The organism is Segatella copri (assembly GCF_009494395.1).
GTDB lineage: Bacteria > Bacteroidota > Bacteroidia > Bacteroidales > Bacteroidaceae > Prevotella.
Genome location: NZ_VZCB01000046.1, coordinates 1 through 92,776, shown reverse-complemented (window position 1 = coordinate 92,776; position 92,776 = coordinate 1). Strand labels below are relative to the sequence as shown.

Annotated in this window: 89 protein-coding genes and 1 tRNA gene; 36 read left to right on the top strand and 54 right to left on the bottom strand. The window is 45.0% G+C overall.

The window, feature by feature from the left end; translation table 11 throughout:
* Nucleotides 1-117 precede the first annotated feature (117 nt).
* From F7D73_RS05535 to F7D73_RS05515, 5 genes are all read left to right on the top strand, one after another.
* Nucleotides 118-2,358, top strand: a complete 2,241-nt coding sequence (locus tag F7D73_RS05535) for a BT4734/BF3469 family protein (RefSeq protein ID WP_153122885.1) — start codon at nt 118-120, stop codon at nt 2,356-2,358.
* Between the two features lie 139 nt (nt 2,359-2,497).
* Entirely contained in the window at nt 2,498-2,710 is a 213-nt protein-coding gene (locus F7D73_RS16380; RefSeq protein WP_153122883.1) for a DUF4248 domain-containing protein, read from the top strand.
* A gap of 318 nt (nt 2,711-3,028) precedes the next feature.
* Nucleotides 3,029-3,568, top strand: coding sequence for a DNA-binding protein (locus tag F7D73_RS05525; RefSeq protein ID WP_153122881.1), 540 nt, complete (start codon nt 3,029-3,031; stop codon nt 3,566-3,568).
* 217 nt (nt 3,569-3,785) lie between these two features.
* A complete protein-coding gene (locus F7D73_RS05520) occupies nt 3,786-3,878 on the top strand; it encodes a smalltalk protein (protein WP_153122879.1) in 93 nt (30 codons plus the stop codon).
* Nucleotides 3,879-3,910: 32 nt separating this feature from the next.
* Nucleotides 3,911-4,342, top strand: coding sequence for an N-acetylmuramoyl-L-alanine amidase (locus tag F7D73_RS05515; RefSeq protein WP_153122877.1), 432 nt, complete (start codon nt 3,911-3,913; stop codon nt 4,340-4,342).
* On the opposite strand, the gene F7D73_RS05510 is transcribed toward F7D73_RS05515, so the two are convergent.
* From F7D73_RS05510 to F7D73_RS05480, 7 genes are all read right to left on the bottom strand, one after another.
* Entirely contained in the window at nt 4,335-5,327 is a 993-nt protein-coding gene (locus tag F7D73_RS05510) for a rhamnogalacturonan acetylesterase (protein WP_153122875.1), read from the bottom strand. The two genes, F7D73_RS05515 and F7D73_RS05510, sit on opposite strands and share 8 nt — an antisense overlap.
* 109 nt (nt 5,328-5,436) lie before the next feature.
* A complete protein-coding gene (hisS, locus tag F7D73_RS05505) occupies nt 5,437-6,801 on the bottom strand; it encodes a histidine--tRNA ligase (RefSeq protein ID WP_153122873.1) in 1,365 nt (454 codons plus the stop codon).
* 98 nt (nt 6,802-6,899) lie between these two features.
* Nucleotides 6,900-8,174 (bottom strand): adenylosuccinate synthase, encoded by a 1,275-nt coding sequence (locus F7D73_RS05500; RefSeq protein ID WP_153122871.1) that lies wholly within the window; start codon nt 8,172-8,174, stop codon nt 6,900-6,902.
* Nucleotides 8,175-8,191: 17 nt separating this feature from the next.
* Nucleotides 8,192-8,671 carry a Fur family transcriptional regulator gene (locus F7D73_RS05495; protein WP_153122869.1) on the bottom strand — a complete coding sequence of 160 codons (480 nt, stop codon included), beginning with the start codon at nt 8,669-8,671 and terminating at the stop codon, nt 8,192-8,194.
* A 165-nt stretch (nt 8,672-8,836) separates the two neighbouring features.
* Nucleotides 8,837-9,481, bottom strand: a complete 645-nt coding sequence (locus F7D73_RS05490) for a Maf-like protein (RefSeq protein ID WP_153122866.1) — start codon at nt 9,479-9,481, stop codon at nt 8,837-8,839.
* 174 nt (nt 9,482-9,655) lie between these two features.
* Nucleotides 9,656-10,174 carry a KdsC family phosphatase gene (locus F7D73_RS05485; protein ID WP_153122864.1) on the bottom strand — a complete coding sequence of 173 codons (519 nt, stop codon included), beginning with the start codon at nt 10,172-10,174 and terminating at the stop codon, nt 9,656-9,658.
* A complete protein-coding gene (locus F7D73_RS05480) occupies nt 10,171-10,947 on the bottom strand; it encodes a Rossmann-like and DUF2520 domain-containing protein (protein ID WP_153122862.1) in 777 nt (258 codons plus the stop codon). The genes F7D73_RS05485 and F7D73_RS05480 overlap by 4 nt, the downstream gene beginning before the upstream one ends.
* 101 nt (nt 10,948-11,048) lie before the next feature.
* Between F7D73_RS05480 and F7D73_RS05475 the strand changes: the two genes are divergently transcribed.
* Nucleotides 11,049-12,023 carry a GNAT family N-acetyltransferase gene (locus F7D73_RS05475; protein ID WP_153122861.1) on the top strand — a complete coding sequence of 325 codons (975 nt, stop codon included), beginning with the start codon at nt 11,049-11,051 and terminating at the stop codon, nt 12,021-12,023.
* Between the two features lie 67 nt (nt 12,024-12,090).
* Here F7D73_RS05475 and F7D73_RS05470 read toward each other — a convergent pair whose 3' ends face one another.
* Nucleotides 12,091-12,711, bottom strand: coding sequence for a TetR/AcrR family transcriptional regulator (locus F7D73_RS05470; protein WP_153122859.1), 621 nt, complete (start codon nt 12,709-12,711; stop codon nt 12,091-12,093).
* 174 nt (nt 12,712-12,885) lie between these two features.
* Between F7D73_RS05470 and F7D73_RS05465 the strand changes: the two genes are divergently transcribed.
* The gene (locus tag F7D73_RS05465; RefSeq protein WP_153122857.1) at nt 12,886-15,174 is read left to right on the top strand and encodes an NADP-dependent malic enzyme; all 2,289 of its coding nucleotides are present in this window, start codon (nt 12,886-12,888) and stop codon (nt 15,172-15,174) included.
* 414 nt (nt 15,175-15,588) lie between these two features.
* Here F7D73_RS05465 and nqrF read toward each other — a convergent pair whose 3' ends face one another.
* Genes nqrF through F7D73_RS05435 form a run of 6 tightly spaced genes read right to left on the bottom strand, consistent with a single transcriptional unit; the run spans nt 15,589 to nt 21,307 of the window.
* Nucleotides 15,589-16,863, bottom strand: coding sequence for an NADH:ubiquinone reductase (Na(+)-transporting) subunit F (gene nqrF / locus F7D73_RS05460; RefSeq protein ID WP_153122855.1), 1,275 nt, complete (start codon nt 16,861-16,863; stop codon nt 15,589-15,591).
* An 18-nt stretch (nt 16,864-16,881) separates the two neighbouring features.
* Nucleotides 16,882-17,505: an NADH:ubiquinone reductase (Na(+)-transporting) subunit E gene (gene nqrE, locus F7D73_RS05455; protein WP_117664010.1), complete on the bottom strand. Its 624-nt coding sequence runs from the start codon at nt 17,503-17,505 to the stop codon at nt 16,882-16,884.
* 1 nt (nt 17,506) lies between these two features.
* The gene (locus F7D73_RS05450; protein WP_006848995.1) at nt 17,507-18,133 is read right to left on the bottom strand and encodes an NADH:ubiquinone reductase (Na(+)-transporting) subunit D; all 627 of its coding nucleotides are present in this window, start codon (nt 18,131-18,133) and stop codon (nt 17,507-17,509) included.
* 12 nt (nt 18,134-18,145) lie between these two features.
* Nucleotides 18,146-18,748, bottom strand: a complete 603-nt coding sequence (locus F7D73_RS05445) for an FMN-binding protein (protein ID WP_089542478.1) — start codon at nt 18,746-18,748, stop codon at nt 18,146-18,148.
* Nucleotides 18,749-18,766: 18 nt separating this feature from the next.
* Nucleotides 18,767-19,924: an NADH:ubiquinone reductase (Na(+)-transporting) subunit B gene (locus F7D73_RS05440; protein WP_089542477.1), complete on the bottom strand. Its 1,158-nt coding sequence runs from the start codon at nt 19,922-19,924 to the stop codon at nt 18,767-18,769.
* Nucleotides 19,925-19,951: 27 nt separating this feature from the next.
* Entirely contained in the window at nt 19,952-21,307 is a 1,356-nt protein-coding gene (locus F7D73_RS05435) for a Na(+)-translocating NADH-quinone reductase subunit A (RefSeq protein ID WP_153122853.1), read from the bottom strand.
* Between the two features lie 390 nt (nt 21,308-21,697).
* Between F7D73_RS05435 and F7D73_RS05430 the strand changes: the two genes are divergently transcribed.
* From F7D73_RS05430 to F7D73_RS05405, 6 genes are all read left to right on the top strand, one after another.
* Nucleotides 21,698-25,999 carry a translocation/assembly module TamB domain-containing protein gene (locus F7D73_RS05430; RefSeq protein ID WP_153122851.1) on the top strand — a complete coding sequence of 1,434 codons (4,302 nt, stop codon included), beginning with the start codon at nt 21,698-21,700 and terminating at the stop codon, nt 25,997-25,999.
* 323 nt (nt 26,000-26,322) lie between these two features.
* Nucleotides 26,323-27,570: a phosphoglycerate kinase gene (locus F7D73_RS05425; protein WP_089542760.1), complete on the top strand. Its 1,248-nt coding sequence runs from the start codon at nt 26,323-26,325 to the stop codon at nt 27,568-27,570.
* A 198-nt stretch (nt 27,571-27,768) separates the two neighbouring features.
* Nucleotides 27,769-29,463 carry a putative transporter gene (locus tag F7D73_RS05420; protein ID WP_153122848.1) on the top strand — a complete coding sequence of 565 codons (1,695 nt, stop codon included), beginning with the start codon at nt 27,769-27,771 and terminating at the stop codon, nt 29,461-29,463.
* A 224-nt stretch (nt 29,464-29,687) separates the two neighbouring features.
* The gene (locus tag F7D73_RS05415; RefSeq protein ID WP_153122845.1) at nt 29,688-30,701 is read left to right on the top strand and encodes an OadG family protein; all 1,014 of its coding nucleotides are present in this window, start codon (nt 29,688-29,690) and stop codon (nt 30,699-30,701) included.
* Between the two features lie 111 nt (nt 30,702-30,812).
* Nucleotides 30,813-31,277, top strand: a complete 465-nt coding sequence (locus F7D73_RS05410; protein WP_153122843.1) for a biotin/lipoyl-containing protein — start codon at nt 30,813-30,815, stop codon at nt 31,275-31,277.
* A gap of 94 nt (nt 31,278-31,371) precedes the next feature.
* Entirely contained in the window at nt 31,372-32,520 is a 1,149-nt protein-coding gene (locus F7D73_RS05405) for a sodium ion-translocating decarboxylase subunit beta (RefSeq protein ID WP_153122841.1), read from the top strand.
* An 86-nt stretch (nt 32,521-32,606) separates the two neighbouring features.
* Here the strand turns inward: F7D73_RS05405 and F7D73_RS05400 are convergent, their stop codons facing one another.
* Both F7D73_RS05400 and rfbC read right to left on the bottom strand, forming a co-directional pair.
* Nucleotides 32,607-33,410 (bottom strand): DUF4738 domain-containing protein, encoded by an 804-nt coding sequence (locus tag F7D73_RS05400; protein WP_153122839.1) that lies wholly within the window; start codon nt 33,408-33,410, stop codon nt 32,607-32,609.
* Between the two features lie 13 nt (nt 33,411-33,423).
* A complete protein-coding gene (gene rfbC / locus F7D73_RS05395) occupies nt 33,424-33,978 on the bottom strand; it encodes a dTDP-4-dehydrorhamnose 3,5-epimerase (protein ID WP_153122837.1) in 555 nt (184 codons plus the stop codon).
* 141 nt (nt 33,979-34,119) lie between these two features.
* Between rfbC and F7D73_RS05390 the strand changes: the two genes are divergently transcribed.
* From F7D73_RS05390 to F7D73_RS05340, 11 genes are all read left to right on the top strand, one after another.
* Nucleotides 34,120-35,214, top strand: a complete 1,095-nt coding sequence (locus F7D73_RS05390) for an SPOR domain-containing protein (RefSeq protein WP_367383703.1) — start codon at nt 34,120-34,122, stop codon at nt 35,212-35,214.
* A 31-nt stretch (nt 35,215-35,245) separates the two neighbouring features.
* On the top strand, nt 35,246-35,779 hold the full coding sequence (locus F7D73_RS05385; protein ID WP_153122835.1) for an FHA domain-containing protein: 534 nt from the start codon (nt 35,246-35,248) through the stop codon (nt 35,777-35,779).
* 201 nt (nt 35,780-35,980) lie between these two features.
* Entirely contained in the window at nt 35,981-36,622 is a 642-nt protein-coding gene (gene hisH, locus F7D73_RS05380; protein WP_153122833.1) for an imidazole glycerol phosphate synthase subunit HisH, read from the top strand.
* The gene (gene hisA / locus F7D73_RS05375) at nt 36,619-37,338 is read left to right on the top strand and encodes a 1-(5-phosphoribosyl)-5-[(5-phosphoribosylamino)methylideneamino]imidazole-4-carboxamide isomerase (RefSeq protein ID WP_153122831.1); all 720 of its coding nucleotides are present in this window, start codon (nt 36,619-36,621) and stop codon (nt 37,336-37,338) included. Before hisH ends, hisA begins: the two co-directional genes overlap by 4 nt.
* 41 nt (nt 37,339-37,379) lie before the next feature.
* Entirely contained in the window at nt 37,380-38,159 is a 780-nt protein-coding gene (gene hisF / locus F7D73_RS05370) for an imidazole glycerol phosphate synthase subunit HisF (RefSeq protein ID WP_153122829.1), read from the top strand.
* Between the two features lie 30 nt (nt 38,160-38,189).
* Nucleotides 38,190-38,837, top strand: coding sequence for a bifunctional phosphoribosyl-AMP cyclohydrolase/phosphoribosyl-ATP diphosphatase HisIE (gene hisIE / locus F7D73_RS05365; RefSeq protein WP_153122827.1), 648 nt, complete (start codon nt 38,190-38,192; stop codon nt 38,835-38,837).
* 28 nt (nt 38,838-38,865) lie between these two features.
* Nucleotides 38,866-39,582, top strand: coding sequence for a cell division ATP-binding protein FtsE (locus tag F7D73_RS05360; protein ID WP_153122825.1), 717 nt, complete (start codon nt 38,866-38,868; stop codon nt 39,580-39,582).
* Nucleotides 39,583-39,620: 38 nt separating this feature from the next.
* Nucleotides 39,621-40,940, top strand: coding sequence for an aspartate kinase (locus tag F7D73_RS05355; protein ID WP_153122823.1), 1,320 nt, complete (start codon nt 39,621-39,623; stop codon nt 40,938-40,940).
* Nucleotides 40,941-41,057: 117 nt separating this feature from the next.
* On the top strand, nt 41,058-42,215 hold the full coding sequence (gene lysA, locus F7D73_RS05350; protein ID WP_153122821.1) for a diaminopimelate decarboxylase: 1,158 nt from the start codon (nt 41,058-41,060) through the stop codon (nt 42,213-42,215).
* Between the two features lie 56 nt (nt 42,216-42,271).
* On the top strand, nt 42,272-43,429 hold the full coding sequence (locus F7D73_RS05345; protein WP_153122819.1) for a glycosyltransferase: 1,158 nt from the start codon (nt 42,272-42,274) through the stop codon (nt 43,427-43,429).
* Between the two features lie 78 nt (nt 43,430-43,507).
* A complete protein-coding gene (locus tag F7D73_RS05340) occupies nt 43,508-44,281 on the top strand; it encodes a glycosyltransferase (RefSeq protein WP_153122818.1) in 774 nt (257 codons plus the stop codon).
* A 539-nt stretch (nt 44,282-44,820) separates the two neighbouring features.
* Here the strand turns inward: F7D73_RS05340 and F7D73_RS05335 are convergent.
* Nucleotides 44,821-45,171 (bottom strand): hypothetical protein, encoded by a 351-nt coding sequence (locus F7D73_RS05335; protein ID WP_153122816.1) that lies wholly within the window; start codon nt 45,169-45,171, stop codon nt 44,821-44,823.
* A 368-nt stretch (nt 45,172-45,539) separates the two neighbouring features.
* Between F7D73_RS05335 and F7D73_RS05330 the strand changes: the two genes are divergently transcribed.
* From F7D73_RS05330 to aroC, 3 genes are all read left to right on the top strand, one after another.
* Nucleotides 45,540-45,827, top strand: a complete 288-nt coding sequence (locus F7D73_RS05330; protein WP_153122814.1) for a hypothetical protein — start codon at nt 45,540-45,542, stop codon at nt 45,825-45,827.
* Nucleotides 45,828-45,896: 69 nt separating this feature from the next.
* A complete protein-coding gene (locus tag F7D73_RS05325) occupies nt 45,897-46,493 on the top strand; it encodes an FKBP-type peptidyl-prolyl cis-trans isomerase (protein WP_153122812.1) in 597 nt (198 codons plus the stop codon).
* Between the two features lie 126 nt (nt 46,494-46,619).
* On the top strand, nt 46,620-47,744 hold the full coding sequence (aroC, locus tag F7D73_RS05320; RefSeq protein WP_153122810.1) for a chorismate synthase: 1,125 nt from the start codon (nt 46,620-46,622) through the stop codon (nt 47,742-47,744).
* A gap of 131 nt (nt 47,745-47,875) precedes the next feature.
* Here aroC and nth read toward each other — a convergent pair whose 3' ends face one another.
* The 3 genes from nth to F7D73_RS05305 all read right to left on the bottom strand — a co-directional run bounded on the left by nth (nt 47,876) and on the right by F7D73_RS05305 (nt 49,408).
* Complete coding sequence (gene nth / locus F7D73_RS05315) at nt 47,876-48,523, bottom strand: endonuclease III (RefSeq protein WP_153122807.1); 648 nt, start codon at nt 48,521-48,523, stop codon at nt 47,876-47,878.
* 5 nt (nt 48,524-48,528) lie between these two features.
* Nucleotides 48,529-49,140 carry an OmpH family outer membrane protein gene (locus tag F7D73_RS05310; RefSeq protein WP_153122805.1) on the bottom strand — a complete coding sequence of 204 codons (612 nt, stop codon included), beginning with the start codon at nt 49,138-49,140 and terminating at the stop codon, nt 48,529-48,531.
* A gap of 73 nt (nt 49,141-49,213) precedes the next feature.
* Nucleotides 49,214-49,408 (bottom strand): hypothetical protein, encoded by a 195-nt coding sequence (locus tag F7D73_RS05305; RefSeq protein ID WP_089542716.1) that lies wholly within the window; start codon nt 49,406-49,408, stop codon nt 49,214-49,216.
* A gap of 126 nt (nt 49,409-49,534) precedes the next feature.
* Here F7D73_RS05305 and F7D73_RS05300 point away from each other — a divergent pair, with 126 nt between their 5' ends.
* Together F7D73_RS05300 and F7D73_RS05295 are read left to right on the top strand one after the other, a co-directional pair.
* Complete coding sequence (locus F7D73_RS05300) at nt 49,535-50,992, top strand: aminoacyl-histidine dipeptidase (protein WP_153122803.1); 1,458 nt, start codon at nt 49,535-49,537, stop codon at nt 50,990-50,992.
* A gap of 36 nt (nt 50,993-51,028) precedes the next feature.
* A complete protein-coding gene (locus F7D73_RS05295; RefSeq protein WP_153122801.1) occupies nt 51,029-51,415 on the top strand; it encodes a hypothetical protein in 387 nt (128 codons plus the stop codon).
* A 108-nt stretch (nt 51,416-51,523) separates the two neighbouring features.
* Here the strand turns inward: F7D73_RS05295 and F7D73_RS05290 are convergent, their stop codons facing one another.
* The 7 genes from F7D73_RS05290 to F7D73_RS05260 all read right to left on the bottom strand — a co-directional run bounded on the left by F7D73_RS05290 (nt 51,524) and on the right by F7D73_RS05260 (nt 60,040).
* On the bottom strand, nt 51,524-52,057 hold the full coding sequence (locus F7D73_RS05290) for an RNA polymerase sigma factor (protein ID WP_228117639.1): 534 nt from the start codon (nt 52,055-52,057) through the stop codon (nt 51,524-51,526).
* Between the two features lie 195 nt (nt 52,058-52,252).
* Complete coding sequence (htpG, locus tag F7D73_RS05285; protein ID WP_153122795.1) at nt 52,253-54,310, bottom strand: molecular chaperone HtpG; 2,058 nt, start codon at nt 54,308-54,310, stop codon at nt 52,253-52,255.
* Nucleotides 54,311-54,382: 72 nt separating this feature from the next.
* The gene (locus F7D73_RS05280; RefSeq protein WP_367383702.1) at nt 54,383-55,225 is read right to left on the bottom strand and encodes an N-acetylmuramoyl-L-alanine amidase-like domain-containing protein; all 843 of its coding nucleotides are present in this window, start codon (nt 55,223-55,225) and stop codon (nt 54,383-54,385) included.
* A gap of 30 nt (nt 55,226-55,255) precedes the next feature.
* On the bottom strand, nt 55,256-56,479 hold the full coding sequence (locus F7D73_RS05275) for a DUF4421 domain-containing protein (protein ID WP_437182293.1): 1,224 nt from the start codon (nt 56,477-56,479) through the stop codon (nt 55,256-55,258).
* Between the two features lie 23 nt (nt 56,480-56,502).
* A complete protein-coding gene (locus F7D73_RS05270) occupies nt 56,503-57,486 on the bottom strand; it encodes a Gfo/Idh/MocA family protein (RefSeq protein ID WP_153122790.1) in 984 nt (327 codons plus the stop codon).
* A gap of 15 nt (nt 57,487-57,501) precedes the next feature.
* Nucleotides 57,502-58,107 (bottom strand): ribosome biogenesis GTP-binding protein YihA/YsxC, encoded by a 606-nt coding sequence (gene yihA, locus F7D73_RS05265; RefSeq protein WP_153122788.1) that lies wholly within the window; start codon nt 58,105-58,107, stop codon nt 57,502-57,504.
* Nucleotides 58,108-58,210: 103 nt separating this feature from the next.
* Nucleotides 58,211-60,040, bottom strand: coding sequence for an ABC-F family ATP-binding cassette domain-containing protein (locus F7D73_RS05260; RefSeq protein ID WP_153122786.1), 1,830 nt, complete (start codon nt 60,038-60,040; stop codon nt 58,211-58,213).
* A 169-nt stretch (nt 60,041-60,209) separates the two neighbouring features.
* Between F7D73_RS05260 and F7D73_RS05255 the strand changes: the two genes are divergently transcribed.
* The 3 genes from F7D73_RS05255 (at nt 60,210) to F7D73_RS05245 (ending at nt 65,336) form a co-directional block, all read left to right on the top strand.
* Nucleotides 60,210-62,891 (top strand): valine--tRNA ligase, encoded by a 2,682-nt coding sequence (locus F7D73_RS05255; RefSeq protein ID WP_153122785.1) that lies wholly within the window; start codon nt 60,210-60,212, stop codon nt 62,889-62,891.
* A gap of 88 nt (nt 62,892-62,979) precedes the next feature.
* Nucleotides 62,980-64,272, top strand: coding sequence for a clostripain-related cysteine peptidase (locus tag F7D73_RS05250; RefSeq protein WP_153122783.1), 1,293 nt, complete (start codon nt 62,980-62,982; stop codon nt 64,270-64,272).
* 68 nt (nt 64,273-64,340) lie between these two features.
* A complete protein-coding gene (locus tag F7D73_RS05245; protein WP_194256858.1) occupies nt 64,341-65,336 on the top strand; it encodes a GYF domain-containing protein in 996 nt (331 codons plus the stop codon).
* A 191-nt stretch (nt 65,337-65,527) separates the two neighbouring features.
* Here the strand turns inward: F7D73_RS05245 and imm40 are convergent, their stop codons facing one another.
* Nucleotides 65,528-65,872, bottom strand: a complete 345-nt coding sequence (gene imm40 / locus F7D73_RS05240; protein ID WP_153122778.1) for an Imm40 family immunity protein — start codon at nt 65,870-65,872, stop codon at nt 65,528-65,530.
* 39 nt (nt 65,873-65,911) lie between these two features.
* Nucleotides 65,912-66,772 (bottom strand): ATP-binding protein, encoded by an 861-nt coding sequence (locus tag F7D73_RS05235; RefSeq protein ID WP_367383701.1) that lies wholly within the window; start codon nt 66,770-66,772, stop codon nt 65,912-65,914.
* Nucleotides 66,773-66,962: 190 nt separating this feature from the next.
* On the opposite strand from F7D73_RS05235, the gene F7D73_RS16035 reads away from it, so the two are divergent.
* Nucleotides 66,963-67,133: a hypothetical protein gene (locus tag F7D73_RS16035; protein WP_194256857.1), complete on the top strand. Its 171-nt coding sequence runs from the start codon at nt 66,963-66,965 to the stop codon at nt 67,131-67,133.
* Between the two features lie 5 nt (nt 67,134-67,138).
* Nucleotides 67,139-67,354 (top strand): hypothetical protein, encoded by a 216-nt coding sequence (locus tag F7D73_RS05230; RefSeq protein ID WP_153122776.1) that lies wholly within the window; start codon nt 67,139-67,141, stop codon nt 67,352-67,354.
* 313 nt (nt 67,355-67,667) lie between these two features.
* Here F7D73_RS05230 and F7D73_RS05225 read toward each other — a convergent pair whose 3' ends face one another.
* From F7D73_RS05225 to dapA, 19 genes are all read right to left on the bottom strand, one after another.
* On the bottom strand, nt 67,668-67,892 hold the full coding sequence (locus tag F7D73_RS05225) for a hypothetical protein (protein ID WP_153122774.1): 225 nt from the start codon (nt 67,890-67,892) through the stop codon (nt 67,668-67,670).
* A 49-nt stretch (nt 67,893-67,941) separates the two neighbouring features.
* The gene (locus tag F7D73_RS05220; protein WP_228117638.1) at nt 67,942-68,373 is read right to left on the bottom strand and encodes a DUF1810 domain-containing protein; all 432 of its coding nucleotides are present in this window, start codon (nt 68,371-68,373) and stop codon (nt 67,942-67,944) included.
* Between the two features lie 182 nt (nt 68,374-68,555).
* Entirely contained in the window at nt 68,556-69,119 is a 564-nt protein-coding gene (locus F7D73_RS05215) for a hypothetical protein (protein WP_153122764.1), read from the bottom strand.
* Between the two features lie 62 nt (nt 69,120-69,181).
* On the bottom strand, nt 69,182-69,352 hold the full coding sequence (locus tag F7D73_RS16030; protein WP_186292341.1) for a hypothetical protein: 171 nt from the start codon (nt 69,350-69,352) through the stop codon (nt 69,182-69,184).
* A gap of 60 nt (nt 69,353-69,412) precedes the next feature.
* The gene (locus F7D73_RS05210; RefSeq protein ID WP_153122763.1) at nt 69,413-69,754 is read right to left on the bottom strand and encodes a hypothetical protein; all 342 of its coding nucleotides are present in this window, start codon (nt 69,752-69,754) and stop codon (nt 69,413-69,415) included.
* Nucleotides 69,755-69,765: 11 nt separating this feature from the next.
* Nucleotides 69,766-70,461, bottom strand: a complete 696-nt coding sequence (locus tag F7D73_RS05205) for a hypothetical protein (RefSeq protein WP_153122761.1) — start codon at nt 70,459-70,461, stop codon at nt 69,766-69,768.
* A 4-nt stretch (nt 70,462-70,465) separates the two neighbouring features.
* The gene (locus F7D73_RS05200) at nt 70,466-71,503 is read right to left on the bottom strand and encodes a hypothetical protein (protein WP_144155403.1); all 1,038 of its coding nucleotides are present in this window, start codon (nt 71,501-71,503) and stop codon (nt 70,466-70,468) included.
* Nucleotides 71,504-71,508: 5 nt separating this feature from the next.
* Nucleotides 71,509-71,823, bottom strand: a complete 315-nt coding sequence (locus F7D73_RS05195) for a hypothetical protein (protein WP_022327162.1) — start codon at nt 71,821-71,823, stop codon at nt 71,509-71,511.
* Nucleotides 71,820-72,188: a hypothetical protein gene (locus F7D73_RS05190; RefSeq protein WP_153122759.1), complete on the bottom strand. Its 369-nt coding sequence runs from the start codon at nt 72,186-72,188 to the stop codon at nt 71,820-71,822. Before F7D73_RS05190 ends, F7D73_RS05195 begins: the two co-directional genes overlap by 4 nt.
* Before the next feature lie 8 nt (nt 72,189-72,196).
* Nucleotides 72,197-72,568 (bottom strand): tellurite resistance protein TerB, encoded by a 372-nt coding sequence (locus F7D73_RS05185; RefSeq protein ID WP_153122757.1) that lies wholly within the window; start codon nt 72,566-72,568, stop codon nt 72,197-72,199.
* Between the two features lie 842 nt (nt 72,569-73,410).
* Nucleotides 73,411-73,644, bottom strand: coding sequence for a hypothetical protein (locus F7D73_RS05180; RefSeq protein WP_153122755.1), 234 nt, complete (start codon nt 73,642-73,644; stop codon nt 73,411-73,413).
* A gap of 169 nt (nt 73,645-73,813) precedes the next feature.
* Complete coding sequence (locus F7D73_RS05175; RefSeq protein ID WP_119250421.1) at nt 73,814-73,969, bottom strand: protein tyrosine phosphatase; 156 nt, start codon at nt 73,967-73,969, stop codon at nt 73,814-73,816.
* Nucleotides 73,970-74,059: 90 nt separating this feature from the next.
* Complete coding sequence (locus tag F7D73_RS05170) at nt 74,060-74,359, bottom strand: nucleotidyltransferase family protein (protein ID WP_153122753.1); 300 nt, start codon at nt 74,357-74,359, stop codon at nt 74,060-74,062.
* Nucleotides 74,360-74,796: 437 nt separating this feature from the next.
* Entirely contained in the window at nt 74,797-76,548 is a 1,752-nt protein-coding gene (locus tag F7D73_RS05165) for an ATP-binding protein (RefSeq protein ID WP_153122751.1), read from the bottom strand.
* 950 nt (nt 76,549-77,498) lie between these two features.
* Nucleotides 77,499-79,664, bottom strand: a complete 2,166-nt coding sequence (locus F7D73_RS05160; protein ID WP_153122749.1) for a family 20 glycosylhydrolase — start codon at nt 79,662-79,664, stop codon at nt 77,499-77,501.
* 42 nt (nt 79,665-79,706) lie between these two features.
* Nucleotides 79,707-81,026 carry a YihY/virulence factor BrkB family protein gene (locus F7D73_RS05155; protein WP_194256856.1) on the bottom strand — a complete coding sequence of 440 codons (1,320 nt, stop codon included), beginning with the start codon at nt 81,024-81,026 and terminating at the stop codon, nt 79,707-79,709.
* A gap of 103 nt (nt 81,027-81,129) precedes the next feature.
* Complete coding sequence (gene uxaC / locus F7D73_RS05150) at nt 81,130-82,533, bottom strand: glucuronate isomerase (protein WP_153122745.1); 1,404 nt, start codon at nt 82,531-82,533, stop codon at nt 81,130-81,132.
* A gap of 180 nt (nt 82,534-82,713) precedes the next feature.
* Nucleotides 82,714-83,601, bottom strand: a complete 888-nt coding sequence (locus tag F7D73_RS05145) for a helix-turn-helix domain-containing protein (protein WP_153122743.1) — start codon at nt 83,599-83,601, stop codon at nt 82,714-82,716.
* A gap of 97 nt (nt 83,602-83,698) precedes the next feature.
* Nucleotides 83,699-84,586, bottom strand: coding sequence for a 4-hydroxy-tetrahydrodipicolinate synthase (dapA, locus tag F7D73_RS05140; RefSeq protein WP_153122741.1), 888 nt, complete (start codon nt 84,584-84,586; stop codon nt 83,699-83,701).
* Between the two features lie 221 nt (nt 84,587-84,807).
* Between dapA and truA the strand changes: the two genes are divergently transcribed.
* Together truA and F7D73_RS05130 are read left to right on the top strand one after the other, a co-directional pair.
* Entirely contained in the window at nt 84,808-85,545 is a 738-nt protein-coding gene (truA, locus tag F7D73_RS05135) for a tRNA pseudouridine(38-40) synthase TruA (protein ID WP_153122739.1), read from the top strand.
* Nucleotides 85,546-85,710: 165 nt separating this feature from the next.
* Nucleotides 85,711-86,628, top strand: coding sequence for a DMT family transporter (locus tag F7D73_RS05130; RefSeq protein ID WP_089542731.1), 918 nt, complete (start codon nt 85,711-85,713; stop codon nt 86,626-86,628).
* A gap of 53 nt (nt 86,629-86,681) precedes the next feature.
* Here F7D73_RS05130 and F7D73_RS05125 read toward each other — a convergent pair whose 3' ends face one another.
* The 6 genes from F7D73_RS05125 to F7D73_RS05100 form a co-directional block, all read right to left on the bottom strand.
* Nucleotides 86,682-88,709 (bottom strand): M13 family metallopeptidase, encoded by a 2,028-nt coding sequence (locus F7D73_RS05125; protein WP_153122737.1) that lies wholly within the window; start codon nt 88,707-88,709, stop codon nt 86,682-86,684.
* A 12-nt stretch (nt 88,710-88,721) separates the two neighbouring features.
* Complete coding sequence (locus F7D73_RS05120) at nt 88,722-90,164, bottom strand: sodium:solute symporter (protein ID WP_153122735.1); 1,443 nt, start codon at nt 90,162-90,164, stop codon at nt 88,722-88,724.
* Between the two features lie 216 nt (nt 90,165-90,380).
* A tRNA-Asp gene (locus F7D73_RS05115) sits at nt 90,381-90,454 on the bottom strand.
* A gap of 96 nt (nt 90,455-90,550) precedes the next feature.
* Nucleotides 90,551-91,081 (bottom strand): GNAT family N-acetyltransferase, encoded by a 531-nt coding sequence (locus F7D73_RS05110; protein ID WP_153122733.1) that lies wholly within the window; start codon nt 91,079-91,081, stop codon nt 90,551-90,553.
* 78 nt (nt 91,082-91,159) lie between these two features.
* A complete protein-coding gene (locus tag F7D73_RS05105; RefSeq protein ID WP_153122730.1) occupies nt 91,160-92,260 on the bottom strand; it encodes a glycosyltransferase family 2 protein in 1,101 nt (366 codons plus the stop codon).
* Between the two features lie 11 nt (nt 92,261-92,271).
* The gene (locus F7D73_RS05100; protein WP_153122728.1) at nt 92,272-92,700 is read right to left on the bottom strand and encodes a hypothetical protein; all 429 of its coding nucleotides are present in this window, start codon (nt 92,698-92,700) and stop codon (nt 92,272-92,274) included.
* Nucleotides 92,701-92,776: the final 76 nt, after the last annotated feature.

Here is a 92,776-nt window from a genome sequence, read left to right as displayed (position 1 = left end):
CATTCAAGTTTTTTATATTACTTGCTTATAATTCGAAAATTTTATATAAATTTGTGGCGGTATTAATTATCGACGACCTACCCTAAAAAGCAAGCCGCCACTAAAAAATTTCTGAGTATGAAGATAAATCAAAAAGAAGGACAGGACAAACTGCCATCGTTTTTCGAGACGTTGAACACTACTATCAACCGTCCACTGGAAAGCCTTCAGAAACTGGAGGAATTCATCACGACTGACGTCTATACCCAGCAGAATACGGAAGGGTATAGAATTGATGCCAAGATAGACAGAAAACTGGCAATGAGTAGAAAGCAGAGATCGCATGGCATCTGCCCTTCTATCCAATTCATGCGCACAGGAAAAAAGCTGGAAGACTTCGGATGGGAAACCTTCTGGCTCATGCTGGACTATGACAACCTCTCACCGGAACAGATGGAACTGGCAATGGAGAAGGTGAAAGGCATCAGGAACACCATGGCGGCTTACCGGACCATCAGCGGGAAGGGAATCAGAATCCTGTGCCGATACACCCGACCCAAAGGCTGTCCTCTGGCAGCCACCGACCTGCACCATATAGCCATCACCAAGGCGATAAAACTGTATGACGAAGCACTAGGACTGAAGGCTGACAGACAGTGCACCAACATGACCCGAATCTGCGGTCTGGCGCACGATGAGAATGCCTACTTCCAATGGGATGCCACGGCGATTGACGTGACGACGGAAGAGACCGAAGACTTCATCCGCAACGAAGAGAAGAAGGAGGAAGAGAAACGCAAGCCGCCTAGAAAGCGTAAGGCTGGAAAAGGCGCCCCGACGGCTGAGGAACAGCAGAACACGACACCACCCAACTCTGAAGATATCATCAGAAAAGTGGAAGAGATGTCGAAAAACTGGTATGTGCAGTTCGAAACGGGACATCGGCATGAATTCGTCATGCAGTTTGCCACCTTCTGCCACAACTACGGGGCAAGGAAGGAGGATGTGGAACAATGGATGACGAAGGAATATGCCGCACACGACGGAACACAGCAGGTGATTGACTGGGTATACAACCATACGGAAAGCCAGGGATGCTGGAGCTGCGAAATGCCTAGAGGAAACACGAAAAAACTCGCATCCACCAAAAACGTCATGCAATGGCTGGAGACCAACTACGACTTCCGCCACAACACCATCACCAACAAGCTGCAGCTCAGGGGACGCTATGTGGGAAAGACCAAGTACTACCGCTGGACCGACGTGGAGGATTCCATCATGAACTCCATCTTTCTCAGAATGGAAAAGGACGGAATCAGAACCTCGACCAAGCGACTCAACATCATCGTGAACAGCGAGTTCAGCGTCGACTACAACCCGATGGAGGATTATCTCAAGGACCTGCCACCCTGGCATGAAGGCGACCCCGACTATATCGCGGAACTCGCCCGAAAGGTGACCGTGATGGACTGTCCCGACAACTATCATACGGAAGAGGAATTCGTTGAGATTTTCAAGAAATGGTTTGTAGGAATGATCGTGGAATGGACCACCAGCCATACTGCCAACCAGGCTATCCTCATCTTCGTGGGCAAGGGCGGCATCTTCAAGACCACCTTCTTCGAACGCCTCCTCCCGCCATCGCTGCGAGAATACTTCGCCAACGACTCGGCGGGCGACTACAAGTCGAAGGAATTCCTGGAGCTGATAGCATCGAAGGGACTGGTACTGCTGGATGAGTTCGGAGTGCCCCATGGCAAGAACCTGAATTCGCTGAAGAGCAGCATCACCAAGATGGCAGTAACCTATCGCATCCCCTACCACATGTACAGCTGCCAGCTGAAGAGGAATGCCTCCTTCTGTGCCACGAGCAACAATGTCCATATCATCCCTGAGGACGAAAGCCGCAGATACATGACATGGCATATCCGGAAGATAGAAAATCCCTATACCCATCCCTTCAACTATGAGGGCATCTACTCCCAGGCGGTGGCACTTGCCAGGAAGGTGCTCGAAAAGAAGAAGAAGGGACTGACGGAGGACGACTGGAAATACTGGCTCACCGATGAGGAAATCAAGCGCCAGTCGGTGCGCAACAAACTGTTCCAGGTGAACGACTACATAGCCGAAAGAATCCTCAAGTTCTACAAGGTTCCCGATGAGGATACGCCTGTCCAGAACATCTTCCGTCGCCGCACCAGTGATATTCTGGAGCGCATCTGCACCAATTCCATCTTCCGCGACACGATGTCAAACCGTGACATCAGCCAGACGATGCAGAATCTCGGCTTCCAGCAGAAGCACGAAGAGGACGGCAACAAATGGATTGTTTCGGAAATCCTGCCTACCGACAGAGACCTGATGGATAAGGGTAGATAAGCCCCCCTATCCTACTGAGAAAACAATTTCTCCCTGAGAGATATTTTTTTATCTCTCAGAGATAATTTCCTATCTTTCAGAGAGATTTTAAAATTTCCCGGAGTTTTTAAATGAAACCTATAAAATTATGAAATAGCCTATGATAGAAGTCAGAAATTACGATAAGGCAGAGCTTGCGATGCTCTACTTTCCCAAGTCAACGGAGAAGGCGGCTCTAGCCCGCCTATCACGCTGGATCAAGCGCATCCCCGCCCTGTTTGCCGCCATTTATGGTCCCCAGCAGTGCAAGCGCCTCCACTACTTCACCCGCCACCAGGTAGAACTCATCTTCGAATACCTGGACGAGCCGTAGAAGTCCGTCTCCCCACAGATTGTTTTTAAGTCCCACTGATTGGGTTTTTAAGTCCCACAGATTATTTTTTAGTCCCACAGATTTCACAGATTTACACAGATTATATTTTCCCATTATCATCAGAATGTTCTGTGTAAATCTGTGAAATCTGTGGGACTTTAAAAAAACAATCTGTGGGACAACTTTATTTCTCATTATTCTCGTATTTCTCGTTAACCCTAAATAGCACCGCGCAAATGTTGTATCTTTGCATTGTCAATCAAGAGAGATTGGCTGGAGTTAAATAACTAAATTATTAATCACTAAAAAATTTTTGTTATGTTGTTGTTCAAATTAGTTAAGTGTGCCAACAGCCTCATCAAGAAGGCGTTCGGCAAGTTTTATGCAAGACCTGTTGTGACTCACACCATCGGCATCGCCGAACTGGCAGAGCACATGGCTTCTCACAACACCCCATTCTCGGCCGGTACCATCAGAGGTATCCTCACCGACATGGTGGTCTGCGTTAGAGAACTGGTCATGCAGAACGTGGCGGTAAAGATTGAGAACCTCGCAATTTTCAGCATCGGTATCCGACCAAAGAAGGGAGCCGACAGCGAGGAGGAGTTCAGCGTGGCTAACCATATTGACGGAGTGAGACTCCGTGCACGCGCCACGGGTAAGTTCTCCAACAACCAGCTTGACCTGGAGGCTACGCTCAAGAACGTGAAGGACCTCACCAAGAAGAAGGAGAGCAAGACTCCTGGTTCGGATCCCGGCACCGATTCCGGTTCCAACACCGGTTCGGATTCCGGTAACCAAAGCGGATCGGATTCCGGCAAGGAACAGGGGTCTGATAGCGGAGACGTAGGCTTGTAGACCGAAAGAAAGAGAAAACAGAGATACGAAACGAAATCGATTTAAGAACTAATGGTTAGATAACCGGGCGAAGGAATGCGACAGGAGCATTCCGATGATTAAAAAGAGGGGGCAACATACTTAGCCCCGACAAGTCCATACAGTTTCATCATCATGTACGGGTGCTTGGGTATTTCCTTCGCCAGGGTTATCAACCCCTAAAAAACCACTAAAAAAAATGAAAAAGATCAATTGGAAAGCTGTCATTAATTTCATGATCACTGTACTTACTGCCATCGCCAGCTCATTCTTCGTGACAAGCTGCAAGTAGAACTAAATTAACCACTAAAAAACTCTTTGATTATGCAGAACAGTAGAAAAATCTCATTGATTGTGGTACATTGCAGTGCCACCCGTGTTACCCAGAACTTCACGGTAGAAGATCTGGAAGCAAGCCACCGTGCCCGCGGTTTCACCGGAATAGGCTATCACTTCTACATCACCAAGGACGGCGTTATCTATCCCTGCCGTCCGGAGAACAAGATCGGTGCCCATGCCCGCCACTACAACGCCCATTCCATCGGAGTATGCTATGAGGGCGGACTGGACGAGAACGGACAGCCAGCCGATACCCGAACCCCGGCACAGAAGGACTCGCTGAAGACACTCCTGAAGAGTCTGATTCTCAGCTATCCTGGTGCAAAGATTCTGGGGCATCGCGATCTGCCTTACGTCAGAAAGGAATGTCCTTGCTTCGACGTCAAGGCATGGCTGGCGCAGGAATCCATTATCTGATGGTTGCGCCGAAATACTTCACAAACTTAATCTTCTTTCCATCCATGCGGACTGGCTTTTTCCAGTCACCACCCAGAATGAGGATGGTAGTCTTCTTGCCTGCCGGAATGGCATCTACCGCTTCCTGAAGCGTAAAGAAATCACCTCTACCCTCCTGGGATACCACATGGTCGAAATGACGGACGTGTTTCTTGAGTGCCGGAACCTGCTTGCCTATTTCATCAGCCAAAGCGTTGGCTACGATGCGGGCTCCATAGATATTATAATGTGTATTGTCTTTCTTGCCAGCGGGAACCTGCGGGTTCTCGCCTGGCAAGAACCACATGTGAAGCTTGCGGCTGCCCTCGATGCCCATGCTGGTCTCGATGTCGTGGGTAACCTTGGTAGCATCAACGAAAGGAACATTCAATGCCTTTGCCACATGACGAGGCGCTACCACATAGGCGCCATGCGTATCTATCAGGGTATCGCTGTTGATGAGCTCCTTGCCGTCATATTTCTTGTTGCGCAGCTTCTCATCATCATCATTCTTCAGTTCCTCAGAATAATAGCAACGGCGTACTACGGCATTGAAAAGTACCGGAATGCCGCCCTTGGCACGGGTCTCGTTCACATACTTGGCGAGATTGGCATCAAAGGTGGAACCCGGATCGGTATGGCGGTCGGCCATTGGCTTTTCGTCATTATGTCCGAACTGGATGAAGACATAATCGCCCGGCTTGATCTTGTCCAATACCTTCTGCCAGCGGCCCTCGTTGATGAAGCTCAGGGAAGAACGACCGTTGACAGCATGATTGTCTACGATGATCCTGTCATCGAAACAACCCTGCAGAACCATACCCCAGCCACGCTCAGGACTCGTCTTGTAATTGCCCTTCTCGGCTGCGGTAGAATCACCTATCACAAAGATGGTGGTGGTCTTCGTGCTGGATGTCATCAACAAAGCCAACAGGAAGACACATAAAATAGCCTTTATTTTCTTCATTGTTTTTGTAGTTTAAGAATTTGTCATTACAGAATAAAAAAAACTCGCCCTGCCATACCATATATTCACATACACAAGCATGAAAGGACGAGAACTAAACTTTTAAAACTTATTTCTTTACAGCAGCAATCAGCTCCTCGGTAGAAACCAGGGTCTGTTCACCGCTTTCCATATTCTTCAATGTAACCTTGCCCTGAGCCATCTCGTTCTCGCCTGCAAGCACTACAAACGGAATGTTCTTGGCATTGGCATAGCTCATCTGCTTCTTCATCTTCGCCTTATCAGGGAAAATCTCTGTACGGATACCGGCTGCACGGGCTGCACTGACGACAGGCAGACAGTAGGCAGTCTCCTTCTCACCGAAATTGATGAAGAGCACCTGGGTGGTATTCACCGCCTCCTTAGGATAGAGATCGAGCGCATTCAGCACATCATAGATGCGGTCGGCACCGAAACTGATACCTACACCACTCAAGCCTGGAAGACCGAAGATGCCGGTAAGGTTGTCATAACGGCCACCACCGGTGATACTGCCCATAGGAGTATCGAGCGCCTTCACCTCGAAGATGGCTCCGGTATAATAGTTCAAGCCACGAGCCAGGGTAAGGTCAAGTTCTATCTCGTTCTGCAAGCCTACAGCCTTCAAGGTATCGAGGATAAACTTGGTTTCCTCAACTCCCTTCAAGCCCACTTCCGAGCCTTCGAGAACCTTAGAAATTACTTCAAGCTTCTCATCGTTTGTGCCTGACAGAGAGATAATTGGCTGCAACTTCTCGATAGCTTCTTCAGAGATACCATCCTGACGAAGTTCCTCGTTTACATTGTCGAGACCAATCTTGTCGAGCTTGTCGATAGCCACGGTGATGTCTACAATCTTCTCAGCCTCGCCGATAACCTCAGCGATACCAGTCAGAATCTTGCGGTTGTTGATCTTGATGCATACGCGCACGCCAAACTTGGTGAAGACGGTATCCACAATCTGCATCAGCTCTACCTCGTTGAGAAGAGAATCAGAGCCAACCACATCGGCATCACACTGATAGAACTCACGGTAACGACCCTTCTGAGGGCGATCAGCACGCCATACAGGCTGAATCTGATAGCGCTTGAAAGGCATCTGGAGTTCTTCACGATGCTGGACAACGTAACGGGCAAAAGGTACAGTCAAGTCGTAGCGAAGTCCCTTTTCGCAGAGCTTGGCAGCCAACTTGAGCGATCCGAGCGAATGAATATCCTCATCGCTCACCTTATTCATATAGTCTCCTGAATTCAAAATCTTAAAGAGCAGCTTGTCGCCCTCCTCGCCATATTTTCCCATCAGAGTCTGAAGGGTCTCCATGGCAGGAGTCTCAATCTGCTGGAATCCGTAAAGGGCATATACGTCCTTGATGGTATTGAAGATGTAATTGCGCTTCGCCATCTCTACAGGACCAAAATCTCTCGTGCCCTTTGGTATACTTGGTTTCTGAGCCATTTATTAATGTTTATTGTTTAATGATTAGTGATTAATGTTCAGCGCAATGTTAACCCCTCAAAGTAAACATTAATCACTAAACATTAATCACTATAAAATTATTTACGTACAATAGTCTGAGCACGGTCTGGACCAATAGAGATGATACCGATCTTGGTCTCGAGGAACTCCTCTACGAATGCAATGTAGTCCTTGAACTCCTGTGGGAACTGATCCTCAGAAGTGAACTGGGTCATATCTGTCTTCCAGCCCTTGAACTCCTTGTAAACTGGCTCAACATCATCAATTTCGTAAGGGAAATCGGTGGTAACAGAACCGTCCTTCAACTTATATGCCACGCAGGCCTTGATGGTATCGAAGCCATCGAGCACGTCACTCTTCATCATGATGAGCTCAGTAACACCGTTCACCATGACAGAATACTTGAGCTGTACGAGGTCGCACCAGCCGCAACGACGCTCACGTCCGGTAACAGCACCATACTCATGACCGAGGTCACGGATCTTGGCACCTGTCTCGTCGAAGAGCTCTGTAGGGAATGGACCTGCACCGACACGGGTACAGTAAGCCTTCATGATACCATAGACATTGCCGATGCGGTTAGGACCGACACCCAGACCGATGCAGGCACCAGCACAGATGGTATTGGAAGAAGTAACGAAAGGATAAGAACCGAAGTCAACATCGAGCATAGTACCCTGAGCACCCTCGCAGAGGATATCCTTGCCGGAACGGAGCACCTTGTTGATTTCCACCTCGCTATCGATGAACTTGAACTGCTTCAAGTATTCGACACCCTCCATCCAGGTCTTCTCAACCTCTGTGATATCGAAGTCGGTATAACCGAGGCTTGCGATGGTCTTGAGATGAGCAGCCTTGTGGGCAGCATACTTCTCCTCGAAATTGTCGAGGATATCGCCTACGCGGAGACCGGTACGGCTCACCTTATCTGTATAAGTAGGACCGATACCCTTACCGGTAGTACCCACCTTGTTCTTACCCTTAGAAGCCTCGATAGCAGCATCGAGCACACGATGAGTAGGCATGATGAGATGAGCCTTCTTAGAGATGAAGAGACGACTCTTGAGGTCGTGACCGCTCTTCTCCAAATCCTTAGCTTCGCCCATGAAGAGGTCTGGAGCCAAGACTACGCCATTACCAATGATGTTCACCTTACCACCCTGGAAAATACCAGAAGGGATAGAGCGGAGCACATACTTCTCGCCTTCGAACTCGAGGGTATGACCTGCGTTAGGACCACCCTGGAAACGAGCAATGACATCATACTTAGGGGTCAACACGTCAACCACCTTACCTTTACCTTCATCGCCCCACTGCAAACCCAGTAGGACATCTACTTTACCTGTGTTCATTTTATTATAATATAAAATTATTTAGACTTTTCGTTCTTGTTGTTGCGGAGTCGCGTAATCTTAGCCTGGCAAGCACTGCACACGCCATAGATATACAGCACAAAGGCGTCCTTGCGGAACCGCTGCAATCTGGTCTCGTTGATGGCTGCCGTCACCAGGGGTGCCTGCACCTCGGTAACTCTTCCGCATACGGTGCATACCTGATGCACGTGGTTCTCGTTGCTGGAACTGGCCTCGTACTTGGTTCCATCCACCAGACTATGTCTCACCACCAATCTCAACTCCAGGAAGAGATGGATGGTATTATAGAGCGTGGCTCTGCTCACTCTGAAATTCTTCCTTTCCAGAGCAGCACCCAGCTCCTCTAATGTAAAATGTCCTCTCATGCTGAAGACAGCATCAAGGATGGCATATCTTTCCGGGGTCTTACGATGCATGTTTGACTCCAGATACTGGTCCAGGATTTCTCTTGCCTGGGCTTTCATTTTTTCACTCATATTTCTTCGTTAGTTACATAAAACGCACAAAGATAGTCATAATTTATGATATGAGGAAAAATCAAATTTTAAAAAATCTAAATTGCCGTACATTCTTTCACTTTTGCGCCTTTTCAGCTTTCATTCCAGCGATTTCAGCGACAAATCCGCTTACAATCATACGTATTACATCCTGGCTATTTCTTCATAGATGCGCTGTACGGGAAGGCCCATTACATTGAAATAGCTGCCCTTCAATCCGGTGCATCCGATATAGCCAATCCATTCCTGAATGCCATAGGCTCCTGCCTTGTCGAAAGGCTTATAATGCGAGATGTAATATCTGATTTCTGCATCACTGAGCTGCTTGAACGTTACCTCGGTAGTAACCGAGAAATGGCGCTGCTGACTGCGGGTAGTCAGACATACGCCCGTTACCACATGATGGGTCTTGCCGCTCAGCATCCGTAGCATGCGCACGGCATCCTCCTCATCCTTCGGTTTTCCGAGAATTACGCCCTTTCCCTCCTGATCGTTCTGCTCGTCAGCAGTTGGGGCAATCACAACGGTATCAGCAGTAAGAATGAGCGTCTGGGCTGCATCCTCACCCTGTTCTTCTGAAGCTTTTCCAGAAGGTTCTTCATCCAGAAGGCTCCGATAAGCCTCTGCCTTCTTACTGGAAATATATTCTGCCACCTCATAGGCATCAAGAGATTCAGGATAGCTCTCATCAATGCCCTTGATAACCTTTACCTCGAAAGGAATATCCAATCCGGCCAGCAGTTCCCTGCGGCGTGGCGAATTACTCGCCAAAATGATCTTATAATTCATCTTACTTTGAACTTTGAACTTTGAACTTGGAACTTGGAACTTGGAACTTTGAGCTTTGAACTTTGAACTTTATGATTAGTAAAGCTATTGAATTGGCTTTCCCTTTCGGCCGCCGAACGTTGTTTCTTCACTCTTCGTTCTTCACTCTTCACTTAAATTCCCTCTTCACTTAAATTACCATCCAAAGGCCTTGGCATTGGAAAGCCAATGGCCCTTGGCACGAAGCACCTGCTCTACAATATCCCTGCCCACTCCTTCGCCACCATTGGCTGAAGAGATGTAGCGGGAAATAGACTTGATATCCGAACAGGCATCAGCAGGACAACATGGACATCCGCAACGGCGCATGACCTCATAATCAGGAATATCATCTCCTACATAGATAATCTCCTCATCCGAAAGCTGATACTTCGCCAGGAACTCATCATAGGTATGAATCTTCACGGCACATCCCATGAAAATATCCTCTACCCCCAAACCTTCATAACGCTTGCGTATAGCCTCTGTAGTACCACCCGTGAGAATGGCTATGCGCAATCCCATCTTCTGTGCCAACTGAATGGCATAGCCGTCCTTGATGTTAACCGTGCGAAGAGGTTCGCCCGAACTGGCTAGCGTAATGGTCTGTCTGGACAATACGCCATCCACATCAAAAATAACGGCCTTTATCTTATCTAAATCGTAATTTATCATACTTCTTCACTTAAACGGTGTATATTCATGCTCATTCTGTCATAGATATCCTTCACCAGCGGATTATTCTTGAGAAGTTGGCTCTGCGCCCTGATTACATTCTCATCATATCTTACCGCCGGACCGGTCTGTGCATCCTTCGGTGACATCTGATGCACCTTGGCTGCCGTCTCGTCAATCAGCGGAAGCATCACATCGAACGGAATACCATGCTTCTCAAGAAGCTCGGCACTGATGGCATAACAATGATTCACAAAATTGCAGGCAAAGACAGCAGAGAGATGCAGATACTTGCGAGCCTCACTCGACAAACGGTAAACCCGATGGCTCAACTGAGAAGCCAACGCCTCGATGGCAGCTGTCTCCTCTTCGCCCGAACCCTCTATAAAACAAGGAATCTCTTCGAAGGAGACACGCTTCTGCCTGGAGAACGTCTGCATAGGATAAAACACACCGTAATGGAGGGCCATACCCTGGAAAACATCAATGGATACAGAACCTGCGGTATGAAGGAACAGCTTGTCTTCCCTGCCCCTGCAAAGCTGAGGAATAAGCACTGGAAGCGCATCGTCCTTCACGGAAAGTATATAGACATCAGCATCGGCTCTCACCTGGGAAATGTCGGTGACAGCAGCCCCGCCTGCAATCGTTGCCAAAGTCTGAGCCGACTGCATCGTCCTACTATAAACCTGTAAAATATCGTGACCGGCATCGGTTAAAGCCACAGCCAAACTGGTGGCTAAATTGCCAGCACCTATCATAATTATCTTCATAATGTGCAAAAATACTAAAAATAAGTCATACTTTTGATAAAAGACTTGCATTTTTATGATTAATTTATTATTTTTGCAAAAAACAGAAGAAAGAGAAAGATATGAATGATTTCAGCATCAGGATATATACAGAAAGCAATGAGTTGCCCGAACTCCTGGAAGGCAACTTCTTTCACAGCAAAACACTGTTCCTGATAGAGGAACAGACACCCAAAGACACCCCTTACATGGCCGTAGCAACCAGAGACGGCGAAGTAAGAGGACAGCTGCTCGTCATCGTACGCAGACGAGGTTCGCTCTTTCCACCTTATTTATATACGCACGCGCATGCGCATGGGGAAGGATGCTATGCGGATGAGACGGAGACCGAAACCCTCTTTCCACTGCTGCTGAAGGCCATCACCCTGAAGCTTCGCCACCGCCTCTGCTTCTACATCGAATTTTCAGACATGAAGAAGAAAATGTTCGGCTATCGCTTCTTCCGCAGACTGGGCTACTTCCCTATCGCCTGGCAGGAAATACACCATTCACTCCACAGCAAGGCACCGGAAAGCAGACTCTCTGCCAAGATGGAAAACATAGTAGAGCGCATGACGGCAAAGGGAGTGGAAAGCCACGAAGCCACATCGGCTCAGGACATCGCCCTCTTCTACCGGATGCTCAAGAATTTCTATCAGTTCAAGCTGAGAAGATTTGTCCCAGCCAAGGAGTTTTTCATGCACTTTGCAGGAAACCCCGAGAGCAAAATCTTCGTTACCACATACAAGGGGAAAGTGATAGGAGGCTGCGCCTGCGTCTTCTTCCAGGGCAATGCCTACCTTCTTTATGCAGTGGGCAAGCGCAAGAGCCGCCTCCATCTGCATCCAGAAGCCATGACCATCTGGTATGCCCTGAAGTATGCCCATGAGCACGGCTACGCCCATTTCCGCTTCATGGATGCGGGTTTGCCCTGGAAGCAGAATCTATACAGGGAATTCCTCCTCAACTTCGGTGGCAAACCCGTAACAAGCTACAGATGGTTCAGATTCTATACCCGAATCATCAATAAAATCTTATATTGGATTTACAAACAGTAATAGACTGGGCTTTCGCATAGGGGGAAGTTAAGGGAAGTTAGAGGAAGCCCCTAGAGGGGCTGCAGCTTTACAGACCAGCCAAAGCCCTATCCAGCGCCTGGAGTCCACGCTCGGTACAGAAGCCCCTGATAACCGTAAGCACATAATTATCAAAAAGTTCCTGCATCGAATAAGTGCGATAAAGCTGACGGTGCATGATTTCTTCCATGGTAACATGCCCCACTTCAGACAACACCTCATAATTGAGATCAGGGCGGAACAGTCCCTCCTTCACACCTGTAGCAAAAAACTTGCTTCTCTCCTCACACTCCTTAGAATGATACTCGCGCATGAATCCCACAACACGGGGAATCTTATGGATCTCCTCATAGAAAACCACTCCCACCTGCTCATTGCGACGCATCTGCAGCTTATACACATAACTGATGATATCAATCACATTGCGGGCTTGCGTATTGGCAAACTCTTCCAGCGACTGCAGTTCTTTCGCCTGCTGCATCTTCATGCCAGCAAGAAGAAGCTCCTCCTTGTCACCGAATATTTCATAAACAGTGCGCTTAGACACATGAAGTCCGCGAGAGATTTCATCCATCTTAACCGCTTTTACGCCTCGTTTGTAAAACTCAGCCATGGCATAGTCTATGATTTTATTTCTCAGCTCTTGTCTGTATTGATTAATTTCTGCCATATCTATATGTCAATTTATACGCTTTGTAGACTTTTTTTTGTGCAAAGATACAAAAAAAAATAAAAAACCATTCGTTTTTACTAAGTTTTTTATTACCTTTGCACAAACTTTTAGAAATCGCTGCTTAAAAGCACGAATCTGTAAGAAAATAAAACTTCAAACCAATATATTATTATGGTAAAAATCACAAAAGAGGCGGCTCTTCAGTATCATGAGAATGGCCGTCCTGGTAAGATTGAGGTAAAACCTACAAAACCTTACCACACACAGACAGACCTGAGCCTTGCTTACTCTCCAGGCGTAGCATTCCCTTGCCTCGAGATTCAGCAAAACCCAGATGACGCATACAAGTATACTGACAAGGGTAACTTGGTAGCAGTAATTAGTAACGGAACTGCCGTGCTCGGTCTTGGCGACATTGGCGCCATGAGCGGAAAGCCAGTTATGGAAGGCAAAGGATTGCTTTTCAAGATTTATGGCGGCATCGACGTTTTCGATATCGAAGTGGCTGAAAAAGACCCTGAGAAATTCTGCGAAACCGTAGAACGTATTGCTCCTACATTTGGTGGTATCAACCTGGAGGACATCAAGGCACCTCAGTGCTTCTATATCGAGGAGCGCCTGAAGAAGAACCTTGACATCCCTGTCATGCACGATGACCAGCACGGTACTGCAATCATCTCTGCTGCCGGTTTGAAGAACGCTCTCGAAGTGGCAGGCAAGGACATCAAGAACGTAAAGATCGTCGTAAACGGTGCAGGTGCTGCTGCTATCAGCTGTACAAAACTCTATGTTGCTCTCGGTGCACAGATCAAGAACATCGTGATGCTCGACTCTAAGGGCGTTATCACAAGCGACCGTGAGAACCTGACCGAGCAGAAGAAGATGTTTGCTACCGACCGCCGCGACATCCATACCCTGGAAGAGGCTGTAAAGGGTGCTGACGTATTCGTTGGATTGAGCAAGGGCAATGTACTGACTCAGGATATGGTTCGCTCTATGGCTGACAGTCCTGTAGTATTCGCCTTGGCTAACCCTGTTCCTGAAATCAGCTACGAGGATGCCATGGCTAGCCGCCCAGACGTACTGATGTCTACCGGCCGTTCAGACTATCCTAACCAGATTAATAATGTAATTGGTTTCCCATACATCTTCCGTGGTGCGCTCGACGTTCACGCACGCGCCATCAACGAAGAGATGAAGATGGCTGCCGTTCATGCTATCGCTGATTTGGCAAAGCAGCCTGTACCTGATGTAGTGAATGATGTTTACCACGTAAACGACCTTTCATTCGGTCCTAAGTACTTCATTCCAAAGCCAGTTGACCCACGTTTGATTACTGAGGTTTCTGCAGCAGTAGCCAAGGCTGCTATGGACAGTGGCGTTGCACGTACTCCTATCACAGACTGGGAGCAGTACAAGCAGCAGTTGCGCCAGTTGCTCGGTCAGGAGACCAAGCTTACCCGCAAGCTCCACGACACAGCCCGACTTCACCCACAGCGCGTAGTATTCGCAGAGGGCGGTAACCCTACCATGCTGAAGGCTGCTGTTCAGGCTAAGAGCGAGGGTATCTGCCAGCCTATCCTGCTGGGTAACCCAGATCGTCTGAACCGTGTGGCTAACCGCCTGAAGCTCGACCTCTCTAACATCGAAATCGTAGATATGCGTGCAGACAACGAGCAGGGTCGCCGTGCCAAGTTCGCCAAGCACCTGGCTGAGAAGCGTGCTCGTGAGGGCTACAGCTTCGAGGAGGCTTACGACAAGATGTATGAGCGCAACTACTTCGGTATGTCTATGGTTGAGCAGGGTGATGCTGATGCTTTCATCACTGGTCTCTATACTAAATACAGCAATACCATCAAGGTGGCTAAGGACGTTATCGGTATCCGTGACGAATACAAGACATTCGGTACCATGCACATCCTCAACACCCAGAAGGGCGTATACTACATTGCAGATACATTGATTAACCGTCACCCTGACGAGGATGTCCTGACCGACATCGCCAAGTTGTCTGCCGGAACAGTGAAGTTCTTCAATGAGGAGCCTGTCATGGCTATGTTGAGCTACTCTAACTTCGGTACCGACAACGTAGGTTCTCCTGTCAAGGTAAAGAAGGCTGTTGCTGAGATGCAGAAGGAATTCCCTGAACTTGCCATTGACGGTGAGATGCAGGTGAACTACGCTCTCAACAAGGATCTCCGCGATGAGAAGTATCCATTCTCTCGTCTCAAGGGCAAGGATGTCAACACATTGGTATTCCCTAACCTGAGCAGTGCCAACGGTGCTTACAAGCTCCTCCAGGCATTGAATCCTGAGGCTGAAATCATCGGTCCTATCCAGATGGGTCTTAACAAGCCTATCCACTTCACCGATTCTGAGAGCAGCGTTCAGGACATCGTCAACATTACTGCCGTAGCAGTGATTGATGCATACGTAGAAAAGATTAAGAAACAGAAATAAAAGGATTTTTTTTCCGTATTCTCTTTACATCTAGCGAGATGGTTTTTAGAGAGTACAACAATTGGGCTGGGACGTGATGTTTCGGCCCTTTTTTTTATTAACTTTTATCAGTTTTTAGTTAAAGAACTTTAATAAACATTATTGTGTCCCCACACAGTATATTCCTTTATAAAATACTGCTCAAATAATTTGGTAATATTTAAAAAAATGTATAACTTTGCAGCAGTTATCCTGAAAACAATCTTTTTACCTTAAGGAAAACTAATACCTATTGAAGATTTGGAGCGGTAGCCTGTGAAGGTCATCGCTTTTTTTATGCCCAAAAATGAAGACGATCGCAATATGACATAAACAAATAAAGGCTGCAATGTTCATCACATTGCAGCCTTATATTTTATATCTGAACCTTTCAGATTATCCGAAGTTATCGTACATGATGCTCTCAGGATCAACTCCCAGAGAATCCAGATAATCTGTAACGGTCTTGATCAGCATTGGAGGTCCGCAGAGATAGTACTCGCAATCCTCTGGTGCCTCGTGATCCTTCAAGTAGGTGTCACGGATGCAGTTAACAGCAAATCCCTCGTAGTACTTCACGCCCTGAGCATCTGCCACTGGGTCCTTGCGGTCGAGTGAAAGATGGAAGTGGAAGTTAGGGAATTCCTTCTCAAGCTCCCAGAAGTCCTCCAGGAAGAATGCCTCACCCAATGCACGCGCTCCGTAGAAGAAGTGCAGCTCACGGTCGGTGGTGTGCAGGGTCTTGGTCATGTGCATGATCTGAGCACGCAATGGAGCCATACCGGCACCACCACCAATCCAGATCATCTCCTTGCCTGATGTGAAGTTAGGATGGAAGTCTCCGTAAGGACCACTCATCATTACCTTGTCGCCCGGCTTCAATGAGAAGATGTAAGAAGAAGCGATACCTGTTGGTACGTTCTGGAATCCTACCTGTGGACGTGGCAAGAATGGAGTTGTGGCGATACGGACTGTAAGAGTGATGATGTCACCCTCGTCAGGATAGTTCGCCATAGAGTAAGCACGAACGGTAGGCTCTGGATTGTGAGCCTTGAGAGAGAAGATGTTGAACTTCTTCCATGCTCCGATGTACTCCTCGCCAATGAGATCCTTGTCGAAATCCTTGTCGTAATCAATGCAGTCGTATGCAGGAATCTTGATCTGGGCGTAAGAACCCGGAACGAAGTCCATGTGCTCGCCTGGAGGCAAAGCCACCTTGAACTCCTTGATAAATGATGAAACGTTCTTGTTGGAGATAACCTCGAACTCCCACTCTTTCACGCCCATCACACTCTCAGGCACCTTGATCTTCAGGTCGCCCTTCACCTTGCACTGGCATCCCAGACGCCAGTGGTCCTTAATCTGCTTGCGGGTGAAGTGAGGCTTCTCAGAATCGAGAATCTCGCCGCCGCCCTCGAGCACCTGAACCTTACACTGGCCACAGCTTGCCTTACCGCCGCAGGCAGAAGGCAGGAAGATGCCGTTCTCATTCAGCGTAGTCATCAAACTGCTGCCCTGAGGCACGTTGATGGTCTTGTCGCCATTGATTTCGATATTTACATTTCCGCTAGGGCTCAGATACTTCTTAGCCACGAGCAGGATGATAACCAGCAGGAGAATCACCACGAGGAAAACTCCGATACTAGCCAATATAAATGATGTATTACCCATATCTATAGTCCTCCTATTTTAGATTTTCAAGCCTGAGAAGCAAAGCATAGCCATTGCCATGAGGCCTACTGTGATAAATGTGATGCCGAGTCCCTGCAATGGCTTTGGCACGTCGCAATACTGCATCTTCTCGCGGATGGCTCCCATCAGGACGATGGCAAGAGTCCAACCCAGACCGGAACCTACGGCATAAACGATGCTATCCCATACTGAGGTGATAGCCTGAGTATTGGCAGGATCCATCAGGATGCGCTGCTGCATGAAGAGCGATGCACCCATGATGGCACAGTTTACGGCAATCAATGGCAGGAAGATACCCAGCGCTGCATAGAGCGATGGTGAGAACTTCTCTACAATCATCTCGACCAGCTGCACGATACCGGCGATGACGGCGATGAAGAGGATGAAGCTCAGGTAAGTGAGGTCAACACCCAGAATGCCATCGGCGCTGAGCACCTTGGTCTGCAACAGGTAATCTACAGGCACGGTGATGAGCAACACGAAGGTTACTGCCAAGCCCAAGCCCAAAGAGGTCTTCACGTTCTTGGATACTGCCAAGTAAGAACACATACCCAGGAAGTAGGCGAAGATCATGTTATCGACGAAAATCGAACGGAAAAACAAACTTATTGCGTGCTCCATCTTACTTCTCCTCCTTATAAATATAGGCACGATGTACCCAGATTACACATCCAACGAGAATCAATGCCATGGCTGGCATGGTCATCATACCGTTGTTAACATATCCGAAGTTGTAAGCTCCCTCTGGAATCAGCTGGAAACCGAGCAGAGAACCACGGCCCAAAAACTCACGCACTGCACCCACAATCACGAGGATGAGGGCGTAACCCAAACCATTACCTACACCATCGAGGAATGAAGGCCAAGGCTTGTTCATCATGGCGAAAGCCTCCAAACGACCCATCAGGATACAGTTGGTGATGATCAAACCCACATACACGGAGAGCTGCACGCTCACGTCGTAGGCAAAAGCCTTCAGCACCTGGCTCACGATGGTAACCAGGGCAGCAACTACCACCAGCTGAACGATGATACGGATGCGCTGAGGGATGGTGTTGCGGATGATGGAAATAATCACGTTAGAGAATGCCGTGATGATAGTAACGGCAAGTCCCATCACAATGGCTGGCTTCAGCTGGGAAGTAACAGCCAGGGCACTACAGATACCAAGCACCTGGACGAGGATAGGGTTGTCGCCGTTCAGTGGCTTGATGAATGCCTCCTTATTTTGTTTACTAAATAATGCCATAATTTCGCTTAATTATTTAATGAATTTAGCAAGACCTTCCTTGAGCATGGCATCCACACCGTCGGATGTCAATGTAGCACCGGTAACGGCATCCACATTGTTAGGGTCGCCGGCAGGAGCGTCTTTCTCAACGCCCAGAGCGATGCCCTCTACTCCATCCTTGTGAATCTTCTTGCCCTGGAATTTCTGCTGCCACTTCAGGTTGTCCTTGATTTCAGCACCCAGTCCGGCTGTCTCGCCTTCGTGGTTGAAATATACGCCATAGATGGTGTTGTTGTCGGCATCCACGGCGATGAAGCCTGAAATGCCGCCCCAGAGACCCATACCCTTTACAGAGTAAACGGTCTTCTTCTGACCATCAATCTCGCACTCGTAATACTTCATGCCGTCCTTCTCCTTCTCGTCCTTCACCACCTCTTTATATTTGGCAGCCGCAGTAGCGTTGTCAAGGTCGCGCAGGTTGAGAGAGTTCAGAATCTGCTTCTGAGTATCAAGAGCCACGTTGGCATCCTGTGTTGCCTTCAGCGAAGAAGACACGAACGCGAGCAGGAATGCCACGATTACCACGATGATAACCGAATAGATAATAGTATAGCTATTTGAATTTGTCTTCATATCTACATTCCTCCTACATTATTTAATAGCACGTTTAGCACGGCGAGAGATGTTGCTCTGAACTACACAGTAGTCGATGAGTGGAGCAAACATGTTGCCGAAGAAGATAGCGAGCATCATACCCTCTGGATAACCTGGGTTCATCACACGTACGATAACGGCGATGGCACCGATGAAGAATCCGTAGAAGTACTTACCTTTCTCTGTACGGGCAGAGGTTACAGGGTCGGTAGCCATGAACACGGCACCGAAGCAGAAACCACCCAGCACGATGTGCTCATACCAAGCGATAGGAGTCATACCGAGAGCCTGGAAGATAAGCGCCATCACGATGCCGCCTGCGAATACAGAGCCCATGGTCTTCCAAGATGCGATGCCTGTCCAGAGAAGGATGATGGCACCGATGGCGATGGCGATGACTGATGTCTCACCGATACAGCCAGGAATGAAACCGATGATAGAATCGCAGAGACTAGCTGAAGGCATGCTGCCCTGAGCCAGCTGACCGAGAGGAGTAGCAGCAGTAAAGCCATCAGGCAGGGTGTTACCCAGACCGAAGATAGCATCTTTAGCCACCCAAACCTTATCACCACTCATAGCCAATGGATATGAGAAGAAGAGGAACATACGGGCACCCACAGCCACATTGAAGATGTTCATACCCGTGCCACCGAAGATTTCCTTGCAGAAGATGACTGCGAAGGCGCACGCCAGGGCGAGCATCCACAACGGTGTAGAGATAGGAATGATCAATGGGATGATGATACCGCTGACGAGGTAACCCTCCTGGATTTCCTCGTGCTTCCACTGAGCCCAGGCAAACTCGATGCCGAGACCCACGATGTAGCTAACCAGCAACTTAGGGAGGACAGCCAGGAATCCGAAGCCGAAGACCTCGATGAAGCTGGCAGCATCCAGTGTACCTGCAGCCTTGAAATTCTGGTATCCCACATTATACATACCGAAGAGCAATGCAGGAATCAGGGCGATTACCACAAAGCTCATGATGCGCTTCGAGTCGATTGAATCGTGGATGCTGGCTCCGCTCTTCGCTGTCGTATTAGGCACGTACAGGAAGCTCTCAAAACCGTCAAACACGCTCTCGAAGGCATGCAGCTTACCTCCCTCTTGGAAGTTAGGCTTTATCTTATTGAGATAATTTCTTAATGCACTCATTATTTTAATAATTAACAGTACTAAAAACTAAGCATTCTCCTTGCGCAGGGTGTTCAAGCCCTCACGTACTATCTTCTGCAATTCGAGCTTAGAGCTATCCACGAACTCAGCTACCGCAAAGTCCTCAGGACTAACCTCATAGATACCGAGCTGCTCCTGCTTGTCGATATCGCCTGCGATGATTGCCTTGATGAGATACTCACCGAAGATGTCCATAGGGAGAACCTGATCGTACTCGCCGCTCATGATCATGTGGCGCTCGCCACCCTTGATGCGGGCATCGAGATTGTACTCCTTCTTCTTACCGAAGAGCCAGGAGAGATAAGAACGCGATGTAGAGAACTGATCGGTGCGTGGAAGAATCCAGCCCAGCATCTCGTCGCAGTCGTCACCCTCTGGGATGGCTGTGATCTCTGATGTGTGTCCGCCTACGAAATCTGCCACGGTGGTCTTGGTACCGGTCAATGGATTACCATTGATAAGACGTACATGTTCTGTAGCCTTCAACTGATTACCAACAAAAGTACTCAGCGGTGTACCAACCAAAACATCAGCATAACCCGGTTTCTTCATTTCGCTACCAGCAACAGCAACCACCTTGTGAAGGTTAACCTTGCCAGTAAGGAACAAACGACCAAAGAAAATAACTGATGCAGGATCAACGGTCCAAACCACCTCACCCTTATTAACAGGATCGATGTTGTTCACCTGAACACCCACATTACCTGCAGGACAAGGACCATCAAACACATTCACCTCTACATTCTTGACGCCAGTCAAAGCAGCACTCTGCTGCTGAGCACCAATACCGAGATAAGTTTTCGCAATCTTGCTCAAGGCTGTCAAACCTGCCTGGAAAGCATCCTCGTTGCCAGCGAGTTCCACCTCAAAGTCGGAAGCCAAAGGCATGTCTCGAAGTGCAGACACGAAAATCGCCTTAGGCTCTGTACCAGGTGTGGTTGACACAGCATAAGGCAACTGGTTGATGTAACCGAACAGACCAGCCTCAAGCAATGCCTGCTTAACAGCTTTGCCATCCAATGCATCCACATTCTTAGCACCAAAATCCGTAGAGGTCTGCACAGCGTCGGCTTTCACCTTTACGCATAGCACCTTGCGGCGCTCACCTCGCTCAATGGCAGTGACTTCACCGCTCACTGGTGAGGCAAACTTCACCTCTGGGCAAGCCTTGTTCACAAACAAGGCGTCTCCGGCGTTGACATGGTCACCTTCGCGTACGACAACCTTAGGAGTAACGCCCTCAAAAGCAGCAGGTACCAGCGCATATTCGCTAGCCTGAGCCACAGGAACAGTTACATCCTTGGAAGCCTTACCCGTAAGGTTTATGTCCAAGCCTTTACGTAACTTAATTACATTTGCCATAACTACATTTAAATTTATAAAAATACTTTATATTCTAATTCTAAACCGTTTTCTACATATTATTTCAGAAACTTCATTCTAAAGTTGCCGTTATTTTTCTTCTATAAATTAGTCAAAACATTCAAATATTGGTGCAAAAATAGTGAAAATTTGTGAGATATGGAAGAAAAATCTGCGAATTATTCGAATATTCGCTAAAAATAGAGTACTTTTGCACTAAAATTTAATGATTATGCAATAAGCAAAAGAGAAATTGACACTTGCAGTTTACAAAAATGAGTCAGTAGCTCAACATTAATTAAGATTTATAAACTAGAAAATTTATCAGCTCTGAAACGCATTAAACATATTATCATAGGCATTGTCTGGACGCTTGCTGCGATCTATTTCATGCTCATCGTACTGGTGCAGTTGCCACCAGTACAAGCCTTCATTGGCTCTCAAGCAGCCAGTGCTTTAAAGGACAAGTTTGGAACAGAAGTAAATATAGGGAAGGTAAACCTGGGTTTTCTGAACCGCATTATCATCGATGACGTGATGATGAAAGATCAGCAGGGAGACAGCATGATCTACGCTTCGCGCATTTCTGCAAAAATAGATCTTCTGCCGCTGAAGGAAGGAAAGATTTCCATTTCTTCAGCACAACTGTTCGGATTGAATGCCAACCTCTACAAGCAGAATGCAAGAAGCAAGACCAACTTCCAGTTCCTGCTCGATTCACTGGCATCTAAAGATACTACCAAGCATACTCCTCTCGATTTACACATCGGAAGCATTATCATCCGTCATGGCGCAATTGCCTATAACCAGCGAGACGTAGCAGCCACAAATGGTATTTTTTCGCCTAAGCACATCGGCATCCGGGAATTGTCAACACACGTCATTCTCGACCATCTTACCGATACAGATATACACCTGGCTATCAAAAAATTATCTTTTTCGGATAAATCAGGACTTCAACTAAAGAATTTACGTTTCAAAGTAGATATTAACCAGCAGGAAGCCATCCTCAGAAACTTCCATCTGGCACTGCCCCACTCACAGGTAGAGTTGATGGATCTGCATGCCACCTATCGCATGCAGGAAGGCAAGATTGTGATGCCAAGCCTACAATTCAAAGGAGGCATCAAACCATCTCAGGTAACCCTTTCCGACATTGCCTGCCTTGTTCCTGCACTTAGAAACTTCGATGATGAGTTAACACTTGAGTGCAATTTCTCTGGCACCAGCACATCGCTCAGATGTCCGAACCTCAACTTCAAAACACGTAGTGGAAGCATCTTTTTCAACGCAAACGGAAAAGTAGCCAACTTCGACTTTGCCTCAAAGAAAGAAAAGGACAAGACGACAACGAATGGCTCAAGCGCAAGAAGCAGGAACGACCTCCACTGGAATGTAAACATCAACACACTTAAGCTATCGGGCGATGGTATCAGACAAATAGCCAAGAACTTCGGCAAGAAAATCAACATTCCACAAGAAGTACTGCGCCTTGGTGATATATATTTTAAAGGTATCGTTTATGGTAAAGGACCAAGTATCGGTACACAAGGCAACCTGCGAACCGATGTGGGCAATGCCAGTCTAAAAGCCGAAAAGAAAGGTGAAAATCTCTTGGCGCACATAGACACCAAGGGTATTCTACTTGGGAAAATAATCAACAGCAAGCAGCTAGGTACCCTGGCTGCCACTCTCGACATACATGGCACCAAGAAGCACCTCTTTGCAAAAGGAAGCATTCCTAGACTGAACTTCAACAAGTACAACTATCGCAACATCAAAATTGACGGAAGCTACAACCAGGGACTCCTGGAAGGATTGGCAGCCATTGCCGACCCTAATATCGACCTGCAGGTAAGCGGACAATACCATATCAAGAAAAAGCAATATGCAGCTACAGCCAACATCAACCACCTTCTGCCTAGCATCTTAGGCATAAAGATGGCTGACCCTAGCTACACACTCGACAATATCAGTGTGAGTGCCAAGAACGAAGGCAGAGACAGCTACTTCGACCTGGAAGCTCCATTTGCAGATATCCACGTAAAGGGACAGTACGACTATGCAACTCTCTATCAGAGCTGCAAGAACTTAGTGGCCAGCAAACTGCCTACCCTACCAGGAATCGGCAAGATTTCGAATCAAGCCAGAAACAACTTTGCCATCAACCTGGAAGTTCGCTCTACCGAGATACTCAGAAGAATGCTCGGCATTCCTCTCGACATCAACAGTCCAATCTATGCTGATGGCATGATTTCCGATAAGGAAAAAGCAGCCAACCTCTATGCAAATATCCCAGGATTCGTATATAACGGAAAGGCATTCAGCAACGGTTTGGTTAATGTTCACACTCAGGGCGACACACTGAAACTGAAGGCTAGTATCCAGCAAGGAGCACAGGGCACAGTTGGTCCTATCGTCAACATCAAGGCGGCAGCAGCCAACAACACCCTCGCCACTCAGTTGCATTACGACAACCGTTCCAAGAAACTGCCAGTAGATGCTACTCTCCAATCGCTGGCTCAGTTCTATAAGAATCAGAATGATGTATCAACAGCCCATATCAGCGTATTGCCATCACAGTTTAAACTTGGCGACAAACCTTGGGAAGTACATCCTTCAGAAATAACATACAGCAAGAATCATCTGGAGATAGATCACTTTGCCGTAAGTCACAACCAGCAGCACATCATCATCGACGGCCTCGCCACTCCAAACAAGGAAGACTCTATTGTGGCAGACCTGAAGGATGTAGACGTGGCGTATATTCTGAACCTGGTCAACTTCCATTCGGTAGACTTCACCGGAAGAGCTTCGGGCAAGGCTATCGTAAAAAGCATTTTCAACGATCCTGACGCACAAGCTCACCTGGACGTCAAGGAGTTCACCTTTGAGAATGGACCGTTGGGTATATTGCACGCCAATGTATGCTACAATAAGGAGCAGGAGCAGATTGATATCAACGCAGTAGCAGATGATGGCCCTGAACACCAGACCCTCATTGACGGCTACGTATCCCCAAAGCGCAACTATATCGATCTCGGCATCGAGGCAAGAGGCACCAGCATGAAGTTCCTAGAGAACTTCTGCGGCAGCTTTATGGACAACGTAGAAGCTTGGGGCAACGGAAAGTTGAATGTCGTAGGCGATCTGAGCAACATCAACCTCGTTGGCGACATCGTGGCACATGGCAAGATGCACATGAAGCAGCTGAATACCGACTACACTTTCAACAGACTGCGTGCCCATGCCATTCCTGATGATATCCAGTTAAAAGGAGATACCATCTACGACCGCAACAACAACTATGCCATCGTCAATGGCGGCATCCACCATAAACACCTCACCAAATTGAGTTACGATCTTGACCTGAAGGCTCGTAATTTTCTGGGATATGACACCCATGTGTTTGGAGACAACACCTTCTATGGCACGGTTTATGCAACAGGCGATGTAGGCATTCACGGCAAGAGCGGAGAAACCATTATAGACATCAATGCAGAACCAGAAAAAGGAAGTATCTTCGTATACAATGTAGCCAGCCCTGACGCCATCAGCGATAAGAGCTTTATACACTGGCATGAGATTGTACCGGAACTTGCTGACAGTATCAACAGGCAGATGACACTCAAGGATCAAGAAGATAATGACGACATCGACTTCTCATCGGATATGCGCATCAACTTCCTCATCAATACCAACCAGAACCTCACCCTGAAGCTCATTATGGACGAGCAGTCAGGTGACTATATCTCTCTGAACGGAAACGGTGTGATTAGAGCCAATTACTATAACAAAGGAGCATTCGACATGTTTGGCAACTATGTGGTAGATCATGGCATGTATAAACTCACAATCCAGAATCTTATTAAGAAGGAGTTTGAATTCATGCATGGCGGAACCATTGCCTTCGGTGGAAATCCATACAATGCGCCTCTCAATCTGCAGGCAAAATACACGGTAAACGGTGTACCACTGAGCGACCTCAGCATAGGAAAATCTTTCAGCAGCAACAACATCCGTGTAGACTGCCTGATGAATATCACAGGCACACCGGAATCTCCGAAAGTAGATTTCTCCATGGATTTGCCAACAGTAAACAGCGATGCTAAACAGATGATTTACTCTATCATCAATTCACAGGAAGAGATGAACCAGCAGGTACTCTACCTCTTAGGAATCGGCCGCTTCTATTCACAGACAAACAACAATCAGGCAAGCGAAGATGCTGCCCAACAGAGTCAGACATCATTAGCCATGCAGAGTCTTCTGAGCGGCACCATCTCACAACAGATAAACACTGTACTTTCCAATGTCGTAAAGAGTAACAACTGGAATTTCGGTGCAAATATTTCTACGGGTGACGAAGGCTTCAATAATGCCGAGTATGAGGGTATCCTGAGTGGCAAGCTGCTCAATAACCGCCTGTTGTTCAATGGTCAGTTTGGCTATCGCGACAATGCGAATGCCACACAGAGTTTCATCGGTGATTTTGACATGAGATACCTCATTTTCCCGAATGGAAATTTGGCTATCCGAATGTATAACCAGACAAACGACCGTTACTTTACCCGTAACAGTCTTAACACACAAGGCCTCGGTCTCATCATGAAGAAAGACTTCAACGGTTGGCGTGATTTCTTTGGAATCAACAGATTGAAGAAGAAGAAAAAGAAAAGCGAAAAGAAGTAACGATACAAAAAGAAAAAAGGCAAAAAGCGTAACTGGCACCGTCACAGTTACGCTTTTTGCTACCTAGATATTGCAATTTATTGCCATCTAGAACAAAAAATGATTAAAACGTCGGCAAACATTTGGCTATACCAATTATTTTTCTTACTTTTGCCTACGCATTGAGTTGAAAAATATTTAATTCAAGGAAGACTCGAGATTAACAGTGCTGAAAAGACCAGTCTGTATACAGATAAGTTTCCAAATAAAAGCAGCTATCTACTCGGGAATTCAGAAAAGAAAAATAAACAATTAAGTAATAACTAATATAAAATTTAGGAAAAATGAAGATTGAAAATTTTAACTTTGCCGGTCACAAGGCAATCGTACGCGTTGATTTCAACGTGCCATTGGATGAAAATGGTAATGTAACAGACGACACTCGTATCCGTGGTGCCCTCCCTACTTTGAAGAAGGTACTCGCTGACGGCGGTGCGCTCATCATGATGAGCCACATGGGCAAGCCAAAGGGCAAGGTTAAGCCAGAGCTTTCTCTCTCTCAGATTGTAAAGAACGTTTCTGACGCTCTCGGTGTAGAGGTTAAGTTCGCTAAGGACTGCGGTAACGCTGATGCTGAGGCTGCTGCCTTGAAGCCAGGTGAGGCTCTCTTGCTCGAGAACCTTCGTTTCTATCCAGAAGAGGAAGGCAAGCCAGTAGGCGTAGAGAAGGGTACACCTGAGTTCGACGCTGCTAAGGCTGAGATGAAGGAGCGCCAGAAGAAGTTCGCTGCTAAGTTGGCTTCTTATGCTGATGTATATGTAATGGATGCATTCGGTACAGCTCACCGCAAGCACGCTTCTACAGCTGTTATCGCAGATTCATTCGACAAGGATCACAAGATGCTCGGTTTCTTGATGGAGAAAGAGGTAAAGGCTGTTGACGCAGTTCTCGGCAACATCAAGCGCCCATTCACAGCTATCATGGGTGGTTCTAAGGTTTCTACCAAGATTGGTATCATCGAGAACCTGTTGACTAAGGTTGACAACCTGATTCTCTGCGGTGGTATGACTTACACATTCTCTAAGGCTCTCGGCGGCAAGATCGGTATGTCTATCTGCGAGGATGACAAGCTCGACGTAGCTCTCGACGTAATCAAGAAGGCTAAGGAGAACGGCGTAAACCTCGTACTCGGTACAGACTCTATCTGCGGTGACGACTTCAAGAACGACTGCAACACCCAGGTTTGCCCATCTAACAACATCCCTGACGGTTGGGAGGGTATGGACGCAGGTCCTGAGACTCGCAAGGCATTCGCTGCAGCTATCAAGGGCGCTAAGACAATCCTCTGGAATGGTCCTGCAGGTGTATTCGAGTTCGACAACTTCGCTGGTGGTTCTAAGGCTATCGCTGACGCAATCGCTGAGGCTACTAAGGAAGGTGCATTCTCACTCATCGGTGGTGGCGACTCTGTAGCTTGTATCAACAAGTTCGGTTTGGCTGATCAGGTATCTTACATCTCTACAGGTGGTGGTGCTCTCCTCGAGGCTATCGAGGGTAAGGTATTGCCAGGTGTAGCAGCTATTGAGAAGTAATCAATAGGTATCTATATACATAAGTTCGGGGGCATCCCATTGCGGATGTCCTCGATTTTTCAGTTATCAGATATAGGTATCCTAACGAAGGTAGCCATATCCGGTACACACCTTAATAAGAAAAGATACCAAACAGACACAATCGATCTTTCAAAATTCCCTTTAATCATTATAAAATTAAAATTTTAAATCAAATTCATGGATTGGATTATTAATCTTTTCACCAATACGGAGTCAGTGGCACACATCGCCCTACTCTATGCAATAGTGATTGCCATTGGTGTCTATCTAGGCAAGATCAAGATTTTCGGCATCTCGTTGGGTGTAACCTTCGTGCTCTTTGCTGGTATCTTGGCTGGACACGTCGGCTTTACAGGCCCAAAAGAAATCCTCACCTTCGTACAAGACTTTGGATTGATTCTCTTCGTCTTCATGATTGGTTTGCAGGTAGGTCCAGGTTTCTTCGAGAGTTTTAAGAAAGGTGGTGTAACCCTCAATATGTTGTCGGCTTCTGCCATCTTGCTCAACATCCTGGTGATGTTCGGATGTTATTACCTCTTTTTTGACACCAGCAATCCTAACAATCTGCCAATGATGGTAGGTACGCTCTATGGTGCCGTTACCAACACCCCTGGTCTTGGTGCCGCCAACGAGGCTTTGCTCAGCGTTTTCCCTAATGGCGCTCCTAGTATCGCCAACGGTTATGCCTGCGCTTACCCTCTCGGTGTAGTTGGTATCATCGGTGCAACCATCCTTATCAAGTACATCTGTAAGATTGATACAGATGAGGAGGAACAGCAGTTGAACGATGAGGACGCGGCTAACCCTCATGCCAAGGCTCATAATATGCACTTGCGCGTTGAGAACTCTTATATTACTGGAAGAACCTTGAGAGAGGTTTCTGAGTTCTTGAATCGAGACATTGTCTGCTCTCGTATTCTCCACGACGGAGTAGTAAGTATTCCTAACAGCAAGACACATTTCGAGGTTGGCGATGAGTTGCTCGTTGTTTGTGCAGAGGCAGATGCTGAAGCTATCAAGGCTTTCATCGGTCCCGAAGTAGAAGCAGAATGGGATCGCGAGAAGGATGAAGTTCAACATTTCGTATCTCGCCGTATCATCGTTACCCGTCCAGAAATGAATGGTAAGACCCTCGGTAAGATGCACTTCTCCAGTGTATACGGTGTAAACGTTACCCGTATCTCACGCCAGGGTATGGACATCTTTGCTGGCAGAAACCACCACTTCCACGTGGGTGATAAAATCTTGGTTGTAGGTCCAGAAGAGAATGTAAACCGTGTGGCTGAAATCATGGGTAACTCTGTGAAGCGCCTTGATGCACCAAACATCGCTACCATCTTTATCGGTATCATGGTGGGTATCATCTTCGGTTCTCTCCCATTCGCTATCCCTGGCATGCCTGTACCATTGAAGCTGGGTATCGCAGGTGGTCCGCTCATCATCGCCATCCTCATCGGTCGTTTCGGCTATCGCATGAAGCTGGTAACCTATACCACAACTTCGGCTAATATGATGCTGCGAGAAATAGGACTTGTACTCTTCCTGGCGAGTGTGGGAATCAAGGCTGGTGCCGGATTCTGGGACACAGTAGTTCAGGGCGACGGATTGAAGTATGTGGGATGCGGTTTCCTCATCACCATCATTCCTATCCTCATTGTGGGTACCATCGCCCGACTGAAGTTCAAGTTCAACTACTTCACCATCATGGGTATGCTTGCCGGTACTTATACCGACCCTCCAGCATTGGCTTATGCCAACGCATCATGCTCTAAGGAGGCTCCAGCCGTAGGTTACTCTACTGTATATCCATTGAGTATGTTCCTCCGTATCTTTACAGCTCAGATTGTTGTACTGTTCTTCTGCGGAGGATAAAGGCTTACAAAAGTTAACAAAACAACTAGTAATAGTTATAAATTATAAAAGAGGTGCACAAAGATAAAAATTTGTGCACCTTTTTTGTTGTCTTTTCAGAAATTATTCGTACCTTTGAGCACAAGAAATAAACCTAATAAATCTATAGAAACATCAGAAGTTTCTACATGATAAAAGAATATTTCGAAACAAGAAACAATAACCCTATAAAACGTTAGAAGCGTATGAAGAAATTGGGATTTTTGATAACCATGCTAGCCTTCACTTCCTTGCCCACTTGGAGTCAAGGAGCCAAGAGCATCCGTATTACGGAGGTGATGACCAACAACCGTACAAATCTTGTAGATGAGTACGGCCTGCACAAATCATGGGTGGAATTAAGCAATTCCTCCTTTACCACGTATAATGTGCGTGGTATGTTCCTAACCACCGACCGAAGGGTTCTCGACAAGAAAATGTCGCCAGAACTACGCCGCCAACTGATGTGTCCATTACCGAACAATGAACCCCGAACCACACTGGGGGGCAAGAAGAGTATCATCATCTTTGACAGCAGTTCATGGTACAAAGATGGCCGGAACGGGCATCAATGGAAGGCAAAGGATTCTGCCAACACGGGACCTTTTCATCTCAACCTTATTCTTCAGGAAAAGAAGACCAACTGGATAGCGCTTTATGATGGAAATGCCGTCGACCTGATAGACTCCGTAAGTGTGCCGATATTGGCAGCCGACGAGAGCTACAAGTTGAGCCAGGATTTCAAGACATGGGATAAAGCCATTGCAGGTGCCATAACTCCAGGCTATCTGCCACAGCACGTAGGCTTGAGCAAGGCGCAGCTTCTAAAGAAGCAGGACCCCTACGGCATCGGCATAGCCGTACTTTCAATGGGAATTGTATTCTCTTGTCTCGCCCTGCTCTTCATCGTATTTTGGGCATTCGGAGCCTACATGAAACATAAGCAGCGCATCGCCCGTGCCACCGAGAAGCATGCCACCTTATTATATAAGACGGGTAAGAAGACCATCGAGGTAACACAGGATCTGAGCCACAAGACCAATGTGATCCTGAAAGATGGTTTCGAGACCAAGGGTATCGATAAGGAAATTTATATGGCAGTGATTTCACTCGCCCTCAAAGAATATCTAGAGGATGTACATGATGTGGAATCCGGCATCATTACCATCAAACCTAAACAGACAAGATGGAATGCCCCGAAATTTAATAATATTAAGTAAAGAACGAAAAGTGAAGAGTGAAGAAACAACGTTCGGCGACCGAAGGGTAAGCCAATTCTACAGCTTTACACTTCATAGAGTTCAAAGTTCAATGTTCAAAATTCAAAGGATATGAAGTATCAATATACAGTGAAAGGAGTCGATTACGAAGTCGAGATCCAGGATATAGAAGGCAATATCGCCAACGTAACCGTAAATGGCATCCCATTCGAAGTGGAAATGAAACAGCCTGTGAAGGCTGGCAAGCAGAAAGTAAAGTTAAGTGAAGAGCGAAGAGTGAAGAGTGAAGAATCCAACAGTTCTTCTTCTGCAACAAATGCAAGTTCTGCAACAACCACCCAACCTGCTGCCGCTGCAGCCTCCGGCAAGCCAGTAGTAGCCCCTCTGCCTGGCACTATCAACGAAATCAAGGTGAAGGTGGGCGACAAGGTTAATGCAGGCGATACCGTCGTGATCCTTGAAGCCATGAAGATGCAGAACAACATCGAGGCTGAGACTTCCGGAACCATCACCAGCATCAACGTGAACAAGGGCGATGCCGTGATGGAAGGAGATACACTGGTGACTATCGCCTAACACGCGATAAAGCAGGAACAACTATGATTACTCTTTCAAACAAGAAAACTAATCATAAAGTTCAATGTTCAACTTTCAAAGTTCAAAGTAAATTATGGATTTCATCATACAAAACTTCAATGAGTTCCTGACCTATACTGGCTTTGCAAATGCCACGGCAGGAAATCTCGCTATGATTGTAGTGGGAGCCCTCTTTATCTGGCTTGCCATTAAGAAGGATTTCGAACCGCTTCTTCTGGTTCCTATCGGACTAGGTATCATTCTTGGCAACATCCCCTTCCGTGCAGATGCCGGACTAGAGATTGGCCTGTACGAAGACAACTCAGTATTAAACATTTTCTACCAAGGAGTAAAGCAGGGTTGGTATCCCCCACTCGTCTTCCTGGGTATCGGAGCGATGACAGACTTCTCTGCATTGATATCCAACCCAAAGCTGATTCTGATTGGAGCCGCCGCCCAATTTGGCATCTTCGGTGCTTACATGATAGCCTTAGCGCTAGGTTTCGAACCCAACCAGGCAGCCGGTATCGCCATCATTGGTGGTGCCGACGGACCTACCGCCATCTTCCTGAGCAGCAAGTTGAGCCCAAACCTGATGGGAGCCATCGCCGTTTGCGCCTACTCCTACATGGCATTGGTGCCAGTAATTCAGCCACCTTTGATGCGACTGCTCACTACCAAGGAAGAGCGTGTCATCAAGATGAAGCCAGCCCGCCAGGTATCGCAGACCGAGAAGATTCTCTTCCCAATCGTAGGTTTGCTGCTCACAACCTTCATCGTACCATCGGGACTTCCATTGCTCGGCATGCTCTTCTTTGGAAATCTTCTGAAGGAAAGCGGAAAGACTACTCGACTTGCCAAGACGGCAGGTAGCAGCCTGAATGACATCGTGGTGATGCTGCTCGGACTTACCGTGGGATGCTCCACTCAGGCATCGGAGTTCCTGACCCTGAATACCATCAAGATTTTCGTCCTCGGTGCCCTGGCATTCATCATCGCTTCAGCCAGCGGTATCCTCTTCGTGAAACTGATGAACCTCTTCCTGCCAAAGGGCAAGAAGCTGAATCCGCTCATCGGAAACGCCGGCGTGAGTGCCGTGCCAATGAGCGCCCGCATCAGTAACAACCTCGGTTTGGAGTACGACCGCCACAACTTCCTGCTCATGCACGCCATGGGCCCTAATGTTGCAGGAGTTATCGGTTCTGCCGTTGCAGCAGGCGCCCTGCTTGGCTTCTTCAATTAAACGATAAAAGGGAATTTGCTCATTTGCAAATTCCCTTTTATCATATATAGGTTTATTACTTCTTTCTATCTTTCCCGAAAAACAGCTTAGCTTTTCCGGATTGTCATTTTACCTTCACGCGAAATGATGATTTCCACCTGATAACTCATACTGCTATCCGGCATCGCCAGCACCACTCTATAATGAACGCCATCAGCATCAACCTTTCTGAACACGATATCACTCAATATCGATTGCTTCAAGAACTCATGAGGAACCTGCTCCTTGAAATCCTCCTTGCGGAAATCTCGACCAAAAATCTTGCGGGAGCCTTGATAGATATTTACATTTACGATATTATCATGGTAAACATTATCAACCTCTACCCCGTCATCGTTGTAGTTGCTCTTATAGACCTTGAAAGTTGTAGGATTCACCTGTACATACAGATGCAATTTCTCATCTCCAGCATTCACAACCGTATCACGCTTTACAAGCTTGTTCTGATTAAGTGTCACAGGCTGTTCATGAGAGAATTGCTGCAGATAAGACAGATCATCAGTCTTGACAAGCTTGACAATATCACCATTCTGAACCTTAAACTGGAAAATATGTGCAGCCTGCTTCATGATAGGATACTTGCTCAGATTAGCTCCCTTCATCACGAGCGTATCACCCACGATATAAAAGTACACAGGCTGGCTGGTAGAATCAGGATAATAGATTGTATCACCTTTAACCCGGAAGACAACATTATCCTCGTCATCTCCATCAAGCCAAATACCCTGCAACAGCTTCTTGGCAGTAGTATCCTCCTTTTGTTCAGGCTGTTCTTTTTCAGACTTCTGTCCACATGCAGCCACCCCCATCAGGAAGCATACCAACAACAAAATGTTAAATGCTTGTTTCATATTAAATTTAATATTACTCAAAATAATCAGCCTCCTCAAAAGCCTTTGCCTTATTGAGGTCTTTATCTGAGAGTACAACGTTTTCGCCCTCTATAGGCCAAGATATACCTACGGTTTCATCATTCCACCTGATACTAGCCTCATGCTGCGGTGCATAGACGTTATCAACCTTATAAGTAAAAACAGCCTCTTCACTGAGCACAAGGAATCCATGGGCAAAGCCACGAGGAATAAAGAACTGGCGCTTATTATCCTCGCTCAATTCCACCATTATATATTTACCGAAAGTCTTGCTGCTCCGGCGCAAATCAACGGCAACATCCAGAACCTTGCCTTTGATAACACGTACCAGCTTAGCTTGTGAGAATTCACCTTTCTGATAATGAAGTCCGCGCAACACACCGAAACTAGACTTAGACTCGTTGTCTTGTATAAATTCCACATGATGACCTATATGCTCATCAAACTCTGCCTGTTTCCATGCCTCGAAGAAATAACCTCGGGCATCATTGAAAACCTTAGGTTGGATAATCCAAACGCCTTCGATTTCTGTTTCTGTATATTCCATTATATACCTTATTTATTTTTTAGGCACAAAGATAATGTTTTTTCTCGGAATGACAAAACAATTAGAACTTTTTATCATTCCGGATAAAATTTTCTTCAAAAACCGTTGGTCTTTTCCGAAAAAATAGCTACCTTTGCAAACGTGAATGAACTAAAAAGACATATAGAGATCCTACTTTTGAGCAACGATTGCGTGATTGTCCCAGAGTTTGGTGGCTTCATGGCTCATCATGTAGATGCACGTTACGATGGCAGAGACAACATGTTTTTGCCACCGCTGAGAACCATTGGCTTTAATCCTCAGCTCACAATGAACGATTCTCTGCTCGCACTTTCATACGTAGAAGCATATGACATCAGCTACCCAGAAGCGCTGAACCGTATTGCAGATGAAGTTGCAGAAATCAAACAGACATTGGAGAATACAGGCAGATTCGAACTCAACGATATCGGCACCATCATATTGAATGAAACCGGCAATTATACTTTCGAACCTTGTGAAGCTGGCATCTTAACACCTGAGCTGTATGGTTTAGGCGGTTTCGACATGCTTCCACTCGCACAGATTTCGAATACGGAAGCAGCCGAACATACTACAGTCGTTGAGATGACTGCAGACGAATACAAGCCTGCTCAGCAGAGAGAGAGTTCCGACATTAAGGAAGAGGCAAACATTGTCTCTGCCAACAACTCCGTATTCATCAACGAAGAAGAGGAAGAAGAGAACTCAAGTACAGAATTTATCAGTATCCGAAAGAGTTGGCTTCGCAATATAGCTGCAGCCTGCATCGCCATCATTGCGTTTTTCACACTTTCTACCCCATTAGGCACTTCTAACGTCCAGAAGAGTCAAATCGACACAGGTATGCTTACCAAGGTAATGCCTAAGGAATTGACACAGCCTGCCCACGAGTTGGTATTAGCCAACAATGTTCAGGCTGCAGAAACCCCTGCCGTCAATACTGGCAAGATGACCCAGGACAGCGAAATAACCACCACATCTTCTGCCTATTACAGCATTGTACTGGCTAGCCGCATTACCAAGCGCAATGCTGCCACATACGCAGAATATTTACAGAACAAGGGGTTCAAGGAAGCTCGAGTACTTATCACCGATACCAATGTAAAAGTAATCTACGGTTCGTACAGCACAGAAAATGAGGCATATACAGCTCTCAATCGCTTACACAACTATGAGGAGTTCACGGATGGCTGGATTACAAAAGTAAAGGAATAATCAAGAAACAAAAGAAATAAAGAAAAAACATATGAAAAGAGTACGCTGCCCGAAATGCGATAATTTCATCACATTCGATGAAACCAAGTATGAAGCAGGTCAAAGCCTCGTCTTCGTTTGCCCAAACTGCAACAAACAGTTTGGAATCCGTATGGGTGTATCCAAACTTCGCGAAACCCGCAAGGAAGAGACTATAGACGAAAATGCCAATGAAAACGGCGTGGGTTCTATCGTAGTTATCGAGAACGTATTCGCATACAAGCAGGTCATTCCACTTCAAATGGGTGATAATGTAATTGGCAGATACATGAAAAACAGTGGCATCAACTGTCCTATTGAGACTGTAGACCCTAGCGTAGACATGAACCACTGCGTCATCAATGTCAGCCGCGACAAAAAAGGACGTTTAAAGTACGTTCTCCGCGATGGTCCAAGCTATACAGGAACCTTCGTAGACAATGAGATATTGGGCGACCGTGAACGACGTGTCATTGAAGACGGTACCCTCTTCACCATCGGAGCAACGAGTATCATTCTCAGAACGGCTGATAGCGAAGAAAAATAAAAGAAAAAATAGAGACAAGATAAAATGACAGAAAAACCGTCTTTATTATCACCATTCGGGATAATAAAGACGGTTTTTCTGTCCCTTTTACTAACTATCTGCAAGAAATTTCCTTGTTTCCGTAATCTTTTTGCTAATATTTTCTTTAAATTGAAAGAAAATATGTACCTTTGCAACTGAAAACTAGAAATACGTTAGGTTATGGATGTAGCAATCGTAAAATACAATGCCGGAAACATCTATTCGGTAGTCAACGCCATGAAGCGTTTAGGGATTGAGCCTATGCTCACCGATGATGCCGAAATACTTCAGAAAGCAGACCGTGTACTCTTCCCGGGACAAGGTCAAGCTCGAGAAGCCATGGATTATCTAAAGGCACACAAACTGGATCAAGTGATAAAAAACTTGAAACAACCCGTCCTGGGCATCTGCGTAGGGCAGCAACTGTTGTGCCGTCACTCGGAGGAAGGCAATGTAGACTGCATCGGCATCTTTGATGTAGATGTAAAGCGTTTTCAACCGCAGAAGCATGAAGACAAAGTGCCAGCTATGGGATGGAATGAGATTTACGATTTGAAAACAGACCTTTATAGGGGATTCGGCAACAGAATTGACGAAACAGACGAAATCATTTCAGATGCCTTATCACATCCCTACTCTTATTTCGTACATAGTTATTATGTACCTCTCTGCGAGGAGACAATCGCCAAGGCAGATTATATTCTTCCCTACAGCGCATCGCTCCACAAAGACAATTTCTTCACTTGCCAATTTCATCCGGAAAAAAGCGGCAAGGTGGGAGAACAGATTATAAAGAACTTCTTAGAGATAAAAGAAATATGATAGAATTAATTCCAGCCATCGACTTGATTAATGGTCAGTGTGTCAGACTTACCAAGGGCGACTACGACCAGAAAAAAGTCTACAATGATAATCCTGCCGAAGTGGCTAAACATTTTGAAAGTCTGGGATTTAAGAGACTTCATGTAGTAGACCTGGACGGTGCCAAATCAAAGCACATCGTGAATGATGCCGTACTGAAAGCCATCACTGCAGAGACAAATCTTGTGGTTGATTTTGGCGGTGGCATCAAGACCGAGGAAGATATAGAGAAGGCTTTTGACGCTGGGGCAACGATGGTAACAGTGGGTAGTATCGCCGTGACCAATCCCGACCTTTTTATGGAATGGCTGGACAAGTATGGAGCAGATAAACTCATTCTGGGAGCCGATGTAAGAAACGGCAAGATTTCCATCAATGGCTGGAAAGAAGATTCTTCAGAAGACCTTCTTCCATTCCTCAAGAAGTACATTGATAAAGGAGTGCGCTACGTACTCTGCACGGAAATCAGCAAGGATGGAACCTTACAGGGTCCAGCCATCGACCTATATAAAAAGGTTATGGAAACCTACCCTCAGTTGCATCTCATCGCTTCTGGCGGTGTAAGCTGCAATGAAGACATACAGGCTTTGGAAGCCGCTGGCATTCCTGCCGTAGTCTTTGGAAAAGCATTCTACGAGGGTAAAATCAATATTGAAAAGCTGGTTGTTAGTGATTAGTGATTAGCTAGGAGTTAAGTAATCATAAAGTTCAAAGTTCAATGTTCAAAGTTCAAAGTAAAAAAGGCTTGGCAAAACGAATCGTCCCTTGCCTCGATGTCAAGAACGGAGAGACAGTAAAGGGTACCAACTTCGTCAACCTCCGTAGTGCAGGCGATCCAGTAGAACTGGGTAAAGCCTATAGCGATGCCGGAGCCGACGAACTCGTCTTTCTCGACATTACTGCCAGCTTCGAAGAGCGCAAGACCTTTACCGATATGGTGACTCGTGTGGCTGCCGAAATCAACATTCCATTTACTGTGGGCGGTGGCATCAACGAGCTTAAAGACGTTGATCGTCTATTGAATGCAGGAGCCGACAAGGTGAGCATCAACAGTGCAGCCATCCGACATCCTGAACTCATCAATGAGATAGCCAATCATTACGGTTCTCAGGTTTGCGTATGCGCCATTGATGCCCGCCTGGATGCAGATGGATGGCATTGCTACGTGAAGGGAGGCCGAGAACGGGTAGAACTTGGCTTGTTCGACTGGGCAAAGGAAGTAGCCGACCGCGGTGCTGGCGAGATTCTCTTCACCAGTATGGATCATGACGGCGTAAAGCAAGGTTTTGCCAACGAAGCTCTTGCCCGACTGGCCGAAGAGGTAAGTATCCCAATCATCGCATCAGGTGGCGCAGGCAAGATGGAGCATTTCCGTGATGCATTCACATTAGGAAAAGCTGATGCAGCCTTGGCAGCCAGCGTCTTCCACTTTGGCGAAATCGCCATTCCTGACCTCAAGCACTACTTGAGAGAAGAAGGTATCAACGTGAGAATATAAAAAGAAAATAAACAGTTTAAACAAGATACAATGGAAATAGATTTTGAAAAAATGGGTGGACTTGTTCCGGCAATCATCCAGGACGCAGTAACCAAAAACGTCTTGATGCTTGGCTTCATGAACAAGGAAGCATACGATAAAACCATAGAAACAAAGAAGGTAACCTTCTGGAGCCGCTCCAGAAACTGCCTTTGGACAAAAGGCGAGACATCAGGAAATTTCCTCAACCTCGTCAGCATCCAGAACGATTGCGATAACGACACCTTATTGGTAAAGGTACATCCAGACGGACCTACCTGCCACAAGGGTACAGATACTTGCTGGGCAGAAGAGAACACTCTGAATCCGATTCTCTTCCTGTCAGAACTTCAAGACTTCATTGATAAGCGCCATGAAGAGATGCCAGAAGGCAGCTATACAACAAGTCTTTTCAAGAAAGGCGTTAACAAAATGGCACAAAAGGTTGGAGAAGAAGCAGTTGAGACAATCATCGAAGCCACAAACGGCAATGACGAAAAGCTCATCTACGAAAGTTCAGACCTCCTCTACCATCTCATCGTATTGCTCACCAGCAAGGGCTTGAGAATAGAAGATGTAGTGAAGGAATTACAGATGCGCCACGACCCGGACTGGGATAAGAAACGCCGCATAGCCAAAAGCAAGGGCGAGATGAAATAAACCAATAACAAAGAGAAAAAATTAGGAGATGTTAATAGATTATCAAAATGTAAGCATATACCAAGCCGACAAATGCATCCTCAAGGACATCAATTTCCATATTGATGAAGGCGAGTTTGCTTACCTTATCGGTAAAGTGGGATCTGGTAAGAGTTCTCTTTTAAAGACTCTTTATTGCGAGCTTGATCTAGTAGAAGGCGAAACCGAGAAAGCTGAAATCCTCGGTAGAGACCTCAAGACCATCAAGCGCAAGGAAATACCAGCATTACGCAAAGAACTGGGCATTATCTTCCAGGACTTCCAGTTGCTCCACGACCGCACAGTCCGCAAGAACTTTGAGTTCGTGCTCAAGGCAACTAAATGGAAGGGAAAGAAAGAAATCACCCAGCGCATTGAAGAAGTTCTCAACGAGGTTGGCATGATAGATAAAATCGACAAGATGCCTCATGAACTCTCTGGCGGTGAGCAGCAGCGTGTGGCTATAGCAAGAGCTCTGCTCAACAATCCTAAGATTATCATCGCAGATGAGCCTACGGGCAATCTCGACCCGGAGACTGCCACCAACATTGTGAGTCTGCTGAAAGACATCACCAAACAAGGCACCGCCGTAGTGATGACAACCCACAACATCCCGATGCTTGACAAATTCCCAGGTATCGTATATCGCTGCAAAGACGGAATTTTACGCGACGTAACGAAAGAATACAATCACATCGACCTCACCGAAGATGGCGAGGAGAATTAAATGAAATGTAAATTATAAATTATTAAAATATTACGACTATGAAGGTAATGAAATTCGGAGGTACTTCTGTAGGCTCACCAGAGCGCATGAAGGGAGTAGCCTCTTTGGTTACAGAATCAGGTGAACCAACTTTCATCGTATTGTCTGCGATGAGCGGTACAACAAACTCTCTCGTTGAGATCTCTGACTATCTTTACAAGAAGAATCCAGAGGGTGCAAACGAGGTAATCAACAACTTGGAGAAGAAATACATGCAGCACGTGGAAGAGCTCTACTCTACAGATGAGATGAAACAGACCACACGTGAGTTCCTGCAGGGAGAGTTCAACTATCTCCGCTCATTTACCAAGGATCTCTTCACTTCTTTCGAGGAAAAGAGCATCGTAGCTCAAGGTGAGATGATGAGCACCAACATGGTTGTAAACTACTTGAAGGAACAGGGCGTAAAGGCAGTATTGCTCAACGCATTGGATTTCATGCGCACAGACAAGAATGCTGAGCCAGATCCACAGTACATCAAGGAAAAGCTTGCTGCTATCATGGAGGAGAATCAGGGCTATCAGATTTACATCACCCAGGGCTTCATCTGCCGCAATGCTTACGGTGAGATAGACAACCTCCAGCGTGGTGGTAGCGACTACACAGCATCACTCATCGGTGCAGCTCTCCCTGCTGAGGAGATTCAGATCTGGACAGATATCGACGGTATGCACAACAACGACCCTCGTATCGTTGAGCACACAGAAGCTGTTCGCCAGCTTAACTTTGAAGAGGCTGCCGAGTTGGCTTACTTCGGTGCAAAGATTCTCCACCCTACCTGCGTACAGCCAGCTAAGTATGCCGGCATTCCTGTACGCTTGAAGAACACCATGGATCCAAAGGCTGACGGTACCATCATCGACAACGTCATCGTTCGCGGCAAGATCAAGGCTGTTGCTGCCAAAGACAACATCACAGCTATCAAGATCAAGAGTAGCCGCATGTTGCTCGCCACAGGTTTCCTGCGCAAGGTATTTGAAATCTTCGAGAGCTACCAGACTCCAATCGACATGATTGCTACCTCAGAGGTAGGCGTGAGCATGAGTATCGACAACGACACTCACCTCAACGACATCGTCAATGAGCTGAAGAAGTATGGTACTGTTACCGTAGATGCAGACATGTGTATCATCTGCGTTGTTGGTGACCTGGATTGGAGCAATGTAGGCTTCGAGACCATCGCAACCGATGCATTGAAGAACATCCCTATCCGCATGGTTTCATACGGTGGCAGCAACTACAACATCTCATTCCTCATCAAGGAGAGAGACAAGAAGCAGGCATTACAGAACTTGAGCAAGGTATTGTTCGAGAAGTAATATACCAGTGAAGAACGAAGAGTGAAGAGTGGAGAATTCGTATGTAATGATTCCTGTCCACTCTTCGTTTGATTTCTAATTTGACTATAATAAGATATTAATTTAAGACTAAGCGAAATGAAAGGAACATTTCCGATTGACAAATTTCAGGAGATACAGACTCCATTTTACTATTACGACACCAATGTGTTGCGCCAAACCTTGAAGACCATCAACGAAGAGGCTGGCAAACATCCGGGATTTGAGGTTCACTATGCCGTGAAGGCAAACGCCAATCCTAAGGTGCTCAACATCATCTGTCAGGCAGGATTAGGAGCCGACTGCGTGAGCGGAGGAGAGATTCAGGCAGCCATCAAGGCAGGTTTCCCTGCCAGCAAGATTGTATATGCAGGTGTAGGCAAGAGTGATTGGGAAATCAATCTCGGTCTGGAGAAGGGCATCTTCTGCTTCAATGTAGAGAGCATTCCGGAACTTGAGATTATTAACGAACTTGCAGAAAAACAGAATAAGATAGCTCAGGTGTGCTTCCGCATCAACCCTGATGTGGGCGCTCATACTCATGCCAACATCACAACCGGTCTGGCAGAGAACAAGTTCGGTATCGCCATGCGCGATATGGAGAGCGTCATCGAGGAAGCTGCAAAAATGAAGAACATCAAGTTCCTGGGACTTCACTTCCACATTGGTAGTCAGATACTTGACATGGGTGACTTCGAGGCTCTCTGCAACCGAATCAACGAGTTGCAGAACCAGCTGGAAGCTCATCATATCGTGGTTAAGAACATCAACGTAGGTGGTGGCCTGGGCATCGATTATAACCACCCTAACCGTGTACCAATCCCTGACTTCAAGGATTACTTTGATACATACGCCAAGAAGTTGAAGTTGCGTGATGGTCAGAAACTCCACTTCGAGTTAGGTCGTGCCGTAGTAGGTCAGATGGGAAGCCTCATCACCAAGACCCTCTACATCAAACAGGGTACAGCCAAGCAGTTCGCCATCGTTGATGCCGGAATGACCGATTTGATTCGCCCTGCCCTCTATCAGGCATATCACAAAATCGAGAATATCTCCAGCGATGAACCTATGGAGACATACGATGTGGTAGGCCCTATCTGTGAATCAAGCGATGTATTCGCTAAGGCAACCGACTTGAACAAGACCCATCGCGGCGACCTCATCGCTCTCCGCTCTGCCGGCGCTTACGGTGAGATTATGGCGAGTCAGTACAATTGCCGTCAGTTGCCAAAGGGTTACATCACTGAAGACTTTTAAAGTCAAATGCCGTATGCCCCAGAAGGGCAAAAGCATAAGAAATACGAGAAAAAGAAATGATGACAATTAGTTTAACAACTATTATAGCTGGCGCAGCAGTGGTTTTATTGGCGATTCTCGGATCGCTGATAAACCCATTCCTGCGCTCGCTGCGTTTTCCTAAAACAGAGGAAAATGAGGAAGATACTCCGGTATCCAAAGAACCGATAACAGTAATTATTACCGCTCATGATAATCTGCCCGAACTGGAACGCAACCTCCCGCTGTTCCTCAAGCAGCAATACGCTGCCGATTATCAGGTCATCGTAGTCTGCCAAAGCACAGATGCAGAAACCCAGGACTATCTCAAGCGCTTGTCTGCAGAGAATCCTCATCTGTATTATACATACATTCCTGAGAGTTCCCGCTATATGAGCCGCAAGAAATTGCAGATTACGCTCGGTGTAAAAGCAGCCAAGTATGAATGGATCATCCTCACCGAGCCAAACTGCAAGCCAAAGAACGACAATTGGCTGACAGCCATGTCTCAACACTTCTGTCAATCATGCAATCTGGTCCTGGGCTATGTAGAACTGGATGAAGAAACCAAAGGTGTCCGCCGTTTCGACAGCATACGCAAGGCATTCTATCTGTTAAGACGTGCCCAGCACTCTTATGGCTATCGCAGCCACATGCCAAACGTAGCTTTCCGCAAAAGCCAGTTCATGCAGGAACAAGGCTACCAGGGCAACCTGGAGTATGTACGTGGAGAATATGATTTCCTTGTCAACAAGTATGGACAACTGGGAGAAACAGCTGTAGTATTGGATAGCGATGCCTGGCTGGTCCGTGACGAACCAACCAACAAGTCATGGCACAACGCCCACCTCTATCACCTGTCATCACAAAAGAGTTTAGATAGGGCGAAATCTATGCGAACTCTGATGTTCTTCGATCATCTCTTCCCTCATCTCAGCCTCATTGCTTCTATTGCAGTATTAGCTTTCGCCATCATCACGCAGGATTGGCTCTTAACGGGAATAGCCGGCTTCGCTCTCCTGTTGCTCTTCCTGCTCCGCATGATCATTGCCATCAAGGCCATCAGGCACTTCGACGATGAGATGAACATCATCAAGTTGCCGTTCTATGAATATGGAATCATCTGGAGAAACCTCGCCAACAAGATAAGATATTGGCGTGCAGACAAGAATGACTTCACCAGCCATAAGCTGTAAGATACCGGAGAAATAGATTTCGGGAATTAGATTACAAGAGGAAAAATCTGGATTAAAGGATTTTAAAAAGACACAACCATGAAAGTATATTTGTATATAGCTAAACAGAAGAAGACGCTGAAAATGTACCTCCCATACATTGAAGCGCTTGGCAAAAAGCTCGACATCACCCACAATCTGGCAGATGCCGACATCGTTATGATATTGGGAGCATGGACCATGCAGGGAGCACAGCTTGCCGGAAAATCACGCAAGATGGGCATTCCATACATGGTGTGTCCACTCGGAGACATCTCTGAACGAAACCGGAAGAATCCTCACCTCAAGCGCAGCCTCCAGTCGCTCATGTATCAGAAGACGATGTATCAAAAAGCTGATCTCGTCATCGCCACAACACCGATGGAGAAGAACTATCTCGCCCAGCTGGGTTGGAACAAGAACATCGCCCTGATCAGATATTTCGGTTACAGTCATCTCACATCAGAAGGCGCCATGCTGGACAACTGGGCAGACACCAACACCTCTACCCTTTCCGGTTTTGAACAGCACAAGGCAGAAATGATTGCTGCACAGACCAAGGAGCCTATCATCGCTCAAATCCTGCAGATAAAAAGTCGTATGCCTCACCAGAACATTCCACAGAACTATCTGGACAGCCTGCATACCTTATTATATGCCGATAATTATGATGAAGATGCCATCAATGAGGAATTGCAGACGCTGAAGCTTTCCGGCTATGCGGCAGCAGTATTCCAGGTGATGACAGAGAAAACCGGACTTACCGAGGGCTTCATGCCCCTTCCGGCAAAAAAGAGCAGAAAAAGCAAGGAGATACTGAGATATGTAAAATAGGACAAAAGCAGAAAAGGGCTACCTTCACAGGCAGCCCTTTCTACATATTATACAAAAACATTATGAATTATTTCTATTAGCGAACAAGATTCTTATTTTTCTGATAAGTAACTATTCTATCTAAAAGTCACAATAAACCGAATATATCTTAAGTTTCAAACATCTTCTTGTTTTCGTTTGCAAAGGTACTACTTTTTCTCTGAATGTGCAATACCTAAAAATGGGGGTTTTCACTATTACCTAATAGTAGGTATCTGAAAAAAGATAAACATACGATAGTTTCCTGAACATACAGAATCAGGACAAGAAAACTGCGTATTTCTGAATAGAATACACAGAGATATGAATTTATATCACAGAGATACGGAGTGAAAAACACAGAGATACGGATTTATTTCACAGAGATATCCCGGAAAAACCCAGAGTTTTCAAGCGCAGACAATAAAAAAAACTGCAAGTCAGATATGAAATCCAACCTGCAGTTTCTATTAAAATCTCTCTCTCAATCTATTTTGATTCTTGAATCTACACCTGCGTGATTACTTCAAACCACGGTTGATGAGTGTAGCATTCAAAAGCATCACGTACTTGCGATACTGTGTATTGTTGAGGATGCTGTGCATGTACTTCAAATCCTTGATGACAGCCTTGTCAATCATAGCTGAACGATCCTCCTTAGATGCTGAAGCAGCATTCATCATGTCTGCTGTGAAGTTCTTGTGAACGTCAGAAACAGCATCAACCTGATCGATATTAAGTGACAATGCATCAGCCAAGCTACCCATCTTGATGTTCATGTTGTAAGCTGCTGTTGCGTTTGTAGCCTCTTCTGCTGCAAAAGTAGTTGTCATACTCAACAATGCTACTGCTAAAATCATAATCTTCTTCATAATCTTTTTACCTTTCTTTACTTTACGAGTCTCATGGAGCAGAAATCCTAATTGCTCCGTTCCCAGAGAACTCTTGTTAAACATTATCCTATAGTCTTATTTCTTTAAGACGCTGCAAAGATACGAACTTTCTGCTGTGTGCGCAAACATTTATTTGTTTTTTTTCAAAAATCCGTTTATTATTTGACATAAATCAACAAGAGCAGTCTAAAACCAGGAGCAGAAAGTAATTTTTTACAGATTTTAGCTAACAAATTGTAAGATGGCTCAAAATAATTAAGGTGGAGAGGAAAATTTCCTTGATTTCTCTTCCATATCCCAATATTTATTTGTACCTTTGCAGAAGTTAAGCAACAATTAAAGAATAAATGGAACAACAGACTCATATAGACAAGGCACTGGCATTTATGGAAAGCTTGGAAAAACTCGGCAGCCAACTGAAGGCAGCCGAAGAACAGCAGAAGCATTTCATCGCCCGCATGCTTGAACTGAAAAAGGCAAATCAGACAGAAAGCGACGAATATGCAGAACTATCCCAAAAGAGCAAGAGCCTGCAAGACATCATAGACAAATGGCGTCCTATCTATCTGGAGCGCATGGAAATGGTGAAAAGCGTCAGCATTCAAAGACGCCAACGCATGAATAAGAAAAAATAAAATCATATTGCCTATATATATAAATAGGTAATAGTATCAAAACAAGATAAAATAAAAACATAAATAATAATGGAATCAAACAACAAGAACAAATTTATCGTAGTGTCTTATGCACTCTACGATGTAACTAAAGGTGATAACGGTGAAGAAATGCTCATCGAGCGTACAACAGACGAGCGTCCTTTCATCTTCATCAGCGGCATGGGCGTAACATTGCCAGCATTCGAAGAGAAGATGGTAAATCTTGAAAAGGGCGAGGAGTTCGACTTTGAGCTGGAGCCAGAGCAGGCTTATGGCCTCCACTATGACGAGCGCGTACTCGATCTCGACAAGCAGATCTTTACAGTCAATGGCCAGTTTGATGCTCAGCACGTACAGGTTGGTGCCATCATCCCATTGCAGAACGAGGACGGCAACCACTTCAATGCTGTCGTTAAGAATATCACCGACGAGAAGGTTACATGCGACCTCAACCATCCATTGGCAGGTTTGAAGCTCAACTTCTGCGGTCAGGTATTGGAAAGCCGTGAAGCAACAGCTGAGGAAATCGCTAAGATGGCTCAGATGATCAGCGGTGAAGCTGGTGGTTGCGGTGGCGGTTGCGACAACTGTGGTGGCGACTGCAAGGACGGCAACTGCGAAGGCGGCTGCGATTGCAACAAGTAATATTTGAGAATAAACTATAGCGGCTGTCTCAAGCAAAATTGGGATAGCCGCTCTTCATATCAACTCATGAGGCTTACCTACCCTATCATCATGGGAAGAACGAGCCTCTATATCATACATAGGACAATGAGGAATACATTTGGCAATCTTTTCACTCTCACCACTTTCGGAGAGAGTCACGGCATAGCTGTAGGAGGCGTCATCGACGGTTTCCCTGCTGGCATTGACATAGACATGGACTTTATCCAGAGCGAACTGAATCGTCGACGCCCTGGACAAAGTCACATTACTACTGCCCGAAAGGAAGCAGACAAGGTGGAATTTCTAAGTGGTGTCTTCGAGGGAAAGTCAACGGGAACACCTATCGGCTTTGAAGTACGAAACCAGAACCAGCATTCTCAAGACTATGAGAACATGCGCTGTCTGTTTCGCCCATCACATGCCGACTTCACCTACAACGAGAAGTATGGAATCAGAGACCATCGGGGAGGCGGACGCTCATCTGCCCGCATCACCATCTCACGCTGCGTGGGTGGCGCCCTTGCCAAGTTGGCACTCCGCCAGCTGGGCATCAGCATCACTGCCTACACATCGCAGGTGGGAAACATCGCTTTGGAGAAAGATTACCATCAGTATGACCTCAATACCATCGAAGACAATCCGGTACGTTGTCCGGACCAGGCTAAAGCCAAGGAGATGGAAGACCTCATTGCCCAGGTTAAAGCCGACGGTGATACCATTGGAGGCATCATCACATGCGTAATCAAGGGATGCCCTGCGGGACTGGGTGAACCGGAATTCGACAAGCTCCATGCACAACTGGGTGCAGCCATGCTCGGCATCAATGCCGTGAAGGGTTTTGAATATGGAGAGGGATTTGCTGGCGTTACCGCCCGTGGAAGCGAACAGAATGATGTGTTTGTTCCGAAGGATGAAAATACAAATCAGACTGCAGATAAATCCATCAACCAGGATGTTGCAGCCCGCATCACGACCAGAAGCAATCATAGCGGAGGTATCCAGGGCGGTTTGAGCAATGGTCAGGATATCTATTTCCGGGTAGCATTCAAGCCTGTAGCCACCCTATTGATGGAACAGGACACTGTGGATCTGGAAGGAAATCCGACCAAGCTTACAGCCCGCGGCCGACATGATCCATGCGTATTGCCAAGAGCCGTACCCGTAGTAGAAGCAATGGCTGCCATGGTTATCCTGGACAACTACCTGTTGAATAAAACCATAAAACTTTAATTAGTGATTAATTGGTAGTGATTAGTGAGTAGTGATTAGTGAGTAGTGATTAGTGATTAACAAACTAATCACTACTAATTAATCACTAATCACTACTAATTAATCACTAATCACTAACAACTAATCACTATCTAAAGTTTACTGTCCTTTAATAGTTTAGGGCAATGCTCATTGAAAAAGCATTTATCACAAAGCGGCTTGGCACTCTTGCAGATATATCTGCCATGCAGCAGAATCCAATGATGAGCATTCGGAATATCCTCTGCAGGAATATGCTTCATCAGATAATCCTCTACCTTGCGAGGCGTATCTGCCGTGCGGGGCACCAATCCCATGCGATGGCTCACACGATAGACATGCGTATCCACCGCCATCGTAGCATGGCCGAACCATACGGCACGAATCACGTTCGCAGTCTTGCGCCCCACTCCAGCCAACTTCACCAGATCATCAGTCGCCTCAGGCACTTCGCCCCCAAACATCTCCACCAATTGACGGGACATCTGGGCAAGATGCTTTGCCTTGGCATTGGGATAGCTGACGGAACTGATCAGTTCATAAATATCCTCCTCGCTCGCCTGCGCCATGTGCAGAGCATCGGGATAACGGGCAAAGAGAGCCGGAGTAACCATATTGATACGCTTATCGGTGCATTGGGCCGAAAGCAAGGTAGCCACCAGAAGCTGAAATGCGCTACCGAATTGCAACTCGGTAGTCACATTCGGCAGCGCATCTCTGAAGTGATTCAATATAAAATCGTATCTTTCGTTACGAAGCATATTGTTTATTTTTTAGCAGGAGTTTTCTCTGCACCCTTCAACTTACCCTTGTAAGCCTTGTTCAAGCCAGCAATCACCTCTTTGGTAATATCCAAAACCTTATCAGCATAGAGCAGGTTATCACCACTCTTAGAGAAGATGATGCTATACTTCTTTTCCTTGTTATATCTATTGAGATAGTTGGCAATGCTGTCGTGGAGAGCCTTGTTATACTTGTCCTGCTCAGCAGCAAACTCATTGCTCAAACGCTGCTGCAATCCCTGAAGGTCATTGTTCTGCTTCTGAAGACCAGCCTGAATAGCCTCAGCCTGCTCACGAGTATATGCGTTCTGCTGAATCTTCTGCTGGAAATTAGCAGCAGCAGCCTGCAACTGCTGACCCTTCTGTGCGATAGTAGCCTGAATATTCTGACTCTTCTTCTCCAAGATAGAAGAATACTCCTTAGCAAAGGTATACTGAGTCATGATTGAGTCAACCTCAACGTATGCAACCTTCAACCCCGTAGAAGCCTTAGTCTCTGACTTAGCCTCAACCTGAGGCTGTGACTTGTTGCAAGATGCCAATGACAAAGCAGCAACAGCAGCAATAGCCACTGAACTCAAAATGTTCTTTTTCATTTTCTAGTATTTTATAATTTATATTTCTACTTATTAATTTCTTACTCCCGGTAAATTCAATTCATTCATATTTCTAATAAGCCTTATTGGCTTCACGCGCCTCGCGATCCTGATCTACCACACAGTGGATGCCCATCTTGCGCAAGCCCGGATTATCGTGAACATGCTGGGAAGAGAACTTACCATTCTTCTTGAAAATCAATTTCACGCTAAATAATGCCATTGCTATAGCAATTATTAACAGACTTAATAACATTAATTTTATCATTTTTATTACCTTTGCAGTGCCTTAGTGCACTTCGCGTTGCAAAGGTACGATTTTTCGAGGAAAACTCAAAATAAAATAAAGAAATAATAGAAAATTCAAAACAAAATAACATAAATATTTAAATAAATGGAAAAAAAAGAATTAAAACCTGCTCTCGTGTTTGAGCAGTTCGCTAAAATCAACGAAATACCTCGCCCTTCCAAGCATGAGGAAAACATGATTGAGTACTTGAAGGAATTCGGCAAAAGCCATCAGCTCGAGACTTTGGTCGACGAAACAGGAAACGTTCTCATTCGCAAGGCTGCAACTCCTGGATATGAGAACGCTGACACCATCATCCTCCAGAGCCACATGGATATGGTTTGCGACAAATTGGTAGACGTAGAGTTCGACTTCCATAAGGATGCCATCCAGACCTACGTAGACGGTGAATGGCTCAAGGCAAAGGGTACTACCCTCGGTGCTGATGACGGTATCGGCTGTGCCATCGAACTTGCCATCCTCGCTGCCGACGATATCGAGCATGGCCCTATCGAGTGCGTCTTCACCCGTGATGAGGAAACAGGATTGACAGGTGCCGTTGGCATGAAGGCTGGTTTCATGACCGGCAAGATGCTCATCAACCTCGATTCAGAGGATGAGGGACAGATTTTCGTATCATGTGCAGGCGGTCAGACTACCAAGGCTACCTTCCACTTCAACCGTGAGGAGGCTCCTGCAGGTTATTTCTTCATGGAGGCTTCCCTGAAGGGTCTCAACGGTGGTCACTCAGGCGATGACATCAACAAGAAGCGCGCCAATGCCATCAAGCTGCTTGCCCGTTTCCTCTTCCTGGAGAACGAGAAACAGGGTGGTGAACTCCGTCTGGTTAGCTTCAACAGCGGCAAGATGCACAATGCCATCCCTCGTGACGGCAAGATTGTCTTCGCTGTCAAGAATGAGGCTAAAGAGCAGGTACGTGCTGATTGGAACATCTTCGCTTCTGAAGTAGAGGATGAATTCCATGTTACAGAACAGTCTATGCAGTTCAACATGGGTTCTGCCGATGCTGCTCCTGTCATCGAGAAGACCGTTGCAGACAAATTCATCATGGCTTTGCAGGCTGTAGACAATGGTCCTCTTACCAACTGTCAGGACGAGGCACTCGCCGAGATGGTAGAGACTTCCAGCAATGTGGCAAGCGTTGCTACCGACGGGAACAGCATCCACATCGTGGCTTCTCAGCGCAGTAACGTGATGAGCAACCTGGATAATATGACCAACACTGTAAAGGCAGCATTCCTCCTGGCTGGAGCCGAGGTAAACGTTGGCGGAAAATACCCTGCATGGAAGATGCGTGCCAACAGCAAGCTGACCGACATCACCGTGAAGAGTTACGAAAAACTCTTCGGCAAGAAGCCATTGGTAAAGGGCATCCATGCCGGTCTGGAGTGCGGTCTCTTCTCTGAGCGTTACCCAGACCTCGACATGGTAAGCTTCGGTCCTACTCTTCGCAATGTCCACACTCCAGACGAGGCTCTTCTGATTCCTACCGTCCAGATGGTATGGGATCACATGCTGGACATTCTGCGCAGCGATAAATAACAACAGATATTGTTTCATTTCCCACATTCTCAGGATATGAAAAAGATATTATATGTATTGACATTGGGCTTCGTATTGGCTCTCACCTCCTGTGGAGACCAGTACAAGGCCAAGTCACTGGTCAAGGATTTCCTGGATGAGAACCTTGCCACGGACAATGACTGCAGCTATGAGCGATTCAGCAATCTCACTCCTACTGCCATGATTGACATAGATAAAGTAAAATCAATGCGCAAGGAGATGAGCACTTTACCATACATCAAGAAAGACATCAGCTATAATGACAATGCCATTACCGACACCTTATTATATATAAGGGCCACTTATAAGCTGACTGACAAGGATGGCAAACAGCAAGAGCTCACACAGACATTCTATATGGACAAGGCGCTGACTCATGTTGTCGCCTTCAAGCAAAACTAACCAAAAAGGTGCCAGCCATTCTCTGACGAGATTGCTGACACCTTTTTCTATTTTACACACATATTTCCTATCTTATACACATATTTCTTTCTTACACACATATAAAAACTAAGAAGCCATTTCCTCTTTTACGTATCTTCGCACACTCTTGCGCGCATTACCTAAATAATGCTCTGCACACTTATATTTGATGTTCAGGTGGAGAGCAATGTCCTTCACCGTCATTCCTTCCAGGTTTAACCTGTAGACACTACTTTGCTTCTCTGAAAGTTGTGCAATACCGTCTTCCAGTTTCCTCTGAATCTCATGGGCAGAATAGATGGTAGCAACATCATCTACATACCTGTTCTGCCAATCAGTGTTCCGGACCACATACTCATATTTTTCCAGACTGTGCCTGTGACGCCAATAATCCAGAATAAGATTGCGTGCTATAGTATATACCAGACAAGGTAAAGTAATACGTGTAATCATACAATCCATCTTCAACAGGCGCACGAAAACATTCTGCACGATATCTTCTGCCTGCTCGGCTTTTTCATCCCCCAGCAAGCGAGAAGCTACAAACCCTTTCAATTCGGCGTAGCACTCCGTATAGTATTCAGCAATGATGCTGTGCTTAGATTCAATGTTTTGTTCCATGATGGTGGTTTTGATCATTATGCTTTTACGTTAATTGTATTGCAAAGGTACGAAAAACAGATTGCATCACCAAAGAAACGAGATAAAAAAATGTGCTAAATGTCTACTTTGAAACATTTAGCACATATCTAGAAACAATTTGTAACCTTCAATGTTACATTTCGTAAAGTAATATACGCTTTAACAAAGCCCCAATTACTTGATCATATCCACACTTCTCTTCAGGAAAGCATCGAGAGAAGCACCCTTCAGCATACCGTTCTGCAACAGGACGAGGTCGATGAGCTGATGAACAATGTTGTTGTTCTTGGCATAGCCCGAGATGATATCATTGCGCTTTGCCTTCTCGTCGCTGATAGCCTTCTCTGTGTTGTGAACATCATCCTTCTCTTCCTGGGTAATCTCCTCTGGCTTCTTCTTGCCCTGCTCCTGATGAAGCACTGCGAGACGAGCTTCCTGACCCTTGATTTCTGCAAGGATTGGCTTCAATGCATCTGCTGTGTTAGCCTCAGCATCCTCCAATACCTTCTTCACCAAAGCATGGTCGGAGTTCAATACGATGTTGTAGCTGTCTGGCATCTGACCGTAGAAGTTCATGCCTGCCTGGAACTGGCTCATTGCCTTCATACGGCGCATGTACTCATTCTGGGTGATGAGCACCGGCTGGTTCTGCTCGCCCAATGCCTGAATCTCTACGAAGAACTCTGCCTTGTCGAGCTTAGGCATCTGAGAACGGAATACTTCTGTCAAGTTGTCAGACTGGTCTTTTGTCAAATCTGTCTTCTTGGCATCTTCCTTTACGATGAGTCGGTCGATGATATCCGCATCCACACGGGTGAAGCGGCTCTTCTCCAACTTCTGCTCCAGCATATTGACCATTGGAGTATCCAGCTGACCTTCCATCAGGAGCACTGAATAACCCTTCTGCTTGGCAGCCTCGATGTAAGAGTACTGCTCCTCCTTGTTGTTGGCATAGAGATATACCAGGTTGCCATCCTTATCGGTTTGGTTGTCCTTGATCAGCGTCTTGTACTCCTCGTAAGTGAAGTACTTGCCCTCTACATCCTTCAGGAGAGCGAAGTCCTTGGCGCGGTCGTAGAAGTCATCCTGTGAAAGCATACCGTAGTTGATGAAGAGTTTGAGGTCATCCCACTTCTCCTCGAATTCCTTACGGTTCTCCTTGAAGATAGAGTTCAAGCGGTCTGCCACCTTCTTGGTGATGTAGGTAGAAATCTTCTTCACGTTGCTGTCGCTCTGCAAGTAGCTGCGGCTCACGTTCAATGGGATATCCGGAGAGTCGATAACACCATGCAACAGGGTCAGGAACTCAGGAACGATGCCCTCTACCTGGTCTGTTACGAACACCTGGTTGCAATACAGCTGAATCTTGTTGCGCTGCATGTCGATGCTGTTCTTGATGCGTGGGAAGTAGAGAATACCCGTCAGGTTGAATGGGAAATCTACGTTCAGGTGAATCCAGAACAATGGATCGTCCTGCATTGGATAGAGAGTATGATAGAACTTCTTGTAGTCCTCATCCTTCAAGGTGCTAGGAGTCTTGGTCCAGAGAGGCTCCACATTATTAATAATGTTATCCTCGTCTGTCTCCACGTTCTTGCCGTCCTTCCACTCCGTCTTCTTGCCGAATGCCACAGGCACTGCCATAAACTTGCAGTACTTGTTCAGAAGTTCCTCGATCTTGCTCTTCTGGAGGAATTCCTTGCAGTCGTCAGCGATATGGAGAACGATATCTGAACCGCGGTCAGCCTTGTCAGCGTCCTCGATTTCGAAAGCTGGTGAACCGTCGCAGCTCCACTTTACAGCCTTGCTACCCTCTTTGTAGCTCTTGGTGATGATTTCCACCTTGCTGGCTACCATGAAAGAAGAATAGAAACCGAGACCGAAGTGACCGATGATGGCATTGGCATTCTCCTTATACTTGTCGAGGAAGTCGGTTACGCCTGAGAATGCAATCTGGTTGATATATTTATCGATTTCCTCCTCTGTCATACCGATACCACGGTCGCTGATAGTGAGGGTACCAGCCTTCTCGTCGAGAGAGAGGCGTACAGTAGTGTCGCCAATCTCACCCTTGAAGTCACCCTGAGCTGCGAGAGTCTTCAACTTCTGTGTAGCATCCACAGCGTTGGAAACCATCTCACGGAGGAAGATGTCATGATCTGAATATAAGAATTTCTTGATGACAGGGAAAATGTTCTCTGTCGTTACACCGATATTACCTTTCTGTGCCATAGTTATTATATCTTTAAATGTTATTATTTTATTTTTAATATTTGCTATGGCTTATACAAATAGCGTGCCAAATTATAGCACCCTACACACACGGATGCCAATCTGCACCGGATGTTTCTGCATATAGGTATACAGTGTCATCGGTTCGTCTATTACTTTTTTATGTATACTGCTTGCATTGAGCAGGTGGAGTCCGTCCTTGTGCCAGGAAGCCAGACCGATATGCGTGGTGTCCAATCCTTTCTTATTGGTAACAATCACGATGATGTCACCGTCATGGATAGCCTTTCTGAATATCTGGTTATTGGCAATGGTCGACTTGGGAACATAACGGTATTTCTTCCCGTTTACGCTCTGCTCCAACTGGCGAATACCTGCTTTCCATTCAGGATGAGCCGAAAGCATCTTATAGCTCGATGTATGAGTAGACATCCAGTTGACATTGACAGTCTGGATGGCTGTAAAAGGTGGATTAGGAGCGATGTTTCTGACGATACCCTCCTTTTCATTATCGTCCATCCAAATGGTAAAATAATGCTGGCGCTTCATATAAGATACTTCCCCACCTACATATCTCACGTGTTTCAAATGTTTGCAGAAGGAAGCAAAGGAGGTTTCATGTTTCTGGGCGCACATCGTCAGGGCAGTCACCATCTCTACATAGGTGGTACAGTCGAGTTCACGTGTATTCACGATGAGAACCTCTTCCTTTGTCCTATCCAAGGTACCTCCAACGTATGGAATCCCCACAAACTGCTTGCCAAACCACAGCATCCAGTTGGCAGGTTTCGTCTTCAAGGCTTTTGCCTGCTTCAACAAGTTGACGATACGAATACTGTCCTGGCGCTGATACACAACACCACTCTTTGCCATAGATGGCATCAACGACAGGACAGCCAAAACTAATACAGACACTCTCTTTAGAATTTTCATCTTCCTACAGTTTTAATGATTACGTTTTCTTCCAAAATTAACTCCGAAATACAGATTGACCGAACCGAAGGAATTATTGGTAGAGAACTGAGATTTTCTATAATTATAAGAATGGATGATAGTACTCATGCCCGCATACCATCGGGTATTGTTCCATACTACTCCAAATCTTCCTATACCATCCAGGTTGACATTCCTGAAACGGAAGTTCTTGATGTCGAAATGTTCACTTTCGCTATCCGAGGTAGACTGGTTGTAGGCAAGCCCCACCGAGAGCGAGGCATTGAAAAGCCAATTCTTGGCGAACACCCAGTTATAAGCATAGCCACAACTCACATTGATATCACTATACTTCACCTGCGAAAACATCAGGCTACTGTCTATCTTAGCCTGCTCTCCAGAAGGGACACCCTGGTTCAAGCGTTCATCAACAAGCTGGGTGAGCTTGTCCCAATCCACTTCCAGTTTGTGTTGGGTATATCCGATACCCAGGAGCATGGAGCCCGCACTTCTGCGCTGCACGGTACTCTGCGCATAAGCAGCTGGATAAGAGAATCTTCGATGATTAAAGATATAGTAAAGGTTGAGCCCCTTGATACTCGATTTAAATCCCCCGAAAGGCGCCTTCCTCATCGCATCACAGTTGATATGTTCTCCCAGATTCATGCGCTTCACATGATAATCATTACCTGTCTGACGCCAGAAGAGATCAACACCCAGCAGACTGCTGTAGAGACTCAAGTCAAACTCCTTTTTATTCGTATGACTGTTATTGGCATTGATATGCTTCAAGTCGAAAGTATAACCCAGGAATACCCATCGCCATCCCAGATACGGACCTAATCGCCAGGAAGGGTCAGGGGCAAAGGTAATGCTCTGTCCCTCCTTGTTGCGCAAGGTATAAATCTCGTAGGTATTCGTATTCTGCAGCATTACTGTATAGTTGTAATGCTGGTCTTCGATATAGGAAGAATCTGTGGTATTGAATTCCCGGAAGAACCGGGTAAAGACATTGCCCACCTGATGAAAGAAAGTCCGCTTATGGCGGGCTCTTATCAGGCTATCCGTGGAGTTGTGCTTAAACATGGTAGAATTGAAAAGATGGCGTACATAAAGGGTATCAGTTACCTCCACCTTCTTTTCATCGTCTTTTGCAGACAAAACCTCTTCTTCTGCTGCCCCTACAGGCAGCAGAAAAAAGGTTAACATCATCCACAAAAAACAAATTTTTCTCATACAGAGACTTTCTTATTTTAAGTCTAATTCTTCCACAAAACACGGTCTAACACCCAGTTAACCGGTGTAGCCGAGATACTCGTACAGTCGCAATGCCCGATGCCCTGCAAATGCTCTATGACATGTTTGATCATCGGCAATTGCACATAGGAAGGATTTGGTACGGTAATACTCTGTTTTCCTTCACTCGTGATGAGAACGATAGGTTCGTATGTAAATACCGAAAAAGACAAGGAACCCTTATCACCGATAACCTCGATACAGTCTTCCTTTGCACTCTCATGTCCCACAAAGCACCAGCTTCCACTGCCCGTAACCCCATTTTCGAAGAAGAAACAAGCTGAAACGGTATCCTCAGCCTTATAGAGATGAGCACGATTGGCAGGATAGCCATGTGCACGGGTGATAACACCGAAAATATTCTGCAACAAATCAATCTGGTGTGGGGCCAAATCATAGAAATAACCTCCACCTGCAATATCCGGCTGCAATCTCCAAGGCAATTCCTTTTCGTTTTTATAGTCAAGGTCACGTGGAGGCACAGAGAATCTGATCTGTACATTGATTACCTTGCCGATGGTACCGTTTTCAATGATCTCCTTCACTTTCTGGAAATATGGAAGATAACGACGGTAATATGCCACAAAGCAAGGAACACCGGTCTGCTCACTGATACGGTTGATACGGATACAGTCGTTATAGCTTGCTGCCAATGGCTTTTCTATATAAACAGGCTTTCCTGCACGCATTGCCATGATGGCAAAGGTGGCATGAGACGATGGTGGAGTAGCGATATAGATGGCATTTACATCAGGGTCGTCTATCAATTCCTGGGCATCCGTATACCATTTACGGATATGATGACGCTCAGCATAACTACGAGCCTTGTTCTCGCTACGGCTCATCACAGCCACGACCTGCGAACCTTCCACCTCATTGAAGGCCGGTCCGCTCTTCTTTTCGGTTACTTCTCCGCAGCCGATAAATCCCCAATTGATCTGTTTCATACGTTTCGATGATTTTTATTCTCCAGCAAGCGACTTGTTGATCTCGTCAATATAATCGAGCACTTCGTCACGTCCCATCTTTTTCTCACTACTAGTAATGAAGTAAGGAGGAAGCTCTTCCCAGCGATCTTCCAATGCATGCATCCATTTCTCGGCATTCATACGAGCCTTTACCGGTCCCAGCTTGTCTGCCTTGGTGAAAACGATACAGAATGGCACATTGCTTTCGCCCAACCAGTCTACGAATTCACGGTCAATCTTCTGCTGGTCATGGCGTACGTCGATAAGAACAAAGACGTTTGCCAACTGAGGACGCTGCAGGATATAGCTGCTGATCATCTGCTCCAACTGCTTCTGGACGGTCTTGGAACGCTTGGCAAAACCATAGCCGGGAAGGTCAACCAGATACCATTCATTATTGATAATGAAGTGATTGATCAGCAACGTCTTACCCGGTGTGGCTGAAGTTTTAGCTAAACCTTTATGATTACAAAGCATATTGATAAGACTAGACTTACCCACATTGCTTCGACCGATAAAGGCATACTCTGCCTTATTATCCTTAGGACACATGCTCACTCGTGGAGCAGATATTGTAAATTCAGATTTCTTAATTTCCATCGTTATGTTTTCTATTATTATGTTAATCACTAAATGTCAGCAAACGAACTAATCATAAAGTTCAATGTTCAAACCTCAAAGTTCAATGTTCAAAGTTCAAAGTCTATAGCATCTCTGACAATTCCAGCCATCTCATTTCCTTCTCATCAAGTTCATCCTTGATTTCCGGCAGGCGCTTGCTCTTTTCCGTCAGTTCATCTACCGAAAGCGTTCCACTGCACAGAGCTTCTTCCAACTTTTTCTGCTCTTCGGTGAGCTTATCTATTTCCTGGGTCAGCTGTTCATATTCACGCTTCTCCTTATAGCTCATCTTGCGCTTGTTCTCGAAGTTGGCGTCACGCTTGGCGGTGCCGGCACCATCATTGACTGCAGCATTACTGCTGGCAGTTTTAGCAGCAGCCGCAGCTTTCTCTGCCTCATCCTTCTCCTGCAATCGGCTCCAGTCACGGTATTGCGTATAGTTGCCAGGGAAATCCTGTATCTCGCCCTCGCCCTTGAACACCAGAAGATGATCCACAACCTTGTCCATGAAATAACGGTCGTGACTTACTACGATAACGCAACCGACAAAATCCTGCAGGTACTCCTCCAGCACCTGGAGGGTCTGGATATCGAGGTCGTTGGTAGGCTCATCGAGAACCAGGAAGTTAGGATTCCTCATCAGCACCGTACAGAGATAGAGCTTGCGCTTCTCGCCTCCACTCAACTTATATACGTAGTTGTGCTGTTCCTCTGGAGTAAAGAGGAAGAACTGCAGGAACTGCGAAGCCGTCATGTGCTTGCCATTTCCCAAGTCGATATAATCGGCAATCTCGGTAATGACATCAATCACCTTCTGGTCTTCCTTGAACTTCAAGCCTTCCTGCGAGAAATAGCCGAAGCGAACCGTCTCACCGATGTCAAACTTTCCGCTGTCCGGCTGAACTTCACCCAAGAGCATCTTGATGAAGGTAGACTTACCCGTTCCGTTATTACCCACGATACCCATCTTCTCGAATCGGGCAAAGTTGTAATAGAAGTTATCGAGTATCACCTTCTTCTGACCACGGTCATCGAAAGCCTTGCTAACATACTGGCATTCAAATATCTTGGAACCGATGTATACGGTAGATGCTTTCAAGCGCACCTGTCTGTCTTCGATACGCTGCTTGGCCACCTTCTCCAGTTCATAGAAAGCATCTTCACGATACTTAGCCTTATGACCACGTGCCTGAGGCTGGCGGCGCATCCAGTCAAGCTCCCTGCGGTAGAGATTCTTGGAATGCTGAATTTCAGCCCGGAGATTATCCATGCGCTCCTGACGTTTCTCCAGATAGTAGGCATAATTGCCTCTATAGGTATAGATGGTCTTATCGTCAAGTTCCAGGATGGTATTGCACACCTTATCCAGGAAGAAACGGTCGTGAGTAACCATGAAGATGGTCTTGTTTCCTCTGTTCAGGTATCCCTCCAGCCATTCTATCATTTCCAGGTCAAGGTGGTTGGTAGGCTCATCGAGCATCAGGAAATCGGGCTCCTCTATCAGCACATTAGCCAGGGCAACACGTTTCTGCTGTCCTCCGCTAAGCTGTCCCATCGGCTGCTCCATATTGGTAATATGTAACTGGGTCAGGATCTGCTTGGCACGGAGCACCTTCTCCGGGTCTCCCTCATGATTGAAACAAGCATCGAGCACGCTCTCCTCCGGATCGAATTGAGGAGACTGCTCCAAATATCCTATCTTCAAATCGCGACGATAGATGATATCACCGCTTTCATGTCCCTCCTTATCCATCAGAACAGACATCAGGGTAGACTTTCCCGTGCCGTTACGTGCCACGAGTCCTACCTTCTGTCCTTCGGCGATAGAGAAGGAAATCTTATCAAAAAGAACCTGCGCACCAAATCGTTTGGTGAGGTTTTGTACGTCTAAATATGGTATCTGACTAGCCATTCTGCAATTTTTTCATGCAAAGATAATGATTTTCGCTCAAAAAGTAGTATCTTTGCACCGTATTTTTAAGGAAACTTGCATATTTTATCGTATAATTGATTGTTTGCGGTAACTTTTGGGGCAGTTTTCGAAGATAAAAAGATTAGAAAATTAAAAAGACATATTAAGAATGGAATTAGCAAGTAAGTACGATCCACAAGCAGTGGAAAGTAAATGGTATCAGTACTGGCTCGACAACAAGCTTTTCAGCTCTAAGCCAGATGGTCGTGAACCTTATACAGTGGTGATCCCTCCACCAAACGTAACGGGTGTGCTCCACATGGGACACATGCTCAACAATACAATTCAGGATATTCTCGTTCGCCGTGCTCGCATGGAGGGCAAGAACGCTTGTTGGGTACCTGGAACCGACCACGCCAGTATCGCTACTGAGGCAAAGGTGGTTAACCGCCTCGCTCAGCAGGGCATCAAGAAGACAGACCTCACCCGCGAAGAGTTCCTCAAGCATGCCTGGGACTGGACTCACGAGCACGGCGGCATCATCCTCAAGCAGCTCCGCAAGCTCGGTGCCAGCTGCGACTGGGACCGCACAGCATTCACCATGGACGAGACTCGCTCTCGTGCCGTCATCCACGTATTCTGCGACCTTTACAAGAAGGGTCTCATCTATCGTGGCGTGCGCATGGTTAACTGGGACCCTAAGGCTCAGACTGCGCTCTCTGACGAGGAGGTTATCTACAAGGACGAGCACTCTAAGCTCTATCATCTGAAGTACTACGTAGTAGAGCAGGACTGCCAGCAGGTGGATGAGGAGAACGTGATGCACAAGGATGAGAAGGGTTACTATGCCGTGGTAGCTACCACCCGTCCTGAGACCATCATGGGCGACTCTGCCATGTGCATCAACCCTGAGGATAAGAAGAATACCTGGCTGAAGGGCAAGCACGTAATCGTGCCTCTCGTAAACCGCGAGATTCCTGTCATCGAGGATACATACGTAGATATCGAGTTCGGTACCGGTTGCTTGAAGGTAACTCCAGCTCACGATATCAACGACCACGCCCTCGGCTTGAAGCACGGTTTGGAGACCATCGATATCTTCAACGACAACGGTACCATCAGCGAGGCAGCAGGTCTCTATGTTGGCATGGACCGCATGGACGTGCGCAAGCAGATTTCCATCGACCTTCAGAACGCCGGATTGATGGAGAAGATTGAGGACTATAATAATAAGGTGGGCTTCTCTGAGCGTACCAATGTGCCTATCGAGCCAAAGCTCTCTACACAGTGGTTCCTCAAGATGCAGCACTTTGCCGACATCGCCCTCCCTCCTGTGATGGACGATGACATCGAGTTCTATCCTAAGAAGTACAAGAACACCTATCGCCACTGGTTGGAGAACATCAAGGACTGGTGTATCAGCCGTCAGCTCTGGTGGGGTCACCGCATCCCAGCCTACTACTTCGACAATGCCGGCAAGAAGGATTTCGTGGTAGCTGAGACTGCAGAGGAGGCTCTGAAGCTCGCTCAGGAGAAGAATGCCAGCATCAAGGCTGAGGATCTTGAGCAGGAGAGCGACTGCCTCGACACCTGGTTCTCTTCATGGTTGTGGCCTATCTCTCTGTTTGATGGCATCGAGCATCCAGACAACGAGGAGATCAACTACTACTACCCTACTTCCGACCTCGTAACTGGTCCGGACATCATCTTCTTCTGGGTAGCACGTATGATCATGGCTGGCTACGAGTATCGTGGCAAGATGCCATTCAAGCACGTATATTTCACAGGTATCGTTCGCGATAAGCTCGGCCGCAAGATGAGCAAGAGTCTCGGTAACTCACCAGACCCATTGGATCTGATTGACAAGTTTGGTGCCGACGGTGTTCGTATGGGTATGATGCTCAGCGCTCCAGCCGGCAACGACATCCTCTTCGACGAGAGCCTTTGCGAGCAGGGACGTAACTTCAACAATAAGATCTGGAATGCCTTCCGCCTCGTTAAGGGTTGGGAGACTGCAGATATCGAGCAGCCTAAGAGTGCAGAAATCGCCGTGAAGTGGTTTGATGCCAAGCTTAAAGAGGTGAACGAGGAGATGCAGAAACAGTTCAAGGACTACCGTATCTCTGAGGCTTTGATGACTGTATATAAGCTGTTCTGGGATGAGTTCTCATCTTGGTACCTGGAGATGGTGAAGCCAGCTTACGGCCAGCCTATCGACCAGAAGAGCTACGACGCTACCCTCCGTTTCTTCGATGCCCTCCTGAAGATGTTGCATCCATTCATGCCATTCATCACCGAGGAGTTGTGGCAGCACATCTACGACCGCAAGGATGGCGAGAGCATCATGCGCGAGAAGCTGGAAATTCCTGCACCTACAGCTGAGGAGCAGAAGTTGGCAGCAGATATCGAGGCTGTGAAGCAGATCATTGCCGGTGTTCGCACCGTTCGCAACCAGAAGAACATTGCCCAGAAGGAGCAGTTGTCTCTCCAGGTAGTAGGCAAGAACGATTTCGAGGCTTACAACGACGTAACTCTGAAGATGGCCAACCTCGACAAGATTGAGGTCATCGCTGAGAAGAGTGCCGATGCATCAAGCTTCATGGTAGGTACCGACGAGTTTGCCGTACCATTGGGCGACCTCATCGACGTAGCAGCCGAGATTGAGAAGGCAGAGGCTCAGCTCAAGCACCTGGAAGGCTTCCTGATGGGCGTACGCAAGAAGCTCAGCAATGAGAACTTCGTAGCTCACGCTCCAGAAAAGGTAGTAGCCCTGGAGCGCAAGAAGGAAAGCGACTCTGTTGAGAAGATTGCTGCCCTCAAGGCAACCATCGAGGAGCTCAAGAAGAAATAATAGTTTAATATTTATCATGTTAAGTGCGGAATGTTAAGTGTAAGAACTTAGCATTTCACACTTAACATTTCATATTTTCAAGAGAAACATGATCAAGAAGCTTTTCACCTTATTTATATGTTTGTTTTCACTTGCTATGACTTTCACCAGTTGTAGCGATGAAGCCGTTGATGTGGAAACAGTCAACAAGCAGACTATTTTCGTCTTCTATCCTTGGACGGGTGGAACCAACACTTCCGGTCTGAAAGATTACCTGGAAAACAATGTAGACAGCATGTGCGCTGGTATCGTAGACAAGAAGGGCCTTACCAATACAAGAGTTTTGGTTTTCTTCACCGAAAAATACAATCAGAGCACACTCTACGATCTTCAGTATGACGCAACAACCAAGACCGTGAACCGTATTCCTATCAAGAAATACGAAGGCAACAGTCATTGCACAGCAGAAGGATTCGCTGACTTGCTGAACGATGTAAGACAAAACGCAGAAGCCCTCAACTACTCCTTGATTATCGGAGCACATGGTTGCGGATGGACTTACGCCAACGACTGGGTGAATTATCCATATAAGGCACGACCAAAAGGCGGTTCCATCAGAAAGGGAAATGATGAAAATGCTGTATCCAATGCTACTTCCAACAGTTTTAGCGGCATCCAGTTTGGCAGTGATCCCAACAAACCTGTCACCCGCTTCTTTGGAAGCGTAAGTCAGGCAGACAATGCCATCGACGTTTCCACCTTAGCCGAAGGCATCAAACTCAGCGGACTCAAGATGCAATTCATCCTCTTCGATGCCTGCTACATGGGCAATGTAGAGACGGCTTACGAACTGAAGGATGTAACCAACTTCCTGATCAGTTCCAGCAGCGAAGTGATGGGCGAAGGCATCCCATACAAGACAATATGGAGCTATCTCTGTTCATCTGTGCCAAACTATTCCAGCGCAGTATCAGGCGTCGTCAACTTCTATAAGAATTCCAATGTCCCTTACTGCAACATGGCGGCTATTGACTGCCGACAGATAGACAAACTGGCAAGCATCATGAAGGAGATCAACAGCAAATATACATTGGCTTCGACAGTGCCACTCGACTCTATCCAGCCTCTGGATGGTTTCTCGCCAAATCTCTTCTACGATCTCTCGGTTTATGTAGACAGCCTCTACCCTAGCGGCTATCTGAAAGATGAGTTCACATCACAATTAAAGCTCACCATCAAGGCAGCGGAACATACGGATGAAGCCTATACTGCCTTAATGAGTTTTTATGGCAAGACCTTCAAGGTGAAGAACTATTGCGGTCTTTCCATCTCCGACCCTAGCCAGAACAGCGTAGCTATCAAGGGAAGAGAGAAGACCGGTTGGTGGAAAGCTACACATTAACATGAAACGGTTTGACCACAGGCTAGACCGCTTCATTAAGTTCAATGTACAAAAATCAAAAAACAAAGATGGAATATTTTATCATAGACAATAACGGTCAGCAAGCAGGTCCTTTCAGTCAGGACCAGCTTGTCCAGAAAGCCATCAGCCCTGAAACATTAGTCTGGAAGCAGGGAATGGCAGATTGGACACCGGCTTGGAAAGTTGAAGAATTGAGAATTGTACTGGAGGCTGTTGAAGCCAACAAGCCAAACAGCACGAACCAGCAGGAAAACCAAGAGCCTCAGCAGCAAACTTCTGAGCAGGCTCAGCAACAGGCATATCAGCAGGCTCAGCAACAGGCTTACCAGCAAGGTTTCCAACAGGGAGCAACCATGAATGCCAACTTCCAGCAGCAACCAAAGAAACGAAAGAGCCATATGGCAATAAAGCTGATTATCGGCTTGATTGTCTTCATCATAGCCGTTTTCGCTGTTTCCAATCCAGGAGCTGATGCCCACAAGGAGAAGGTTCGCACGGAAGTAGGCAAAGCCATCGAAAAGGCAACCAGCACTTCTGACAACAATTTCTTCACTCAAGCCCTCCGCTCGGTAGCCAAGATGATGGCGGGCAGCGTCATGGATGAAGCCATGAACCAGCTCTTCGAATACCACAACTACATTGTATGTTCTAAAGGTACCGTAGAGTTTAATGGCAAGCAGCACACCGTCAGCTTCGGTATTCTTGGCACAGTTTACACCATGAATGCCGATGATATGGTAAAGGCGCTGGAAGGTGCCGACAATCTGCAGCTGGAAGAAATGAACTCTTCCTCATCCGACGACACCTCTTCCATTGATGGAACCAACGATGAAAGCACCAGTTCTTCCGATGATACTTCTGCCGATGAAGGTTTTGGTGCCAAGGTTCAGAAAAGACTGGAAGACAAGGCAAACCAGGCCATGGATAAAGCAGCAGACAAGGTAGGCAAGAAAATAGAAGAAAAGATAAACCAGAAGTTAGATGAGGCTACCGATTCTTCTAAAGTAGAAAAGTTTATCGATAAGATTCTGGAATTCCTATAATCTGCAGGAATTTCTAATGCTAGGCTAAGATTAATAAATGATGCCCAGCATCATCTTAAGAAATATAAGAAAGAGGGTGTGTCATAAGTTTATGACACACCCTCTTTTTGTTGGTATAAATATGTTGTACGATAGTTGTTCCATCAGCGTCATTAATCACAGCCTATTCTGCCAGTATTTGATTATTCCTATTAAGCTTCTAGGACAAAAGAAAATAAAGGCTTATCACAAAAATGATTTATAAAAGTCCTGATGTAAGATTCGGATTTATTACAACTATTTTGCACGTAATCGTAATATGACTCATCTGGAGTTCTATTATAATACCAATTATCACTAGTGCTTTCTATAGTAGAATCATTCATACTATATACATCACCTCCTAAGATTGGAATCGCTAAGAGTTTACATGTCTGCACTATTTTTAGTGCTTCTTGACATGGAAAAGCATAGCCTTCAATACCTAAATCCATCAAGGAATAATATTCGGAAATATTATTATCTTGAATAATTGAAATTATATCATTCCGTTTCATTTTATGGGTCTGTTTATGCTTAATACATGAGCCTTTGAGCTAGTGCGGATAAAAAGCATACACATGCTTACACAAAGGAAGTATTCGTTTGCGATAACCATCAAACTTCCTCTTCAGTTTGTATTTCATTCCTTCCTCTGTGGTCTTATATCTCACAGCCATCGCTTTGATTTGCTCATCAAAGGTAGAATACAATTCCTCTTCCGTAATACCACAAAGTGCCTCATAATGCTCGTCCATACTGATGTCGTTAGGCTGATTGAAGCCACAGAACACGCTTACCTGCGAGAACTTGGTGACACCCGTGAGCAAAACAAACTGCAGGTCATCATCCGCTTCCTTGAACACAGAATAAACGCCTCTAAGAAGATTACGATTATAATCCTCCAAAGTCATCTTTCCATATTCATTCTGCACAGAAATATCCATATCCATCACATCAAGCAAAGGCTTGTCATACTCATCGATGAGTACAACTGCTCTTACTCCAGTTTTTGCGTGAGCTTTCTTGAGTACGGCTCGAAAACGACTACTCAAAGTCTTGGCAAGTTCATCCTTTCCATAAACAAGTTCAGCACGGGCAACAAATTCCTCCAAAACATGCTCCAGGGTATAAGGCTCAATATAATTTTGTCCACCAAAAGAGAGATGCAACACAGGATATTGCTTCCACTCCTTCTCCAGTTTGTCGATGGAAAGTCCTTTAAAAAGTTCCTTCTTTCCCTCGAAATAGCATTTCAAAGTAGATACGAGCAATGATTTTCCGAATCGTCGAGGACGACTCAGAAAGTAAATTGTTCCATTATGAACCAAATCATAGATCAAGCCTGTCTTGTCCAGATATACATAGCCATCCTTTATGATTTTCTCAAAGTCTTGTATTCCTATAGGATATTTCATATTGCTACCTATTTTAATATAACTTGGTGCAAAGATACAATTTTATTTTCATATATCCTTGGTTTACCTGTCATTATTTTGCATGAAAGATTCAAAGGAGGAAGAAACCTGCGCAAAACTTTGGTGATTTGATAAAAAACTCGTACCTTTGCAGAAGACTCATAATCATTAATCATAGGAGGATATAAATATGGCAAGACCAATCAAAGAAACGCCAATTCTCTATGGCAAAGCAGCACGTAAATTTGAAGAAGAAATGCAACGTGTAGAAAACATGACCAAAGAGGAAAGAATGGCTAACAGAAAAAAAGTAGAAGAGGGATGTTCTGCATTTCTTAAAACTGTAAAAGTTTGTATTTAAGCGATATGGAACTGATTAGATTAACAAAAGATACAAGAATAAAGTCGTTCGACTGCGGAACTGAGACTAACGAATCCGAAGAATATCCTTTTATGACATCATGCAATAATGACGAGTTGGTGAATCATGTCTTTGCCCGTGAAGAAGAATATGCAAGAACAGGCTACGCCGTTGACTTTCTAGAAATGATGGCTGATTTCAAAAACGAATTCGATTGGTAAAGATACGAGTATTTAATCTCTCACCATTTCATCACCACCATATTCCTATCAAACTTACCCCACATTACGGGATGTTGACGATTCTCTGATGCTTCTACTACTCCCTGATGTACGAAGTTATAGATTTTCTTAGACGTGATTACTCAGATTCTAGAATTTTTATAATCTGCAGGAATTTCTAATGCTAGGCAGAAAAAGACAGATGATACCTTGCATTATCTTAAGAAATATCAGAAAAGAGGGTGCGTCATTAGTTTATGACACACCCTCTTTGTCTTTTGATGAAACATAATCATCTTTAAAGAATTCTTGACTACTTACAAGTTTTCATTATCTGTTCTGCAATCGTTCTAAATGTTTGTCCTGCCATACCTCCTCCGGAAACCGGAATCTCCGGTCTTTTATAGCTGACGAATACCGTGTATTTCGGTTTCTCTACGGGGAAGTAACCACAGAAGTCAGCATAGATGCCATCATCCGTATGGATAATTCCAGAGGTATTTCCTTTATTTGTTACAACTTCAGATGTCCTGGTCATATTATTAAGGGAAACCTATGTTCTCTTATTAAGACTTTTCTGAACGTTTTTAAAAGAATGCATCCAATACTTCCTCAAACACATCATTAGGACTCACTTTATTGAAGAGACGCATAGAAGTTTTGAGTTTCAGCACGTCAATTCCGCTTCCCATGATATATTTGATGTCCTTATCCTTGTGGAGCAAGAGCGCCTTGCTGCATTCACGGAGTCTATCACCCAAAATTTCATGTTCAACATAGGCTCTGGCTTCACCCTCGCCATCCAAGCCATAGTATTTTGAATTGTAACTATGTCCGAGTCCCTTCTGTTGCGGGAAGATATACCATATCCAATGGCTTTGTTTTCTACCTCCTTTCAGTTCACTTAAAGCCTGGGTATAGGCAAACTCCTGTGCATCCAGGAAGCGCAAGAGATCATAGTGTGGCTGCTGAGCCTTTGGATATCCGATACTGTCCGAAGGTGTAGAATCGGACGCCAAGCTTTCACCAGCGACAATTTTCTCATTATCAATTCGTTTGGGGCATTTACAGGGAACGAATAAAGCACTCAAAGACTTCACAAAAGTGACACTTAATTTCAAAAAATTCATCCTCGTTTTAACGTTTTATCTAATTCTACAGCAGTTCCGTTCGCAAATGAATAGGGAGCAATAACCTTACCTTATTTGGAAGTAGAAGATACGGGAACATACACCCCATAATTCTCACAAACTTCTTTTTGAGAAACAAACCATGAATAATCATTTTCCTTGTCCGAAGGGCAGATAGTCATTTTTACGAAATTGCTAATTCTCAACTCTAGATGAAGGAAATCATGTGCCGACAATATATCATTAGCACATTCAGTAATAAACGATTCATCTTGCATTAACTCTTTGGCTCCATTCCAATGAATCTTGACAAGATACTCCTTACCAGGCATCAATGCTGCTTTAGTTACAAACGCAGCTTGCTGTGTTTGCATATTCAGAAAATTGGCAGATTTCCAAACTTCAGCGTAAGGAACAAAACCTCCCGGTAAGAGATAATATTGTCCGAGCTCATTTCTCTTACGCACTTTCTTGGAATTAAATCGAAAATATACACAATCCTCTATCTCTACAAGGTGCCCAGAGATATTTTTTACGCCAATATGATATGTAACGCCATAGTTGGTTATCATATAACCATCCAATCTAAATTGCAAGCCATTGGCTACAAAACCATTAAACCATTCTTTTTCCATAATTTTATTCATTATTGATTACTATTTCATTTGTATATAACCTCAGATGAAGCGATGCCCAGTCATCGCTTCTTTCTAAAAATGGCATTCAACACCATCTTACCCACTTTTCTTTCTAATCCAGCCTTAGAGGTTGGAATCCCCGTCTCACGTGCAAACTTCTGTTTTGCCTGCGTGATACCGAGTGCCCGGTTTAAGGAGAATGAAACTCCTGGAATTTTAAACTTTGACATAAACTACAATTATTTTCAATATTCACTTACCCAAACGGTTCCTATACTATATTCTCAGTTTCAGCATTTAATTGGAACTAAACAAAACGTCCCGACCAAATATTCATCTTCTATCGTTGCTGGATATAATTCTAAATTTAAAAATCCTTCCTGAAGAACTTTTGTCCACAATTCTTGCGAATGCAAAGGATCAATCAGCATATTAAGAATTACGCATTTCACCCTTTCCTTCTCATAAACTATAACTAAAGAGAAAACTCTATAATTCCAATCAGGTTCTCCTATAATTATAGCATTACTCAGTTTTACAAACATTTTATCAGAATGATTGTCATCAATAGACTTAATATTTGAATTACCAATTGCCTTCAACAATTCTTGAACAGATACATTAAATTCCATCTTATTTACAATTAACTCCAACTATAACGTTCATTTACTTTCTGATAATAATTGTCTACAATATCTCTAACATTAGAATGTGAAAGCATCTCAGATATTGATTGCATACAATTATTTTTATTGGCCTGTCTAAATTGTCCTTTAAAGAATTCCATATAAACATCACAAACCTGACTGGAAATGTCAGCAATCACAACTGGAGCCAAAGTAGTCCCAGATTTCCGCCGATATTCCAGACACATATCGACAGCATACATTGTTGCAGACTTTTCCAAATCAGAGAGGAAAATATCATGTTTGAAATCACAAGATAATTTTTCTATATTACGAACAATATCTTGTTTAAAAGCTTCGCGCATGTCTGACAAATGAAACCAATCGTTTCCTGTTTGTTCATAGAAGGTGACCAAACCTTCGTTTATTTTTTTCTGTCTTTCATCCATGCCACAGCAAAGATTATTCTTTATACCAGCCTCATAGTCTTTGGAAGAAATTTCCTCAATGCCATTTCTTGTCATCGGAACATATATTCCATCCATAATCTTTACAATATATGCTGATGGGGTTCTTTTAACCAATTCACCCACCATTCCGTTCTTTGGATAGAAATTATGTTTAGCCCACTCATTTTTGTTGGCATATACCCCGTCTACATATTCTCTTGTAGTAGAAAGGCATTCTCCTTGGTCTATAATTCTAACATACATAGTTTTAATCTATTAAGTTTATATCTCTATGATAATAAAAAGGAAGAGGCAACGTATTACCATTGCATTCGGATATCACTACATCCTGGTTAAAAAATTGAAGTTCTACCCGTTGATTCGCTCCACCCCCAAAAATCTTATACGTTACAGCCTTACTCTTTACAGGACTGATAAATCTCAAATAAAGATCACGTTGACAAATGTATGACTCTATTAAACGGGCATCTTGATTTGCCGTTTCAAACTCTGCAAACATTTTCAATACCATATTGTTTGTCGAGAGAGACTTAGCCAAGAAGCCTGTAATATTATTATCTGTCAAGACAAATTTATCTACGAGTAAAGCATATAATAAGAGTACATCTTCCAATGTATATTCTCCGAATAGATGAGAATCTTTTATCTTTTGGTAATCACCATATCTTCGCTCCATAAGGAGTAATCCATATGTAGTCAAGCCGTTGTAATTGAAACTGCCCCAATTACCCTGATAGAACTTATTAAACGCTTCGATTTCCTTTGCCCTAAACTGAGGTTTAGATTGAGATTGCCTATAACCATAAAGAGAGGAAAGATACGCATCATATTCATACCCTAATGGTGTATTTGGCATCAATACTACAACTTTCCAAAAAGGACCATAGTTCCTTGACAAATGAAGGAAGCTCTTAACAAAATAATTATCAGCATATTCTTTAGCCAAAAGACTATTAACAGCAAATATCCGTGACATGTATTTTACAAAAACACAGCGGTCATGATGTTTGTTAAGCTGCAATATTATCTCAGAATTATAACCTTGATTATTTTCTTCACCATTTTCCAAAAACTTTCGTGGTATAACTAAAGGGGAAAAATTCTGCGTTCTAAAAAAGAAGTCAATAAAAACATCATCAATATAGTTTTCTATAACTTCTTTTTTAGAATTACTAACGACAACATTTCGATTCTCACCATACAAATCATCACCAGTAATCTCTAAATAATGATGGAAATGCAGGTCAGCTACCAATTTGTCTATAAGCTTATCAGAACGTATCATCCCCATTAAATTAAAAATAGACAAGACGTGTCGAAGAGACGGCATAAGTCCCTTAGAATTTGCTTGTCATAAACAATAGGATTCAGAAAACCATCATATCTTATGATGCCATTCTCTGTAACAACAAGACCATTTGTTGACAAACGGTGTAATCCTAGTTTTAACCCAAACTTAGAATACGTAATCTTTTCCGTATCAATAACAGCCTTTCCCACTAAACCATACTGTTTCTTAGCCAAAAAGATTAACTCCTGCAGACGAAGCATGGTTGCATCATTTGCAACTCCTTTCACACCATAAGTTTTTTCTATTGTAATCATACGAATCTTGGATAAATCAAATTATACAACTGAATATTATCTGGAACAGAAGGGGGCATAAGTCCCACATAATCTAAAGTTTTGTTCCAAAAAGAACACTTTAAGTTACTTCCATAACGATACACTATATTGCCATATTCCTTATAGAAATTTAGAAATATCAAACCAGACATTTCCATCAAATCAGGGTTATAAGATTTTCCAAAATCTATCTTGTCTTTACCTATCTTTATATATGGAGTTGGATTATCTGCCAAAACAATACCATTTTCCAAGATACTAGATAAGTGCATACATGCAGCAGAAGTTATATGTCTAACGGAAGCATCCAGCTCTATAACAATATCATTAAAATCTATATACATATCATCGACTAATTATTCTTCCAAAAAGTAATAGCTTCGCCAATATTCATCGCTGGTAAATTTGCTAATGTAGAAATCAACCTCCATAAAGTGACCTCGGAATCTGCAATTTCACCGTCAGCAGCCATAATTGTTGCCAAATAACCTGTTACATATTTTTTCTGTTCTTGATTCATTGCAGAAATAACAGCAATTGCATGTCCAAAATCCAAAGCATCCGCCAAATTCCAGAAATCCATACCAGCATCAGGATTTACTCCAAACTTAACCATTTCAAGTGCCATTACAGACAATTCTGATTTTTCTACTTTTCCATCAACAGCAACCATTGCCTTTGCTAACTTTACAATAGCAGATAATTCCAAACCATTAAATTGCATAGTTATAATTACATTACACAACTTGTTCCCAGAAGTTGCATTAGTTATTAAAGTATTATGAATTGGCGTGGGACTATTGCCTTTAAGCCAGAATAGAGGTTGTGGAAGGACCTATCTGCTAGCATAGGACAATAGCCCACGCCAAAAGGGTATATCATTCCTTTTCCATTTTGAAAAGGATACAATAATCCTAAAGGCGTGAGAATACTGTTCACTATCCAAGCAGATTTCGAAACTTCCACATTTCTATTCTAGGATAACGTTCAATACGCTCATTCATTTGAGTCTTCATCGCAGCCGTTCTTTTCCGCCTGCTCCAACTCTATGGCAAAAGTAAGCAATATTCTTGATACCGCCAAACTTTTTGCTATTTTTTTATCGTTAGGACTCGATTTTTTCTGAAAAGGATTAGAAAAAGGCATCGGATGGCACCACTACCGAAAAGATAGCACTTCCACATTCCTATTTCATGACGGTTCCAATGCCCATAAACCTCTAACTTACCTATCCTACAAATATCTAAACCTACCTTGTATGAAATGCCATTCAGTATGTACCAAATGACAAAGAGAAGGCGTCATAAGTCTAAATTACAGTTGGCGCATAACAGTTGACCTACGCATGCACATCACCTGTTGTGCAAGCGCATATCAGCTGATATGCAAGCGCACAACAGCTGTTGTGCGACCGGAGATACTAACTAACTCAAAAACATATACTATCTTATCTAACAACTTATACTATGTTTTCCAACAACATATCAGTAACATTCCAACAAACAAAAAGGGAGAATCATTTACTTATGACACACCCTCTTTGCTAAAACCAGAACACAACTGATCTTATCTTATAATATTATACTCAAACTCATAATCCCCATTCTTCAGCCATTCGGGAACATCTTCCCCATTTTCCATAAGGCCTTCAATATGAAACTCCAGACTTTCCTTTGCTTCTTTTTGCAAAGCTTCAAGGGTTGGTGCTGTAAAAACCACCGCTCCTGGTACATTACTACCAAGAGAACCGCCATAATTCCTGTCGCACCACGCAACGTCAACAATAATCTTTTCCATCATGTAATACTTTAGTTTTTGCAAACCTCCCCACAAGATATCATAGCTAGACCCGCTCCGTACCAACTCCGTACCCTCTCCGTACCAACTCTTAGTCTCTGCATAGTTTGCAAGGTTTGCTGCAAACTTTGCAAAGAATTGGCATTAATCGTGTCTAGAGACAATGTTTCGACTACCATACTTCTATCCCAATAGGTTCTTTGCCTGTACGTTCAAGACAACTATTCCTTACCAAGGTTTCTAGCTTTTCAACCATCTTACGCTTGGTTTCCTTAGAAGCATTCCAACGGCGCAACGCTTCTTCCCTTGTTAACTTTGTTGTATCCATACCTTTATTCCTCCATTTTAGTTCGAATTACAATTGCAAAGATACTACATTCTAACGTAAACGCCAAAGTAAAATGAGAAAATCTTTATTTTATCGTATTGCATAGATTCCATCCCGTTCTATTCTTGATTTGAAGAAAGGATTCATGTTTTTGTGAATACGCACAACATCAACAGAGCACTTAAACAAGTCCTCTAAGAATTCTTTCAAATCGGCCAATAAAAAAGGATTAGGAGTTTCTGTTTCTACACAAATATCCAAATCACTTTGCTCTGTTTGTTCATTTCGTGATACGGAACCAAAAATGCGCAAGGTCTTGATTCCAAAATCTTGAGTAATCTTGGAACTATTTTGCCTAATTATTGCTATATAATCTTGAACTGTCATCATAACACCTATCTTTTAATATCCAACCTCCCGTCAATATTTATAACCAAAATTCATATACCTACAAGTTTTGAATCTAGCGATAAAAACAAGAGGTTTGAAAGGCTGGAAATCCCCGTTTTCTGCTCTATATTAAGAAAAAGACCTATAGTTGTACGACTATAAAGTTACAGTTGTACGACTATACATGCTATGGTTGTACAACTGTAGAGTTATGGTTGTACAACTATAGGGGTTATAGTCGTACAACTATAGATTTTCCTCAACGGCACCATCTTGTCACGAAATCACAAACGCTTAATTACCAACAAGTTACTACATTTCTTCATATTTGCAATATTCTGAAAGAAACAATAAGCGTCTGAAAATACGAGAATCTCAGGCAAGCTAATGTAAAGAAAACTTATTCTTTATAACGCCTCAGCTCATTCTTTCCCTATCTACACCTCTTCTATTCTATGCAACTTCCAACCATCAAACTGCATAATGATTCTATGCAACTGGGTTTTCTGTCGCAAAGCCTCAACTCTCGGAGCTTCAGCATATTTCTTGATCTGAAGTTCTGCTTCCTGCCATTGCTTGGCTATTAACTCCTCATGCACCTTTCCTGACATTCCCTTTTCTTTCTTTGGAATTAATTTCAATTCCAAAATATAACTATGCTTCGTTGGATAATGCGTCAAATCCGGCAAGAGGAAGAAATCACAATAACCATGATTCAATTCCAACTCGGGAGCCGTATAATAATAGCTATTAAGGCTCAGATACGCCATGAAGAAGCCCTGCAGATTACGCTCGCCCTCTATGGAATCCCGAACGGATGAAACGGCTGCGTATGCCGAAGCCATATATTCCAAAGTATCCTTCCACTTTCCTTCGAAAGCCATCAACGTAAACTTATATTCCAAGTCAGACAGATTAACATACCTATCATCCTGATACTCTTCCAGCAAATAGCCATAATATTGCTTGCGAACATTATTATTAGGAATTCCCAAAACCAGCTGGCTGCCAAAGGTGCCCTTGATGGTAAGCATGCCATAATAGAATAGCAAACTCGGGAATATCTGAGGATTGGTTATCATTCTGGCAGGAAATGTCTCTTCCAATCGAGTGATAATCTGTCCTGTCTCTGCTATCTTCCGAATAATACCCTTGCGGTCACCATCCAGTCTGTCAAGCTGAATCAACTTGCGCATCTTGTTGTAATCCGTCTTAGTATTCGGATCTATCATTTCCTTGGGACCTTCTCCCCGATTCATGAAATTGCGAAGGAAATAGAGCACCATATCGCAGTTGAACATCCTACTCTGAGTTTCCAAGGCTCCCCTGGAGAAACAATAGTTATCATACCAAGGCTTCATTTCTTCAATGATTTCCTCGATGTTGCTATCAGGACGCATCATCCCTTTTTCCTTATAATAGGTGAACATCTCTCGCACATCCTCCGTAGAGAAACCCAACATCTGATTGAATTCCTCATTGGTAGAAATATGCCAGCCGATATTGAAGCCACTGGTTACATCATCCAATGTAACAGGACTGACACCCGTAATGAATATACGATCAAAAGAACCTTTAAACTTCTTAAAGATGTCTCGATAGAATCCTGCAGCGTGCGTGATAGCCCTATATACATCCTCTCCATGCTCGTTAAGCACGGTATTCGTAAAGTTATCATACTCATCTATAATAAGATAGAGAGGATATGACTTTGACTTAGCTTCATTGATGATAATGGAAAACTTTCCTGCTGCATCTTCAGTTTCCCGAACCTTCCTGATGGTTTCCTCCTGATAGTATTCATGATAATCACGCACAAAACCATCCATTTCAACTCCCAGATAGAAATTGAATCGCTCTTCCAGTTTTTCAATGTTTCCTCCCACCTGCGAGAAATCAAGATACATCACCTGAAACTTTCCCTGTAAGGAAGTAGGATGCTGACTTATCCATAAGCCACCAAACTTTTCCTGGAATTCATCCTTGTGTCTCACATCATAGTAAGCACGAAGCATACTGATGAACAAGCTCTTACCAAAACGGCGAGGGCGAATGAAAAAGAGGTTGCGAGCCTGACTTTCCAATTTTGGCAAATACATGGTCTTATCGACATAGTATAGATTGTCTCTTCTTACTACATCGAAATCCGATACGCCATATGGTACTTCTTTTAACTGATTCTGCTCCATGACACTATTGTTTAAAAACACCTTTTTTGGGGGCAAAGATACAAAAAATAATGATACGAGCAAAGGAATATCCCGAAAAAATAACGAGATGCAAATTCCGACATATTTTTATGAGGGAACTATTTTTTGAAAGGCAAAACGTTTTTTACCCTTCACTAAAACGCCGTATACTTCTGAATAATAACCATTTACACGGGTTAATGGTACGTTCCACCCTTCACCCCTCGAAACCCTAGTGTTTATCGGCCTACCACATCAGACAGACAAGACTGACATATTTGGCATGACAAGCCAAATCCCCTTGACATACATCAAGGCATCAGACCATGCTGCTTGATATGCGTCAAAAAATGCCCTTCTTTCATCATTTTGTCACGACTTTGTGACAGGAATTCAAAAAAAAGGCACTACCTTTGCACCAGCAAAAGAGAGATTGTAATAAGGATAATGTAAAAAAGGAGACCCGGAAACGAGGCTCCATTAAAGAACGAAAGGAAACAAATTATGATGACAACAGTAATGATTCTCGCAGTAGTAGCAATCATGATTGCTCAGGCTGTACATGTTAACAACAAGATTGAGAAGGGTCTTAGATAAGACCACTTCAGGTAAAAAGAAAGATTGGCAGCAATGCCACAGTATTAATAAAAAAAAGAAAGGATAACGATTATGAAAACAATGTTTAAGAACATCAAGAAAGCCTTGAAGGCTATTCTTGCAGATTACATGACCGCTATGGAAATGTATGGCGAGGCTTTGAACAGAAGCCGTGGTTGTGCTTGCGCATAAGGGATTCAATCCCGAATGCAACAGCATTCTTAAGAGAAAGCAAACGAAGTAATTACGTTTATAATAATAATAAAAAAAAGCGTGTAAGTAGCAATACTTACACGCTTTTTCTTTTATTATATGGTATCAATCTGATAATCAACTGATTCTTTCCTGGATGTTTACCATTCCATAGAGAAGGTGATGCCTCTTCGCATCATATCCTTTGCCGTAGGCTTCAATCGGGTGAGGAATCCTTCCCAGGAGCGATTCTTCTGAAGACTCCATCCGGCTTCTGCCAAAGCCAATGCACGTGGATAAGCCTGATAATAGATGCGCTCAGGAGAATTGATACACTCACTCCACAAGGTTCCGGCTACACCAAAGAGGTTGTTCTTTTCAAACTCCTCTCCCATTCCCCATGCAGGATCAAGATCGTAGGCTGCCTTCAAGGAAGTAACCGGCATTCCCCAGTTTACCTCAGGCATGTCACCCTTGGCCATCGGATAGTCGAAATAGCAATGTTCACCTGGGCAAAGCAAGATGCGGGCATTGTTCTCCACCGCTGCCACCAATGCTTCCTTGGTGAGACCAGCACGCCAGGCAAAGGTAACACACCCTGGCTGAATCTTCTTGAAATCGGTCTCATACCAGAACATCGGAGTCTTATGATATTGGGTACGAAGAAGATCTATCACACGGTCGAAGAGATAGCCCTGCAGCTTCCAGTTCTCTGAACGGTCGGTAGAAGTAATACCGAGTTTCTTCTTCAATGCCTGACACTTAGGACAGTTGGTCCAGCAATCAAGGGCAGGATTACCAGCCTCGTCACCTCCCAGATGAATGTATTCTGATGGGAAGACATCGGCAAGCTCCTTGAATACATTTCCAAGGAACTCGTAAGTGAATTCATTACCGGCACAGAGCAATTCGTCTGATACACCACAAGTAGTACGGATAGGCTTTCTCACTCCCTGGCAGGTCAATTCCGGATAAACACTGATGGCAGCCACCTCATGACCAGGCATCTCAATCTCCGGTACCACCTGGATATGATACTTGGCACAATATGCTACAAAGTCGCGCATCTGCTCCTGTGTATAATATCCCTTGATAGGCATCAGCATATCGTCCATACCCCATCGGCTGCTAGCCTCAGCGGTGAGACGAGGATATTTCTTGATTTCGATAGTCCAAGCCTGATCATCCACCAAGTGAAGATGAAGCATATTGAGCTTATAGCGAGCCATCTCAGGAACGAAAGCCTTCAACTCTTCGTATGGGATAAAGATACGGCAAGGATCCACCATCAACTCTCTTACATGAGTGCGGGGCTGGTCTTTCAAAGCCAGCTGTGGGATGGCATCGCAACCCACCTTAGATGCATTGCCACGAAGCAACTGGTCGAAAGTCATCAATCCGTAGAAGACACCAGCTGCAGTCTTTCCCTTAATGACCACGCCCTTCTGCTGTACTTCCAGAGTATAAGCCTCAGCATCGGTAAGAGTAGGATCAATGGCAAGGGTCATCGTCAGCTGTGCTCCTTTCTGCTGAGCATTTCGCTCCTTGAGGATTCTGTCAGCATGTTCACGCTCATTAGCCAGACCTTCATCAGCCACAATCTTCCAGTTTCCTGCCACCTGCAACGGTGCAGCCTTTGCCTTCACCTTCAGATCCATCGGTACAGGAATCAGGCAAGCTTTAGGATTGCATACTTCCCTAGCCTGTTTCACTTCTCCGAAGAAAGCCTTCCTGCCTTGCGCCTTGCGGTAAGCCTTCTCGCTGCCTCTTGGCATGACCAGTTTCACACCACGCATGTTCACGCCCGAAAAAGCCGTTGCAGCAGCCTTTGGAGGAATATTGGAATTTACCCTGATGACCTGTACCCCCTCAAGATTGGCAAAAGCAAACTCTCCTATCTCAGGTGTGCCTTCGATTGTGATGTTTTTCAGAGACTTGCAACCAGAGAAGGCTGCTGCGCCCACCTTCGTTACAGACTTGGGTATCACCACTTCCTGCAGGTTATCGCAGGCAAAGAAAGCCTGAGTACCTATCTCCTGCAACAGATTTGGCAAGATGATATGCTGCAGATGATGACGGGAATGGAATGCATTCTTAGGAAGAACAGGACAGGTTGCCTCGCTCAGGTCCAGATTTCTCAACTGCCAGCAGAGATCACGAAGCTGGCGGAAATCTGAATTTTTCGTAGTCGTCAAGGTTCCTGTCAACTTTAGATTAATAGCTGCAGATTTTTTCTCGGCATTCAGGTCTTTCATGTTGGCAATGGTTTGTGCCGACATGGAAGAAGCCAAGAGAGCAACAACTGCCAATGAAATAAATTTTCTCATACTCTAATGGTTTTAAAGGTTTATAATAATTTGAATATTTTTCTAGATGAAAGCTATTTTCTTGCCATTCTCCACGAAGTCAAGATTAACGATTTCGATATTCTTCCACAATATCAAATCGCTTTCCAGCTCTGCCAGTCCGGCAATATCTTCGCCATAGTTGAAGAGTCGCTCTATCATTGTTCCGTATGTTAGATGATCTATCTTCTCTATCGGATGCAGGATGACCGATTCTTCGAAACAGCCTTTCTTCTCACTCCGAATCTCTACCAGCAACTTCGCCTGCAAGAGTTCTCTTACAGCCTGATTGACTATCTGCTGCGGAATCTCCGTCAAGTCATGAATCTCCTTAGGCGTATAGGCCTGCTCACCATCATTGAAGCGCTTGCATACCAAATGCATCACCATGCCACAAACCCGGATGCGCTGTGACAATTTCAGATGGTCGTAACTGAGATCGCCATCGTAATAATGAATGTTCTGATTGGTATGACAGAGCAAAGCGCCAAAGACCACAATGGCCCAGGATATCTGAAGCCATAACAGAAAGAGCGGGATGGCTGCCAGCGAACCGTAGATAACATTATAGCTGGACAGAAATACCTGCAGATAGATGTAGCCATACTGCAAGGCTGTCATGCAGATACCCGCCAGGAATGAAGGCACCAGAGTACTGCGGACCCGGATATAAGTATTCGGAATGACATAATAGCAGAACACAAAGAATAAAAACATCGGAACAAATGCCGCCAAATGAAGGATAAACGAAGGAATCGTATCCCCGATATCGGCTATCTTGTCGACATTATCCACCATATTCACTATCCATACGTTGATGCTCGAAGCAAAGAGAATCATCAGTCCCAGTCCGAACAGAATGGTAGGATATTCGGTAACTATCTGCTTCCACGAACGCTCGCCCGTATGCCAGATATCATCAAAGGTAAGCTCTATCTTCTGCATCAGGGAAACGATGGTATAGAGAAACATCACGATACCAGTACCGATGATATAGTTGCTCTGCGTGTTCTCAATATAATTATGTACGAAGTCAACGATAGTCTTGGCAACAACCGGTTGTGCCTCGAAGGTGGTAGACAGCCATGACTCCAGCAATGACGCATAGCCGAAGCCTCGGGCAATAACAAACATCATCGCCATAAAAGGTATCAAAGCCATGAAGGAGGCGAAAGTCAATGCAGCTACATCCCTTGCCCACATATCCTTTACATAGAAGATGCGACTGGCAAGCATACCCATCTTGATCCAAGACTTCATTCTGCCCCGGAAATCCTTGATATTAGAAGAATTAAACTCTCTAATATCTTCGTAGAATCCTAGTATTCTGTCTATTACCCCCATATTCTGAAGTTTTACTCCGTTATCAAGCAACAAATCCCTCCACAACATCATCTCATGATGCCGTGAAGGGATTTGTCTTAGTATAATTGCTTAAGCTCTATGATTAATAGAACTTGAAGTAGTTGCGAGCGTTGTTGTAAGAGATGTCCTCTACCATGCGAGAGAGGCTCTCCATGTCGTTAGGAAGCAAGCCCTTCTCTACATCATTGCCGAGGAGGTTGCAGAGCAAACGACGGAAGTACTCGTGACGTGGGTAGCTGAGGAATGAACGTGAGTCGGTCAACATACCTACGAAACGGCTCAAGAGACCCAATACTGAGAGAGCGTTCATCTGACGGGTCATACCATCGAGCTGATCGTTGAACCACCAGCCTGAACCAAACTGAATCTTGCCTGGGCAAGAACCATCCTGGAAGTTACCAAGCATAGTAGCGATAACCTCGTTGGCGCATGGGTTCAAAGTATAGAGGATAGTACGTGTCAACTTGCCTTCCATGTTCAATTCATTGAGGAAGCTGCTCATAGCCTTAGCTGTAGTGAACTCACCGATAGAGTCGAAACCAGTATCAGCACCGAGCTTATTGTACATCAATGTATTGTTGTCGCGGATAGCACCATAGTGGTACTGCTGAGTCCAGTCGGCAGCGTGATCCATCTCTGCGCAAACCTTGAGGAATGCATGCTTGTACTGACGAATTTCGAGAGCTGAAAGCTGCTGACCACGCATAGCCTTAGCAAAGATAGTCTCAATCTGAGAATCTGTGTATGGCTCATCGTAGAACTCCTCAATACCGTGGTCGCTCAACTTACAGCCGTTCTCTGTGAAGAAGTCGTGACGCTTCTGCAAAGCATCAACCATATCCTGGAATGTAACGAGGTTAACACCTGCTACCTCACCGAGTTTGTTCATATAGTCAGCGAAATCTGGCTTTTCGATGTTCATAGCCTTGTCAGGACGCCAAGCAGGAATCATCTTGATTTCGAAACCGCTCTCACGTGTCTGCTTGTGGTAACGGAGATCATCGATTGGGTCGTCTGTTGTACAAACGCACTCTACGTTGTAGTGACGCATCAGGCCGCGAGCGCTGAACTCAGGCTGCTGCAACTTCTCGTTACACTCGTCATAGATTTCACGGGCAGTCTTAGGACTCAACTGCTTGTCGATACCGAAAGCTGTCTTCAGCTCCAAGTGGGTCCAGTGATACAGAGGGTTACGGAATGTATATGGTACAGTCTCAGCCCATTTCTCGAACTTCTCCCAGTCGCTGGTATCAGTACCTGTGCAGAAACGCTCGTCTACACCATTGGTACGCATAGCACGCCACTTATAGTGGTCACCACCGAGCCAAAGCTCTGTAATGCTCTTGAACTTGTGATCATTAGCAACCATCTCAGGGATGAGGTGGCAGTGATAATCGATGATTGGCATCTTAGCCGCATGATTGTGGAAAAGGTCCTGCGCAGTCTTTGTGTCAAGCAGGAAGTTTTCATCCATAAATTGCTTCATAACTGTATAGTAGTTTTTAAATGTTTATTTATTACTATTAATTATGACGCAAAGATACAACAAATATTGGAATAACAAATCGTTTAAGCGAAATATTTTTGATTATTTCACTTAAACGATTACGTTATCTTATGAATTTGAAGTTTTTAAAGTTGAAAAATAAAATTTCAAAGTTCCATATTATACGATGATTCTTGTCTTATGATAGTTCTCACGGAACTCACTTGGCGAGCATCCCTTCTTTTTCTTGAATATCCGGTTGAAATTGCTGAGGTTATTAAACCCGCAGTCAAATCCGATTTCACTGATGCTTTTGGCTGTATCTACCAGCATGCGTGCCGCATAGCCGAGACGAAGGTCGATGATATACTCAGAAATGTTCCTGCCCGTATGAAGTTTGAAGAAACGGCTGAATGCACTCGAACTCATGCCCGCCAAAGAAGCAAGCTGAGGCAGGCGGAGATCATCCATATAATTCTTAGAGATATAATTCTTCACCTTTAATATACGGCGACTGTCATCCTCAACGGCTACCTTAGCATAACTGGAAGAAGCCAAGGTACGGGCATTCTCGCACTTAGACAATTCATAGAGGATGGTCAGGAATTGCTGGACGGCATAAAATCCATCCTTGATGCCGCTCAATGTATCAAGCAGTCCATACACCTTCATGATTGCCTTCATCGGAAAACAAAGTCCTTTCTTAGCCTCCTGCATCATACGGGTAATGCTGGCATAAGGATTTCTTCCGAAAAGGGTTTCATCTGCCATACTGAAGTCAAACTGAATGGTAATCTCACGAATGTCATCACTTCGGCATTCGTTCTGCTCCCATACATGTTCCAGGTCAGGAGAGGTGATAAGACAGAGATCATAATCGCCTATAACCTCCTGTGAATCGCCCACAATACGTTTCACACCGGCCGCATTCTCTACAAAATTAAGTTCGAATACCGAATGGTTGTGTATCGGATAGGTAAACTCTTTCTTGTGACGGTCAGCAATATATAGTACGTCCTTACCCATCAAAGGGGTAATTTCATGTATGATTCTTCTGTCTTCTGCCATAATGTTATAGTGATTAATGAGTAGTGAGTAGTGAATAATGATTAGTGATCATCATGCGCATACAATAATCACTAATCATTATTCACTAACCAATATATTAAATATTCAATGTTCTAAGGATTTCGCTCATCTTCTGCTTGGTTGCGATACGTGTAGGTACCAGAGGCAGACGGAGTTCGTTCTCAATGAAGCCCATATCATTCAGCAGAGCCTTAACACCTGCAGGGTTACCATCCACAAAGAGCAGACTGTACAACTCTGTGAAAGAGTGATGAATCTTGCGTGCAGGCTCGTATTCACCGCGGAATTCCAGACGAATCATACGGCTGAATGCCTTTGGCAGTGCATTACCGATTACAGAGATAACACCAGCAGCACCACTTGCTATCATAGAGAAGGTAAGCGCATCATCGCCACTGATAACTTCAAAGTTATCCGGCTTGTTCTTGATAATCTCATCTACCTGCTCCAGGCTGCCACTAGCTTCCTTCACTGCTACTACATTAGGGAAATCGCGCGCAATGCGACAAGTGGTCTCAGGCTTCATGTTAATACCTGTACGACCAGGAACATTATAGAGTACGATAGGCAGTGGACTAACCTGAGCAATTGCCTTGAAATGCTGATACAAGCCTTCCTGAGATGGCTTGTTGTAATAAGGACAAATGCTGAGGATGCCGTCAATGCCACTCCAGTCTGTGTTCTTGATTTCATCCACGACAGCAGCAGTATTGTTGCCGCCACAATATTTCAAAATCTTGACGCGCCCCTTGTTCACGTCTTTCACCAATTCAGTAATCTTGTCTTTCTCTTCCTGGGTCAGGCATGGAGCCTCACCAGTAGTGGCAAGGATGCAAAGAAAGTCTGCACCATTGTCAATTTGGAACTCTACCAATCTCTTGAGAGACTGATAATCAACCGATCCGTCGGCCTTAAATGGAGTAATGAGGGCAATACCTAAGCCCTTAAAAATATTCTGTGCCATAATCTATTAAACAAAATCATTGGCAAAAGTACACAATTATTATCAAAATGCAAAATAAAAATGGATTTTTCTTTCAAGATTGTATCATTTTTGAAAATATTCTGTATTATTATACCATATTTCACGTTTTTTTAGTAACTTTGCACCCGAATTAAGCGAAGAACGAAGGGCAAACCAAGCTCTATGTTCGAAGCTCAAAGTAAAACTGTTCAAAGTTAATAATGAGATATTTTATATTCTTTGGTTACGACGGAACCAACTATCACGGCTGGCAGATTCAGCCTAATGCCAATTCGGTACAGCAGGAGTTGCAGCGTGCACTCTCCATACTTCTGAGAAAAGAAATAGAAGTAGTGGGAGCCGGAAGAACCGACACAGGAGTACATGCCCGCAACATGGCGGCTCACTTCGAAGCTGAGATTACGATGGAACTCGACCAACTGGTATATCGTCTGAACCGAATTCTGCCACGTGACATCGCAGTATACAAAGTACAGGAGGTTAATCCTGAGATGCACGCCCGCTTCTCTGCCACCTCGCGTACCTATCATTATTATATCCACACAAAAAAGGACCCATTCGAGCGTCACTATTCCCTGCAGATGAACTATCCTCTCGACTTTGAGAAGATGAACGAGGCTGCACAGCATTTTCTGCAACACGAAGACTATGCTGCTTTCTGCAAGGCGGGTGGTGACAACAAAACCACCATCTGTCACGTAACGACAGCCCGATGGGTTCAGACCTCCCCTACCACCTGGTATTTCGAAATCACCGCCAACCGTTTCCTCAGAAACATGGTGAGAGCCGTGGTGGGTACCCTCATCGATGTGGGCAGGGGAAAGATTACGATGGAGCAGTTCCTCGACATCCTGCACAATGGCAGCCGCAGCGATGCGGGCGAAAGCATGCCAGGCAACGCCCTGTTCCTGGAAGACGTGGGGTACATGGAACTTTGAGATTTGAACTTTGAACTTTATGATTAGTATAATAGGCTATAATCCTATATGTTGCAAGACAAGGCATATCATAAAGTTCAATGGTCAAAGTTCAAAGTTCAAAGTAATCATAAAGTTCAAAGTAATCATAAAGTTCAATGGTCAAAGTTCAAAGTTCAAAATAATATGTGGTTAGTATTAGCATTTCTCTCAGCAGCGCTGCTGGGATTCTATGATGCCTTCAAGAAGAAGGCACTTTCAGGTAACGCAGTGATTCCCGTGCTCTTCTTGAACACGCTTTTCTCATCACTCATCTTCCTGCCGTTCATCATCTTGAGCTATACAGGAAATTCGCTGGATGGAACCATGTTCCATGTAGCCGAAGGCGGATGGGAAGTTCACAAGTATATCGTGCTCAAGAGTTTTATCGTATTGAGCAGTTGGATCTTCGGTTATTTCGGCATGAAGCATCTGCCACTCACCATCGTGGGACCTATCAATGCCACCCGTCCGGTGATGACACTCGTAGGAGCCTTGCTGGTTTATGGCGAGGTACTCAACCTCTACCAGTGGATTGGTGTCATCCTTGCCATCATCTCCTTTGCCATGCTTTCGCGCAGCGGAAAGAAGGAGGGCATCGACTTCAAGCACAACAAATGGATTTACTTCATCGTTCTGGCTGCCGTACTCGGTGCGGTGAGTGGTCTATACGACAAGTATCTGATGGCTCCACCAGAGAATGGTGGCGTGGGATTGGATAGAATGATCGTGCAGAGCTGGTACAACATCTACCAGTGCTTCCTGATGGGAGCCATGCTCCTGATGATCTGGTGGCCAACAAAGAAGAACTCCACCCCATTCCATTGGCATTGGAGCATCATCTTCATCAGCATCTTCCTTTCGGCTGCCGATTTCGTATATTTCTACGCATTGAGCTTGCCGGGAGCCATGATCAGTATCGTCAGCATGATCCGCCGCGGTTCGGTCATCGTCAGCTTCCTCTTCGGAGCAGCCATCTTCCACGAGAAGAACCTCAAGGCTAAGTTTGTTGACCTTCTCCTCGTATTACTCGGAATGCTGTTCCTCTATTTCGGAACAAAATAATCGTCATAAAAAAAAAAGTCTTGCAAGCAATGCCTGCAAGACTTTTTATGTTTTTACCAAATATGTGCACGCTTGTTCTTAGGAACAAAGAGCTTATCACCCTTCTTTACGTTGAATGCCTTGTACCATGCATCCACCATAGGGAGGGCACCGTTAACACGAGCCTCATTTGGAGAGTGAACATCTACGGTCATCAAATACTGGAGATACTCTGGACGAGCATTGCTAGCCCATACACGAGCCCATGCCAGGAAGAAACGCTGCTCAGGAGTGAAGCCTTCCTTTACGCCCAACTTCTCTGTCTTCATCACATTCTGAAGTGCACGGAAAGCGATGTTCAAACCACCGTTGTCACCGATGTTCTCACCCAGGGTCATCTGGCCATTCACCTTCTTGCCAGCCAACTCAATCTTGTTGAAATGGTCAACCAGAATCTTGGTACGAGCCTCAAAGTTCTTCTTATCTGCAGCGGTCCACCAGTTGTGCTGATTACCAGTCTTATCAAACTGACTACCCTGGTCGTCGAAACCGTGGCTCATCTCATGACCAATCACACCACCGATACCACCATAGTTCATAGCATCATCAGCTGTTGGATCGAAGAAAGGAGGCTGCAGGATAGCTGCAGGGAAGCAGATCTCGTTGGTAGTTGGATTGTAATAAGCATTGATAGTCTGAGGAGTCATTCCCCACTCTGTCTTATCTACAGGCTTATTCACCTTACGGGCGATAGCATCCTTGGTAAAGAACTCAGAGATGTTTGCCATATTCTCATAGAGAGAAAGACTGTCATCTACCTGCAAGCCACTATAATCCTTCCACTTGTCAGGATAACCGATCTTGATGATGAAGTTCTCCAGCTTATCCTTAGCCTGTGCCTTGGTAGCAGGGCTCATCCAGGTAGCTTCATCGATGCGCTGACCGAGGGCTGTCTGAAGATTGTGAACCAATTCGAGCATACGCTTCTTGCTGCTCTCTGGGAAGTACTTCTCTACGTAGATTTTTCCGATAGCCTCGCCAAGAACACCACTTACAGTACTTACGGCACGCTTCCAGCGAGGACGGTCCTGCTGAACACCGCTCATTACCTTGCTCAACTCGAAGGATACGGCACGGAAATCATCGCTCAACACACTGGTTGCACCTGAAATCACCTTGATCTCTGCGTATGTCTTCAAATCATCCAGAGAGGTCTCTGCGAGAATCTTCTCAACCTCGTGGATTGGCTCAGGCTGACCTACACAAACTTCCTTGAAAGCAGGGAAACCGGATGCCAGGAACACGTTGCCCCAGTCGATGCCAGGATAATCGAGCACGAGCTGGTTGTAGGTCATCTTGTGATAGTTCTTGTCGATGTCGCGGAGCTGTACCTGGCTATAGCTTGCCTTAGCGATGCGGGTCTCGATAGCCATCACAGCCTCCATCTTCTTCTGGGCTGTAGCCTCGTCGTTGCCTACCATCTGGAATAGCTTCTTCATATAAGCCTTGTATGCATCACGGATCTTCTTGGTCTGCTCGTCATCGTTTACATAGTAATCGCGTACACCAAGACCAATACCGCCCTGTCCTACCTCAACGAGGTTGTTGGCGGCATCACGAAGGTCGGCACCAACACCGATACCATACATCATGGTACCCTCGCCACGGAAATCGAGCTGAGCTGTTACCAACTGATACTCTCTGCGGTCCTTGATGGCAGCGATACGGTCGAGAGTTGGCTTGATAGGTGCCCATCCCTCCTTGTTCAGGCGAACGCTGTCCATACGGAGGTTGTAGAGCGAACCGATCTTTTGTCCGAGCGAACCCTTCTGCTGTGGCTTGGAAGCATATTCAAGGATGATGTCCTGAATGCGCTTCTGATTCTGCTCAAAGAGGTCTGTAAAAGCACCATTATCAGTATGCTCAGCATCAAGCGGATTGTTCTTCATCCAGTTGCCTGCGGCATAACGATAGAAATCATTTCCTGGCTTGATGCTCAAGTCCATATTGGCCTTGTCAATACCAGAGCCCAACTTATCCTGCTGGGCAAAAGCTGTTGTTGCACTGAGCAACAATGCAGCGAATAACACTTTTGTTTTCATTGTTTATAATGTTTATAGTTTATGTTTCATATTGAATTGGCTTGCACTACTCAAGGCTAGACCGGCGAAGGTCAAGCCACCGTTCAGCATCAAGAGTTCGTAACCAAACTTATAACCTGTAAGCTGTGAGGTCATGGTATCGATGACGAAACAGATAAGCGGACTGGCTATGCAAATCCATGGTGACCACCGGTCGTTCACCTGTCGCCTGGTAAGCAAACTGAAGGCAAACAATCCCAACAATGGTCCATAGGTATACGAGCAGAGAATGTAGATGGCATCTATAACGCTGGTAGAGTTGATGGCCTTGAAGGCGATGATGAACAGCATGAACACCACCGCAACCAACAAGTGCATACACTTGCGGAGCTTCACATCATCCTTCCTGCCCAGGATATCTACACAAAGACTCGTGGTTATAGCAGTCAGTGCAGAGTCGGCACTGGAGAAACTGGCAGCAACAATACCAATGGTAAAGAGCACAACCACCAAGGTTCCCATCGCTCCTGATGCCGCAAAGATCGGCAGCAGATCATCAGGAGCAGATGGCAAAGCCACTCCCTGTTTCTGAGCCAGCATCATCAGCAGTACACCCAGACTCAAAAAAAGCAGATTGGCTGGCACAAAGGCAAAGCCGTAGGTACAAACATCTTTCTGCGCCTCTCGAAGCGACTTGCAGGTAAGATTCTTCTGCATCATGTCCTGATCTAATCCTGTCATCACAATCACCACAAACACACCACTGAGAAATTGTTTCCAGAAGTTCTGCTTCGATACCCAATCATCAAAGACAAAGATGCGGGAATGACTATCTTGAACTATAGCCGAAACAGCCTCAGAAGGCGTCATGCCTAAGGCTGCCATCACCTGATAGATAATCAGGATGAGCGCCGCAAACATACAGGTGGTCTGGAAGGAATCCGTCCACACCAGAGTCTTGATGCCACCCTTTCGGGTATAGAGCCAGATGAGCATCACCATCACAGGCACCGTTATCCAAAACGGAACACCCACTCCATCGAGCACAAACCGCTGCAACAAGATACAGACCACAAAGAAGCGAACTGCGGCTCCAGTCATCTTAGACAAGAGGAAGAATGAAGCTCCCGTCTTATATGAGCGCTCACCCAACCGCTGCTGCAAGTAGCTATAAATGGTAGTGAGATTATACCGATAATAGATAGGCAGCAAAAGGAAACCTACGGCAAAATAACCCACGATAAATCCAAGACACATCTGAAGATAGGTCATATCGGTCTTCATCACCATGCCCGGCACACTGACAAAGGTAATACCCGAGATGGAAGCACCCACCATACCGAAGGCTACCATATACCAAGGCGAACGTCGGTTAGCTCTATAAAACGTTTCATTACTGCTGGCACGTCTTGCCGTGATGTGACTGAAAAGCAACAACACGCAGAAATATGCCAAAATTGTGATGATAATAATCATTTCTTTCTCTCTTTTTATATCTATTATTCCTTAACAGAGAATTTTAAACATTCCCTTTATGGATGCAAAGATACAGATAATTAAGGAAATATCAAAATTATTTCTAAACCTTAACAAAGAAATAACATACAGAAAGAAAGTGAAGAGTGGCGAGTGGAGAACATCAAGGGATATAAAAACAAAAAACCTCCGAGAATCACTTCTCGAAGGTTTCTGCGGTGCGTACGAGACTCGAACTCGTGACCTCCTGCGTGACAGGCAGGCATTCTAACCAACTGAACTAACGCACCAATTAAATCAAATTGAATTGCTAAACGCTCATTTTTCATTTGCGGTTGCAAAGGTACTACAAATATTTGACTCCACCAAATTTTTCTACAACTTTTTTACAAAAAACATTGAAAAAGATAGGCATCTACGTAGAAATCACCCTCAAATAGCCATTCTTTGAGCATTTTACTCCCCTCGAACCCTACAGAATGTAACATTTTCACTGCCTTCTCATTTTTGGTAGAGACAATGGCATACAACTGATGAAGGTGTAAAATTTCTTTAGAATATACCAATAATTGGCGAATTGCTTCTTGAGCATATCCTTTTCCACGAACTTCATTCTTGATAACAATGCCGATTTCAGCACGAAGATGACGCGGATCAAAATTTATCAGGTCTACCATACCCACCGTTTCATGCTGTCCATTCTCTATAATAAGGCGCATCTGGCGATCAGCATAAATATCTGCCGAAGCACTGGCTATATAATCTATCAGCATTTGGCGAGAGTAAGGTACATTGGTACACCCTACTCCCCACAAACTTCTATCATTTTCCACCTCATAGAGAAACTCAAGATCCTCCATCTCCAAAGCTCGCAAATAAACCAAAGGTTTACTATCTTTACCATTCATTTCATTCATACAGTAATGACTTTTTGATTTATATATATAATATTGTACGCGCGTACATTAATTACATATCAAGATTACACTTATCCATTATAGATATGGCATTTCTTCCTTATCCACGACATATCTATCAGTTATAACCTTACCAATGCTCTTGGTATAAATGGCTAATTTCACCTGCTCATCCGACTTTTCCTTAAGATGGCGGAACATATCCTCATAATTCATCTCATCAGCATCGAATAACAAATATTGGGAATCATCTCTTAGGGATGGAGAGAAAAAACCCAAACTCTTACGCATTCTTTTCGAGAGCATCCTTACCAACGCCACTGAAGCTTTGGTGTAAATGGCAATCTTGATAGGAACGCTCAACAAAATGGACATCCCCGAATAATGCTTGCGAAAGAAGATAAGCATTGCCTCATAAAAGACATGCACATATCTGAAACTTGACTTTTCTGTACTCTCACCCTTATAATGCAAGATATCTACAGGCAAATAGTAATTATGAAAACCGCCCTTTAATATACGATAAGAAAGATCGATATCCTCACCATACATAAAGAAATCCTCATCAAGCAATCCCACTTTCTCTATAGCCTGACGGCGCAACATGCAGAAAGCCCCACTCACAACATCGATTTGAGCTGATTCATTCCAAGGAAGATAACCCATATAATAACGGCCAAACACCTTGCTCTTTGGCCATCGGGCACAAAAGCCCATCATCTTATAAAAAGCTACCATCGGAGAAGGCAAGCCACGCCTGCTTTCCATCGCCACCTGCCCATTAGCACCAATCATTCTCACCCCCAAAGCACCAGCATCAGAATGAGCATCCATAAAGCCAAGACATTCCTCAAGAACATGTTCACCTACGATTGTATCAGGATTCAACAAGAGAACATACGCGCCCTTGCTCTGACGAATGGCAATGTTGTTGGCACGGGCGAAGCCCAGATTATGCACACTGCTCACAATCTTCAGCATAGGATACAGGTTCTTAGGATAGCGCTTTTCAAGATACTCCACAGACCCATCGGTAGAATGATTATCCACAACGATTATTTCCACCTGATTTCCTTTGCGTTCCACATCCACCATATCAATGGCCTTCAGTACAGAACGTAGACATTGATCTATATAGTACTTGACATTATAGCTGACAATAATAACAGATAATTTCATAAATCAAGCGTTCAATCTTCACTAACCTCAGCCTCACATCTGCCAATGCTAGGATAAACAAAGAAAAGACAAAGGAAAAGAATAATTGCCATATAGCCAAAAGCCGGTGACATGGTCTGATAATACATGAAAGTATTGATCAACATCGGCAGACAAAGCATATTAAGACGCGCTGTACCCCAAGGCAAAAGCGCATCACCCTTGCGAGCCACCAACTTACGGCGGACAGCCTTCAAACTGAACATTTTCAACGCAACAGGAATAGCCACAATGGTTACCAACTCCATCATGGTGAGAATGACAAACATCAAGGTTGCATCGGATGCCATATCAGTAGGAGTAAGAATTTCCGTCTCATAAAGACCTACCAACAGCAAAGTGACAACAACCATAAAGAAGAAGTTGGTCAATAATATTCGTTGTACTTGTTTGATATTCATTATTATTTAAATATGTAGAGTTTCACTAGTGTCCCGTTAAAACGAGACGATTATTAAATAAGTTATTAATACTCAA

Coding starts and splice junctions, on each gene's coding strand:
- F7D73_RS05120 (WP_153122735.1), bottom strand. CDS start 90,164: ATGATTATTATCATCACAATTTTGGCATATTTCTGCGTGTTGTTGCTT.
- F7D73_RS05415 (WP_153122845.1), top strand. CDS start 29,688: ATGAAGAAATTGGGATTTTTGATAACCATGCTAGCCTTCACTTCCTTG.
- F7D73_RS05255 (WP_153122785.1), top strand. CDS start 60,210: ATGGAATTAGCAAGTAAGTACGATCCACAAGCAGTGGAAAGTAAATGG.
- F7D73_RS05185 (WP_153122757.1), bottom strand. CDS start 72,568: ATGCAATTTAATGGTTTGGAATTATCTGCTATTGTAAAGTTAGCAAAG.
- imm40 (WP_153122778.1), bottom strand. CDS start 65,872: ATGAAACGGAATGATATAATTTCAATTATTCAAGATAATAATATTTCC.
- F7D73_RS05425 (WP_089542760.1), top strand. CDS start 26,323: ATGAAGATTGAAAATTTTAACTTTGCCGGTCACAAGGCAATCGTACGC.
- F7D73_RS05105 (WP_153122730.1), bottom strand. CDS start 92,260: ATGAAATTATCTGTTATTATTGTCAGCTATAATGTCAAGTACTATATA.
- F7D73_RS16030 (WP_186292341.1), bottom strand. CDS start 69,352: ATGTCAAAGTTTAAAATTCCAGGAGTTTCATTCTCCTTAAACCGGGCA.
- F7D73_RS05520 (WP_153122879.1), top strand. CDS start 3,786: ATGAAAAAGATCAATTGGAAAGCTGTCATTAATTTCATGATCACTGTA.
- F7D73_RS05490 (WP_153122866.1), bottom strand. CDS start 9,481: ATGAATTATAAGATCATTTTGGCGAGTAATTCGCCACGCCGCAGGGAA.
- F7D73_RS05275 (WP_437182293.1), bottom strand. CDS start 56,479: ATGAGAAAAATTTGTTTTTTGTGGATGATGTTAACCTTTTTTCTGCTG.
- hisS (WP_153122873.1), bottom strand. CDS start 6,801: ATGGCTCAGAAACCAAGTATACCAAAGGGCACGAGAGATTTTGGTCCT.
- F7D73_RS05385 (WP_153122835.1), top strand. CDS start 35,246: ATGAAAAGAGTACGCTGCCCGAAATGCGATAATTTCATCACATTCGAT.
- F7D73_RS05245 (WP_194256858.1), top strand. CDS start 64,341: ATGGAATATTTTATCATAGACAATAACGGTCAGCAAGCAGGTCCTTTC.
- F7D73_RS05485 (WP_153122864.1), bottom strand. CDS start 10,174: ATGATAAATTACGATTTAGATAAGATAAAGGCCGTTATTTTTGATGTG.
- F7D73_RS05195 (WP_022327162.1), bottom strand. CDS start 71,823: ATGATTACAATAGAAAAAACTTATGGTGTGAAAGGAGTTGCAAATGAT.
- lysA (WP_153122821.1), top strand. CDS start 41,058: ATGAAAGGAACATTTCCGATTGACAAATTTCAGGAGATACAGACTCCA.
- F7D73_RS05155 (WP_194256856.1), bottom strand. CDS start 81,026: ATGGGGGTAATAGACAGAATACTAGGATTCTACGAAGATATTAGAGAG.
- F7D73_RS05400 (WP_153122839.1), bottom strand. CDS start 33,410: ATGAAACAAGCATTTAACATTTTGTTGTTGGTATGCTTCCTGATGGGG.
- F7D73_RS05325 (WP_153122812.1), top strand. CDS start 45,897: ATGGAATCAAACAACAAGAACAAATTTATCGTAGTGTCTTATGCACTC.
- F7D73_RS05515 (WP_153122877.1), top strand. CDS start 3,911: ATGCAGAACAGTAGAAAAATCTCATTGATTGTGGTACATTGCAGTGCC.
- F7D73_RS05500 (WP_153122871.1), bottom strand. CDS start 8,174: ATGAACACAGGTAAAGTAGATGTCCTACTGGGTTTGCAGTGGGGCGAT.
- F7D73_RS05110 (WP_153122733.1), bottom strand. CDS start 91,081: ATGAATGAAATGAATGGTAAAGATAGTAAACCTTTGGTTTATTTGCGA.
- nqrF (WP_153122855.1), bottom strand. CDS start 16,863: ATGGGTAATACATCATTTATATTGGCTAGTATCGGAGTTTTCCTCGTG.
- F7D73_RS05230 (WP_153122776.1), top strand. CDS start 67,139: ATGGAACTGATTAGATTAACAAAAGATACAAGAATAAAGTCGTTCGAC.
- F7D73_RS05295 (WP_153122801.1), top strand. CDS start 51,029: ATGAAAAAGATATTATATGTATTGACATTGGGCTTCGTATTGGCTCTC.
- F7D73_RS05510 (WP_153122875.1), bottom strand. CDS start 5,327: ATGAAGAAAATAAAGGCTATTTTATGTGTCTTCCTGTTGGCTTTGTTG.
- F7D73_RS05260 (WP_153122786.1), bottom strand. CDS start 60,040: ATGGCTAGTCAGATACCATATTTAGACGTACAAAACCTCACCAAACGA.
- F7D73_RS05200 (WP_144155403.1), bottom strand. CDS start 71,503: ATGATACGTTCTGATAAGCTTATAGACAAATTGGTAGCTGACCTGCAT.
- nth (WP_153122807.1), bottom strand. CDS start 48,523: ATGCTTCGTAACGAAAGATACGATTTTATATTGAATCACTTCAGAGAT.
- F7D73_RS05445 (WP_089542478.1), bottom strand. CDS start 18,748: ATGAAGACAAATTCAAATAGCTATACTATTATCTATTCGGTTATCATC.
- F7D73_RS05360 (WP_153122825.1), top strand. CDS start 38,866: ATGTTAATAGATTATCAAAATGTAAGCATATACCAAGCCGACAAATGC.
- F7D73_RS05160 (WP_153122749.1), bottom strand. CDS start 79,664: ATGAGAAAATTTATTTCATTGGCAGTTGTTGCTCTCTTGGCTTCTTCC.
- F7D73_RS05475 (WP_153122861.1), top strand. CDS start 11,049: ATGAATGATTTCAGCATCAGGATATATACAGAAAGCAATGAGTTGCCC.
- F7D73_RS05190 (WP_153122759.1), bottom strand. CDS start 72,188: ATGTATATAGATTTTAATGATATTGTTATAGAGCTGGATGCTTCCGTT.
- F7D73_RS05410 (WP_153122843.1), top strand. CDS start 30,813: ATGAAGTATCAATATACAGTGAAAGGAGTCGATTACGAAGTCGAGATC.
- F7D73_RS05170 (WP_153122753.1), bottom strand. CDS start 74,359: ATGATGACAGTTCAAGATTATATAGCAATAATTAGGCAAAATAGTTCC.
- F7D73_RS05300 (WP_153122803.1), top strand. CDS start 49,535: ATGGAAAAAAAAGAATTAAAACCTGCTCTCGTGTTTGAGCAGTTCGCT.
- hisH (WP_153122833.1), top strand. CDS start 35,981: ATGGATGTAGCAATCGTAAAATACAATGCCGGAAACATCTATTCGGTA.
- hisA (WP_153122831.1), top strand. CDS start 36,619: ATGATAGAATTAATTCCAGCCATCGACTTGATTAATGGTCAGTGTGTC.
- hisIE (WP_153122827.1), top strand. CDS start 38,190: ATGGAAATAGATTTTGAAAAAATGGGTGGACTTGTTCCGGCAATCATC.
- F7D73_RS05290 (WP_228117639.1), bottom strand. CDS start 52,057: ATGGAACAAAACATTGAATCTAAGCACAGCATCATTGCTGAATACTAT.
- F7D73_RS05130 (WP_089542731.1), top strand. CDS start 85,711: ATGTGGTTAGTATTAGCATTTCTCTCAGCAGCGCTGCTGGGATTCTAT.
- F7D73_RS05465 (WP_153122857.1), top strand. CDS start 12,886: ATGGTAAAAATCACAAAAGAGGCGGCTCTTCAGTATCATGAGAATGGC.
- F7D73_RS05535 (WP_153122885.1), top strand. CDS start 118: ATGAAGATAAATCAAAAAGAAGGACAGGACAAACTGCCATCGTTTTTC.
- F7D73_RS05420 (WP_153122848.1), top strand. CDS start 27,769: ATGGATTGGATTATTAATCTTTTCACCAATACGGAGTCAGTGGCACAC.
- F7D73_RS05435 (WP_153122853.1), bottom strand. CDS start 21,307: ATGGCAAATGTAATTAAGTTACGTAAAGGCTTGGACATAAACCTTACG.
- F7D73_RS05175 (WP_119250421.1), bottom strand. CDS start 73,969: ATGGATACAACAAAGTTAACAAGGGAAGAAGCGTTGCGCCGTTGGAAT.
- F7D73_RS05145 (WP_153122743.1), bottom strand. CDS start 83,601: ATGGCAGAAGACAGAAGAATCATACATGAAATTACCCCTTTGATGGGT.
- dapA (WP_153122741.1), bottom strand. CDS start 84,586: ATGGCACAGAATATTTTTAAGGGCTTAGGTATTGCCCTCATTACTCCA.
- F7D73_RS05205 (WP_153122761.1), bottom strand. CDS start 70,461: ATGTATGTTAGAATTATAGACCAAGGAGAATGCCTTTCTACTACAAGA.
- yihA (WP_153122788.1), bottom strand. CDS start 58,107: ATGGAAATTAAGAAATCTGAATTTACAATATCTGCTCCACGAGTGAGC.
- F7D73_RS05470 (WP_153122859.1), bottom strand. CDS start 12,711: ATGGCAGAAATTAATCAATACAGACAAGAGCTGAGAAATAAAATCATA.
- uxaC (WP_153122745.1), bottom strand. CDS start 82,533: ATGAAGCAATTTATGGATGAAAACTTCCTGCTTGACACAAAGACTGCG.
- F7D73_RS16035 (WP_194256857.1), top strand. CDS start 66,963: ATGGCAAGACCAATCAAAGAAACGCCAATTCTCTATGGCAAAGCAGCA.
- htpG (WP_153122795.1), bottom strand. CDS start 54,310: ATGGCACAGAAAGGTAATATCGGTGTAACGACAGAGAACATTTTCCCT.
- F7D73_RS16380 (WP_153122883.1), top strand. CDS start 2,498: ATGATAGAAGTCAGAAATTACGATAAGGCAGAGCTTGCGATGCTCTAC.
- F7D73_RS05525 (WP_153122881.1), top strand. CDS start 3,029: ATGTTGTTGTTCAAATTAGTTAAGTGTGCCAACAGCCTCATCAAGAAG.
- F7D73_RS05355 (WP_153122823.1), top strand. CDS start 39,621: ATGAAGGTAATGAAATTCGGAGGTACTTCTGTAGGCTCACCAGAGCGC.
- F7D73_RS05335 (WP_153122816.1), bottom strand. CDS start 45,171: ATGAAGAAGATTATGATTTTAGCAGTAGCATTGTTGAGTATGACAACT.
- nqrE (WP_117664010.1), bottom strand. CDS start 17,505: ATGGAGCACGCAATAAGTTTGTTTTTCCGTTCGATTTTCGTCGATAAC.
- truA (WP_153122739.1), top strand. CDS start 84,808: ATGAGATATTTTATATTCTTTGGTTACGACGGAACCAACTATCACGGC.
- aroC (WP_153122810.1), top strand. CDS start 46,620: ATGAGGAATACATTTGGCAATCTTTTCACTCTCACCACTTTCGGAGAG.
- F7D73_RS05225 (WP_153122774.1), bottom strand. CDS start 67,892: ATGACCAGGACATCTGAAGTTGTAACAAATAAAGGAAATACCTCTGGA.
- rfbC (WP_153122837.1), bottom strand. CDS start 33,978: ATGGAATATACAGAAACAGAAATCGAAGGCGTTTGGATTATCCAACCT.
- F7D73_RS05430 (WP_153122851.1), top strand. CDS start 21,698: ATGCTCATCGTACTGGTGCAGTTGCCACCAGTACAAGCCTTCATTGGC.
- F7D73_RS05165 (WP_153122751.1), bottom strand. CDS start 76,548: ATGGAGCAGAATCAGTTAAAAGAAGTACCATATGGCGTATCGGATTTC.
- F7D73_RS05305 (WP_089542716.1), bottom strand. CDS start 49,408: ATGATAAAATTAATGTTATTAAGTCTGTTAATAATTGCTATAGCAATG.
- F7D73_RS05235 (WP_367383701.1), bottom strand. CDS start 66,772: ATGAAATATCCTATAGGAATACAAGACTTTGAGAAAATCATAAAGGAT.
- F7D73_RS05210 (WP_153122763.1), bottom strand. CDS start 69,754: ATGGAATTTAATGTATCTGTTCAAGAATTGTTGAAGGCAATTGGTAAT.
- F7D73_RS05250 (WP_153122783.1), top strand. CDS start 62,980: ATGATCAAGAAGCTTTTCACCTTATTTATATGTTTGTTTTCACTTGCT.
- F7D73_RS05310 (WP_153122805.1), bottom strand. CDS start 49,140: ATGAAAAAGAACATTTTGAGTTCAGTGGCTATTGCTGCTGTTGCTGCT.
- F7D73_RS05405 (WP_153122841.1), top strand. CDS start 31,372: ATGGATTTCATCATACAAAACTTCAATGAGTTCCTGACCTATACTGGC.
- F7D73_RS05440 (WP_089542477.1), bottom strand. CDS start 19,924: ATGAGTGCATTAAGAAATTATCTCAATAAGATAAAGCCTAACTTCCAA.
- F7D73_RS05495 (WP_153122869.1), bottom strand. CDS start 8,671: ATGAGTGAAAAAATGAAAGCCCAGGCAAGAGAAATCCTGGACCAGTAT.
- F7D73_RS05100 (WP_153122728.1), bottom strand. CDS start 92,700: ATGAATATCAAACAAGTACAACGAATATTATTGACCAACTTCTTCTTT.
- F7D73_RS05345 (WP_153122819.1), top strand. CDS start 42,272: ATGATGACAATTAGTTTAACAACTATTATAGCTGGCGCAGCAGTGGTT.
- F7D73_RS05450 (WP_006848995.1), bottom strand. CDS start 18,133: ATGGCATTATTTAGTAAACAAAATAAGGAGGCATTCATCAAGCCACTG.
- F7D73_RS05270 (WP_153122790.1), bottom strand. CDS start 57,486: ATGAAACAGATCAATTGGGGATTTATCGGCTGCGGAGAAGTAACCGAA.
- F7D73_RS05330 (WP_153122814.1), top strand. CDS start 45,540: ATGGAACAACAGACTCATATAGACAAGGCACTGGCATTTATGGAAAGC.
- F7D73_RS05340 (WP_153122818.1), top strand. CDS start 43,508: ATGAAAGTATATTTGTATATAGCTAAACAGAAGAAGACGCTGAAAATG.
- hisF (WP_153122829.1), top strand. CDS start 37,380: ATGTTCAAAGTTCAAAGTAAAAAAGGCTTGGCAAAACGAATCGTCCCT.
- F7D73_RS05180 (WP_153122755.1), bottom strand. CDS start 73,644: ATGATGGAAAAGATTATTGTTGACGTTGCGTGGTGCGACAGGAATTAT.
- F7D73_RS05215 (WP_153122764.1), bottom strand. CDS start 69,119: ATGGAAAAAGAATGGTTTAATGGTTTTGTAGCCAATGGCTTGCAATTT.
- F7D73_RS05480 (WP_153122862.1), bottom strand. CDS start 10,947: ATGAAGATAATTATGATAGGTGCTGGCAATTTAGCCACCAGTTTGGCT.
- F7D73_RS05125 (WP_153122737.1), bottom strand. CDS start 88,709: ATGAAAACAAAAGTGTTATTCGCTGCATTGTTGCTCAGTGCAACAACA.